We start from the raw sequence: 113593 nt of genomic DNA, 5'->3' as shown, positions 1-113593 counted from the left end.
GTGCCCGGCCCCCGGAGAGACCACCGGCATCTGCGACACGCCGTACTCACGCAGAATGTGCACGGCCTCACCCACTGACTCGTTCGGGTGAATGTGCACGAACTGGGGAATCCCCTCGTGCTCCAGGCCGTCCTTCCTGGCGAGGACGTCACCGGCCACCGCCTCCGGGCCGCCCTCGTCCAGGAAGCCGTAGTCCTGCATCCAGTCGTCATTGAAGATCTTGGAGAGGTAGCCGCGGCCGGAGTCCGGCAGCAGCACCACCACCACGTCGTCCGGGCCCAGCCGCTCGGCCACCCGCAGCGCCGCCACGACCGCCATCCCGCAGGAGCCGCCGACCAGCAGGCCCTCCTCCTTGGCCAGCCGGCGGGTCATCTGGAAGGAGTCCTTGTCGGAGACCGCGACGATCTCGTCCGCCACCGAGCGGTCGTAGGCGGTCGGCCAGAAGTCCTCACCCACGCCCTCCACCAGGTAGGGGCGCCCGGTGCCGCCGGAGTAGACCGAGCCCTCCGGGTCCGCGCCGATCACCTGCACCACGCCGTCCGAGACGTCCTTGAGGTAGCGGCCGGTGCCGGAGATCGTCCCGCCGGTGCCCACGCCCGCCACGAAGTGGGTGATCCGGCCGCCGGTCTGCTCCCACAGCTCGGGGCCGGTGGAGTGGTAGTGGCTGGCCGGGTTCTCCGGGTTGGAGTACTGGTCGGGCTTCCAGGCGCCGGGGGTCTCCCGGACCAGCCGGTCGCTGACGTTGTAGTAGGAGTCCGGGTGCTCCGGCGCGACGGCGGTCGGGCAGACCACCACGTCGGCGCCGTAGGCCCGGAGCACATTGATCTTGTCGGTGGAGACCTTGTCCGGGCAGACGAAGATGCAGCGGTAGCCCTTCTGCTGCGCCACGATGGCCAGCCCGACCCCGGTGTTCCCCGAGGTCGGCTCGACGATGGTGCCGCCGGGCTTGAGCGCGCCCGACTTCTCCGCCGCCTCGATCATCCGCATCGCGATGCGGTCCTTGACCGACCCGCCCGGGTTGAAGTACTCGACCTTGGCGAGCACGGTCGCGCTGATGCCTTCAGCGACCTTGTTCAGCCGGACCAGGGGGGTGTTGCCGACCAGATCGATGATCGACTCGTGGTACCGCACGGGTTCTCCTCCGCGGTTTTTTGTATCGGACGCACGGTTTGTCGCCCTGTTGGGATCAGACTAGTGGGGCACACTGCCAGGGTAAGGACAGGTGGAGAGAGCTTGGGGGTCGCTCATGTCGAGAGCGAGGGTGGCACGGCGGATCGCCGCCGCTGCGGCCTACGGAGGCGGCGGGATCGGACTGGTCGGGGTCGGCTTCGCCGGGGTCCTGCTGACCGAGGCGAAGCTCGCCGAGCACACGCTCAACACCCTGCAGGGCGAGCCCCCGCAGGCCGACGGCGTCTACGGACGCGCCTTCGCCACCGACGCCGACGCCGAACCGCTGGTCCTCGCGGTGCTCGGCGACTCCACCGCGGCCGGCTTCGGGGTGAACCGCGGCCGGGACACCCCGGGCGCGCTGCTCGCCGGGGGCATCGCCTCCATCGCCGAACGGCCGGTGCGGCTGTCCGTCGCCGCCGCCAACGGCGCCACCTCGGAAGACCTGGAACGCCAGGTCGACCTCGCGCTGCAGGCCGGTCCGGACGTGGCGCTGATCATGATCGGCGCCAATGACGTCACCCAGCGGGTCAAGCTGACCGCCTCGGTGCGGATGCTCGGCTCCGCCATCCGCCGACTGAGCGCGGCCGGGGCCCAGGTCGTCGTCGGCACCTGCCCCGACCTCGGCACCATCGAGCCGGTGCGGCCGCCGCTGCGCTGGCTGGCCCGGCGCGCCAGCCGCCAGCTCGCCGCCGCCCAGACCATCGCCGTGGTCGAGGCCGGCGCCCGCAGCGTGTCGCTCGGCGATCTGCTCGGCCCCGAGTTCAGCGGACGTCCGGAGATGTTCGCCGCGGACCGCTACCACCCCTCGGCGCAGGGCTACGCCACCGCGGCGATGGCCATGCTCCCCTCCCTCTGCGCCTCGCTGGACCTGTGGCCGGGCGGCGCCGCCGAGGAGCGCCCGGACGCCTTCCGCGGCGAGGGCGTGCTGCCGGTGGCGCAGGCCGCCGCCGAGGCGGCCGGACGCGGCGGCACCGAGGTGGCCGGCGCGGCGGTGCTGGGCGCCGAGTCCGGGCCGAGGGGCCGCTGGGCGCTGCTCAAGCACCGCCGCAGGCGGCATCTGCCGGAGCAGAGCTCGGCCGAGCCGGCAGAGCCGACGGACCCCGCGGGGGCTGCGGGGCCCGCTTCGGCCGATGACGCAAGGTCAGGTAATTCACACGCCGTCGGCGCTGACGCGGGATCTACCTGAGGGTAACTTGTCCTCCGAGCGCCCTCCCCACCCTTGGAGACCCCCATGCCCGAAGCCGTCATCGTCAGCACCGCCCGCTCGCCGATCGGCCGGGCGTTCAAGGGCTCGCTGAAGGACGTCCGCCCGGACGACCTGACCGCGACGATCATCCAGGCCGCGCTGGCCAAGGTCCCCGAGCTGGACCCGCGCGACATCGACGACCTGATGCTGGGCTGCGGCCTGCCCGGCGGCGAGCAGGGCTACAACCTGGGCCGGGTGGTCGCCGTGCAGATGGGCATGGACCACCTTCCCGGCTGCACCGTCACCCGCTACTGCTCCTCCTCGCTGCAGACCAGCCGGATGGCGCTGCACGCGATCAAGGCCGGCGAGGGCGACGTCTTCATCTCGGCCGGCGTCGAGATGGTGTCCCGCAGCATCAAGGGCTCCTCGGACGGCCTGCCGGACACCAAGAACCCGCTGTTCGCCGACGCCGAGGCGCGCACCGTCGCCACCGCCGCCCTCACCGGCGCCCCGGTGTGGGAGGACCCCCGGCAGAGCGGCCTGGTGCCCGACGTCTACATCGCCATGGGCCAGACCGCGGAGAACCTCGCCAAGCTCAAGGGCATCAGCCGCCGGGAGCAGGACGAGTTCGGCGTCCGCTCGCAGAACCTGGCCGAGAAGGCCATCGCGGACGGCTTCTGGGAGCGTGAGATCACCCCGGTGACCATCCCGGACGGCACCGTGGTCAGCAAGGACGACGGCCCGCGGGCGGGGGTCACCCTGGAGGCGGTCTCCGGGCTCAAGCCGGTGTTCCGCCCGGACGGCTCCGTCAACGCCGGCAACTGCTGCCCGCTGAACGACGGCGCCGCCGCGCTGGTGATCATGTCCGACACCAAGGCCCGCGAGCTCGGGCTGACCCCGCTGGCCCGGATCGTCTCCACCGGCGTCTCCGGCCTCTCCCCCGAGATCATGGGCTACGGCCCGGTCGAGGCCTCCAAGCAGGCCCTGAAGCGGGCCGGGATGGCCATCGGCGACATCGACCTGGTCGAGATCAACGAGGCCTTCGCCGCCCAGGTCATCCCGTCCTACCAGGACCTGGGCGTCGACCTGGACCGCCTCAACGTCAACGGCGGCGCCATCGCCGTCGGCCACCCCTTCGGCATGACCGGCGCGCGCATCACCGGCACGCTGATCAATTCGCTCCGGTGGCACGACAAGCAGTTCGGCCTGGAGACGATGTGCGTGGGCGGCGGACAGGGCATGGCCATGGTGATCGAACGGCTCTCATAAGATTCTCAGAATGACCCGTTTGGCCCCACATCAGATGGGTAAGGTCCAGGTCACGCTACGGCGCGGCCTGGACCCTTTTCTTCGTCGAAAACCGGCGAATTGTCGACGCAACGTATTCGCCCGATTGCGCAGCGTGTAATTTTCCGGCCGGATCAATTCGGTTGATGTCGGACGTCACAAATGAAAAGGACATTACGCACTGCCGCAATCCGCCGCGGTGGGGCACTGTGGGGTTGACCGCCAGTTCAACCCTCCGCAAGGGGTGCCTTCTGTGAACGTCCTCGTCTTTGTCCTCACCGCCCTGCTGGTCTTCACCGCAGCCACCGCGACAGCCTGTCTGATCGCCCTGCGCACGCTCACCCGGCGCTTCGACTCGGCCGTACGCGAATCCGTCGCCGTCGCGCTCGCCGACGACCGGGAGCGGGAGATGGCGGAGGCGCGCTCGTTCTGGGCCGAACAGGAGGCGCGGATGGCCGAGGACTCGCTCGGCGACGGCGGCCCGCTCTTCGACAGCGAGAGCGTGGTCCTGCTGCCCGCACCGCGCGGCTATGTGGACGAGCAGGGCGAGATGGACCCGGAGTTCTCCGACGCGCTGCGCTCCGCACTGGAGGAGATGATCTCCGAGACCAGCAGCGGCTCGGCCGGCCACCCGGTGGCACCGGCCGGGGACCTCCCCGAGCGGACCGACCTTCCCGAGCGCACCGAGCGCACAGAGCGCCCGGCGCACCCTTCGCGCCCCGGCTTCGTGCCGCGGCCGACGCCCACCCCCGAGTGGACCGACCTGCGGCTTGACGAGCTGGTCGCGGTCGGCATCACCCTGCGCGACGTTCGTCCCGGCCCGATGGGCACGCTGGACGTCTACGTCTTCGAGGACGAGACCACGCTGTGCATCGCCCCCGGCGACCCCGCCGCCGGCGCGAAGCTCCGTAAGGCCGTCGACGCCGGCGCCCAGGTCCGGCTGCTGGGCAACTCCCGCCTCCCCGGCGGGCACGCGCTGACCTTCGCGCTGGAGGGCGAGGACAGCGAGAACGACGGCGAGACCGTCTACATCCTCGCCGACCGGGTCGTCGCCAGCCTGTAGGCGTCCTCCACCTCGGCCAGCGCCCGCGCCAGCACCGCCTCCGCCTCCTCGCGGTCGGCGTCGCGCAGGGCCTCGGCCAGGTCATGGGCGGCCAGGGCGATCTGGTCGCCGACCGCGAAGATGCCCGCGTCCGGGAGTTCGGAGCGGGCCGGACCGCCGGCCACCGCCTGCTCCCGCCGGGCCAGCCGACGGGCCAGACTCAGTCCCTCCGGAGCCAGTCGGGTGAGGCTGCGCTGCGGCATCGAGCGGAAACGGTCAGCCAGCCGGTCAGCCGCGAAGAGGAGTGGGGTCGGATCGGACATGGCGTCAGCGTATCCTCCGGCGAGTGTTGCCAAGGTGTCTGCCCTCGGGCAGAGTCGAAAGAGTCGGCCACACCCACACAGGGTCGACCCAGCACCGGCCCACCTCTGGAGGCGCCCAGTGTCCCTCATGTACTCCACGGAAACCCACCAGAACCTGCTCTCCCGCATTCCCGCCGTCACCGGCCGCCCGCTCGGCGACTGGCTCAAGGCGGTCGACGAGGGTCCCAGCCTGCTCCGCTGCGAGGAGAAGATCGCCTGGCTCCGCCGCGAGTACGGCATCTCCTACGGCTACGCCAAGGCCCTCGTGCACGAGTACGGTCTGCGCCGCGCCGCCGCGCGCATGTCAATGTAGCGAGGGGACGGGTGCCCGGAGCCGGATTTGAACCGGCACGGCCTGGCGGCCAGCGAGGTTTAAGCTCGCCGTGTCTGCGTTCCACCATCCGGGCCCTTCCGCACTCTGAGCCTAACCGCAGCGGACCCCTCAGATGTGCACACCTGTGGGGAAGTTGTCTTATTTCACCGTTACTTGACGCATCGTCGGTGCAGCGCGACCGCTCTCGGCCCGCGGTTGACCCCCTCGGGGGTGCCGTCATACCTGGGGAGGAGAGCGGGCTGCATCCCCTACGTCGACAGGCAGTACCCGCAACCGTCCGGTCGGGCGACTACGCGGCGTGACCAGGCCGGGAGGATGGGTTCACACCCCATCCTCTCTGACTGGAGTAGTCCTGTGACGACAACCCTGCTCACTGCCGCGGCCCGCGCCGTCGGCCTCAGCAAGGTCTACGGCGAGGGGGACACCCGCGTCACCGCTCTGGACCAGGTCTCCGTCGAGTTCGGACGGGGTCAGTTCACCGCCATCATGGGTCCCTCGGGCTCAGGCAAGTCCACGCTGATGCACTGCATGGCCGGCCTGGACTCGGTCAGCTCCGGCTCCGCCACCATCGGCGACACCGAGCTCGGCGGGCTGAAGGACAAGCAGCTCACCAGGCTCCGCCGGGACCAGATCGGCTTCGTCTTCCAGGCTTTCAACCTGCTGCCGACGCTCACCGCGCTGGAGAACATCACCCTGCCGATGGACATAGCCGGGCGCAAGCCCGACCCGGTCTGGCTGGACCAGGTGGTGGCCGCCGTCGGCCTGGCCGACCGGCTCGGGCACCGCCCCTCCCAGCTGTCCGGCGGCCAGCAGCAGCGGGTGGCCTGCGCCCGCGCCCTGGCCTCCAGGCCCGAGATCATCTTCGCCGACGAGCCCACCGGCAACCTGGACTCCCGCTCCGGCGCGGAGATCCTCGGCTTCCTCCGCAACTCGGTGCGCGAGCTCGGCCAGACCGTGGTGATGGTCACCCACGACCCGGTCGCCGCCTCCTACGCGGACCGGGTGGTCTTCCTCGCCGACGGCAGGATCGTCGACGAGATGAACAACCCCACCGCCGACAGCGTCCTGGACCGCATGCGTCGTTTTGACGCCAAGGGCCGCGGGGCTGGCGCCGACTGGGGGGTGGAGCAAGGAGCGGGTCGAGGGCCGAGTCTGGGCGGTGCGGAGGAAGGAGCCACTGCGGAGCATTGGCGACTGACGACAAGCCGTCCAGGCGAGAGCCATCGGCCCGCGACGCCGCCGCCCAGTCGGCGCCAGCCCCGAAGCTGAGAGGGGGTCAGCCGTCATGTACCGCACCGCACTGCGCAATGTGCTGGCCCACAAGGGCCGGCTGCTGATGACCATGCTGGCCGTGCTGCTGGGCACCGCCTTCGTGGCCGGAACCATGGTCTTCTCCGACTCGGTCGGGCAGGCCTTCAAGGACAGCCAGTCCTCCAGCTACGACAACATCTCGGTCCAGGTCCACAACGACGCGGCCGGCACCGACATCAAGGCCTCGGCCAACAACAGCTCGGCGCTGCCGCTCACCGAGGACACCGTACGGAAGATCGCCGAACTGCCGGGGACGCAGTCGGCCCGCGGCACGGTGACCGGCTTCGCCGGTCTGTCCGACCCGCAGGGCAACCTGATCGGCCAGCGCGGCGACACCCAGGGCTCCAACTGGGTCGCCGGCGCCGACGGCAAGGACAGCACCTACCCGATGGCCGCGGGCGCCGGGCCGGTGAACTCCCGTCAGATCGCCGTCGACCAGCGGACCGCGGCGAAGAACGGCTTCAAGGTCGGCGACACGGTCCGGCTCGCCGTCAACGGCCCGGTCATGCAGATGACCGTCACCGGGATCTTCACCACGGTCGACCCGCAGGTGAAGGCAGGCGGCTCGCTGGTGCTGTTCGACACCGCCACGGCGCAGCAGCTCTACCTCAAGGCAGGCCAGTTCACCAGCATCCAGGCCGTCGCCAGGCCCGGCACCAGCGAGGCCCAACTGCTCGCCGAGGTCAGGCCGGTGCTGCCGCACAGCGACAGCATCAGCGCCAAGACCGGGGCGCAGCTCAGCGCCGACTCCTCCGCGGCGGTGCAGGCGGCCACCTCGGGGATGCGCACCGCGCTGCTGGCCTTCGCCGGGATCGCACTGTTCGTCGGGATCTTCCTGATCTCCAACACCTTCACCATGCTGATCGCCCAGCGCACCCGCGAGCTGGCGCTGATGCGCGCCATCGGGGCGAGCCGCCGTCAGATCACCAACTCGGTGCTGCTGGAGGCCCTGTTCGTGGGCGTCTTCGCCTCGCTGGGCGGGCTGCTGGCCGGGATCGGGATCGGCGCCGCGCTCAAGGCGTTCCTCGGGTCCGGCGGAAACCTGCCCTCCGGCGGCCTGGTGGTCTCCCCGACCACGGTCGTGGCCACGGTGCTGACCGGGGTGGTGGTCACCGTGGTGGCCGCGCTGCTGCCCAGTATCCGCGCCTCCCGGGTCGCCCCGGTCGCTGCGATGCGCAGCAACGACCAGCCGCCCACCCAGAAGTCCCTGGTGGTCCGCAACTCCATCGGCGCCGCCTTCTTCGGCACCGGTCTGGCCGCCGTGCTCTACGGCGCGCACCTGGGGGGCTCCTCCGGGCGGCTTCCGGTGGGCGCGGGCGCCGGACTGATCCTGATCGGCGCGTTCGTGCTGACCCCGCTGCTGTCCCGTCCGCTGATCGCCCTGGTCGGGCCGGTGTTCGCGCGGCTCTACGGGGTCTCCGGAAAGCTGGCCAAGCAGAACGCGCTGCGCAACCCGCGGCGGACCGCGGCCACGGCGTCCGCGCTCACCATCGGGCTGACCCTGATCAGCGCGCTGACGGTGATCGGCGCGTCGGTCACCGAGGCGGTCACCAAGCAGGTGACCTCCGGGATGAAGGCCGACTACGCGATCAGCGTGATGCTCGGCGAGCCCGTCTCGCCCAGCCTGCTGCCCGCCATCAAGGGCACTGCGGGCGTCAGCGCCACCAGCGTCATCGACTCCCAGTACGTCACGGCCGACGGCCGTGACCTGTCGGTGAGCGGCTTCGACACCGCCGACTTCGGCCGGCTGGTCGCCCCGGCCATGCTGGACGGATCGGCCGACTCGATCCGCCAGGGCGCGCTGCTGGTGTCCAGGTCCACTGCGGCCGCGCACCACTGGAGCGTGGGCGGCAGCGCCCGCTTCAGCTACCCCGACGGCAGCACCGGCACGGTCCGGATCGGCGGGATCTACCAGAACAACGACCTGTTGGGCCCGGTGATGATGAGTGAGGCGGTGCTCGCCCCGCACACCACCGCGCCCTACTACAGCGATGTGCTGGTGGCGGGCGCCGGCGGGGCCACCTCGACGCTGGAGCAGGCGCTGAAGGACTCCACCGGGCGCAATCCGCTGGTACGGGTGCAGTCGCAGTCGCAGATGGTGAAGGAGTTCAGCTCGCAGATCAGCCTGCTGCTGAATGTGATGTACGGGCTGCTGGGCATGGCCGTGCTGATCGCGGTCCTGGGAGTGGTCAACACCCTGGCGATGTCGGTCTTCGAGCGCAGGCGCGAGATCGGGATGCTGCGGGCGATCGGCCTGGACCGGCGCGGGATCAAGCGGATGGTCCGGCTGGAGTCAGTGGTGATCGCGGCCTTCGGCGCGGTGCTGGGGGTGGCCATCGGCGGCTTCCTCGCCTGGGCGGCGGTGCAGCTGCTGAAGTCCTCCCTGGCCGGACTCACCACGACGTTCCCGGTGGGACAGCTCACCGCCTACGTCCTGGCGGCGGCCCTGGTGGGGCTGGCAGCCGCACTGTGGCCGGCCCGCAGAGCGGCACGGATGGACATCCTGGCCTCCATCAAGACCGACTGACAGCCCTCGCAAACGCCAGTGCCCCGATCCCTCCAGGACGGAGGGCTCGGGGCACTTTACTTGCGGCAGCGGTGCCGGTCATTCTGCGATCCCCCGGGGCGCGACTCCCCGTACCCCTGCGAAAACCGTGACGGTGACCGTAGGAGCCCTCGCAAACGCCAGTGCCCCGATCCCTCCAGGACGGGGGCTCGGGGCACTTTACTTGCGGCAGCGGTGCCGGTTATGAGCACCACGGGTGTGGTCCGGCGACGCTGCCGGGCAGGAGGGTGTGCGGTGGAACGATCAGGCGGGGACCTTCTCGGACTTCGCGGCCTCGGCCGCGACCGCGGGCTTCGGCTTCGGGGCGGGCGAGGCCGCCTCGATGAACACCTCGCGCGGCGTCTCCATCTCCACCAGGGAGACCGTCTCGCGCTTGAGGAACATGGCCAGGGTCCAGTCCGCGAACACCCGGACCTTGCGGTTCATGGTCGGGACCCGGCTGCCGTGGTACAGGCGGTGGAACCACCAGGCCGGACGGCCCTTCAGCTTGTACTTGCCGAAGAGGATCGCCACACCCTTGTGGAGGCCCAGGCCGGCAACCGCGCCGAGGTTCTTGTGCTTGTACTCCTTCTGCGGGAAGCCCCGCATCCCGGAGACCACGTTGTCGCCGAGCACGATGGCCTGGCGGACCGCGTGCTGCGCGTTGGGCGGGCACCAGGCGCCCTCGCCGACGGCGAGGTCCGGCACCTGGGCGTTGTCGCCGGCGGCCCAGACGTTGTCGAAGCCCTGGACCTGGAGGGTCGGGGCGGTGTCGACGTGGCCGCGCGGGCCCAGCGGCAGGCCGAAGTGGGCGAGCGCCGGGTTGGGCTTGACGCCGGCCGTCCACACGATGGTGGAGGCGTCGACCTCGATGCCGTTCTTCAGCACCACGTGCTTGTCGACGCAGGAGTCCATCGAGGTCTCGATGTAGATCTCGATCCCCCGCTCCTCCAGCTTCTCCTTGGTCCACAGACCGAGGTCCGGGCCCATCTCGGGGAGGATCCGGTTGGCCGCCTCGACCACGATGAAGCGCATGTCCTCGCGCTTCACGTTGCGGTAGTTCTTGGCCGCGTCGCGGACCATGTCCTCCAGCTCGGCCACGGTCTCGATGCCGGCGAAGCCGCCGCCGATGACCACGAAGGTCAGCGCCTGCTTGCGGATCGCCTCGTCCGTGGTGGACTCGGCCTTGTCCAGCTGGCCGATCACGTGGTTGCGGAGGCTGATGGCCTCCTCGACCGACTTGATGCCGATGCCGTTCTCGGCCAGGCCGGGGATCGGGAAGGTGCGGGATACCGAGCCCAGCGCGACGACGAGGTACTCGAACGGCAGCTCGTACGAGTCGCCTGCGGCCGGGGAGATGGTCGCGATCTTGCGCTCCTGGTCCACCGCGGTCACATGACCGGTGAGGACCTCCGCACCCTTGAGGGTGCTGCGCAGCGGCGCGACGAGGTTGCGAGGCGCGACGTTGCCGGCCGCCGCCTCGGGAAGGAAGGGCAGGTACGTCATGTAGGACCGCGGGTCGACGACCGTGACGGTCGCTTCTCCGTAGCGCATCTTCTTGAGGATGCGCATCGCGGCATACATGCCGACGTATCCACCGCCGACGATGAGAATGCGAGGACGCTCCGTGGTGCTCATATCCGAAAGTATCCAGCACCCTCCGGAGCACCCCCTGTGGCCCTCCTCACATGCCCCTGGACAGCACCTGCTACACTACGCGGCCCACGCCTCCCACTGGACGCCGTGCGTCAGCGCCGCAGCCGGGGTGCGGGGCATTGCCGCAGCTCGTCGCCCTGATTGCGATTGTGCGTGCGATTCGGGCCGCTGGCCTTGGATGCCCGTACCGACAGCCGCCAGGGGCCTTGGGTCCGCCTGTGGTCTCGCAATTCGGATGAACCGGCCTTTTGGGTGGTCCCAAAGCCGGGAACTCCATGTGAAGAAATTCACGAAGTTTCTGGAGCGCCCTCGCGAGCCGTGTCCCGGGCCGCGCTCCAGGCGATGCCGTCGAGGATGTCGTGCTCGCTGACGACCAGCTCAGAAGCCCCGCTGCGCTCCATGACGGCGAGCAGAACAAGGGCCCCCGCGGCGATGACGTCGACGCGTCCGGGGTGCATCACCGGGATCGCGGCGCGCTCCTCCGCGGTGGACGACAGCAGCATCGCGGTGACCTCGTGGACCTTGGCCAGCGGGATGCGCGAGTGGTGGATCGCGGTGGAGTCGTAGGCCGGCAGGCCGAGCGCGATCCCGGCCACGGTGGTGACCGTCCCGGCCAGGCCGACCAGGGTCGCCGCGGAGGTCAGCGGGACGGTGGCGGCGGCCAGGTCCAGCGCCGTCTTGATGTCGGCGCGCATGGCGATGGTGTCGCTGCCATGACGTTCCGTCATCCGGACGCAGCCGATGTCGACCGAGCGGGCGGCCTCGACCCGGTCGCTGCCGAGCACGAACTCGGTCGAGCCGCCGCCCAGGTCGAACACCAGGTAAGGGGGCGTCAGCCCGTCCTCCTGCCTGAGCTCCCGGGTCGCGCCGGTGAAGGAGAGCTCGGCCTCCTCGTCGCCAGTGATCACCTCGGGGTCGACGCCCAGGATCGCGCGGACGCCGCTGACGAACTCGTCGCGGTTCTCGGCGTCGCGCGAAGCGCTGGTCGCCACGAAGCGCAGGCGCTCCGCGCCGTGCCCGGCGATGACCGCCGCGTACTCGCGGCAGGCGGCGAAGGTGCGCTCCAGCGCCTCGGGCGCGAGCCGCCCGGTACGGTCCACGCCCTGGCCCAGCCGGACGACGGTCATCCGCCGGTCCAGGTCGTGCAGTTCGCCGGTCTCCGGGTCGAGGTCGGCGACCAGCAGCCGGATGGAGTTGGTGCCGCAGTCGATCGCGGCAACGCGCTGCAGAGTCACTTGTCGCACCCTTCAGCACTGTCAGCGCAGACGCAGGGACCCTTGCGCCACCACTCGGGCAGCATCGCCAGGGCCTCGTCGCCGAGCGGATTGACGCCCGGTCCGGCCGCCAGGCTGTGGCCGACCAGGACGTGCAGGCACTTCACCCGGTCCGGCATCCCGCCGGCGCTGGGGAAGCCCTCCAGCACCTCGATGGCGTCGCGCCGGGCGATGTAGTCCTCGTGGGCCCGCTGGTAGGCCGCGGCCAGCTCCGGGTCCTCGGCCAGCCGGGCGGTCTGCTCCTTCATCACGCCGTCGGCCTCCAGGGTGCCGATGGCGGACGCGGCCCTGGGGCAGGTCAGGTAGAACAGCGTGGGGAAGGGGCTGCCGTCCTCCAGCCGCGGCGCGGTCTCCACCACGTCGGGCAGGCCGCAGGGGCAGCGGTGGGCGACGGCGCGCAGCCCGCGCGGCACCCGGCCGAGCTGGGCGGCGATGGCGGCCACGTCGTCTTGAAGCACGCCGTCTTGAGACACGCCTTCCGGGGCGACGCCCTCGGGGGCGTCAGGGGTCTGCGTCATTGCCTTGCTTTCTGGATTCCTGGATAGCTCTAGTTCGAGGGTGCGGCCGCGCCCGCCGCGCCGCTCCGGTCGGACGTCTCCAGCGACTGGAACAGGCTGTCGTACCAGGGCTGCTGCGCCCGGGCCGCGGCGGGAGTCCCCGAGGCGGCACTGCCCGTACCGGTGGTGGGGGCGACCGAGATGAACGGGGTCTCGCCGGGGTAGCCGTAGTGCAGCCGCTCCCTGGCCTGGGCGGCCACGTACGCCGGGTCCTGCCAGCGGGCCTTCTCCCGGCGCAGCTCGTCCACCTGGGCCTGGGCCTGGGCCGCCGCGGCGCGCTGCTGGGCGATCTGCGAGCGCTGGGCGATGAACTGCCGGGTCGGATAGGCCAGCGCGGCGACCAGTGAGCACAGCACCAGGGCCAGCACGGCGGCCCGGCCGGTCAGCCGCGGCCTGCGGGGGCCGGTGCCCTTGGCTGTGCTGCCGCTCACGTACTCGCCCTCCCTGACCTGACCTGTCCTGACACGACCCGACCGGTTGATGTGCCGGTGCCCCGCCGCCCACCCTAGAGGGTGAACACGGCAGGGCACCGGTCAGGCGCGACGAGTCGGTCCGACCGAAGGTCAGGCCTCGCTGGGCTGGAAGCGCGGGAACGCGCCGCGGCCCGCGTACTCGGCGGCGTCGTCGAGGATCTCCTCGATGCGCAGCAGCTGGTTGTACTTGGCGACGCGCTCGGAACGGGCCGGGGCGCCGGTCTTGATCTGGCCGCAGTTGGTGGCGACGGCGAGGTCGGCGATGGTGACGTCCTCGGTCTCGCCGGAGCGGTGCGACATCATGCAGCGGAAGCCGTTGCGCTGGGCCAGCTCCACGGCGTCCAGGGTCTCGGTGAGCGAGCCGATCTGGTTGACCTTCACCAGCAGGGCGTTGGCGGTGCCCTCCTTGATGCCGCGGGCCAGCCGGGTCGGGTTGGTGACGAACAGGTCGTCGCCGACGATCTGCACCTTGTCGCCGATCCTGCCGGTCAGCACGGTCCAGCCGGCCCAGTCGTCCTCGAACAGCGGGTCCTCGATGGAGACCAGCGGGTACGCGGCGACGAGCTCCTCGTAGTACTCGGTCATCTCGGCGGCCGAGCGGGACTTGCCCTCGAACTCGTACTTGCCGTCCTTGTAGAACTCGGACGCGGCGCAGTCCAGGGCCAGGGCGACGTCCTTGCCGGGGGTGTAGCCGGCCAGCTGGATGGCCTCGACGATGAGGTCCAGCGCCTCGCGGTTGCTGTCCAGGTTGGGGGCGAAGCCGCCCTCGTCGCCCAGACCGGTGGAGAGGCCGCGCTTCTTCAGCACGCTCTTGAGGGTGTGGTACACCTCGACGCCCCAGCGGACGGCCTCGGAGAAGGACTCCGCGCCGATCGGGGCGATCATGAACTCCTGGATGTCGACGTTGGAGTCCGCGTGCGAGCCACCATTGAGGATGTTCATCATCGGCACCGGCAGCACATGGGCGTTGGGGCCGCCCAGGTAGCGGAACAGCGGCAGGTCGCTGGCCTCGGAGGCGGCGTGCGCCACGGCGAGGGAGACACCGAGGATCGCGTTGGCGCCGAGGGAGGACTTGTCCGGGGTGGCGTCCAGGTCGAGCATGGCCTGGTCGATCAGGCGCTGCTCGGTGGCGTCGTAGCCGATCAGCTCCGGGCCGATCTGCTCGATGACCGCGAGCACGGCCTTCTCCACGCCCTTGCCGAAGTAGCGCGACAGGTCGCCGTCGCGCAGCTCCAGGGCCTCGAACGCGCCGGTCGAGGCGCCGGACGGAACGGCGGCACGACCGGTGCTGCCGTCGTCGAGGCCGACCTCGACCTCGACCGTGGGGTTGCCTCGTGAGTCGAGGATCTCCCGGGCTACGACGACGTCGATGGACGGCACAGGCATCTCCTAGGGGGGAATACAGGGGTGCTTACGACAAGAGCCTAGCCGCAGCCGGGGGCGGGGCCACCCGGACCTTCCGCCTGTCTCACAGGACGGAGCCCCTACTCACCAGTAGTTCACCTGGCGGGCAGGGGCTCCGTCCCTGAGCAGCTGAGCGCCGCACGGGGTCAGACGACCACGAGCTTCTGGCCGGGGAAGATCAGGTTCGGGTTCGCGCCGACGGTGGACTTGTTGTCCTTGTACAGCTCGGTCCAGCCGCCGCTGAGGTGCGCGGCGGCGGCGATGGCGGAGAGGGAGTCGCCCGACTTGACGGTGTAGTTGCCGTGGCCGACCTTCGGCGCAGCCGTGGTCGTGGTCGTGGTGCGCGTCGCGGGCTTGACGACCTTCGAGGCGGAGTCCGTGGCAGCGGTCGACCGGTGCTTGCCGGTACTGCTGCTCTGCGTGGTCGTGCTCGTCGTCGAGTCGGAGCTCGAGCTCGACGAGGACGAACTGGAAGAGGAGGACGAGCCCGCGGTGCTCACCGAGGCGGCGGCGCCGCCCTGGGTGAGTCCGGCCTTCGGCCCGCAGACCGGCCAGGCACCGGGCCCCTGCGAAGCCAGCACCTTCTCGGCTATCGATATCTGCTGGCCCTTGGTGGCGTGGTCCGCGGTGGACGCGTACTGGCCGCCGCCGTAGGCGCTCCAGGTGGAGGCGGAGAACTGCAGCCCGCCGTAGTACCCGTTGCCGGTGTTGATGGACCAGTCCCCGCCGCTCTCGCAGCTGGCGACCTTGTCCCAGGTGGAGACGGAGGCGGCAGAGGCGCTGGTCGCGCCGATCAGCGGCAGAGCTATGCCGGCGGTGCCGAGGCTCGCGGTCGCGACCAGGCGCTTGGTCTGACTGGTGCGCGGCTTGCGATGGCGTCCGGGCGTGTTGAAAGGCATGGCAGGTACCCTCTCCGACGCCTGCGAGGTGAGCTGTCGGGTTCGGGCCGTGAGGTAGCCCGGGCGCTGACGCGCCTTCACCCCAAGCCGCAGCCTTGAGAACTGCGGCAACTTACCTGGGTCCCCCGCTCCTGCCCAATCCTGAAGTTCGAGTTCCGCTCCCCGGCTGGACAGGACTCGGCGTCCCGCGGAGCGGCCGCCCGCGCATGCAGGCGTTCCGGGAAGGCTAGACATATCAGCTGCTTAATCACAAGCCCATCCCGTCACACAAGGAGCGACAAATCACCCAGATCGGACCAGCCTTGGATCAAAGCTTCCGGGTCAGCACCCGCATCAAGCAGTCGCTTCTGGCGCGCCTCGGCCCCGCCAGTGAACCCGATGAACTTGACCCCAGCCTCAGCCGCCGCACTCACATCAGAGGGGGCGTCACCAATGAAGACGCAGTGCCCTGCATCCCCCAACGGCCCCAGCGACTTGAGCGCCTCCAGCAGAAGATGCGGGTTCGGCTTCATCAGGTGCGGATCATCCGGCCGACCGAAGACTTGCTCCGCCTGGATCGCCCCCACCTTCACCCCGTCACGACACAGATAATCCACGATGGCCGCTGCCGCATTGTTGCTGACGATCCTCACCGTCTTCCCCAGGGCAATCAGGCCCGATATCGCCTCGGAAGCACCGGGCGTCGCCCGCGCCGACTTGACCGCCATCCGTTCGGCGCCGGAGAGCCAATCGTGGAACTGACGGGTCAGGAGACGAATCTCCCCATCGGACGCCCCACGGCTCAGCAGCGCACCAGGAAGCCTTCTGAGGAGTAGGTGCGGATCATCCATCCCTGCGAGATCCGGCGGCAGATCCGCCCCAGCCCTGGCGAGCCGTCCTCGAAGATCCTCTGCCACACCCACGGCGGTCAAACTGGCGAAAACCGAGCAAATGGGTCCGTCGAAATCAAGTAGGACCACGGACGCCGCAGACAACATCCGGGCTGCCGCACCATGTTGTACCGACAATGCAGCCACTCGCTCTCATGGTCCACGGGTCCACGTACCCTAGGAGTGCACGGCCTGACCCGCCGTCACCCGATTCACGGTACGCCCGAGCACCCCGAGGAACGCACAGGTTCAACGATGGCAAGGCTCAACTTCCTCCGACGCGGCTGCGGTGCCACTCGCGCAGAGCAGTTGCGATCTGCCGGCGGTCGGGGGTGCGCTCCAGTTGCAACGGCGCGGCGGCACGCTGCAGCGCGCTCTCGATACGGGCGACGGCCCGGGCGAATACACCCTCCTCGATCAGCGCTCCGAGACTGGATGCAGCACGAAGGATGTCTGGATAGATCGACTGCGCCCGCTCATAGGCCAGATAGATCGGGAGATCGGCCCGGATACCCTCGGTCAGCCCTGGCCGAGCAGCATCCAGGCTTGCTTTCCAGGACCCGATCACGGAGTCGAACTGTGAAGCCGGGTACCCCATACGCACCATATGTGTGGAAATGTCATAAATCGGATCACCCGTCATCGCAAACTCCCAATCGATGACGCTCACCCGATCCTGCGGGCCTACTACAAGGTTTCCGCGGTGCAGGTCAGTGTGAAGAAGGCAGAACGGTCTCCGCTTGAGCCTGGGGATACGGTCGACGAATCTCTGCAGCGCGTGTTCCGGAAGTCCGAGTCGTTCCAGCAGAGGGTGCAACTTCTCTCTGACCAGCGGCTCGACGTCCCGCTGGGCAAAGGTCGCGAGCCGCCTGATGAAAGCCGAGGAGTCATCCCCACTTGGCCAATCGCTGGGGACTCTGGGCAGGTCGACCTCCTGCACCTTGGCCATGGCTGCAAAGATTCCCACGATCTCGTCCAAGAGCGGGGATGGGAGTGCGCTGCCACGCGGGTAGACCGCATCGAGGGTATCCCCCTCGATGAACAGCAAGACCAGAGGCTCTTCCTCGATCCCAGCCCCAGGCTGTCGGGCCGGCCTGAGCGGCTGCGGGGAAAGGTCAGCCAGGTGCGGGCTCGACTTGCTCACGTACTGGAGCACTTCATACTCGTCGTTCCACATCCGTGGCACCAACGGCAGCGTATCCCGACGCTCACGCACGAGGACCGAAGCACTTGATTCAAGTCCGACCGCGAGCGCCTGGGATGGGGACAGGCTTACCCGGTGGTTCCTATGTGACAGTCCGTTGAGCAGGACCGTTCGCGAAGCCACGGCGTCTCTGACGTCACGCCACACCTGATCCGCCGAGGGCGGGACATCACCCGCAATCACGGCCGACCCTTCAAGGACGTGCAGCTTTGCGATACTCCTCATCCTCCTCAGTCTCCAGAGGCCACCAAAATGTACGGCACCAGATCAAACCGTAGAGGAGAGTCGAACGAGCCACTGGTAGGCAACGGTCGCGTTACACCCGTTCCAGTGACCTCCTCCCCGCAGTCATCTCCCGGAACCACCGCACGGGATCAGTCAAGCGGCTTGGGACGCAGAGCGATGGTGTCCCAGAGGGAGTCGAACCACACCCGGGACTCAGCTACGGCGTTAGGGCGCTGCACAACCACATTGGCGTCCAATCCCATGAAGTCGTAGATCTCCAGTTCCTCCATGCCCGAGCCGCTCTGCATCGGCACCAGGACCCGTATCCGGTGGACCTTGTACCAGCCGCGAAGGGCCAGATCCTCGTTGATGACGTACAGCTTCACCTGCGGCGTCATAGCTGGCACCGTTCGAATTTCCAGGCTGGCGTCGAGCACGATCTGCCGCGAGCGGAGTTCCTCCACGGCCTGTGTCAGCGCGTCGATGGAGCGAGATGCGATGCCGCGCAGCCGGTCGAGGGGGCGGGGGTCCTCCGGATCGTCGACGGCACGTGGAACTGCGAGACGGTCCAACTCAGGGAGCAGAAGCCTGATGTGAAGGCTGTCGGGAGGAGTCGAGCCGGGGAGCCACAAGCGGACCAGCTTCGGCGTCAGCTCCTTCGCGAGGGTCTCCGCAGTGAAACCGAAGAAATCTATGGTGACGTGGGGAGCCTGCAGGGCCTGCTCCAAGTGGGGGCTCAGAGCCAGGATGGCCGGCTCCAACTCGTCCTCGTCCGCATCGACATCCGGCACTGCCCCGGCGACAAAGGTTCCGCTTCCCCTGATGGACTGGACGAGGCCCTCCTCCTGGAGCACCTTCAGGGCCTTCTGGACCGTGTCGCGGGAGACGCTGAACTGTTCCGCGAGTTCCCCCTGGGACGGGAGGGACGCTCCCCCGCCCAACCGTCCACACCAGTAACGCACGGCGTCGGCTACCCGCCGCACCTCGGTCTTCGGGGAATCGTTCATGCCTGCCTCCCTGGCTGCAGGGTCGACCCTACAACTATCAGTCAAATTTAGTGAAGGTCAGGAGAGTTGAATGATAGTTGAGTTAGAAGCAGGCATGGACCGGGCATCCCATCCGCAAGAGCAGTCAAATCCATCAGTCTCAGCAAGATCTGACTGAACCTGACTGCCGGGGGACCGCGTGGCCACAAGTCGATGATGCCTCGTTTCCGCGCTTCCCAATCCCCCACCCCCTGAGGGGATGCTGGAGGTGGTCGACATGAAACTGAGGTCCGGCTGGCAAATGGTGTACGTGGCGCTGCTGATGCTGCTCAACTACCGGCTCCAGCAGCACAACAGCGGGTTGTGGTGGTTGTTCGCAGCCCCCAACATCCTGCTCTGCAGTGAGATGGGAAGCGGCGGGGAGGTCGGCATCAAGAGCTTCCTGACGGTGGTGGCGGTGTGCTTCGTCGCCAGCAGCATCCATCTCCACTTCTGAGCGTGAGCAACATGCTCCGTGTCTGCCTAGGCTCCGCCCTCCTGACTGAAGTTGACTGGGAGTTGGCGGAGCCCTCGCATGATCAGGCCGCCGCGCCAGCGAGCTGCAGCGTGACAGTCAGAGGGGGCAGGCTAGGGCGTTGATAGGCTGGCACTCCCCGCCGGTCGGCGCCGAGAATCGCCATCATCTGCGGCCAGGCCCCCTTCTTCCACCAAGAGAGCTGCCGTTCGCGCACTCGGTCCTGCGGCCCCCACATGTCTGACATGTCTGCCCAGGACACCCCGCACCGTAGACGATGAAGACAGCCGTTGAAGAGGGTGCGGAGCTCGGACGGTCCGACGAAATGCCGTCGGGTGAAGACCGTCCTGAGGTACGCCTCCACCTGATCCCACTCCTCGTCAGTGGGGTCGAGAGGGACCAGCGTTCCCGTCTCGAAGTGCCACTCCATCACAGCACAGCGGACCCCGCTTCGACGGATGAGGTGGCCTTCACCAGCGCGGACTTGAACATGGAACATGTCGCAGATCTTCTTGCGCTCGGAGATCGAAAGTTCCGCCGACTGCGTCCCCGCCGGCTCGGCGAGGGACGCGAGGATGTCCGCCTGACGCTCGTGCTCGGCGTGCTCGCCCAACCATTGCTGCGCTGTGGCCAGCTGGTTCTCAAGGAGCTGCAGCTCCTGCCGGAGTTCTCGTACTGCAGCAGCCATGATGTTCCTGTCGACATTCTGCCGCAGGCATGCAGGGACTTGGACTTCGATGAGCCGATTCTGCTCAGCGATCCTGGCTGTGAAGTCTCGAACGCGTTCCTCGTAGCTCTGCTTGTCGCCGTTGAGCCCCCCGAGCAACGTCACAGCCCTGCGTTTGAGGTGCGGCTCACGCCGGAGAAGCCCCGCGAGCTCTTTCCAAACGGCCTCCTCCACATCGTCGGCCCGGAAGACCATGTCCCCACACGTTCCCTGCCGATTCAAGTTCCCTTTGCAGCGGTACGCTCGCTCGCCGAGCTGTGAGAAGCCGGTGTACTGCTGACCGCAGGTACCCACGATCCTCCCGGAGAGCGGATAGACTCTCTCCTTCGACCGGGGAAGTCTGAAGCCGCCTGCCTTGAGAGCGGCTTCCAACTGGAGTGCCCGCTCCGGAGCAAAGATGGGCGGGACGCCAATTTTCATTCCCAATCCCGGGGAGCCGCCACGGGTTTCGTCACAGCGCGTAGTTTTGTCTCCACCATCGCTGCGGCTGGGCTTTCCGTAGCGGACAAAACCTTCATGGATGGTCTCCGCGTGCAACCTGTTCCGCAGGTTGGCCGTCGACCACGGAACACCACTCCGCGTGAAGAGTGCGCGGTGGTTCAGTTCATCAGCGGTCTGCGTGAGGTTGAGACCGCCATCGATGATCAGGTCCGCTGCGACGTGGAGGATCCGGGACTCCAGTTCGTCAGTGACGAGTACCGAGAAGTGCTTCTTGCCCCATGGGTTGTCCTGGTCGACGGCGATCCTGTAGCCGTAGGGCGCGGGGCCGCCGGGCCATCCGCCGAGCTTGACCTTCATCTCCCGACCTGCGCGGGTGCGTTCACGGATGTGCCACCACTCCATTTCGGAGGCGGTGACATACCGCATGAACGCGTTCCAGCCCTCATCCGTGCTGGTGTCGATGCCCTCTTGGACCGAGATGAAATGAACGCCGATGTCTGCCATGTTCCAAGCCCACTGGTACGCAGCACGACCGGTACGCCCAACGCGGTCAACCCTCGCTACAAGGATTCTGTCGAAGCGCCCGCTGCGGGCATCCGCAGTGAGGCGGTCCATGGCTGGGCGGCTGTCCAGAGCCCCGGAGACAGCGTCATCCTGATAGTTGCCGTGAACCACGACATTCGGGTTGCACCGCAGCCAGTCGCCATTGATCCCGTTCTGCACTTCCAGGCCGAAGCCCTCGAGTTGCTCAAGAGTGGAGACGCGGGTGTAGCTCGCAACCACCAGGGCTGCTTCCGTCACCGTGCCAAGGCGTGCAAGAGTAGACATGCCAGTCCTCCAAGACTGTCCAGACCCCGGAGCGTGACAGCGCTGCCGGGGTCATCCATGTAGTGGACACGATACGCTCCGTAGTCTTCGACGAACGGGAGTATCCGGGAATCGACTTCCATCCTCCTCTGCCTCATTCACCTCACCGGATACGGTCGGCACATGCCGAACCAGACCGATGCCGCTACGCCTCCAGATCTGTTCTCCTGGGAGTTCGCCGCCGACCCGTACCCCGCATATGCGTGGCTGCGCCGACATGAACCGGTCCGGTGGACGCGACTGCCCAGCGGAGTGGAGGCGTGGTTGGTCACCGAGTACGCAGACGCCAAGCAAGCGCTAGCAGACCAGCGGCTCAGCAAGAACCCGGTACACCATGCCGAGTCCGTTCACGCCAAGGGGAAGACCGGCATTCCTGGCGAGCGCAGTGCGAACCTGATGACCCATCTCCTGAATATCGACCCCCCGGACCACACAAGACTCCGGAGGCTGGTTTCCCGTGCATTCACCCCGCGCACAGTCGCCGCCTTTGCCCCCCGCGTACAGGAACTGACAGACCGGCTCATCGACAACTTTGCCGGCAAGGGAACTGCGGACCTCATCCACGACTTCGCCTTCCCGCTGCCCATCTACACCATCTGCGACCTGCTCGGCGTCCCCGCCGAGGATCAGGACGGATTTCGCGACTGGGCCGGAATGATGATTCGTCATGGCGGGGGACCTCGAGGAGGCGTCGCCCGGTCTGTCAAGCAGATCCGCAACTATCTCGCCGAGCTGATCCATCGAAAGCGCCAGGAGCCCGGCGACGATCTGATCTCGGGACTCATCAGCGCTTCCGACCACGGTGAACATCTCACTGAGAACGAGGCCGCTGCCATGTGCTTCGTGCTTCTCTTCGCCGGTTTCGAGACCACCATCAACCTCATCGGCAATGGCATGTACGCGCTTATTCGGCACCCCCGACAGCGAGCACTGCTCTCAGACGCGATCGGGCGTGGCGACAACGCCGTTCTATCCACCGCTGTCGAGGAACTCCTGCGCTACGACGGCCCGGTGGAAATTGCCACCTGGCGCTATGCCACAAGCGCCTTGACCCTCGGCGGCCAGAAGATCGCGACCGGCGACCCGGTCCTGGTCGTCCTTGCCGCCGCCGACCGCGACCCTACCCGTTTCGATCAGCCCGACCTGCTCGACCTCACCCGCCGGGACAATCCCCACCTCGGCTTCGGCCATGGCATCCACTACTGCATCGGCGCCCCTCTCGCACGGCTGGAGGGACAGATCGCGCTGACAACACTTTTGACCCGGCTACCTGACCTGGAGTTGGCCGCTGCACCAGAGGACCTCCGCTGGCGTGGTGGCCTGATCATGCGGGGGCTCCGCGAGCTGCCTGTCTCCTTCACCCACGCCTGAACCAGCGCGCAGCCTGTGGCGGTTTGTGCACTCCTTGACGTTAGCTGGCGGTTGGCTTGCATCGTGGACGGGCACTGTTGCGGTGGCGGGCCGGGTGCCTACGATCACCGGCACAGTGCGCGGGCCCGTGCGGGGACCCCGTGGGAGGAAGGCAGAAGAGATGCAGGTACGCGGAGCCGTCGTGGTGGTGACCGGTGCGGCCGGGGGCATAGGGTCCGCGCTGGCGCGGCGCTTCGCTGCCGAGGGTGCGCGCGGGCTGCTGCTCGCCGACCTGGACGCGGGACGGGTCGAGGACCTGGCGCTGGCGCTGGACCGTGAGGGTTGTCACACCGTGGGCGTCGGCAGCGACGTCTCCCGGGAGAGCGATGTGCAGGCCCTGGTGGAGACGGCCGAGAAGCACCTGGGCCCGGTGGACCTGTTCTGCAGCAACGCCGGCATCGGTTCTGGCGCGGGTATCGAGGCGCCCAACGAGCTGTGGCAGGCCTGCTGGGAGATCAACGTCATGGCGCACGTCTACGCGGCGCGCGCGGTGCTGCCGGGGATGCTGAAGCGCGGAGAGGGCTATCTGCTGCACACCGCCTCCGCCGCCGGCCTGCTGCAGATGCCGGGCGACGCCGCCTACACGGCGACCAAGCACGCGGCAGTGGCCTTCGCCGAGTCGCTGGCGGTGGCCTACGGCGGCCAGGGCATCAAGGTCAGCGCGCTGTGCCCGCAGGGGGTGCACACGGCGATGACCGAGGACCCGGCGGTGGCGGCTGTACTCGGCGCCTTCGGCCGGATGCTGACGCCGGAACAGGTCGCCGACGCGGTGATCGAGGGCCTGGCCGCCGAGCGCTTCCTGATCCTGCCGCACCCCGAGGTGGCCCAGTACGAGCAGGGCCGGGCCGCCGACCGCGACGGCTGGCTGGACGGCCTGCGCCACGCGGTCGGCAAACTCGGTGCCGTGGACCCGGCGACCGGGAGTCTCAGCCGGGGCTGACGGCGAGGACCGCCGCCGCGACTGCCTGGCGGCGATCGCGCGCGGTGGCGGTGCCGTCCAGCATCTCCGGCGTCGGCAGGATCGCCGGGACCGGGACCGTCACACCGTTGGCGGCGTAGCGGCGGATCTGTTCGCGCACCTGCTCGGGGGCGCCGTGGACGATCAGCGCGTCCACCACCTCGTCGGGCACGGACGCGGCCGCGCCCTTGCGGTCGCCCGCCGCCCAGGCGTCCCACAACGGCTTGAGCTGGTCCTCGCGGCCGAGCCAGCGGTGGAACGCCGCGTACGCGGGGACGGTGAGGTAGCTCGCGATCAGTCGGCGGCCCAGCGCCCTGGCGTGGTCGGCGTCGGTGGTCGGGCAGGTGAAGATCCTGGCCGCGACCGTCTTGCCGGCCCCTCCCGCCCGGGCGAACTCATCGACGGCGATGGTGACGTCCTCGGCGGAGAGCCAGTTGAGGATGGTGCCGTCGGCCTCCTGCGCGGCCAGCCGCAGCATGGCCGGGCGCAGGGCGGCGAGCAGCACCGGCGGGGTCTGCGCGGGGACGCGCTCCAGCCTGAAGCGGCGTACCGCGAAGGTCTCGTAGGCGGCGTCGACCTTCTCCCCCGCCAGCGCGGACTTCAGGAAGCGGACCATGTCGCGGCTGCGCTGGAACGGCTGCTCGAAGGGGACGGCGTTCCAGTCGTTGACGATGACCGGCGAGGAGGCACCGAGGCCGAGGCTGAACCTGCCGGGGGCGGCCTCGGCCAGGGCGGCGGCCTGCATGGCGAGCAGCGCCGGGCCGCGGGTGTGCACCGGGACGATCGCGGTGCCCAGGTTGAGCTGCGGCGCCCAGACGGAGGCCAGCGCGAGCGGCGTGAAGGCGTCGGCACCGGCCGTCTCCATCGACCAGAGGTCGGTGAAGCCGAGGTCGGGCAGCGCCTCGACCAGACGGCGCTGATCGGCGAGCGGGATGCCGTCGAGCGGGAAGGTCAGGCCCCAGCGGGGGCCGGCCGGCGGGGTGTCGGTGGGGGCGGTGGGGGCGGTGGTGTCGGTTGTGGCAGTGGGGGCGGCGTCGGGTGGGGTCATGGGCTGATGCCACCATGTCCTGCGGTTCCGGTACAAGGGGACACGGGGGCAGGGGGCAGGGTGACGGAGGACACGGCAGCGCAGGGGACGGAGGCACAGAACGCCGGCGGGCGGCCGCCGAAGCGGGTAGGTCGGGCCAGGCTCGTGGTGGGCCTGATCGCCGCCCTGCTGCTGGCCGAGTCGGTGCTCAGCGGTGCCGTCGACGGCTTCCGCTACAACGCCGAGCTGGCCGGGACGCCCGGGGTGTACACGGCGGCGCAGTGCCAGACCGTGCGCTCGGGCAAGTACCTGGTGCAGGAGTGCCAGGGAACCTTCGTACCGGCCGGATCCGGCCGCGCCGACCCGGCCGCCGAGGCCTCCGGGCTGGGGCTGCGGGTCGGTGTGCCCGCGGAGCTGCGCCGCAGGTCAGACGGCGGGTTCCTCCGGCCCGACCTGGCGCGGGCCGTCCTGGATCTGTCCGTCGTCCTGGCGCTGCTGTCGGGGCTGGCGCTGGTCCTGTTCGGAGCCGGGCTGACGCTGCTGCCCAAGCGGTCGCCGGACGACCCGGCCCGGCGGCCGGGACGGCTGGCGACGGGGCTCGCGCCGGGCGCGGCGCGGGTGGTGGTGCAGATCCTCGGCTGGAGCTTTCTGGCGCTGGCGGGTCTGGCGGGGCTGGCCCTGCTGGCGAGCCTGGTGATCTGGATCTAATCCGCCGCCGCAGCGGCGAGCGCGTCGCGGCAGAGGCGGTCGGCGAGGCGCGTGGTCTCCGGGAGGCGGTAGCGCGGGGCGGCAGCGAGGACCTGGGCGCAGGCGTCGTCCAGGGTGATCAGATGGCCGGTGGACACGGTCAGCGGTTTGACGCCGTCCTGGGTACGGAGCATCCGGGCCACCACCTCGCCGCCGTCCTGGACGTCGGCACTGTCGCCGCGGGCCGGTCCCGGTTCGTCCCAGCTACCGAGCAGCGGGGTCTTGGCGACGCCGAGGGTGGGCAGGCCGGTGAGCACGCCGAGGTGGCAGGCCAGGCCGAAGCGGCGCGGGTGGGCCAGGCCCTGGCCGTCGCAGAGCAGCAGGTCCGGGGTGGTTCCGAGCTGCTCCAGCGCGGCCACCAGCACCGGCAGTTCACGGAAGGCGAAGAGTCCGGGGATGTAGGGGAAGCCGGCCGTGCCGACGGCGGTGGCCCGGTCGACGACCTCCAGTGTCCGGGCTTCCAGGACGACCACGGCCGCCGCCACCCGGTCCGCCGCGCTGCCGTGGCTGCCGCCGTAGGCGACGTCGAGCCCGGCCAGGGTGCGCGGCGGGGCCGACAGCGGCCGGGTGCGGACCAGCGGACGCAGCCGTTCCTGGACCCGGTACGCCCCGGCCTGGTCCGACGGCCAGTCAGGGGTGAGCTGAAGCCGCATCAGCTGCCCTGCTCCGCCTGCCTGATGGCCTCGCGGTAGCGGCGCGCGGCGGCGCGCAGCTCGGCCTCGGGGTCCAGGCCCTGCTGCTGGGCCTCGACGGCCAGGTCGAGCAGCCGCTCGCCGATGCCCGTGTCGCCCCCGGGACGGGTCACGGCGAGTCCGGCCTTGGCCGCGCGGGAGTGCAGCTTGGCGACCAGGGCGAGCGCGGGCTGCGCCAGCGGCACGCCGTCCACCACGGAGTCGCGCTGCTTCTCGGCGGCCTTCAGCTGTTCCCAGTTGGCCTCGACATGCTCGGCCGTGGGGGCGTGCACATCGGCGAAGACGTGGGGGTGGCGATACATCAGCTTGTCGACGATGCCGCCCGCCACCTCGTCGATGCCGAAGGGCTCGTCCGGGTGCTCCTCGGCGATCCTGGCGTGGAACATCACCTGGAGCAGCACGTCCCCGAGCTCCTCGCGGAGCATCTCGCGGTCGCCCTCCTCGATCGCCTCGACCAGCTCGAAGGCCTCCTCCACCAGGTACTTCACCAGCGACTCGGAGGTCTGCTCGGCGTCCCAGGGGCAGCCGCCGGGCGACCGCAGCCGGTCCATCACCGCGACCAGGTCGAGCAGCCGGGCCCCGGGCAGGTCGTAGGAGCCCGGCAGCAGCTCGATCTCGGGGACGGCGCAGGCGGCCAGGCCGCCCTCGACGGCGATCCGCGCGAGCGAGTCGGTCAGCCCGGGGTCGCCGTCCACGCCGCCGATCCACACCACGGTGCGGCCGGACGCGGCCTCGGCCAGGGTGCGGGCCAGGGCGTGCCCAGGTACGTCCAGCACCTCGACGGCGACACCGGCCTGGCGCACCGGCGGCAGCTGCGGGTGCGCGGGGTCGCCGGCCAGCACCCGGTCGGCGCCGTGCAGCGCCTCCCAGGCGGGCCAGGAGAGCAGGCCGGGGGCGACGCGGTGGGTGCAGGAGAGGAGGACGAGCCGTCCGGCGGGGGTGTTGTCTTTTTCTGCCACGACCCGAACTTACCGGGTTGGGCGTTTCATCTTGGCTGCGGCGTCTGCCTGGCTGGTCGCGCAGTTCCCCGCGCCCCTGGGCAACTGCAACTGAACCACCGTGGGTAAGTTGCAGCACCTTTAGGGGCGCGGGGAACTGCGCGCCCAGCCGTCTACGGTCCGCAGCCGAAAAACCTGGCTATGCCGTCGTGGACGACGTCGCCTTGAGCCAGGGCTGGTTCGCCGCGGCCAGCGTGAGCGCCTTGGCGTCCCAGCTGCCGTAGCGGGGGTTGACGGTCACGCCGATCTCGCTGCTCGCCTTGGAGACGATCTGCTGCAGGGCGCTGCCGGCGGTGCTGGAGCTCGGGTCCACCCCGGCCGCCTGCAGCAGCAGCACCTGCCCGGCCTGGAGGTGGGCGTAGAGCTCGAGATCGGCCGGGGCCAGCAGCAGTTTGTCCACCACGGCCTGCTCCAGCGCCTGGGCGCTGCCGGCCTGCTGCAGATAGGCCGCCTCGACCTGTTGGATCTGGCCCTCGGTGACGGACCTGCCCTCCTTGGCCAGCGCCTGGTCCACCAACTGGTCCGACACCAGCAGGGCCAGCGTCTTCTGGGACACCCCGGTCTGCTGCAGCGCGGTGCTGTCGCCGGCGGCCGCGTTCTGGAAGGCGGAGACGTGCGACTGCAGGGTGGCGACGGTGATCCGGTCGTTCCCGATCACGGCCGCCGCACCGGGGTGGGCCGGCCCGGAGGAGCAGGCCGTGAGGGCACCGGCGGCGCACAGGGCGAGGACGGCGGCGGCGGTGCGACGGCGGTTCACGGGGCCTCCCGGCGGTGGCGCCAAAAGACGGCGCGCTGCGAATGCATGTCACGTACGGGTCTGACGATACGTCTGCTACTGCTCCGAGCACCGAGGATAGGCAGCGCACCAGGCCGATGTCACCAGGTCGGCGTCACCGGGTCGGGTGGTCCCGTCGGGGCGGTCAGCTGACGGGGGTGGCCCGGCCTGCGGGCTTCGCCGTGTGGGCCGGATCGTCGGCCTCCTCGACCGGGGCGACCTCGCCGAAGCGGGCCAGCGCGAGGGCGCCCGCGACGGCGACGGCGAAACCGGCGACGGCCAGCGGCATCAGCCCGTGCCGGGTGCCGTCGCCGAGCAGGACGACGCCGAGGACCGCGGGCAGCGCGGTCTCGCCGAGCACCATCGCGGCGGTGGCGGTGGTGACCTTGCCGCCGCGGACCCCTTCGGTCATGTAGGCGAAGGAGACGGCGCCGCCGACCAGCAGGGCGTAGGTCGCCGGTTCCTTGAGCAGCGGGACCAGGTCCAGACCGTGCACGGAGGGCAGGACCCGGACGGCCAGGCCGACCACGCCGAAGCCCAGCCCGCACAGGGCGCCCATGACGGCGGCGCGGCGCGGCTCACGCAGCTTCCAGGCGAGCCCGCCGACCGCCGCGAGGGCCGCGACGGCGGCGAGGAGGGCCCAGTGGAAGGCCTCGGAGGGGTGCCGGTGGCCCTCGGCGCCGGCCGTCGCACCGAGGACGGCGAGGCCGACGCAGACGCCGACGACGCCGGCCCATTCGGCGCGGCCCAGACGAATCTTCAGCATCGCCGCACCCAGTACGGCGGTGACGGCGAGGGCGCCGGCGAGGGCGGCTTGCACGACGTACAGGGGGAGCGAGCGCAGGGCGATCAGCTGGGCGACGAAGCCGAAGCAGTCCAGGAGGAGGCCGGCGGCGAAGGGGAGGTTGAGCATGGCCTTGGCCGTGCCGAGGAGGCCCTCGCCAGGGGTGGATTTGTGGCGCTGGGCGCCGAGGGCTTGCAGCACCATGGCCACGCCGAAGCACAAGGCGGCGGTGAGGGCCATTGTCAGACCTAGGAGCATGGTGCGGGTCCTTGGGTTGGTGCGGGTTATGGGTGGCTGGGGTTTGCGCAGTTCCCCGCGCCCCTAAAACCTACTGCAGCACCGTGGTCAAGAATTCGGTGCACCAAGTGAGGAGTTCTCGGCCGACGACTGGTTTGCCGCCGATCTTGCCGGTGCTGGGGCGGGGGACGAGGAGGAGCTTGGTGGAGGCCTTGATCTGGCTGCGGGGGTAGATCCGCTGGAGGCGGAGTTCCTGGGACTCCCGCAGCTCGACCGGGCCGAAACGGATGTTCTGGCCCTGGAGGGTGATGTCGGAGATCCCGCAGCGTCGGGCGAACAGCCGCAGGCCCGCGACCAGGAGCAGGTTCTCCACCGGTTCGGGGAGCTTGCCGTACCGGTCGACGAGTTCGGCGCGGACCGCGGCGATGTCGTCCTCGGAGTTCACCGAGGCGATGGAGCGGTAGGCCTGCAGACGCAGGCGCTCGCCCGGAGCGTAGTCGTGCGGGACGTGGGCGTCGACCGGGAGCTCGATCTTGACGTCCAGCGGCTCCTCCTCCGGCTCCCCCGACCCGTCGACGTTTTCCCTGTACTCGGCGACGGCCTCGCCGACCATGCGGATGTAGAGGTCGAAGCCGACCCCGGCGATGTGGCCGGACTGCTCGCCGCCGAGCAGGTTGCCCGCGCCGCGGATCTCCAGGTCCTTCATCGCGACGTACATGCCCGCGCCCATCTCGGTGTGCTGGGCGATGGTGGCCAGCCGCTCGTGCGCGGTCTCCGTGAGCGGCTTCTCCGGCGGGTAGAGCATGTAGGCGTAGCCGCGCTCGCGGCCGCGGCCGACGCGTCCGCGCAGCTGGTGCAGCTGGGACAGGCCGAAGGTGTCGCCGCGCTCGACGATCAGGGTGTTGGCGTTGGAGATGTCGATACCGGACTCCACGATGGTGGTGGAGACCAGGACGTCGAACTCCTTCTCCCAGAAGTCGACCACGACCTGCTCCAGCGCCGTCTCCCCCATCTGCCCGTGCGCCGTGGCGATCCGGGCCTCCGGGACCAGCTCCTTGAGCTTGGCCGCAGCCTTGTCGATCGACTCGACCCGGTTGTGGATGTAGAAGACCTGGCCCTCGCGCAGCAGCTCGCGCCGGATCGCGGCGGAGATCTGCTTCTCCTCGTAGGCGCCGACGAAGGTCAGCACCGGATGCCGCTCCTCGGGCGGGGTGGTGATGGTGGACATCTCGCGGATGCCGGTGACCGCCATCTCCAGGGTGCGCGGGATCGGGGTGGCGGACATGGTCAGCACGTCGACGTTGGCCCGGAGCTTCTTGAGCTGCTCCTTGTGCTCGACGCCGAAGCGCTGCTCCTCGTCCACGACGACCAGGCCCAGGTCCTTGAACCTGGTGTCGGCCGAGAACAGCCGGTGGGTTCCGATGACGATGTCCACGCTGCCCTCGCGCAGGCCCTCCAGCACGGCCCTGGCCTCGCTGTCGCTCTGGAACCGGGAGAGGGCCTTCACCACGACCGGGAAGTTGGCGTAGCGCTCGGAGAAGGTGGAGAAGTGCTGCTGCACCAGCAGCGTGGTCGGCACCAGGACGGCGACCTGCTTGCCGTCCTGGACCGCCTTGAAGGCGGCGCGGACCGCGATCTCGGTCTTGCCGTAGCCGACGTCGCCGCAGATCAGACGGTCCATCGGGACGGTCTTCTCCATGTCGGACTTGACCTCGGCGATGGTGCTGAGCTGGTCCGGGGTCTCCGCGTAGGGGAAGGCGTCCTCCAGCTCGCGCTGCCAGGGCGTGTCCGGGCCGAAGGCGTGGCCGGGGGCGGCCATCCGCGCGGAGTAGAGCCGGATCAGGTCCCCGGCGATCTCCTTGACGGCCTTCTTGGCGCGGGACTTGGTCTTGGTCCAGTCGGCGCCGCCGAGCCGGTGCAGCGAGGGCGCCTCGCCGCCGACGTACTTGGTGACCTGCTCCAGCTGGTCGGTGGGGACGAACAGCCGGTCGCCGGGCTGGCCCTTCTTGGCGGGGGCGTACTCCAGCACCAGGTACTCGCGGGTCGCGCCCTGGACGGTGCGCTGCACCATCTCCACGTAGCGGCCGACGCCGTGGGCCTCGTGCACGACGTAGTCGCCGGCCTTCAGGGCGAGCGGGTCGATGCCGTTGCGGCGGGCCGAGGGCATCCGGCGCATGTCCTTGGTGGAGGACTTCTGGCCGGCCAGGTCGGTCTCGGTGACCAGGTGCAGCTTGAGGCCCTCGGAGTACAGGCCGTACTCGATGGAGCCGCAGGCCACGTGCACCACGTCCGGGTCGGGGACGCCGACCAGGTCGGGGGTGAGCCGGGCGCCGATGCCCTCGCCGGACAGCATCTCGGCGATCCGGGAGGCCGGGCCCTTGCCCTCGGTGACCAGGACCACGTGCCAGCCGTCGGCCAGCCGTCCCTTGGCGTCGGCGATGGCGCGGGCGGTGTCGCCTCGGTAGGCCTCGGCCGGGTGCAGGTCGAGGTGCAGGACGTCGGGACCGGTCAGCACCTCCTCGTCGGCGGCGAAGGGGCTGACGGACCACCACGGCAGGCCGATCGCGGCGGCGTGCTCGCGGATGTCGGCGATGGACCACAGCGAGGCGGCGCCCACGTCCAGCGGGCGGTCCCCGCCGGAGGCCGCGGCGACCCAGGAGGCGTGCAGGAACTCCTCGCTGGTGGCGACCAGGTCGGCGGCCCTGGTGCGGACCCGCTCGGGGTCGCAGACCACAGCGACGCTGCCCTGCGGCAGCACGTCGACCAGCAGTTCCATGTCGTCCACCAGCACCGGGGCCAGCGACTCCATGCCCTCGACCGCGATGCCCTGGGCGATCCGGTCCAGGATGTCGGCGAGCTCCGGATGCTCGGCCGCGAGCTCCGCGGCGCGGGCCCGGACCGGTTCGGTGAGCAGCAGCTCACGGCAGGGCGGCGCCCACAGGCCGTGCTGGGCGACCTCCAGCGAGCGCTGGTCGGCGACCTTGAAGTAACGAATCTCCTCGACCTCGTCGCCCCAGAACTCCACCCGCAGCGGATGCTCCTCGGTGGGCGGGAAGACGTCCAGGATGCCGCCGCGCACGGCGAACTCGCCGCGCTTCTCGACCAGCTCGACGCGCTGGTACGCGGCGGCGGCCAGCCGTCGGGTGAGGTCTTCGAGGTCCACCTCCTGACGCACCCCCAGGCGGACCGGCTCCAGCTCGGCCAGACCCTTGACCTGCGGCTGGAGCACGCTGCGGATCGGCGCGACGATCACCTGCAGCGGTCCGGCGGACGGGTCGTCGGCGCTGGGGTGGACGATCCGGCGCAGCACCGCGAGGCGGCGGCCGACGGTGTCCGAGCGCGGTGAGAGCCGCTCGTGCGGCAGCGTCTCCCAGGCCGGGAACTCGGCGACGCTGTCCGGGGGCAGCAGCGAGGTCAGCGCCGCCGCCAGGTCCTCGGCCTCCCGGCCGGTGGCGGTGACCGCCAGAACGGGCCGGCCCCGGCCGCCGTTCGCCCCCTCGGCGAGGGCGCGCGCGAGCGCCGCGACCGCGAACGGGCGGGCGGCGGGGGGACCGACCAGGTCCAGGTGGTGGCGGTCCCCGGCGAGGGCGGACCGCGCCGCCTCCGCCAGGGCGGGGTCGGCGACGACGACGTCAAGCAGGCCGGTCAGGCTCATGGACTTCTCTCAGCGGGTCTCAGCCGTGGGCAACGCGAAGCACCCGGAACGCGTTGCGCACCGGGGGTCTCCAATGTAACGCCGGTCAGCCGTCGATCAGCGAATCGTCGAAGACCTCGATGGCGGCGACGACCATGCTCGCAACATTGAACGGCGTGTTGGAAACGAAGTACTCGACCAGTATTCCGGGGGCTACTTGGGCCTTGCGATCGGTCTCATTGACGCCGACGTAGGTGCTGGCCTTGTGGTAGGGGTCGGCTGCCAGGACCGCGAGGCCCCGGTCCAGCTGTTCCTGCCGCCGGACCGGCATCGCGTCGCGGGTGGTCTTGGCCTCGATGGTGTAGGTGAGGCGGTACATACACGCCATTGTGCCGCAGGGGACTGACAACCGGGGCCGGTCAGCTCTCCTCGGAGGGCGGCAGCGGGATCTCTGCTGTTACTCCCTCGCTGCCGTCAGGGTCGACCGGGGCGTCCGGGTCCGGCTCCGGGGTGTCCGTCGCGCCGGTGAGGGCGGTGAGGGTGGTGCGGATGTGGTCGAGGTGGGCCTCCAGCTCGTCGCGGTGCTCGGCGAAGGCCGCCTGGTCGCGTCCGGCCGCCGCGGCGATCCGCTCGGCCTCGCGCTGGGCGGCCTCGACGATCTGCCCGGCCCGGGTGGCGGCCTCGGCCTCGATCTCCTTGGCCATCGCCTGCATGGCGTTGCGGTGCCGCTCGGCCTCGCCCTGCTTGCGCTCGGCCCCGGAGGTGAGCTGTTCCTCCTGCGCGACGGCGGCGGCCTCCGTCTCGGCGTGCTCCTGGTCGGCCCGCTGCTGCAGTGCCGTCAGCCGGGCCCGGGTCGACTCGGCGATCTCCTCGGCCCGGCCCCGCACGCCGGCCGCGTAGCCGGCGGCCTCCTCGCGCAGGGTGCGGGCCTCGCGGTCGGCGTCGGCGCGCTCGGCCTCGGCCCGGGAGCGGGCCCGCTCCAGCTCGCGGCGGTGGCCCTCCTCAGCCGAAGCACGCAGACGGACGGCGTGGTCGTCGGCCTCGGCCCGTACCTGCTGGCCGTCGGCGCGGGCCTCGGCGTCGACCACGTCGGTCCAGTCCTCGGCCTCGGCGCGGATCGCCAGGGCCTCCTCCTCGGCGATCACCAGCAGCCGACCGGCCCGCTCGCTGAGCTGCGCGAAGGACGGCGGCTCGGCCTCCTCGGCGGCCTTGGCCGCCGCCGCGGCGTCGATCAGCTGCTGCTCCAGGGCGCGCATCCGGTTGCCGAGACCGGAGAGCCGCTCCCAGGCCTGGTCACGGCCTTCGGTGAGCTCGGCCACCGCCCGCTCGACCTGGTCCGGGTCATAACCGCGCCTGGTCATGGTAAAGCCGTGCTGCGGAGAGACGGCGTCGCTCATCGGCTCTTCCTCTCATCCGGGGATCGTGGAAGTGGAAGCAAAATGATCAGATTTCGATCCATTTTGCACACACCCCCTACCCGGCCGGAGGCACCGACACCCGGCGACGCCGCCTTCAGGTCACAGCAGTCCGTCCCACAGCTGCTCCAGCAGCACCGCCCACCAGGTCTCCGGCGAACCCAGCGCCGCCGGGTCGAGGGCGGCCAGCTGCGCCTGGAAGTCAGTGGTCCAGTGGCCCGCCTGCTCCGGGGTCAGCCCGTACCGGAACCGCCACATCCGGCCCAGCAGCGCCATGCAGCGCAGGAACTCGGGCAGGCCGGTGTTGACGAAGCGCGGCTGCTGGGCCTCGACCCCGGCCGGCTGCGTCGCAGTGCCCAGGTCGACGGCCACGATCGCCGCCGTCCCGTACTGCACGCACAGCTGGCGGCCGTAGTCGTTGCCCAGCACCAGATAGGTGCCCGCGTCCGGCTGGGCCGCGATGCCACGCTCGGCGGCCAGCTCGGCCAGCGTCGGCATCGGACGGCCCGGCTGGGCCTGCGCCCAGAAGAACGGGCCGAACTCGACCGGCAGCCCGGCCCAGGTCAGCGAGCCGGACACGACCTCGGGGATGCCCTGCCTGGACACCGCCTGCGGCTCGTAGCGGAACACGTTCTGCGGGCCGAACGCCTGCTGCAGCTCGTCCGCCAGCGCCTGCGGCGGCACCGGTGGCGCGGGCTGCACCGAACCGGGCGCGGGCAGCGGCACCCGGAACGGGCGCTGCGGGGCCGGCCCGGCGGCATGGGTGTGCAGCTCGCCGTGGTGCTCGAACAGGTGCTGGACGCCGCGCTGCCGGGCCGCGTGGTCCCGGCCGTACGGGGCGATGCTGCTGACCCGGACGTTCGGCCAGGCCTCCTTGACCATCCGCTGGCAGTAGCCGCCGGGCAGGTCACAGCTCTCCAGCTCGGTGTGCAGCTCCAGTACCTGCTCCGGCGGCACGTTCAGCCGCCGGACCTCCTGCAGGATCTGCCACTCGGGGTGCGGCAGACCCAGCGTGGAGCGCTGGATGATCTGCTGCTCCGAACCGTCCGGGCCGCGGTAGCGGAGCACCGCCATGTAGCCGGGCCCGACCGTGGGCACACCGGGGGCGGCCTGCGGCGGTGCCTGCTGCGGCTGGGGCGCGGGCGGCGGCGGGGGGACGGCCGGGCCGCCGGGGCCGCCGGGGGTGCGTGGCGGCAGGTTCAGCGCCTGGGCGAACTGGGTCGGGACATAGCTGTCCCCGCCCGTGGCCGACGGCGCCGATACGCCACGGGGCGGAGTGCCGCCGTGCAGCCCGGCCGGGGGCGGCGGCGGGGGCATCCCGGGAACCCCGGCGGGCGGACCCGACGGCGGAGCCGGCGTACCAGGACCAGCACCGGGACCGACCAGCCCCGGCGGAGGCGGCGGAGGCAGACCCCGACCACCGACAGGCGGACCCGACGGCGGCGGAGGCGGCACCGCGGGACCCGAACCCGGCCGCGCCAGCATCGTCGGGGCGTAGTCCAGCGACCCGCCCTGCGGACCGCCCGGGGGCGGAGGAGGCGGGCCGGCGGGGCCGCCGCCGATCACACCGGGCGGGGGCGGCGGGGGCATCCCGGGAACCCCGGCGGGCGGACCCGACGGCGGAGCCGGCGTACCAGGACCAGCGCCGGGACCGACCAGCCCCGGCGGAGGCGGCGGAGGCAGACCCGGACCACCGGCAGGCGGACCCGACGGCGGCGGAGGCGGGGGACCTGCGGGGCCGCCCTGGAACGCGCCCGGCGGGGGCGGCGGCGGACCGCCCTGCCCACCGCCGTACGGGCCGCCCTGCTGACCGCCGCCCTGCGGCGGCACCGGCCCGGGGCCGGCGGGAGCGGCGCCGGGCCGCGCCAGCATCGTCGGCGCGTAGTCCAGCGAACCGCTCTGCTGCCCCTGACCACCGGGGCCCGCGGACCGCTCCGGCGGCCGCGCCAGCATCGTCGGGACCTCTCCCGGCGGCCCCGCCGAGACCGGCGGCGCGACCAGCAGCGACGGCTCGTCGGGCTCGGCTCCCCGGGCGGAACCGGAACCGGAACCGCCGGCCCCCGCGGCCCGGGCGCTCTCCGCGGCCATCGCCGCCGCCCCGGCCTCCTCCAGCCACTGCGGCGGGCTGAGCAGGAACGACGTCGCCTCGGCCAGGCCGCGCTCCGGCGGCGACTGGGTACCGGCCGGGGTCGCCCCGACCGGACGCCCGTACGCCTCCTCGTAGCGGCGCACCACGTCGTTGATCGGCAGCGCGGGCCACAGCGTGGTCACCCCGCTGTCCCTGGCGATCACCATCCGCACCGCGCCGCCGTCCGAGGACGGACCGTCCGCGCGGTCCACCGCCCAGGCGACGAAGCCCAGGTCGAACTCGCGCACCCGCACCTCACGGCGCTGGTAGGCGGGCACACCCTCGTTGATCCACTCCTCGGCGCGCTGCTGCGCCTCCGCATACGTCACCACGCGGCTGCTCACCCCTCCACCGGGACCGCGCGGGCGAAGCCGCCGTCCACCATCAGCTCGGCCACCGTCTGCAGTTCGGGCGGGTTGCCGGCGAGCCGCAGCAGGAACGCGTCGAAGTCCTCGCCGCAGGGCAGCAGCAGCTGCTCGCAGCGCTGCTGGGGCGTCAGCTGCGCCGTGCCCTCGTCCCGGGCGTCGTCGTAGGGAAGGAACCAGACGGTGCCGGCGGAGCCGCCGCGCACCTTCAGCGCGACCAGTCCGCCCTGGACGTAGCCGACGCCCAGGTAGTCCTTGGTCAGATGGTCGCGCAGGCACTTGTTGACGTACACCAGGTCGTCCAGCGTGCGTTCCTCACGCAGCGTGAGGAACGGCTGGTCGACCAGGACGCCGAGCTCGGTGTCCAGTGCCACGCCCTTGGGGCCACGGCCGCCGGCCGCCTTCAGGAAGGTCCGGTACGGGCCCGGCAGACCGTAGCCGAGGCCCTCCTCCGCGGCCTGCACCCGCTGCTCGCTCACGCCCGCGTCCGACTCCTCGGGGGCCGCGCCCAGCGGGCCCTCGCCGAGGGCGAAGTGCACCGGGCGGCGCTCCTGCAGCGGTCGGGTGCCGCGCTTGCCGTGGTCGGCGGTGGACAGCGCCAGGCCCGCGTGGTGCCGCAGCAGCGCCTTCACCTCGACCGGGACCAGCTCCATCCGGCGGTGGCCCGGCCGCGCCCCGGCCACCGCGTGGTGCCAGGTCCAGCCCGGGGGCGTGGACACCGGGGTGTCGACGTCCGCCCACAGATCGTGGCCCTGCGCGTACAGCGCCGCGTTCGCCGAGACGTAGTCGGTGAGACGCAGTTCGTCCACACCGAATCCCTCCGGCGGGTCGGCCACCTCGGCAGCGGCGCGGACATACGGGCCGAAGTCCGGGTGCCCCTGCCCGTCGACCCTGACCCCGTCGGGGTACAAGCGGGCTCGCAGCGGATCGGGGAAGTGCACGACCTGCCCGGCATAGGCGGCGTTGGGCCGACCTGTCGTCATCGAGTTTGCCCCCTGCTGGAACTGAATGCCGACCCCCAGCCTAGGGGGTGCACCACTCGAACGGATCTCCAGAGTCCGCACAGGCTTCAGCACACCTTGCGCGCACCGGGTCGGCGGCCCCTCCGGGACCCCGACTTCCCCATCCGCACCGGTATTTGGCAGGCTGTACCCAACTCACCGGGAAGCGACGGAGAGAAACGAGCAGCGGCGGGCCGCCTCCCGCCGACGGGGGTGCGACACGGTAGGTACCCTGCCCCGCCGTGCGCGGCTGCGGCCGCGGCTGCTTCAACTGCAGGGAAGGAACGACCGTACGTGGACACCACCGAGGACCGCCGCCCGGCGGCCGCCGCACCGCTTCTGAGGAACCGTCGGGACAGCCTGATGCCGATCGTCGCCTCCGCACTGTCGGTGCGCGGCGACACCTACACCTGTGCCGGGGACAAGGGCGACCAGCCGCCGCAGCTGCACCCGCTGGTCGCCGCGTTCCTGGCCGAGCTGCCGACGGCAGAGCGCGAGCGCTTCACCGGGCGCTGTCCGGAGGCCGTCCTGCTGTCGCAGTTCTTCACCGCCGCCGAGGACAACCGCTCCAAGCGCGCCGCGCGCAAGCCGTTCAGCGACAGCGAGGCACGCAAGGCGCTGCGCGGCGCCCGGATGACCTCGGTGCGGATACGCGAGGAGGGCGACCCCGCGCACGGAACCCACCAGCCGCCGTGCCGCTCGTGCGTGCCGCTGCTGGCCCACTTCGGGGTGCAGACCGTCTCCCTCGCACCGAAGGGGGCGTGACCGCGATGCCCGAGGACTGGTCCCCGCCGACCCCCGCTCCCACCCCCGCCGCGCGCTTCCAGGCCGAGGTCGCCTCGGTACTGACCAAGGCGGGATGGCATCCGGGGCGCAGGCAGCTGACCCGCGCCGAGCAGTGGGCCGACACCCTGTCAGGGCACTTCTCCGACGAGGGCCAGCGGCACTCGGTGTTCCCCGCCGCGATCGAGGCCTGGGCCGAGTTCGGCGGCATCGAGGTGACCCTGGAGGGCCCGGGCGTCGAGCAGGCCCGCACCGCGTTCACCATCGACCCGCTGCTCGGACTCCACCAGCCGCGCACCCTCGCCGACCTGGGCCGCTGCCTGGAGCTGCCGCTGGCCCCGCTGGGCGAGGAGCGGAACGGCCAGGCCCTGCTGGTCATCGACGCCCTGGGCCGGGTGCACAGCCTGGACCACAGCGGCGAGTGGTTCCTCGGCCAGACCGTCGACCAGGCCCTGAGCCTCCTCATCACCGGCCGCACCCCCGAACGCCTGCGCTTCGTCGCCGACGCGATGTGACTTCGACTGCGGACCGTAGCTGGCTGGTCGCGCAGTTCCCCGCGCCCCTAACAAGTGCAACTGGCCCGCTTGCAATCAGCTAGGGGCGCGGGGAACTGCGCGACAAACCAGGCACATGCCGCACGGGCGCTACCTCCCGTACGCAACATCCAGCGCCGCCTCCACGACGGCCCGCGCCTGCTTCGCCGGGATGCCCAAGCCATGCACCCGCTCCGCGTAGACCGCAGCCGCCCTCGCCGCCACCGCGAGCGACGCATCGCCCGACGCGGCGATCACCGTGCCGTGCCGGCCCCGGGTCTGCACCACCCCGGCGGTCTCCAGCTCCCGGTAGGCCTTGGCCACCGTATTCGCCGCCAGGCCCAACTGCTCCGCCAGCCCCCGCACCGTCGGCAGCCTGGTCCCCACCGGCGCCTCCCCGCTGCGCGCCAGCTCGGCGATCTGTGCCCGCACCTGCTCGAACGGCGGGACGGCGGAGTCGGGGTCGAGGGTGATCAGCACGGTGTGGTCTCCGAGGTGGGCGGAAGCAGCGGTGGTGCGCTGCGACCACGGTAGTACCGACGCACACTCGGCTGCCCGAGCACGATCACGAAGAAGAACACCAGCATGCCCAGCCCGGTCCACACGTCGCCGGCCACCACCGCCGCCCCCGGGTTCCGTGCCGCCACGACGGACAGGACGGACTGGAGCCGCGCCGAGGCCACCAGGTAGACGAGCAGGGGCAGCAACGGCGCCAGGTCGAGCACGGTCCGCACCCGGAAGGCGTCGTCGAAGGCCAGCGCCTGCGGGGAGCCCGGCGCCTGGCGGCCGTTCAGAACGGCCAACTGCCGACTCTCGACGCCGTAGAGGGCCACCATCGCCACCGCCAGCAGCGCCGCGAACATGGAGACGCTGAAAACCTGCGCGAGCCCCTGCCGTTGGAACCACCACAGCAGCCCGCCGGCCAGCACCGGCGGGGCCAGGGCCAGCACCCGCACCGCCCACACCGTCCACGTGGGCATCGCGTGCCGCAGGCCGATGTGGACCGGCCGGTTGCCGCGCAGGGCGTCCGCGCGACGCGCCCGCTCCAGCTCCCAGAGCCCGGTCGCGGCATTGGCCACCAGCAACGGGGCCATCAGCACCAGGGCGATCGTGGGCCCGCGCAGCGGCGAGGCCGGGTCGGCAGCCGAGTCCAGGAGCCCGGAGGCGAGATATCCGCCCTCCAGCGCGGCCACCGGCACCGCGATGAGCACCGACAGCGTCAGTGCGGCGAGCGTCCGCCGCTGCAACCGAGCCGCCAGCGGGTTCACCAGCTCCTTCGGCAGGGCCAGATCGGCCTCCTTCGCCCACCGAACCGCCCGCCGCAGCCGCAGCGCCTCGCCGTCACGGCGCCAGGCCAGTCCGGCCGCGCCCAGGATCAGCAGCGCCACCCCGGCCAGTCCCAGCCCACCCAGCAGCACGGCCCCGTTCACGCCCACCCCCACGCATTACCGGCTCAGGCGGGCATCATCGCACCCCGCCCACTCCCCACCTCACCCCGCCCGCTCCCGCAGCGTCCGCGCTACCGCGCCGCCGCCCCCATCGCCGTCAGCCGGCACTCGACCCGGAAGCCGCCCTCACCCGTCGGCTCCGCCGCGAACGTTCCGCCCAGCGCGGTCACCCGCTCGCGCATGCCGACCAGGCCGTTCCCGCCACTGGGCAGGGACCGCCGACTGCCCTCGCCGCCACCGTCCGGGCAGCTGTTGGACACCGCCAGCGCCACCCCGCCCGGGACATAGGCGAGGACCACCTCGGCGTCGGCCCCCGGCGCGTGCTTCAGCACATTGGTCAGCGCCTCCTGCACCACCCGGTAGGCCGTCCGCTCGGTCTCCTCGCTCAGCCCGCGCCGCGCCCCGCCGACCGTCAGCCGCACCCGCAGCCCCGCCGCCCTGGACTCGTCCACCAGCCTCGGCACATCCGCCAGCCCCGGACCGTCCGACGAGGGCACCGCCAGCACCGCGGCCGCGACGTCACCGCTGACCGCGTCGGTCTCCACGGTCCGCAGCACCCCCAGGATCTGCCGCAGCTCGTCCAGGGCCTGCCGGCCGATGTCGCCCATCAGCCTGGCGCTCTCCACCGCCTTGGCCGCATCCTTGTGCACCACCCGCTCCAGCGCGCCGGCGTGCACCACCAGCAGGCTCACCCGGTGCGCCACCACGTCGTGCATCTCCCGGGCGATCCGGGTCCGCTCCTCCATCCGCGCCCGGCGCGCCCGCTCGGTGGCCTGCTCGGCCAGCAGTGCCAGCTCCGTCTCCAGGCCCTCGGCCCGCTCGCGGAGCGTCTCCCACAGCCGCCGCCGCGCCCCGATGTACAGGCCCAGCATCGTCGGCGCCACCGTGATCCCCACCGCGACCAGCACCGAGATGATCACCAGCGCATAGCTGGGCACCCCGCGCCGGAGCGCGTCCGCCTGCTGGGTGCCGATGGTCAGCGCCGACACCACCGTGGTCTCCGCGATCGCGACCGCGCACAGCAGCGACATCGCCCGCCGCTCGGAGAACTTCCTGGCCGCCCCCTCCGCCCGGTACGCGCCCAGCGTGTACAGGCCCACCATCAGCAGCAGATAGCCGGCCTGCAGCGGAATCGTCGCCAGCGCCGCCAGCACCGGCAGCAGCGGCCAGCGCCGCCGCACCAGCAGCGTGCTCGCCGCCACCGCCCCGAACACGCCCAGCAGTACCGCGCCGGCCAGCCCCACCCCCTGCTTCGTCGCAAAACTCGCCGCGCTGCCCGCACACTCGGCCGAGGCCAGCGCCATGACCCCCAGGTCGAACCACATACTGCGGCGCCGCGCCCAGAACTTCGTCCACCACTCGGTCCGCATCCCCGTCACGCCCACACCGGGCGTCGCCACGCTCATGGGGTCAGCCTATGCGGACCCCGCGCCGCTGTGTCCGGCATACGGCCGCCACCTCTTACGGAAGCACGCGCGCACCTATGCTGGTCGGGTCGGACAGCGCCGTCCGGGAGCCCGCCACCACCGGTCACCACCCAACCGGTACCAACCACCCGCACCAGGGAGCACCAGCGTGAGCGACGCAATCCAGGCCGCCGCAACGGCAGCAGCGCCGTCGGTCGAGCCCGACAACAGCGCCCTGCGCGCCGACATCCGCCGACTCGGCGAACTCCTCGGCGCCACCCTGGTCAGGCAGGAGAGCCAGGAACTCCTCGACCTGGTCGAGCAGGTCCGCGCGCTGACCCGCAGCGACGGCGAGGCCGCGGCCGCCCTGCTGGAGGAGACCGACCTGGAGACCGCCGCCAAGCTGGTCCGGGCCTTCTCCACCTACTTCCACCTCGCCAACGTCACCGAGCAGGTGCACCGCGGCCGCGAGCTCGGAGTCCACCGCGCCCAGGAGGGCTCGCTGCTCTCCCGCACCGCCGACAAGCTCGCCGACGCCGACCCGCAGCAGGTCAGCGACGCACTCGCGCACCTCGCCGTCCGCCCGGTGTTCACCGCGCACCCCACCGAGGCCGCCCGCCGCAGCGTCCTCACCAAGCTCCGCCGGATCGCCGAACTGCTGGAGCAGACCGACACCCCGACCCGCCCCAGCGGCCGCCGCCAGGCCGACCGCCGCCTCGCCGAGGTGATCGACCTGCTCTGGCAGACCGACGAGCTGCGGATCGCCCGCCCCGAGCCCGCCGACGAGGCCCGCAACGCCGTCTACTACCTCGACGAGCTCTACAAGCGCGCCGTCCCCGACGTGCTGGAGGAGCTCAACGAGGAGCTGGCCCGGGTCGGCATCGACATCCCCGAAGGCGTCCGCCCGCTCACCTTCGGCACCTGGATCGGCGGCGACCGCGACGGCAACCCCAACGTCACCCCCGCGGTCACCCTCGAAGTCCTGCTGCTGCAGCACGAGTACGGCATCAAGGACGCCCTCGACGTCGTCAACGAGCTGCGCGACCAGCTCTCCTCCTCGGTGCGGCTCTCCGGCGCCAGCGAGGAACTGCTCGCCTCGCTCGCCGCCGACCTGGAGGCACTGCCCGAGATCAGCCCCCGCTACAAGCGCATGAACGCCGAGGAGCCCTACCGGCTCAAGGCCACCGCGATCCGGCAGAAGCTCATCAACACCCGCGAACGCCTCGCCAACGGCACCCCGCACGTCAACGGCCGCGACTACCTCGGCACCGCCCCGCTGCTCGCCGACCTCCAGGTGATCCAGGACTCGCTGCGCGAACACCGCGGCCGGCTCATCGCCGACGGGCGGCTCTCCCGCTCCATCCGCACCATCTCCGCGTTCGGCCTGCAGCTCGCCACCATGGACGTCCGCGAACACGCCGACGCCCACCACCACGCGCTCGGCCAGCTCTTCGACCGGCTCGGCGAGGAGGCCTGGCGCTACACCGACATGCCCCGCGAGTACCGGCAGCGGCTGCTCGCCAAGGAGCTCAAGTCCCGCCGCCCGCTGGCCCCCACCCCGGCCCCGCTGGACGCCGCCGGAGCCAAGACCCTCGGCGTGTTCGAGACCATCCGCGACAGCTTCGAGCGCTTCGGCGACGAGATCGTCGAGAGCTACATCATCTCCATGTGCCAGGGCGCCGACGACGTCTTCGCCGCCACCGTCCTGGCCCGCGAGGCCGGACTGATCGACCTGCACGGCGGCGTCGCCAAGGTCGGCATCGTGCCGCTGCTGGAGACCACCGACGAGCTCAAGGCCGCCGACACCATCCTCGACGAGATGCTGCGCGACCCCTCCTACCGCCGGCTCGTCTCGCTGCGCGGCGACGTCCAGGAGGTCATGCTCGGCTACTCCGACTCCTCCAAGTTCGGCGGCATCACCACCTCCCAGTGGGAGATCCACCGCGCCCAGCGCCGGCTGCGCGACGTCGCCCACCGCTACGGCATCCGGCTGCGGCTCTTCCACGGCCGCGGCGGCACCGTCGGCCGCGGCGGCGGCCCCTCCCACGAGGCCATCCTCGCCCAGCCCTACGGGACCCTGGAAGGCGAGATCAAGGTCACCGAGCAGGGCGAGGTCATCTCCGACAAGTACCTCATCCCCGCCCTGGCCAGGGAGAACCTGGAACTCACGGTCTCCGCCACACTGGAGGCCAGCGCCCTGCACACCGCACCGCGCCAGTCCCCCGAGGCCCTGGCCCGCTGGGACGCCACCATGGACACCGTCTCCGACGGCGCCCACACCGCCTACCGCCGCCTGGTCGAGGACCCGGACCTGCCGGCCTACTTCTTCGCTGCCACCCCCGTCGACCAGCTCGCCTCGCTGCACCTCGGCTCCCGCCCCAGCCGCCGCCCCGACAGCGGCGCCGGACTGGACGGGCTGCGCGCCATCCCCTGGGTCTTCGGCTGGACCCAGTCCCGGCAGATCGTCCCCGGCTGGTACGGCGTCGGCTCCGGCCTCGCCGCCGCGCGGGACGCCGGACTCGGCGACATCCTCGACGAGATGCAGAGCGAGTGGCACTTCTTCCGCAACTTCCTCTCCAACGTCGCCATGACGCTGGCCAAGACCGACCTGCGGATCGCCCGCCACTACGTCGACCAGCTCGTCCCCGGCAACCTCAAGCACATCTTCGACCTCATCGAGGCCGAGCACGCGATCACCCTCAAGGAGGTCCTGCGGATCACCGGCGAGGGCGAACTCCTGGAGCACACCCCGGTGCTGAAGCAGACCTTCAGCATCCGCGACGCCTACCTGGACCCCATCTCCTACCTCCAGGTCGCCCTGCTGCGCCGCCAGCGCGAGGACGCCGCCCAGGGCCTCCCGGAGGACCCGCTGCGCTCCCGCGCCCTGCTGCTGACCGTCAACGGCATCGCGGCCGGACTGCGCAACACCGGCTGACCGGGCGTCAGTCCTCGCGAACGGAACGGCCCGCACCCCCGTCCTGGGGTGCGGGCCGTTCCGTCGTGTCAGGGGTACTGACTACCTGTCAGGCTACCTGTCATGCGTGGTTGCCCGCGGCCCGACGGCGGAGGAAGAACACCGTGGCGCCACCGGCTGCGATCAGCACGGCCCCGATCCCGGCGAACAGGCCGGCGTCGCTGCCGCCACCGGTGCTCGCCAGCGAGGTGCCGCTCGGCGAGGGGGAGGCGGTCGCCTCGACCGAGGTGGACGCGGAAGCCGACGCGGAGGCCGAAGTGCTCGCCACGACGCTGCTGGAGGGCGACGCCGAGGCGCTGGGCTTCGCGCTGCTGGACGCAGACGCCGAGGGCGTCGTCGGGACGACGACCGGCGCGGAGGAGGACGCGGAAGCGGACGGCGAAGCGGACTCCGGCGCGGACTCAGAGGGGCTCGGGGAAGCCGACTTGCTGGGCGACGGGGCCGGCGAGGAGCAGTCGCCACCCGGCACCGCGATGGTGTTCTGCCGCTGGCCACTGATATCGACGGCGCTGGCCTGAGCCTTCAGGTCCCAGCGGCCCGAGGTCTCCCAGGGAACCACGACGGTCTGCGTGTCCTGATCCTGCTGGTTCTGGTAGAAATCGACACTGCCGACCTTCTGGCCGTTGTAGTCGATCTCAACCGTCGCGGAGGTGCGGCTCCTGTCGCTGTCGGTGATGGTCAGCAGCGCGTTTCCGGAGGACTGCTGGCACTGCGCGGTACCGGTGAAGTCCCGGGCCGCGCAAGCGAATGCGCTACCTGCGACACCGAGCGCGAGAGCGCCTGCGGCGGAGGCCACGCCGAGAGAACGCACGGCAAAGGCAGTACGGCGGGATATGGACACGTCTTCCCCTAACTGGAAAAAACCAGAGCGGTTACAGCCACATGGGGCTCACCGGCGCCACCCGCGCAACGGGCGTCGAGCCAGGAGACGTGGACATGACATGCACGTCTCCCCCATGAGCATCACACATCGTCTTTTCACAGCGGGAGTCTTGTCAATTCACTCCAATCCCGGCAATACACCTACCCACCAGGGGTTTTGACGGACCAAAACATCATGATGGCGGCAAAACGCCCAAACCTCCGCCATATAACGATTCGATCACCGCGCCCGTGCGTCCCCGAAGTGAGGGTGAAATCGACAAAGCAACGTATTGGCTTAGGAGTTGTACGTTCCCTGCGCCCGCTCCAGGCCCTCGGAAATCAGGGCCTCCACCGCGTCGGCCGTACGGTCGACGAACCAGTCGAGTTCCTTGCGCTCGGACGAGGAGAAGTCCTTGAGGACAAAGTCCGCGACCTCCATCCGACCCGGCGGGCGGCCGATGCCGGCCCGCACCCGGTAGTAGTCCGGGCCCATCGACTTGGTCAGTGACTTCAGCCCGTTGTGGCCGTTGTCGCCGCCGCCCAGCTTCAGCCGCAGCGTCGCGTAGTCGATGTCCAGTTCGTCGTGGACGACCACGATCCGGTCCAGCGGCGCCTTGTAGAAGTCCCGCAGCGCCGTCACCGGACCACCGGACACGTTCATGTACGAGTTCGGCCTGGCCAGCACCACCCGCTGCCCCGCGAGCCGGCCCTCGACCACCTGGTTGCGGCTCTTGTGCGCCTTGAACCTCGCCCCGATCCGCGAGGCGAGCAGGTCCACCACCATCGCCCCGATGTTGTGGCGGTTGCCCGCGTACTCGGGGCCGGGATTGCCGAGGCCCACCACGAGCCACGGACCCGTGTACTCATCGCTCGAGCTCGCGCCCACCGTGAGACTCCTTCGGGTATGCCGCTGCCCCGGTCACCGAGGACCGGGGCAGCGGAGAGGTACGACAGCAGGCAGGAGAGCCGCGAGGCTCAGGCCTCGGCGGCGTCGCCCTCGGCAGCGTCCTCGGCCGGGGCCTCGGCCTGGGCGGAGACGACGTGCAGCACGACGGTCTCCGGCTCGACGGCCAGGGTCGAGCCCTGGGGCAGGGTGATGTCCTTGGCGAGCACCGAGTCACCGGCGGACAGGCCCTCGATGGAGATGGTGACCGACTCGGGCAGGTGAGTGGCCTCGGCCTCCAGCGGGAGGGTGTTGAGGACGTGCTCCAGCAGGTTGCCGCCGGGGGCCAGCTCGCCCTCGGTGTTGATCTGGATCTCCACGGTGACCTTCTCGCCGCGCTTCACCAGGATCAGGTCGACGTGCTTGAGGCTGCGCTTGATCGGGTCGCGCTGCACGGCCTTCGGCAGCACGAACTCGTCCTTGCCGTCGATCGGCAGGGTGAACAGGGCGTTCGGGGTCTTCAGCGCCAGCATCAGGGCGTGGCCCGGGAGGTTGATGTGGACCGGCTGCGTGCCGTGGCCGTAGACGACCGCGGGGACCAGGCCCTCACGGCGGGCGCGACGGGCCGCACCCTTGCCGAACTCGTTGCGGGGCTGGGCTTCCAGGCGGATCTCGGACATGCCGGCACTCCTTGCGCGGGGGCGGGTGCCATCCGGATCGGCTCACGAAAAAGCCGCCGGCAGAACCTCACCCAAGAATCAGGGATGAGTCGCCCGGCGGCACCTCACACAGCCACACCAGAAGTGGAGCAGCGCGTCGATAACGGAGTGGGAACTCCCTCGCCGAGCAATTCCAGCAGTCTAGCCGATACCCGGCGAGGGTCCCAAAACGATCAGTTCGGACGTGCTGTGCTCAGTGCGCGCCGTCGAACAGGCTGGTCACCGAACCGTCGTCGAAGACCTCACGGATCGCCCGGGCGATCAGCGGGGCGATCGACAGCGTCGTCACCTTGTCCATCTGCAGCTCACCCGGCGTCGGCAGGGTGTTGGTGAACACGAACTCGCTGGCCCGCGAGTTCTTCAGCCGGTCCGCGGCCGGCCCCGACAGCACACCGTGCGTCGCCGCCACGATCACGTCCGCCGCACCCTGCTCGAACAGCGCGTCGGCGGCGGCACAGATCGTGCCACCGGTGTCGATCATGTCGTCGACCAGCACACACACCCGGTCCTTGACGTCACCGACGACCTCGGCCGACATCACCTTGTTGGCGACGTTCGGGTCCCGACGCTTGTGGATGATCGCCAGCGGCGCACCCAGACGGTCCGACCACTGGTCCGCCACCCGCACCCGGCCCGCGTCCGGCGACACGATGGTCAGCCGCTCACGGTCGACCTTGCCGCCCACGTAGTCCGCCAGCAGCGGCAGCGCGAACAGATGGTCCACCGGGCCGTCGAAGAAGCCCTGGATCTGCGCGGTGTGCAGATCCACCGACATCAGCCGGTGCGCACCGGCCTGCTTCAGCAGGTCGGCGACCAGCCGGGCCGAGATGGGCTCGCGACCCAGGTGCTTCTTGTCCTGCCGGGCATAGCCGTAGAAGGGCATGATCACAGTGATGCTCTTGACCGACGCCCGCTTCAGGGCGTCGATCATGATGAGCTGCTCCATGATCCACTGGTTGATCGGCGCCGTGTGGCTCTGCAGCACGAACGCGTCCGCGCCACGCACCGACTCCTCGTAGCGGATGTAGATCTCACCGTTGGCAAAGTCCAGCGCCTTGGTGGGAACGAGGTCCACGCCCAGCTGCTCTGCCACCTCCCGGGCCAACTCGGGGTGTGCGCGGCCGGAGAAGAGCATCAAGTTCTTCTCACCGGACGTTTTGATCCCGGTCACTGCACCGTCTCCTCATGCGTAGCTGACGCGCGCCTCAGCTCGCCGCCTGGCGCGGCGCAGCTGCTGGGGGGTTGGCTGGAGCGCCGACGACGACACAGGCTCGCGGCGCTTGGATGTCCCCCAGGTTACGCGGACGCGGCGGCTCGCGTCGCCTCCGGGGCAGCCCGTAAGACGCCTTCCGGGGCAGTTCGAGGCCGTTCGGGGCTTGCGAGGGGGCGCGTCAGGGAGCGCTCGGAGCATCCTCGGAGCGCGCGGCCTCCGCCGCACGGGCCGCCGCCGTCCCCGGCCGCTTCCGCTCCACCCACCCCTCGACATTGCGCTGCTGCGGACGGGTGACACCGAGGGCTCCGGCTGGAACGTCCTTGTAGATGACGGAACCTGCCGCCGTGTAAGCACCGTCCCCGACCGTCACCGGGGCGACGAACATGTTGTCCGAACCGGTCCGGCAGTGGCTGCCGATGGTCGTGTGGTGCTTGCTCACGCCGTCGTAGTTCACGAAGACCGAGGCCGCCCCGATGTTCGTCCCCTCGCCGATTGTGGCGTCGCCCACATAGCTGAGATGGGGGACCTTCGACCCCTCCCCGATCACCGCGTTCTTGGTCTCCACATAGGTGCCGATCTTGCCCTTGGCACCCAGCACCGTCCCGGGCCGCAAGTAGGCGTACGGGCCCACGTTCGCGCCCTCCCCGACCACCGCGCGCTGCGCTGTGGCATTGCTCACAACAGCCCCGGCGCCCACGCTGGTGTCCCTCAGCGTGCAGTTCGGCCCCACCTCGGCACCCGCACCGATCGACGTGGAACCCTGCAGCTGGGTGTTGGGCAGAATCACCGCGTCCTGCTCGTAGGTCACCTGAACGTCCAGCCAGGTCGAAGCCGGATCGATCACGGTGACCCCGGCCCGCATCGCGCTCTCCAGCAGCCGGTCGTTCATGATCCGCCGGGCCTCCGCGAGCTGCACCCGGTCATTGATCCCCAGGATGTCCCGGTAGTCCCCCGCCACCAGCGCTCCCACCCGGTGCCCCGCCTCGCGCAGGATGCCGAGGACGTCGGTCAGGTACTCCTCACCCTGACTGTTGTCCGTCCGCACCTGCCCCAGCCCCTCGGCCAGGAGCTTCCCGTCGAAGGCGTACACGGCGGAGTTGATCTCCCGGATGGTGAGCTGCGCCTCGCTGGCGTCCTTGTGCTCGACGATCGCCCGCACCTCATGGCTCGGCCCCCGCACGATCCGGCCGTACCCCGTCGCATCCGGCACCTCCGCCGTCAGCACGGTGACGGCGTTGCCGTCCGCCGCATGCGCCTCGACCAGCCGCCGCAGGGTCTCCCCGGTCAGCAGCGGGGTGTCCCCGGTGCTGACCACGACCGTCCCGTCCAGCGTCACCCCGTCGGCGGCCAACGCCTCCAACGCCACCCGCACGGCGTGGCCGGTGCCGTTCTGCTGCTCCTGCACCACGGTCCGGGCCTCCGGGTCGACCTCGGCGAGATGCTCGGCGACCTTGTCCTTCATGTGCCCGATGACCACGATCACCTGCTCCGGCGTCAGCTCCCGCGCGGCCGCCAACGCATGCCCCACAAGCGTCCGCCCGCACAACGGATGCAGCACCTTCGGCAGCACCGCCGACTTCATCCGGGTGCCCCCGCCAGCGGCGAGAACGACAACAGCGGCCGGCGGTTTGAAGCTCACAGCAGGAGGCTCCTCGGCATCACAGGGTGGAGGGTCCGCCGGGGACGCCAGAAGGCTCCGCACAGGCGCGCCCGGACGTGACCGAGGATACCGGGCTGGGCGAAGCAGCCGAATACGGGAAGCGGGGCCAGGTCCCGAACCGGACCTAGCCCCGCCAGAAGTTGCAACGCTCCGCTGCCAGGATTTGAACCTGGACCAAGGGGACCAAAACCCCGTGTGCTGCCAGGTTACACCACAGCGGAATTTCAGGTACAAAACGGACATCAGCTGCTTCCAGCTGGGCCGTTGCGTTCCTGCGTGGCTCCTACTATGCCGTACCACCAGCCCTCGATGCGACGATAAAGGTCCGCGCCTTCGAGCACCCGAACCGCCAGGCAGCCCCGATAGCCGTCTTCGACGTTCCTGCGGTTGGTCTTCGGATTGTGCTTCTTGAGCGTCGTCTTGCAGAACGACGTACTCGTAGCCCCGACCAGCTCACGCCAGTAGCCCTCGGCGGCTTCGACGTCGGCGGACTCGTGGATCTGCACCGCGAACCTGAGCCTGGAACGATCGACGCCGACCAGGTCGAGTCAGGCAAGGAAAACCCGGATCATATTCGGGTCACTGTTGACGAAGTTGACGCGCTCGCGGCGAGCGTAGCTCTTGTCCTTGTTCCCCTCCGCCCAGTAGAGACCGATCCCGGCGATGAAGATCTCGCGATCCGTCATCTCCCCGATCTCTCGCGCAGCGGCGGCCTTGGTGATCCTTCGCTCGTTCTCCCGCAGCTCCCTCCGGGGTGCCCAACAGATGTCCTGCATGTATTGACGGCGCTGCTCACCGCTCTGCCTGCGCGCCGGCCTCGGCATATCGCGCACCCAGAGCGAGACCGAGCTCTTGGAGACCCCCAGCGCCTCCTGAATCTCGTCGTAGGTCCTGCCCGCGCGCCGAAGCTCCCGAGCCTGCGCGCGCAGGTCGTCCTTAGCATTGGGCCGCTTGGTCCATTCGGGCGGGGGCTCGCCCTTGAGCAGGCGGTTCAGTTTGTCGTTGTTCCAGATCTTGAGCTCGTCCCTGATCTGACGGCGGCTCATCCCCGCACGCCGCAGTGCGACCACCTGCTCGCGCAGGCCCTGTTCGTCGTCCATGGCCAGAGCCTCGCCCCGCCGGCCGGAGACCCGCAGGAAAACTCGTTCGGATCACACGTTCGAGCGATTCACGCCATGATCGGGAACCCGGTTTGCGAATGTCGACTTGTCGGTTGGCGGTGGGCAGTGGACGGTGGGGCGGCAACTGTAGGTGGCTTACATGGCGCCACCGTTGCCGCCCTCCGCCGTCCGTGGCTTGTTGCTGTAGCTCGCTCCGCTCGCGGCGACAAGGCCGGGGAGGAGTGCGGGCGGCCCACCGTTGCCGGGCGGCGGGGCGGTTGGTGGCGGGGGGTGTGCAGAAACGTTCCTTCCCGTTGGCTTGGCCGGTTTGGGGTCACTGCCCATGCTTTTGGGTCACTCGTCCGACGGATCCTGCCCGCTATGTCCGGGTTTAGCGTCGAGGGAGTGACCCGAATGTATAGGCAGTGACCCGAAAAGCCCGGCCCGAGGGGGAACCGGGGTCACCTTCGGGACAAGGTGTCACTTGATCATGCCGCAATGCCCCATTTGCCCCGATCCTGGCGTACCAAAAGTGCCCCGGGTTCGCCCGAAGCCCTGCCGCAGAACCGCTTCCGCACGCCCCACCCACGACCCCGGCCCGGGAACGGCGCTCGGCCCGGGCCCCGCTCCCCCGCTGCAGTTGGCCCGCGAGCGGAGCGAGCAACAGCAACAAGCCACGGACGGCGGAGGGCGGCAACGAACCCGCCATGTAAGCCACCCACAGCTGCCGCCGACCAGCGGCGGTGCTCCGCCTCCCCCGACTCCCCGCCACGCGGGTCCCCGCCACGCCCGGCGCGGTTGGGGGTGCGTATACGGGGGCAATCAACCTACGATGCCGTAAGTTACGCAACCGTAGGAACGGTCGACTTTCGGTTTCCGTCTCCGCATCCCTGAACCAGCCATGAGGTAGCCGCTATGACGATCCAGCCCGCCGAGGAGACCGTCGCCGATGCGGCGACAGCCGTACTGGCTGAGCAACGACCACAAACACAGCAACGACCGCCGAGCATGATCTCGGCCACCCGGGGTGGGGAGAAGCAGGGGGCGGCGGAGCGGTTCGCGTTGGCCTCGTTCATCGCGGTGCCGTTCCTCTCGGTGCTGGCGGCGGTGCCGATCGCCTGGGGGTGGGGGCTCGGCTGGCACGATGTCGTGATCATGGTGGTGATGTACTTCACCGCCTGTCACGGGATCACCGTCGGCTTCCACCGCTTCTTCACCCACGGCTCGTTCAAGGCCACCCGGGCCCTGAAGATCGCCATGGCGGTGGCTGGCAGTCTCGCCATCGAGGGGCCGATCGTGCGCTGGGTGGCGGACCACCGCAAGCACCACAAGTTCTCCGACAAGGACGGCGACCCGCACTCCCCCTGGCGCTACGGCGAGTCCGTCCCGGCGCTGCTGAAGGGTCTGTGGTGGGCGCACATGGGGTGGCTGTTCGACGAGGAGCAGACCCCGCAGCAGACCTACGCCCCGGATCTGGTGAAGGACCGGGACATCTCCTGGATCTCGCGGCAGTTCGCCTTCTTCACGCTCACCTCGATCCTGCTTCCGCCGTTGGTGGGCGGGCTGTGGTCGTGGTCCTGGGAGGGCGCGCTGACGGCGTTCTTCTGGGGTTCGCTGGTGCGCGTCGCACTCCTCCATCACGTGACCTGGTCGATCAACTCCATCTGCCACGCGATGGGCAAGCACCCGTTCAAGTCGCGGGACCGTTCCGGGAACGTGGCGTGGCTGGCGGTGCTGTCCTGCGGCGAGTCCTGGCACAACCTGCACCATGCGGACCCGACCTCGGCGCGGCACGGGGTGCTGCGCGGGCAGGTGGACTCCTCGGCTCGGTTGATCCGCTGGTTCGAACTGGCCGGATGGGCGCGGGACGTCCGCTGGCCCAGCCCGGAGCGGATCGAGGCCCGGCGCGCGGCATGATGGTCCTGTGAACGAGAGCAGCAGTGGGTCGGACGGGGCAGGGGATCCAGGGGATCCACCTGTGCCCGCACGGACCGGCCAGGGGGGGGTGCCGGGCGAAGCACGTCCGAAAAGGGTGGTGGCGGGCGACGGGCGGGCGGCACGTACCAGGAAGGCGCCGGCGGCGCGGGCCGCCAGGGTTCGGATGAGCGGGAAGCAGCGGCGGGAGCAGCTGCTGGATGTGGGCCGCGCCCTGTTCGCGGAGCGCGGCTACGAGGCGACGTCGGTGGAGGAGATCGCGGCGAAGGCCGGGGTGTCCAAGCCGGTGGTGTACGAGCACTTCGGCGGCAAGGAGGGGCTGTACGCGGTTGTGGTGGACCGTGAGATGCAGTTGCTGCTGGACATGGTCACCGGTTCGCTGACGGGTGGCCATCCGCGTGAGTTGTGCGAGGAGGCGGCGTTCGCGCTGCTGGACTACATCGAGACGTCGACGGACGGTTTCCGGATCCTGGTGCGGGATTCGCCGGTGGCGCAGTCGACGGGGACGTTCGCGTCGTTGATCAATGACATCGCGACGCAGGTCGAGGACATCCTGGGCCATGAGTTCAAGTCGCGGGGTTACGACGCGAAGCTGGCGCCGATGTACGCGCAGATGCTGGTGGGGATGGTGGCGTTGACGGGTCAGTGGTGGCTGGATGTGCGGAAGCCGAAGAAGGCCGAGGTCGTCGCGCATCTGGTGAATCTGGCCTGGCACGGTCTGGAGGGGATGGAGCGGCGGCCTCAGCTGGTGGGTCGGCGGAAGAACTAGCCGACCGCCACGGGTTCGAGGAACTCGATGCGGTTGCCGACCGGGTCGCTGGAGTAGAAGCGGTGGTGGCCGGGGAGGTCGGTGTCCCAGGTGACGGGTGCGCCGTGGGCGGCGATGTGCTCGGCGTAGGCGTGGATGCCCTGGACGCGGAGGGCGGGGTGGGCCTTGCGGGCGGGGACGAAGGGGGTTTCCACGCCGAGGTGGAGCTGGACGCCGCCGCCTGGTGTCCGTAACCAGCATCCGCCGCGGGCGGCCAGCACCGGCGGCTTGGGGATCTCCTCCAGGCCAAGGATGTCCGCGTAGTAGCGGCGCAGCGCGTCCTCGCTGCCGGGTGGTGCTGCGAGCTGGACGTGGTCGATGGCGATGATCACGGCTGCACGGTCCTCACTTCACTTCCTGGTGGCGATGACGAAGATGCGCCGGTACGGGAGCACTGTGCCGTAGCGGGTGGTGGGGTAGGCCTGGTCGAGGAGGGCGCTGTACTCGGCGAGGAAGTCGGCGCGGTCGCCGGGGTCGGTGAGGGCGGCGAGGGCGGGGCGCAGGCCGGTGCCGAGCATCCAGTCGAGAACGGGGTGGGCGCCGTGCAGGGTCTGGTAGTAGGTGGTCTCCCAGGCGTCGACGGTGCAGCCCAGGACGCTGAGCCGGGCGAGGTAGTCGACGGGTTCCAGGACGGAGGGGTGTTCGGCGGCAGCGGCGAGGCGCCCCTCCCAGCGGGCACTGGTGCGGAGTTCCGCGAGCAGGGTGTGGCTGGGTGCGCCGAAGTTGCCGGGGACTTGGAAGGCGAGGACGCCGCCGGTGGGGAGGGCGTGGACCCAGTCGGGGAACAGGTCGGCGTGGTCGGGGACCCATTGCAGGGCGGCGTTGGAGAGGATCAGGTCGGGGTTGCCGTCGTCCCCCGGCTTCCAGCTGGTGATGTCGCCGACGCGGAAGGAGATCTCCGGGTGGTCCGCCTGGGCCTTGTCGATCATCTGTGTCGAGCTGTCGATGCCGGTGAGGGCGGCGGCGGGCCAGCGGTCGGGGAGGGTGGCGGTGGTGTTGCCGGGGCCGCAGCCGAGGTCGACGATGTTCGACGGGCTGCCAGGGGTGCCAGGGCTGCCGGCGGCGCCGGGGATGCGGTCGACGAGGTCGCGGAAGGGCCGGCTGCGGTGGTCGGCGTGGCGGAGGTACTGCGCGGGGTCCCAGGTGGTGTCGGTCATCGGCGAGGTCTCCGTCTCCATGTATCTTGACGTCAAGATACTTCAGTCTGACCGATACCTTTTCTTGATGTCAAGAGACTTCATGTCGACACACCGCCCACTACACTGATCAACCATGGAGGACGAGGTCGACCGGCTGGTCGCTGCGTGGCGCCGAGAGCGCCCGGACCTCGACGTGGAACCGCTCGAAGTGCTGAGCCGGATCAGCAGGCTCGCCCGCCACCTCGACCGGGCCAGGCGCACCGCCTTCGCCGAGCACAGCCTGGAGCCGTGGGAGTTCGACGTCCTCACCGCGCTGCGCCGGGCCGGCTCCCCGTACCAGCTCTCCCCCGGGCAGTTGCTGACGCAGACTCTGGTCACCTCCGGGACGATGACCAACCGGATCGACCGGCTCGCAGTCAAGGGACTGGTCCAGCGGCTGCCCGACCCGGGCGACCGGCGCGGGGTGCTGGTACGGCTCACCGAGGCCGGCCGCGATCTCGCGGACGAGGCGCTGGCCGGGCTGCTGGCGTACGAGCGCGCCCTGCTGGCGGAGCTTTCCACAGCCCAGCGCGGGGAGCTGGCCGGTCTGCTGCGGCAGCTGGTGGCCCCGTTCGACAACCTCCCCGAGTAGAACGCCGCACGGAACCCCAGCCGAACTCCCCGCACCCTTGACTGCGTACCGGCAACGGGGCCATTCTTGCCGAAATCGAGTTAGGAAACTTTCCTAACTTAAGAAGCCCGCACCCTTCCCCCACGAAGGAGAACCACCCGATGGTTCGTCAGTTGCGCTCCCCCGTCCGGAAGATGGTCGCCACCGCGGCGGCTGCCGGCTGTATCAGCCTCGGTCTCGCCGCCACCGGCGGGGCCAGTGCCTCGGCCGCCACCACACCCGCGAAGCCGTTCCCCGCCCACGTCACCTACAAGGTCGGCGTGATGCCCTCGGCGTCGCAGTCCACCCGGGACGCGGCGGTGGAGAAGCAGTACGACTCCTGGAAGAGCACCTACCTGGTCAAGGGCTGTGCCTCGAACGAGTACTACGTCTCCACCAAGGGCGACGGCGACGCCCCCAACAACGGCACCGTCTCCGAGGCGCAGGGGTACGGCATGAACATCGTGCCGCTGATGGCCGGTTACGACAGCAGCGCGCAGACCGAGTTCAACGGCCTGTGGCAGCTGGTCAAGGACCACAAGGACGCCGACGGCCTGATGGAGTGGCAGCTCGACGGCAAGACCTGCAAGTACACCGACAGCAGCACCCCCGACTCCGCCACCGACGGCGACCTCGACGTGGGCTACGGCGTGATCCTGGCCGACAAGCAGTGGGGCGGCTACACCGCCGACGCCAGGGCCTGGCTGGCCAGCGTCTACGCCCATGACGTGGCCTCGGACGGCCACCTGAAGTGCGAGGACGACGGCCCCAGCACCGACACCCGGCCGTCCGACATGATGCTGGACCACCTGCGGGCGTTCGCCGCGTACGACACCGCGCACGACTGGAGCAAGGTCGTCACCCGCACCGAGGCGGTCATCAACGAGTTCACCGCAAAGTACTCGGCGAGTTCGGGCCTGCTGTCGGACTTCGTGGTCGGCGCCAACGGCACCAGCCCCAAGCCGGCCCCGGCCGACTACCAGGAGAGCCAGCCCGACAACATCGTCGGCTACAACTCCATCCGGGTCCCCTGGCACCTGGGCACCGACGCCCTGGTGAACGGCTCGACCACGGCAGCGACCGCGTACCGGACGGCCAAGCTGGAGTCGGCATGCCTGAAGTCGCTGTCCGGCGGCAACCCGGCCAAGGTCCAGCCGCATGTGAAGCTGAACTGCGCCAACGGCAACGTCTCCGGCGACACCCAGGCCGAGGAGGCCGGCGACTCGGTCGGCCCGGCGGCGATGGCCTCCGGCGACCAGGCCTGGACCGACGCGATCTGGAAGCAGCTCGGGACCAACCCGTTCGGCGACGCGTACTACGGCGAGACCATCAAGATGCTGGTCTACCTCGTGATGGCCGGCGACTACTGGAGCCCGGCCAGCTGACGCCGGATCAGATACCCGTGCACCGACCGGTGGCCGCGCCTCCTCGACTCCTGGTTCGAGGGGGCGCGGCCACCGGTCGGTGCACGGGTATTGCCACAAGCTACCCGTGAGTTGGGATACTCCCTGGGATGAGGGGCCGCACCGTCGCGGCTCCGCACACAAGGGGGCTCCACCTATGCCCAGCACTTCCCGGCTGCGCCGCGCCTTCGGCGTCCTCGCGGCCGCGGCTCTCGCCGGCGCGGCGATGACCGGCACCGCCGTCGCGCAGGACGAGGGCGGCTACCATCCGCAGCCGCACTACTACGTCTCACTCGGGGACTCCCTGGCAGCCGGCTACCAGCCGAACGTCCGTACCAACACCGACGTGTCCTACACGGACCAGCTGTACACGCGGCTCAAGCAGCACGACCCGTCGCTGGTCCACATCAAGCTGGGTTGCAGCGGCGAGACCACCGAGACGATGATCCTCGGGGGCATCTGCAGCTACCCGGGGGCGACCTCGCAGCTGGGTGCGGCCGAGGCGTTCCTGCGGGCGCACCGCGGCCAGGTGAAGTACGTGACGCTGGACATCGGCGCCAACGACGTGGACGGCTGCCTCAGCGCGACCGGCATCGACCAGGCCTGCACCGTCAAGGGCATCGCCACCGTCGCCACGCAGCTGCCGTACATCGCCTCGGGCCTGCGCCGGGCGGGCGGCGAGGGGTGGCGGGCGCCGCAGTACGCGGGGATGAACTACTACGACCCGTTCCTGGCGGTATGGCTGACCGGTGCCACCGGGCAGGCCGAGGCCAAGCAGTCCACGGTGCTGTCGGACACCCTGAACGGCGTGATCGACCGGGGGCTGCGGTACAGCGGCTTCAAGCTGGCCGACGTCTCCAAGGCGTTCGCCACGGACGACTTCACCGACCAGGCCACCCTCCCGGCGTTCGGCACGGTGCCGCTGAACGTGGCCCGGATCTGCGCCTGGACCTGGGAGTGCACCCAGTACCAGGACATCCACGCCAATCCGACCGGGCATGCGGTGATCGCCGGGGTCTTCGAGAAGGTGCTGCGCCACCGCTGACCTCGAGGTGAGAACCGCTGTCGTCAGACCCTGGCCAGAGCCCGCCCCCGCCGTTCGGGGGGCGGGCTCTCGGCGTTACGAGCGACGATGTTGCAGAAATGTTATGCAACTATGAGGAATAGCCTATAAAGGATGGGGAGGGACGTGTCCTCCGAAACTGCACCGAACCGCCTCGCGGCCTGGCGTCCGCGCGCCGCCGTGTTCGCGGTCTGGTACCTGCGGGCCGCCGCGGTACTCAACTTCCTCGGAGCCGTCTCAGCCCCGTTCCACAGCCAGGTCACCCGGCACAACACCGGTGACTTCTTCACCCCGTACATGATCACCGCCGGGTTCACCTCGGGCGCCCTGGCGCTGTTCCTGGCCATGATGATGCGCCGCCGCAAACGCGCCGCCTGGATCTTCAACGTGGTCGTCGTCGGCCTCTACGTGGTCCTGATGGCCCTGCTGCTGCTGTTCTACCCGGAGGTCAGGGAGCACTGGTTCAACTGGATCTCGGCCGTCGTCACCCTGCTGATGTTCACGGCCCTGCTGGCGGGCCGCAAGGAGTTCCACGCCAAGGGCGACCGCAGCAACCCCAGGCTGGCGCTGGCCGCCCTGATCGGCGGCGGCGCGGTCGGCGTGCTGGTCGGCACCCTGCTGGTGACCCTGACCGACGAGGTGGACGGTTCGTACCTGTGGCACCGGATCCAGTACGCCGCCATGCGGGTCTACACCCTGGCCCCGTCCGGAACCGGCTACCGCAACATCGTCATCCCGCACTGGGTGGACATCGCCATCAACGCGATGAGCGCGCTGATCTTCCTGCTGGTGCTGTACGCGCTGTTCCGCTCCCCCAAGGGCAAGGAGTACCTCTGCCCCGACGACGAGATGCGGTTGCGGGAGCTGCTGGACGGGCACGGGGAGCGCGACTCGCTGGGCTACTTCGCGCTGCGCCGCGACAAGTCCGTGTTGTTCTCCCCCTCCGGGAAGGCCGCCGTCGCCTATCGCGTGCTCGGCGGGGTCTCGCTGGCCTCGGGCGATCCGATCGGCGATGTGGAGGCCTGGCCCGGGGCGATCGACCGCTGGCTGGACCAGGCCCGTGAGCACGCCTGGGTGCCGGCGGTGATGGGCGCCAGCGAGGAGGGCGGCACCGTCTACTCCCGGCACGGGCTGAACGCGCTGGAGCTGGGCGACGAGGCCATCGTCGAGGTGGACGAGTTCACCCTGGAGGGGCGCGCGATGCGCGGCGTGCGCCAGGCGCACAACAAGGTCGGCCGGGCCGGCTACACCGTACGGGTGCGCCGCCACGCGGACATCCCCGACGACGAGATGCAGACCCTGCTGGAGCGCGCCGACACCTGGCGCGACGGGCAGACCGAGCGCGGCTTCTCGATGGCGCTGGGCCGCCTGGGCGACCCCGACGACGGCCAGTGCGTGATGGTCGAGTGCCACGACGGGCAGGGCGAGCTGCGGGCCCTGCTGAGCTTCGTCCCCTGGGGGCGCGAAGGCCTGTCGCTGGACCTGATGCGGCGCGACCGGGACTCCGACAACGGGCTGCTGGAGTTCATGGTCATCGAGCTGATGGGGCAGGCCGAGAGTGTCGGCATCAAACGGGTGTCGCTGAACTTCGCCATGTTCCGGGCCGTCTTCGAGCGCGGCTCCAGGCTGGGGGCGGGGCCGGTGCTGCGAATGTGGCGCTCGGTGCTGATGTTCTTCTCGCGCTGGTGGCAGATCGAGTCCCTGTACCGGGCGAACGCGAAGTACCGGCCCATCTGGGAGCCCCGCTACCTGCTGTTCGCGCGCAGCAGCGACCTGCCCAGGATCAGTCTCGCCTCGGCGCGGGCCGAGGGCTTCATCACCGCGCCGAGCCTGCCGAGCCTGTTCAAGCGGCGGCACAGCCGTGCCCTGGACCGTGCGGGCAGCAGCGAGGGCGGCGACGACGGCGCCGACAGCGGCTCGCAGAGCGCCGGAAACACGACGACTCCGGGCGCCAAGCAGCCAATTGGCTAGTTATGTCCTATTTTTTATTGAATGAGGGACTCTCAGCTCCAGGTGACCCTCCGCTCGGCGCTGCTCACCGAGTGGAGCGGGTTGTACCTGGCCGCACGCGAGAGCCTGGCGCGGGAGCGGCTGGCGGCGCTGCGGATGACCTTCGCGGCCACGGCCGCGGTGCTGGGCTTCCAGCTGCTGCAGCATGCCGCGGGCGGGGCGGCGCTGGTGGAGCGGGTGGGCGTGGTGCGGGCGGAGCTGCCGCTGTGGCAGTCGCTGGCGCGGACGCCGCTGTCGCTCTTCGTGCCGGCGCCGAACCTGCCGGTCTGGGGGGCCGCGGCGCAGGTCTTCGTCGTCTTCGGCATCGCCGAGCTCACGCTGGGGTGGCGCAGCACCCTGCTGGTCGCCTACGCGGGCACGCTCGCCGGGACGCTGTACGCCCGCCAGGCGGTCCGCCAGGGGCCCTCGGCGCTGTTCGGGCTGCCCTGGGAGGACGCGTGGGTCCGTGACACCGGACCCTCGGCAGCGGTGGTCGCCCTGGCGGTAGCCGTCGCCTGGCGCCACCGGGCGTGGGTCACGGGGAGCGTGACGGTTGCGGCGATGGTGCTGGAGGAGGTCCTGTACCCCAATCTGGCGGGGGCGGAGCACCTTGCCGCGATCTTCGTGGTTTCCGTTCCTGCCCTGGGCATGGTGGCGCTGGAGCGAGGGTGCAGGTCAGCTGTGGTTTGTCGCGCAGTTCCCCGCGCCCCTAGATAGTGCGACTGAGCCAGTTGCACTATCTAGGGGCGCGGGGCTGTGCTGATGAAAGGCGCGCGCGAACGACCCACACTGACGTGCACTAGTCCGCCGGACCGACCCCCGCGCGACGGGCCAACGCCACAGCGGCGAGTGTGCTGTGGACGCCGAGTTTGCCGAGGACGTTCTGCATGTGGGTGCGCACCGTGTGCGGGGAGAGGTAGAGCCGGTCGGCGACGGCCTGGCGGCCCAGGCCGGCGACCATGCAGCGGAGCACCTGCTTCTCGCGCGGGGTGAGCGACTCGACCAGGCGCTCGCTCTCGGTGCGGTCGCGGCGGGCCGCGGTGAGCTCCCTGATGACCCCGGTGAGCAGCAGCGGCGGGATGTGCGTCTCGTCCCGCATGACGCCCTTGATGACGGCCATCAGCCGCCCCAGCGAGCTCTCCTTGGCGACCCAGGCGCCGGCCCCCGCCTGGAGTGCCTGGACCACGCGGCGGGGGTCGTCGTCGACGGCGAGGACGATGACCTGGAGCGCGGGGTGCGAGGCGCGGGCACGGGCGGCGAAGCTGATTCCGTCCCCGGCCGGGACGGGGGCGCCGGTGGGGGCGGCGGCGGACGGCGCCGGGGCGGAGTTGCCGTTGGCGGCACCCGTACCGCCCGTACCCGTGCCGCCGGTGCGCGGTGCCGGGATGCGGGCGCCGGGATTCACCCCTGCGGGGGGCGTGCCGTAGCCGGCCTTGCGCTGGGCCGGCAGGTGCACCACGGGGGCGCGCTGCGGGGGCGCGAGGGTGCGCCGGGCCTCGGGCAGCCGGGGCTGGCCCACCGCCGGTGGCGGTGCGGCGCCGCCGGGGTTGAGGTCCGCGTCCACGAGCAGCACCTGGAAGGGACGATTCTCGGCGTCGGCACGGTCCAGCGCCCGCTCTGCGGCCTGCGCGCTGCCGGCCGCGGAGACGTCCACGTCCGGTTCCGCGGCGAGCGCGGTGGCGAGCGCCTCGGCGAAGATGCGGTGCCCGTCCGCGACCAGGACCCGGATACGCGCCACTGCTGCCCCCTGATCCTGCTTCAGTCCGGCCCCCCAGCCGAATGTTGCTTCAGGGTAGCGAGATCGCGCAACGTCGTCGTGGTTGTTTGCGCAGTTCCGTACGCCCCTGACAGCCCCGCAGGGGCGCGAGGAACTGCGCGACCAGCCCACCACCAAACCCCACTGCTTACTCCAACCGCCTCGCCCCCGCCGAGGGAACGGCGGTGAACGCTCGTGGCCCGGTCCACCCCTGCACCGCGAAAGCGCTGGTCACCGCGGCTGCCACGGCCTCCGCACCGGCCTTCTCGACAAGGGCGATGATCGAGCCGCCGAAGCCGCCGCCGGTCATCCGCGCACCCAGCGCACCGGCCGCGACCGCGGTGTCGACCGCGAGGTCCGTCTCGGCGCAGGAGATCCGGTAGTCGTCGCGCATCGACGCATGCCCCTCGGTCAGCAGCGGGCCGATGGCCCGCAGCTCACCGGCGTCCAGCAGTGCGGTGACCTGCTCGACCCGGGCGTCCTCGGTGACGATGTGCCGGACCAGGGCGCGCAGGCCGTCGTCCGGCAGCCGTTCCAGGGCGGCGTCCAGGCCGGCGTAGGGGAGGTCGCGCAGGGCGGGCAGGCCCAGGATCGCCGCCGCCTTCTCGCAGCCCCTGCGCCGCTCGGCGTAGGCGCCGTCCGCGTGGGCGTGCTTGACCTGGGTGTCGATGACCAGCAGCACCAGGCCGGCCCCGGCCAGGTCGAGCGGGACCTGGCGGGTCCTGCCCTCGGCCGGGTCGATGCTGCGGACGTCGACGAAGAGAGCGGCGCCCTCCTCGCAGCAGCTGGAGGCGAGCTGGTCCAGGATGCCGCAGGGCACGCCCACGAACACGTTCTCGGCGTGCTGGCTCAGCAGCGCGAGCTGTGTGGGCGTCAGGCCGAGGCCGCAGAGGTCGTTGTAGGCGGCGGCGACGGCGCACTCCAGGGCGGCCGAGGAGGACAGTCCGGCGCCGACCGGGACGTCGCTGTCGAAGTACAGGTCGGCCCCGGGGACGTCGTGCCCGGCGTCGCGCAGCGCCCAGACCACCCCGGCGGGGTAGGCCGCCCAGCCCGGCACGGAGCCGGGGACCAGGTCGGACAGGGCCAGCTCGGTGATCCCCGAGCTGTCCGGGGACTGGGCGCTGTGCAGCCGCAGCACGCCGTCCCCGCGCAGCGAGGCGGCGAGGCGGGTGGCGTGCGGCAGGGCTATGGGGAGCATGAAGCCGTCGTTGTAGTCGGTGTGCTCACCGATGACGTTGACCCGCCCGGGGGCCTGCCAGACCACCTGTGGAGCGGTCCCGTACACGGACTCGTACCCCTTGGTGACAGCCTCGTGCACGGCCCCGTCTGTGCCGGTGCTGACCGGGCCGGTCCCGTCCTGATCGGTCACTGCTTACTCCTGTTCCAGTGCGAGGGCGAAGTTCCACGCGTCGGCGACGATCGCGTCGAGGTCGGTACGGCGGGGGTTCCAGCCGAGCAGGGTGCGGGCCCGGGCGGCGGAGGCGACCAGCGCGGCGGGGTCGCCGGGGCGGCGCTCGGCCGTCACGGCCTTGATCTCGCGGCCGGTGACCCGGCGCACCGACTCGACGACCTCGCGGACCGAGAAGCCGCTGCCGTTGCCGAGGTTGCAGATCAGGTGCTGCCCGGACTCGGCCGCGGCGAGGGCGAGCAGGTGGGCGTCGGCGAGGTCGGCGACGTGGATGTAGTCGCGGATGCAGGTGCCGTCGGGGGTGGGGTAGTCGTCGCCGTACACGGCGATGTGCGGGCGCTTGCCCAGGGCGGCCTGGATGACCAGCGGGATCAGGTGCGATTCGGGGTCATGGCGCTCGCCCTGGACGCCGTAGGCGCCGGCGACGTTGAAGTAGCGCAGCGAGACCGCGGCCAGGCCGTGGGCGTTCGCCTCACTGGTGATCATGTGGTCGACGGCGAGCTTGGTGGCGCCGTAGGGGTTGGTCGGCGCGGTGCGCGCGGTCTCCTCGATCGGGCTGACCTCTGGCTCGCCGTAGACGGCGGCGGTGGAGGAGAAGACCAGGCGGCGGACGTCGGCCTTGCGCATGGCGCTGAGCAGCTCCAGCGAGCCGGCGACGTTGTTGCGCCAGTACTTCTCCGGGTCCGCGACCGACTCGCCGACCTGGGAGCTGGCGGCGAAGTGCAGCACGCCGTCGAAGGAGCTGTCGAGTACGTCGGACGCGTCCTGGATCCGGCCCTGGACGAACTCGGCTCCGGCCGGGACGGAGACGCGGTGCCCGGTGGAGAGGTCGTCCAGCACGACGACCTGGTGGCCGGCCTCCAGCAGGTGCGCGGCGACGACTCCGCCGACGTAGCCGGCGCCGCCGGTGACGAGGTATTTTGCGGGCGCTGGAGCCTTCGCGGACTGTGCGGACTGGGGGGTCATGAGGAGACCTCTCGTAGGCGCTTCGCCGCCATCTCGGGCGACACGTCGTTGATGAACACGTCCATGCCGGATTCGGAGCCGGCCAGGAACTTGAGCTTGCCCACCGTACGACGGATCGTGAAGAGCTCCATGTGAAGTGCCAGTTCGCCACCTGTGCCGGGCAGACCGGAGCGTACCGGTGCCTGGTGCCAGGCGGCGATGTAGGGCGTCTTGTTGGTCCCTGTGCCGTCCGCGTCGAACAGCAGGTCGAAGCGGCGCAGCAGGTCGAGGTAGACGGTGCAGAACTCGGCCCGCTCGGCGTCGTTGAGGGCGAGCAGGTCGCCGACCCTGCGGTTGGGGTAGAGGTGCACCTCGTAGGGCCAGTGCGCGGCGTAGGGGACGAAGGCGGTCCAGTGCTCCCCGGCGACGACGACCCGGTCGCCTTCGGCGCGCTCGGCGGCGAGCAGGTCGTCGAAGAGGTTGCGTCCGGTGCGCCTGCGGTGGGCGGCGGAGCTGGCGAGCATGCGCTCGGTACGCGGGGTGACGAAGGGGTAGGCGTAGATCTGGCCGTGCGGGTGGCCGAGGGTGACGCCGATCTCCTCGCCGCGGTTCTCGAAGCAGAAGACCTGCTCGACGCCGGGGATCGCGGACAGTTCGGCGGTCCGGTCGGTCCAGGCCTCCAGGACCAGGCCGACCTGGGCGGGGGTGAGGTCTGCGAAGGAGGAGTCGTGGTCGGAGGTGAAGCAGACCACCTCGCAGCGGCCGTTGCCGGGGCGGGCGTGGTGCGGCAGCGTCCCGGTGGCGGTGTCGGGCGCGCCGACGGCCGACGTGGTGAGCGAGGGGAAGCGGTTCTCGAAGACCACGACGTCGTAGTCGGGCGCGGGGATCTCGCTGAGCCGTCCGTCCCGGGAGGGGCAGAGCGGGCACTCGTCGGCCGGCGGGTGGTAGATCCGTCCCTGGCGGTGCGAGGCGATGACGACCCACTCGTCGAGCAGCGGGTCGTAGCGGATCTCCGAGGAGGTGGCGGTGGCGTCGAGCGGCCGCAGGTCCGGGTTGTCGCGCACCGTGTCGTCACGGGAGTCGTAGTAGATCAACTCGCGGCCGTCGGCCATCCGAGTGCTGGTCTTCTTCACTACTCGCTCCATTTTTCACACTACGACGGACACCCCTTACCAACATATTCAAACACAACACATCACGAGTCAACACCCCAAGCGAACTATGACCTTCACATTCGCTTGCCGCCGTCACTCGTCCTGCGTGACGCGTTCCAGCAGTCCGGTACGGGCCGCCACGGCCGCCGCCTCCAGCCGGGTCCGGGCGCCGAGTTTCATCAGCACCCGCTGCACATGCGTGCGCGCGGTGCTGGGGGCGATGGACATGCCCACCGCGATCTCCTTGGTGTCCTCCCCCTCGGCGATCCGCATCAGCACCTGCACCTCGCGCCGGGTCAGCAGCCGCAGCAGCCGCAGCGCCTCGTCGTCCGGCTCGGCCGACGGACGCAGCAGATGCTGGAACGCCGCCTGCAGCAGCTCCGGGGCCACCGCGGCCTCCCCCGCCCTGACCCTGGTCAACGCGCGCTCCACCACCTCGATCCGGTCGTCCTGCCGAACGTACCCGGCCGCACCGGCTGCAAAGGCGGCAGCCACCCCGCCCAGGCTCGCCACGCCCCCCATCACCACGATGCCCACCTCGGGACGCTCGCGCCGGATCCGGCGCACCGCGTCGAACGACGCCCCGTCCTCCGGGTGCGCGACCCCCAGCAGGCACACCTCAGGGCGCCGGTGCAGCACCAGCTCCGCCGCGGCCCCCACCGGGGTGCCCACCGCGAGGATCCGGTGCCCCCTCAGCTGCAGTGCGGTCGCCAGTGCCTCCGCCAGCAGTCTGTGGTCGTCAACGACCACGAGCCGCACGCCCACGATTCCCCCTCAATACGTCAGTCATTCGGGGCACGAGGCCCCGTGCCCCTGGGCAACCCGAGGCGGTGAAGGTCCAGCGAGCCGGGCCCGCCCGGTGGGGCCGGGAAATGGATCCGGTGTGACGCACCATCACAACCCATGCCGTACACGTACCGCCAGCATGCCGCGCGGCGGAAGCCCCTGGACAGGTGCAGGCAAACTGGTGGCATGCACTCCGCACCCCACCACCTCATCGACGAGGCTGTCCGTCTGCTCGACCGGCCGGGCCGGCGGCTCCTCGGCCTGTGCGGGCCGCCCGGGGCCGGCAAGTCCACACTCGCGGCCGCGCTGCTCCGGGGCGTGGACGCCGCGCTGGGCCCGGGCACGGTGGCGCTGCTGCCGCTGGACGGCTTCCACCTGTCCAACGCCCAGCTGGAACGGCTCGGCCTGACCGACCGCAAGGGCTCCGCGCCGAGCTTCGACGTCCAGGGCTACCTGGCACTGCTGCGCCGCGTCGGCACCGGCGCGGAGGCCGCCGACCACGACGTCTACGCCCCCGACTACGACCGCCTGCTGCACGAGCCGGTCGCGGCGCGGCACGTCATCGCCCCCGGCGTCCGGCTCGTCATCACCGAGGGCAACTACCTCGGCCTGGACCAGCCCGGCTGGCGCGAGGCCGCCGCCCTGCTGGACCAGCTCTGGTACGTCGACGCCCCGGACGCCCTGCGCGAGCAGCGGCTCGGCCGTCGTCACCGGCGCAACGGCTCGTCGACGACCCGGGCCAGGTCCCGCGTCGAGGGCAACGACCGCCCCAACGGCGACCTGGTGAAATCCGTCCCCACCGGCCGCTACGACCTCGTGGTGCCCGGCATGTGAGCGTGCGTCACCCGCCCCGTCCCGCCATCCACAACGCCGAAGGCCCCCCGCCAGTGGCGGAGGGCCTTCGGTCCTGCTGGAGCCCCCATGCGGAATCGAACCGCAGACCTTCTCCTTACCATGGAGACGCTCTACCGACTGAGCTATAGGGGCGAACGAGGGAGACAATACCTGGTCACCGCCCCGGCATCAAAATCCACTCCCGCGCGGGTCCGCAGTCACCGCGGCGGCGTGGTGACCACGGCGGCGAGGGCCAGGAGAGTGGGACTTCCGGGGTCGAGGTAGTGGGAGTGGGGAGCACCGTCGGGGCCGTCCTCGGCCGGGAACAGGCGGGCCCCGAAGGCAGGGGCGGCGGGGCGGGTGCCGAACCAGCCCTGGGCATGGCCCTCGGCCCGGAGTTGGGCGGGGAGCAGCGCCCCCGGGGCGTGTCCTGCGAGCAGGGAAGCCAGCAGCCGCGGCGGAGCCGGAAGCCGCTCGGTGACCGGGTCGCCAGGGGCAGCCGCTACCCAGACATGGCCAGGCGGGACGCCGAGCTGCTCCGCGCGGATCGCCCCCGTCCCCGGACTGCCGAGCAGTACGATCTCGTCGGCGGCGATCCCGCCGGGCCGCTGGGCGGCCTTGCCGACCAGCAGCGAGCCATAGCTGTGGCCGATCGCGGTGAGATGCGGCGGTGCGCCCCGAGCAGTGGCGCGCAGCCCCGCCAGAAAGCGTCCGTACCGGACCGCCCCGGCCACGGCCCGGGCGGTCGACGCACCTTCCGGCAATCCGGACGGCGGGTCGTAGCCGAGCCAGACAACGGAGGCGACCGGTCGCGAGCGGGGAGCCAGCACCGACGCGGCGTCGTGGACGGCCAGCGCACGAACCCCGTCCTTCCCGGCGACGTCGGCCAGAGTCGTCCCCATTCCGGGGACATAGACGGCGACGTCGGCGGCCCGGTCCGGATCGCCGAAGGCGAGCACGGCACGCCCCTGGCCCTCGGTGCCGATCGCGAGCAGCAGCGCAGGCGGGAACACGCCCTCCTGCCGCTGCAGACGCTCCCTGACAGCGGTCAGAGCATCGCGACGGGACACGTCCCCGTCCGTGTCGATGAGGCGGTCGAGCAGGAGGCGGTTGGCTCGGTCCCGGTCCGCGCACGGGACACCGTCCAGGCCGCCGATGAGCTGGGGCGCATCAGCGATGATCATCTCCCGCTCGTCGCGGCTCAACAGCCGCCACCAGTCGCGGACCTGGGTCGGCGTGCTACCCCTCGGAGGCAGCGCATCGGCCAGCAGCCCGGTGGCGGAGGCGAGTTGCGTGGCGGCAGCGTGCAAATCCAGCGCGCTGCCGTCACGGGCCTGCGCGGCAGAGCGCAGCAGCTCGGCGGCGCAGCGCTCGTCGACCTCCGCTGCCCGCGCCATCGCAGCCACGAGGGCGGGTGCGTCCGGCGGGTGACCGCCATCGAGCACGGCGCCCACCGCACCGCTCGCCTCCCGTAACTCCTCCGCGTACTGAGCCAGCAGCATGGCCAGTCCCTGCATCTGCTCCCCCGCCGCGATCAGCCGCAACCGGTCGGCATCGACGGCAAGCCCGGCCCGTAAGGCCGCCTGCCCCTGCCATGCCTCCCCGGTGGCGCAGCGGGCCCCGGTCACCACGGCGGCCTGCTCGGCGAACTCCCTCGCCAACGCGTCACAGGCCCGACCCGCAGCGACCATGGCCGCAACCGGCACCGCGGCCACCTGCCCCGGACCCGGGCTCACGGCAACACCGCCCGCACCGAGAACGAGGCCCGCACCGCCGCGTCAGCCTCCCGGTAGTTCCGCGCCGTGGCCCGCAATCGCTCGCCATGCCCGTCCAACCCCACCACCAGCGCAGCCAGCCGAGCCGCCCAGGCCACCGCCCACTCCTCCAACGCAGCTCCGGTCCGCCACCCCGCAAGGGCACCCCCCGCCGCCGCAACCTCCCCAAGCCGGCCCCGTACCGCCGACTCGACCCGGAGCGCAGCCGAGTTGAGCGCCCGCGCCTCCGCCTCCAACACCCCGGGGCGAACCATCAGCCCATTGCCCGCAACGCCCTCCATAACAGCCCCCTCTTGCCATAACATTCCGTCACCAAGAAGCATAGAAAGCAACAGGGAGTGATGGGGTGGATTATCCCCGCTTCACCCCAAGGAGTGAGCCCAACTGCCACGGCGGGGCAAGCGAGGCACGAGCAGCCGCATCAGGTCGGCGACCGAGCCCCCATCCCGACAGCCACTCCGACGTGCGCGCTTGTTCCCGATGCAGCACCATCGTCGGGCACGTCGCCCCGTGCATGGATGAGCTGGCTCGGCTCCGCCTCGCGGCAACAACAGAGAGCAGGGCGACAGCCAGGCACAGTTTCATCCTCACGGGGAGCAACCGGTCCCATCAACCCAGCGTGACTCCCGGCATGAACGAACCCGAACTGCGCCGCTACGCCGCGCACCATGGCGGCCTACCGACCGCTTCGACCGCCCTCGCCCTGGGCTGCATCCGCAACCAACTCCGCACACATGTCCGCGAACACGGCTGGACCCACCCCAGGCGAACCCCGCCACACCAGCGATGAGGCCCCGCCTCTCCGACACGCCCGCCGAGGGTCGCTACTGCCGGTACGGATCGGGGATGTGGCCGTACGGGTTGGACGGGGCGGAGGGCGGGGGCGGCGGGGGGCCGGGACGCTTGTTGTTGCGGCGCCGCGTGAAGATGAAAGCGGCGACTGCCCCGAGAACGACCACGATGCCGGCACCGATGCCAATGAACAGTCCGGTGTTGCTGCTGGACTTCTTCGCGACCGCCTGCGGTGCAGCGCTGGCCGATGCGCCCGCAGCGGGGGTACCCGAGGCGACAGGCGCGGCGGCGCTGGCGCTCGGGGTGGCGGAGCTGCTGTCCGTGGCCTGCGAGGTCAGCGGGTTGACGTTGGCCGAGCCGGGGTCACCCGGGCTGGTGAGGGCGATCCGGGGACGGATGATGCCGTAGCCGTAGTACGGGTCCTGGACACCAGGCTTGTCGCCCTGGCTGGCGGTGTTCTTGAGGACCAGGAGGACCTGGTTAGCGGTCCATGACGGGTGGGCGGACCAGAGGAGGGCAGCGGAGGCAGAGAAGATTGCAGCTGCATCACTGGTACCGCTGGAGGAGCAGTAGCCACTGGGACCGTTGCACACGTTGACCATGTTGTCGCCGGGGGCAGTGAAGTCCACCTGAGAGCCGTACTCGGAATACGAGGCAACTTGGCTCTTCGCATTGATGGAGCCGACTGCCGCCACCCCAGGATAACCAGCCGGATAGTTGACTGGATTGCCCACTTTGGCCCAGTTGCCGACAGCAGCGACAACCATCTTGCCCTTGCTAAGTGCATAGTTCACAGCACTGCGAACACTAGCCACGTCCTCCATCTGACCTTGAGAGAGGCTAATGATCTGGGCGTTGCTATCCGCAGCGGCCCTGATGGCCTCGGTCAACTGTGGAGAGTAATTCGCGGAGTAAGCCGCCTCATTGTCCCCTTTCCCGACAATCCGCAGCGGGAGAATCTTCACACCTGGGGCCAGTCCGTACATGCCCTGGCCGCTCAGCCCCTTCCCTGTGCCAGCGATCAAGCTGGCCATAGCCGTACCGTGGCTGTCCTTGTCCACATCCGTGGTAGCACCCCCGGACAGCCCCGAGAAGTTCTGCCCTGTCAGGACTTGACCCACCAGGTCGGGATGGCTTGCATTCACGCCACTGTCGATCAACGCAACGGTGATGCCCTTGCCTGTCGAGACCGGCCACATCTGATCAGTCGCGTGCATGCTTGTGAGCCACCACTCCTTGGCCCGGACGTCAAGGCTCGCCGCCTGCGCCGGGACCGCGCTGCCCATCAGCGTCGCGGCCACCGCGCAGAAGGCCGCGATGGCAGGAGGCACCATTCGTCCGCCGGACCGTGCCACTGTGCTCTCCTTGCCCTCGCGCTTGATCATCCGTTCAAGAACCTACTGGATCACTGTCGGGTTGGCCTGCACGTCTTGCGTCCAGGTTTCCTCGTCCTCCGTGAGGTAGGCCGCGCGCTTGCGCTTGCGCCCCTTTCCACTGCTACCGGCGCCGCCCATACCGCCGGAGCCCATCGGCATCATGCCGCTACCGCCGCCCTCGCCCGCTGCGGCCGCTGCTGCACCTTCGCCGGCGGCGCCGCCAAGCCCGGACCGTGCCGTGCTGGAGCCTGCGCTTTCAGCCACGGACGCTGCCTCGCCTGCCGCAGCACCCCCGATGCGGCCACGGCCGAGAGCCGAGGCGGAGGCACCCGCGCCACCACCCTCCGCACCGATGACACCTGAACTCAGGCGACTGCTGGTACGTCCACCGGCTGCGGCAGGCATACCACCGTGGATCCCGGGCTCCGGCTCCCCAGTCACGCCTCCCTTTCGGCCGCTGCTGCTGCCACCGGAGACACCAGGACCGGGGTTCTCTGCGCTTCCAGAGCCCAGCCCGCCGGACTTCGATCCGCCGGAGCCCGGGCTACCACCATTCACGCCACCGCCAGCACCGCCACCCCCGACTGCAACTGGCGTGATGGTGCTGGTGCCACCGCCCGATCCACTCGAGTTGCTGGAACCGCTGCCCGTGGAACCGCCGGAACTTGACGGAGTGTTGGGGTCTGTGACGCCCTGAAGCGTCGTTGAACCACCGCCGGTGGAGCCGCTGCCCGTCCCCGACCCCGAACTGGACCCCGGAGACGTCACAGGCTCGAAAGTGCTAGTGCCAGAGCCGCCTTCGGAGGTAGAGCCTGAGGCGGTCTTCCGGGTGCTCTTGGTGCCGCTGACAGTGGTCGCCACGCCGCCGGTGACGCCAGTGCTGGTGGAGCCTGAATTGACCCCGCCGAGGTTGCTGCTGCTCGCCTGGTATCCACTCCCCGGCGGCGGCATCAGCGCCGCCGGCGTCGGCGGGAAGGTCGGGATCGTGCTGACCGTCAGCGTCGACTTCGCACCTACGTACGCGCCGCCCAGCTTCTCCATCTGGCCGATGGCTTCCTGGTGGGCTGCGTCCAAGCGGGTCTGGGCCTGGTAGGCGGTCTCCTGGGTGACCAGGTGGGTGATGGCGGAGCTTGCGTTGCTACCGCTGAGAACCGGGTTCGTGGAGAGCAGTGGCTTGGCGACCTTGGCCTCACCGTCCGTGCCGATGTACGTCTGGGCGCCGAACTGGCTCTTGTACGCGTTGACGGTCGCCTGGTCGGCTGCCGGGATGGGCGGCACTTGGGTGCTGCTGAGGGTCTCGCCCGCCATGTTTATGGCCACTGCGGTGTTGTTGGCGAAGATGGCGAGGGTGTCCGTCGCCGAGACGACCTGGCGGGCCCAGGTCTTGAAGGCGTCGCCTGCCTCGCCGTCCCACACCAGCCCGTTGATGTGCGTCGCCAGGTCGTCGGCCAGGCTCTGCATGTGGGTGCTGGCTGCCGCCAGCGTGGTGCCGACCTTGGTGACGGTCTGCGGGTTGCTGCCCGCCATCATCTTGATCAGGTCAGCATGCGTGAACTGCTCGAAATTGGTGGTAGCGGCCCACGAGTCACCGCCGCCTGTGTCTAGTCGCATCCTCTTACTCCCCGTTCCCCCGGTCCGCCTACTGTCCTCGGTTGCTCGACGTACCCGTGCTACCCGTGTCGCTGGTGCCGCTCGGAACGCTGGCGTTACTGCTCGGCGTCGTCGCAGTGATCGACTGAGACTGCGGATGCGGGTGCGGTGGCCGGTCGTCCTGCTGGTTGGCGATGTCGATCTGCTGCTGCACGGTCAGGTTGGTCTGGCCGGGCGGCGGGACGGCGGCCGTGGTCTGCTGCTGAATCTTCCAGAGCGTGTCCACCTGGCTGGCCTCGACATTGTTGTAGCCCACCTGGGAGATCTGCACGGTGATGCTCATCGCGTTGATCTGGTCGGTCAGTGTCTGGGAGAGCTTCTGCAACTGCTCCTGCACAGTGCTGTACGTCGAGAAGAGGTCGATGACCTCGTCGAATCCCATCTTCCCGTCACCCGTGAAGACGGTCGTCCCCAGGCTGTTCATGTCGAACTGCTGACGGCCCATGGACGCGCTCGAGGCCGGGCTGGAGGTCAGCGAGGTGAGCAGTGAGTCCACCCGGTCGCGAAAGGTGGTGAGAGTGTTGAGTTCGGTTGCCAGGTCCGGCGCTGCCATGGTCCCCCTCCATGTACCCGTCATGCCAATCTGATCGGTGACAAAGTTACCGCACAGCTCTGTCGTCTCTCATGTCCGGGGCGGTTCCTGAGTACACGAAATTGCCCCCAGGACGTCCGGACATTCGCTCCGTCACACGTCCTCGGCGAGCTCCAGCCACTCGAGTTCCAGTTCGTCCCGCTCTTCCTTCAGGGCGCGGAGCTTGGAGTCCAGCTCGGCGACCCGGCCGAAGTCGGCGGCCTGCTCGGCCATCTGCGCGTGCAGTTTGGCCTCCTCCTTGTCGAGCTTCTGGATCTGCCGCTCCAGGCGCTGGAGCTCCTTCTTCGCGGTGCGGGTGTCGCCGGTCTTCCTGGGAGCCGCCACCGAGACAGCGCCCGAGGACGCGGTCCCGGACGCGGCGCTCGCGGCTTCCATCGCGTGTCGGCGGTCCAGGTACTCGTCGATGCCCTTGGGCAGCATCCGCAGGGCGCGGTCGCCGAGCAGGGCGAACACCTGATCCGTGGTCCGCTCGATGAAGTAGCGGTCGTGGCTGACGATGACCAGCGAGCCGGGCCAGCCGTCGAGGAGGTCCTCCAGCTGGCTGAGGGTCTCGATGTCGAGGTCGTTGGTGGGCTCGTCCATGAACAGGACGTTGGGCTCGTCCATCAGCAGGCGCAGCAGCTGCAGCCGGCGGCGCTCGCCGCCGGACAGGTCGCCGACCGGCGTCCACTGCTTCTCCTTGCCGAAGCCGAAGGTCTCGCAGAGCTGGCCGGCCGACATCTCGCGTCCCTTGCCCAGGTCCACCCGGCCGCGGATCTGCTCGACCGCCTCCAGGACCCGCAGCGTCGCCGGGAGTTCGGCGACCTCCTGCGAGAGGTAGGCCAGTTTGACGGTCTTTCCGACGATGACCCGCCCGGCCACCGGCTGGACGTCGCCGTCGCTGGCCCAGGCCGCCTGCATGGTGCGCATCAACGAGGTCTTGCCCGCGCCGTTGACGCCGAGCACGCCGATGCGGTCGCCGGGGCCGAGGTTCCAGGTGAGGTGCTCCAGCAGCACCTTGGGGCCGGCCTGGACGGTGACGTCCTTGAGTTCGAACACCGTCTTGCCCAGCCGCGAGTTGGCGAACTTCATCAGCTCGGCGCGGTCGCGCGGCTCGGGCACGTCCGCGATCAGCTCGTTCGCCGCCTCTACCCGGAAGCGGGGCTTGGAGGTACGGGCCGGGGCGCCGCGGCGCAGCCAGGCGAGCTCCTTGCGGACCAGGTTCTGTCGCTTGGTCTCCTCGGTGGCGGCGATGCGCTGGCGCTCGGCGCGCGCGAAGACGTAGTCGGAGTAGCCGCCCTCGTACTCGTGGACGGTGCCGTCCTGGACGTCCCACATCCGGGTGCAGACCTGGTCCAGGAACCAGCGGTCGTGGGTGACCACGACCAGCGCGGAGCGGCGTACCCGCAGGTGGCCGGCGAGCCAGGCGATGCCCTCGACGTCGAGGTGGTTGGTGGGCTCGTCCAGGACCAGCAGGTCGGGCTCGGCGATGAGCAGCTTGGCGAGCGCGATGCGGCGGCGCTCGCCGCCGGACAGCGGGCCGATGACGGTGTCCAGGCCCTGGGCGAATCCGGGGAGGTCCAGGCCGCCGAAGAGTCCGGTGAGGACGTCGCGGATCTTGGCGCTGCCGGCCCACTGGTGGTCGTCCATGTCGCCGATGACCTCGTGGCGGATGGTGGCCGCGGGGTCGAGCGAGTCGCTCTGGGTGAGCGCGCCGACGCGCAGGCCGCCGACGTGGGTGACCCGGCCGGTGTCGGCCTCCTCCAGCTTGGCCATGATCCGGGTGAGGGTGGTCTTGCCGTCGCCGTTGCGGCCGACGACGCCGATGCGGTCGCCTTCGCTGACGCCGATGGACACACCGTCGAGGACGGCACGGGTGCCGTAGACCTTGACGACATTTTCGACGGTTACGAGATTGACTGCCACGGGTGCTGCGCTCCTGCGGGGCTGGGGTCTGCGCGGACGGACGCGTCTGCGACCCCTCCAGCCTAGTCGGCGCGGGACACCCCTCGATCTGGGCCGCTCGCGGCTGCCCCGGGCACCGGACGAGGCGGTGATCCGATCTGATGATCCACCCGTTCGGGTGAGGTCTGGTCAGATGCAGACGGGGTAGGCCGGGGGCGTCGTAGCGTCCCGACCATGGTCAGTTCCTCCCATGAGGCGATGCACCGGATCTTCCAGGAGGACCCGGGGATCTTCGCCCGTACGTTCACCGCGCTCGGCCTGCCGTTCCCGGAGCCGATCGCGGTCTCGCTGCTGCCCACCGACCTCACCGAGATCCAGCCCCTGGAGCGGCGGGTCGACCGCCTGCTGCAGATCGACACCGCCTCGGGGACCAGCTACCTGCTGGCCGTGGAGGCCCAGGGCAAGAAGGACGCGGACAAACCCGGGAACTGGGCCTACTACTTGGCCCACCTCTACGCCAAGTACCGCCTGGCCCCGGTCCTGCTCGTCACCTGCCAGGACCGGGCCACCGCCCAGTGGGCCGCCGAGCCGGTCACCATCGGCGTCGCCGGCTGGGACACCCTCACCGTGCGGCCCCTGGTCCTGGGGCCGCACAACGTCCCCGCGATCACCGACCCGGCGGTCGCGGCAGCCGACATCCCTCTGGCGACCTTCTCCGTCATCACGCATGGTAAGGACCCGAACGCCGCTGCCATACTGAAGGCACTGGCCACCGCTCTGAAGACCATCGACGAGGACACCGCCCAGATCTTCGCCGAACTCACCGAACTGGGCCTGGGCACCGCCCCCGCCGCCGACCTCTGGAGGGACCTGATGACCGTCGACCTGGACTTCTTCCGCTCCCAGACCTCGCAGCGCATCCGTGCGGAAGGGATCGCGTTCAGCGTGCTCCACGTGCTCGACAGGCGGGACATCCGCCTGTCCGAGGAGGCCCGACAGCGGGTGCTCGACTGCGACGACCAGAGGCTCCTCGTCCGGTGGCTCGACCGCGCCCTGACAGTCTCCGATGAGACAGAACTGTTCGAAGAAGACCCGACCGGCACTGGACGACACTGAATGGCCGTGGATCTGAACTTCTTCCGCTCCCAGACCTCCCAACGCATCCGCGAGGAAGGCCGAGCGGAAGGGTTCAGGCGCGGGATCGCACTGAGCGTGCTCCGTCTGCTCGACAACCGCGACGTCCACCTGTCCGAGGAGGCCCGGCAACGGGTGCTCGGCTGCGGTGATCAGGAACTCCTCCTCCTATGGGTCGAACGTGCCCTTACGGCCTCCGACGAGACGGAGCTGTTCGAAGGATGACTCGGTCCGGCTAGGCGCGGCGCTCAGGCCGCCTCCGGGAGCGCTTCCGTCAGGGCCCGTTCGTGGGTTTCGGGGAGGGCGGTGACGCAGAGTGCCGAGACTGCGCAGGCTGCGGCGAGGTAGGCGCCGACCGCAGCGCCGCCGAAGGTCACGGACAGGTGGGTGGCGATGAGTGGGGCTACCGCTCCGCCGACGAGGCCGCCGAGGTTGTAGGCGAGTGAAGCGCCCGAGCAGCGGACCGCCGTGGGGAACAGTTCGGACAGCAGGGCCGGGACCGGGCCGAGGCTCAGGCCCAGGGCGATGAGGGCGCCGGTCAGTCCGGCGAGCATCAGCGGGGCGCGGGTGGTGTCCAGCAGGGGGACGAGCAGGGGTGACCAGAGCAGCCCGGTGACGGTGCCGACCAGGATCATCCGGCGCCGGCCCCAGCGGTCGGAGAGCCGGGCGGAGGCGTAGGTCGCGGCGGCCAGGAAGACATTGGCGATCAGTAGCAGGCCCAGCATCCGAGTCCGGGGAAGGTGCAGGTCGGTGGTGGCGCGGGCCAGGCACCAGGTGGTGGCGGTGTAGAAGAGAACCGAACCGGCCATCACGGTGCCCGCGCCGAGCAGCAGCGGGCGGAGGTGACGGTTCAGCAGTTCCCGCAGCGGAGTGGCCCTGGCCCGTAGCGGGGCGTCCGCCAGGAAGGCCGGGGTCTCCTGCACCCCCAGCCGCACCACCAGGCCGAAGCCGACCAGCGCGATGGACACGAGGAACGGGAGCCGCCATCCCCATGCCTGGAACCGGTCCTCCGGCAGCAGCGCCGACAGCAGCCAGAACAGCCCGGTGGCCAGGGCGAAGCCGACCGACGGTCCGAGCTGGACGAAACCGGCCAGCCGTCCGCGCCGTCCCTCCCCCGCGTGCTCGACCGCGAGCAGCGCCGCACCGCCGAACTCGCCGCCGAGGCCCACCCCTTGGAGGAATCGCAGCACGGTGAGGGCAACCGGGGACCAGACTCCCCAGTGCGCGTAACCGGGCAGCAGACCGACGGCCGTGGTCGACAGACCCATCAGCAGCAGTGAGGCGACGAGCACCCGTCTGCGTCCCACCCGGTCGCCCAGCTGACCGAACACGGCAGCCCCGGTCGGCCGGCCGAGGAAGCCGACCGCGTACACCGAGAAGGCCGCCAGCAGGCCGTTGACCGGAGTCAGCGCAGGGAAGAAGGTCCGTCCGAAAACCAGGGCGGCGGCGGTGCCGTAGATGAAGAAGTCGTAGAACTCGATGGTGGTGCCGACGAGTACGGCGGTGGCGATCCGAGCAGGGCGCACGGGGCGAGCGGGCACGGCGTCGGCGGTGGCAGCCTGACGAAGCGGCTGAGTTCTTGACACCTCACCATAGTGACGGTGCGTGACCACCGGAGGCGATCACACGGGAGGGTGATCGCGAGTGCCGCCCTGAACGATGCCGCGCCGGGTCAGCCCGCGCTGATACGCACCGTCGCGCCCTCGGGGAGGTCGTGAACCTGCTGGGCAATGGGACCGCGGATGCGCATGGCGAGGGCCGCGTCGCGGGCGACGAAGTTGTCGAAGTCGTAGCCGCCGCCGGCGATGAAGAAGGTCAGCGGGACCAGCCTCTCGCCAGCGTCCAGGGCCCCCTTCTCCTTCTGGTAGGCATAGGCGAAGGAGGCGGCGCCGTTCACGTCCTCATCGGAGAGCAGCCAGGCCGCCCAGTCCTCCAGACTGTCGCCGAGCGTGGTGACCCGGGCCGTCTCGGGGTCGAAAAGAACGACCTCCTCGCCGCCCTCGATCGCGAACTGCCTGCCGAAGATGTCCTGGCCGAAGCAGAACAGGTCGTCGGCGAGACCGTCGTAGGTGTCCTTCCAGGTGTTCTCGCTGTTCCAGGTGAGCAGGTCGGCGCCGTAGCCCTCCTCGCCGACCCGGAACACCTGGATCCCGGCGTTGAACACGAAGAACCCGTTGATGCGGGAGATCATCGCGCCCAGTTCGGCGAGCGGACCCTCCCCGACCCCGAAGTCGAGCTCCGCGGAGGGGCCCATGGGTCCACGGGCCCGGCCGAGAAGCTGTTCCAGGGCCGAACCGGCCTCGTCGGAGGTGTTGTCGGTCATCACTGTGCCTTCTCTGCTTCGGGGCCGATCGGACGGGTCAGATAGTACTCACGCACCCGGTCGGTACAGACCAGGCGCAGGGTCGGGTGCAGGACCATCGAGTCCGGGATCGCGTCCCACGCCTGGTAGGGCCACCACCGGCGGTGTGCGGCCAGCAGCATCTCCTCGCCCTCCGCGAGCGCGCCTTCCGTCGCATACCAGCCCGCCATCCACACGCAGATGGCATGCTGCTCGGGAGTCTCCCCGGTGCGTTCGGACAGGTCGCGTGCCTTGGGAAAGTCGTTGGCCGAGTGCAGGGCCTGCCAAACGACCCGCTGCTGGCGCGCGGAGAGCTCTTGGTACTCCCGTCCCACCAGGTCCGCCCCGATCACGCCCTCCAGGGGCTTCGCCTCGCCGCCCCAGGCGCCGGCGTTCGGGAGCATGTCCACCACGGGCCGCTCTGCGAGCGACGAGGCGGTCCACAGCAATTCCTCCTGCAGGACTCTTCCCGTCGGCACCGACTCGGCGACCCGGACCAGGCGAGGGGCGGCCTCAAGGCCCGCATGGATCTGTGCACCCAGGAACGCCGTGTCGAAGGGGACGTCCTGATCGCAGATCTCGCCCCCGGCCGGAGCGGTGCCGACGATCAGGTCCTCCGCCAGCTGCGCCGCTTCGGCGAATCGGTCCTCCCAGAAGAGGATCTGGATCGCGGCGGCAGCCGCCTCCCAGCCGAACGGGGAAGCATGGTCCCGGGCCAGTCCGAGCAACTCCGCAAGGGATTCCCGGAAGGCACCCCGGCGGGCACCTGAGATGACTTGCTCCGCGAGCGTCATGGCCCCACTCCCTCCCTCTCCGTCAGCGTACGGTGATCTTCACTCGTGTCCCCTTGGGCAGTCCGCGCAAGGCACTCCCCATGGACGAGCCTGATCCCTGATTGTCCGATGCGTTGATGTACTTCACACTCGCACCGGCGCCCCCCTCCTGGAACATCGCCGGGGGATACTCGTCGCGATCCTCTGGGGGCCGGGTGGCTATACCCCGCAGAGAGGCGGCCCGGTTCGCGTCTGCCCCGTCCGTGTCAATCGTCAGGATGGAGGGCTTGGGCGACCGACCACTCCGGCTCGTGGCACCCCGTGAGATCGTCCCTGACTGCGCTTCCTGAATGTGCAGCGCGGACTCGGGGTACCTGCTCGAGTCCACGACCAGTTCCACATCGTAGTCACGGTGCCCGCCCAGAGCCTGGTCGATCTTGGAACGGGCAGCTGCCTGCTGTCTGATCCGCCGGCGCGCGCCGAGCCCCGTCTTACCGTCGTTCTTGGCGATCTTCTCGGCGAGAGTGACCAGCTCATGGGCATGCCTGGCGTCCGCCTCCGCGATGTTCTTCGCAACCTGCGCGGCGCCGTGGCCGGCCTGGTGGTACATGTCGCTGACGGCCTTGCTGGCGTCCTTGCTCAGGGTCCGGCCCACCCGGGCGGCGGCGTGTTCGAGGGCCTGGACTATCGGGTCGCTCATGAGAAGGACATCCCGGCCGTCGCGGCGGAGAAGCGGTTGGCGTGGCCCACCACCTCGTCGGCGTGCCCGTGCAGGGTCGCGGCGTGGTCGGTGAGCGCCTGCGGGTGTATTCGGAACCCGTCCCCCGCCCCGCCGCCGGCCGCTTCGGGGTCACCGAGGGCGGCGTCCAGCCCCTTGAAGACCAACCCGCCCAGCGCGCGTTCGACGACGCCCTCGAGCGGTGCCACCGCCTGCTCGATGACCTGGGCGATGATCTGCTGTTCGACCTGCTGCAGGATCGCGTTGACGACCTTCTTCGTGGCCTCGACCAGCACCACCTCCGCCGCCTCGGCAGCGCCGAACGTCAGCACAGCGGCTGCTTGATCGGCCACGAACTCGGCTGCCATGATGCCGAGTTCGGTGATGACCGCGAGCTTGGCGGCGACGATGCCGTCCGCCGCGACCTCCAGCGCGAGAGCGGTCACCCGGCATGCCTCGACCAGATCGGTCATATGGGAGTTGGACATCCGGCTCCACTTGGCCACCAGCAACTCGTAGGAGTTGGCCTGGTAGTGCTCGGCCATGCGCCGAATCGTGTCGGACGCGGCCTGGTGCGTGGTGTCGATACTGGTGCCGAAGTCCCGTACATGGCCCGCGAACTCACGGACCTTGTCCTCGTTGACCTGGGGCCAGTTCAGGCCCAACAGGTTCATCACCCACACGAACTCGCCCGGTAGCTCGATCGCCATGGCTCTCCCCCGCCCGCGGACATGACCAGTCGTCAATCATGCGAGCATAACTCGCACATGTGTCCCACTCCAGGCTGGACGGTTGTACGTCGGCGTCAGGTCAGCTGCTCAGCACGGCCGCGCCCGGGACCGGGCCTGCGGCGGGGAGGGCGGTGCGGCAGGTGCCGGAGGTGGTGAGGGTGGCGGCGAGGGCGGCGGCGGACGGGGCGTCCTTGGCGAGGAAGGCGCAAGTGGGGCCGGAGCCGGAGACCAGGGTGCCGATGGCGCCGGCGTCGGCGCCGGCGCGGAGGGTGGCGGCGAGGGCGGGGCGCAGGGAGAGGGCCGCCGGCTGGAGGTCGTTGCTGAGGGCCGCGCCCAGGGCCGTGACGTCGCCCTCGCGAAGGGCCGCCAGCAGGGCCGGGTCGGCGGTGGGGACGGGCAGGTCGGTGTCGGCGGAACCGCCGTCGAGGTCGCGCAGCCGGTCGCACTCACCGTAGACAGCCGGGGTGGAGAGACCGCCGTCGGCGACCGCGAAGACCCAGTGGAAGGTACCGCCGGTGGGCACCGGGGTGAGCAGCTCGCCCCGCCCCTCACCCAGGGCGACGCCGCCGAGCAGGCTGAACGGGACGTCGCTGCCCAGCTCGGCCGCCAGCTCCGCCAGGACGGCGGGGTCCGCGCCGGTCCCCCACAGGGCGTCGCAGCCCACCAGCGCGGCGGCGGCGTCGGCGCTGCCGCCGGCCATGCCGCCGGCGACCGGGATGCCCTTGTCGATGTGCAAATGGACGTGCGGGGTGATCCCGAAGCGGGCGCCGAGCAGCACCGCCGCGCGGGCGGCGAGGTTGCTGCGGTCTGCGGGCACGGCGGTGGCGTCGGCCCCGGCGACGGAGACCGTGAGCCGGTCGGCCGGGGTGACCGTCACCTCGTCGTAGAGCCCGACGGCGAAGAAGACGGAGGCCAGGCCGTGGAAGCCGTCGGGGCGGCGGCCGCCGACGGCGAGCTGGACGTTGACCTTGGCCGGGACCCGGACGGTGATCGTTGAGGACACCCGCCTATTCTGCCGCACCCTCGGAGGCGACAGGGGAGGCAACCACCGCGGCCGGCTTCGCCTCGGCGATCCTGGCGAACTGCTCCACCGTCAGGGTCTCCCCGCGCAGCCTGAAGTCGATGCCGGCGGCGGTCAGCGCCTGCTCCGCGGCGGCGGCCGAGCCGGCCCAGCCGGCCAGGGCGGCGCGCAGCGTCTTGCGGCGCTGGGCGAAGGCGGCGTCCACCACGGCGAAGACCTCCTCGCGGGTGGCCGTGGTCTCCGGGGGGTCACGGCGGACCAGCGACACCAGGCCCGAGTCCACGTTCGGGGCCGGCCAGAAGACATTGCGGCCGATCGCCCCCGCGCGCTTCACCTCGGCGTACCAGTTGGCCTTCACCGAGGGCACCCCGTACACCTTGTTGCCGGGGCTCGCGGCGAGCCGGTCGGCGACCTCGGACTGCACCATGACGAGCGTGCGCTCGATCGACGGGAAGGTCTCCAGCATGTGCAGCAGCACCGGGACGGCGACGTTGTAGGGGAGGTTGGCGACCAGCGCGGTCGGCGGCGGCCCCGGGAGCTGGGCGACGGCCATCGCGTCGTCGTGGACCAGCTCGAAGCGGTCGGCGCGGTCAGGCATCCGGGCGGCGACGGTGGTCGGCAGGTGCTGGGCGAGCAGCGCGTCGATCTCCACGGCGGTGACCCGGTCGGCGACCTCCAGCAGGCCCAGGGTGAGCGAGCCCAGGCCGGGGCCGACCTCCACCACGACGTCCTTCGGACCGACCCCGGCGGCGCGGACGATCCGGCGCACCGTGTTGGCGTCGATGACGAAGTTCTGCCCGCGCTGCTTGGTCGGCCGGACGCCGAGGGCCGCGGCGAGGCTGCGGATGTCGGCGGCGCCGAGGAGGGGGCCGGGCTCCGAGGCGGACGCGGCGGTGGGAGTGGGGGTGTCGGCGGGGGGTGTCTCGGGGCTGGTGCTCACGGGGTCAAGACTATCCGGCGGCACGGTGGCCGCAGGCGGGCCAGGGGGAGCTGCCGCGCTGGTGGTAGAGCCGGCGGGCGCGGGCGGTCTGCTCGTCGGCGGGGGCATCCTGGGGGCGGCCGTGGCCGCCGAGGCGGTGCCAGGTGGTGCTGTCGAACTGGTAGAGCCCGCCGTAGCGTCCGCTGGGGTCCACCGCGTGCGGGTTGCCGCCGGCCTCGCAGCGGGCCAGGGCGGACCAGTTGAGGTCGCCGGTGCCGTGGTGGGTGCCGAGGGCAGGGGTGTCGAGGGCAGGTGAGTCGGGGGTAATGGTGTCGTCGGCCGACCGGGTGCGGCGGTAGTGATGGCCGACCAGCGTGCGGTGCTGGTACAGCGGCGGGCGGGCCGGGTTCAGCGAGCGGGACGACCGGTCGGCCCCGGCCCGGGCGGGGACCGGCATGGCACGGGTCGCCGGCGCGGCGGGCGCGTCCGGGGTGAGTACGGTGAGCGCGGCGGGCGGCGAGGGCAGCAGGTGGTCACCATCCTGCTCGGTCTCCGAGATCGGGTCCGCGTCCAGTGCTACGCGTTGCGGCACACCACCGGCGGTGAGGTGCGCCTGGTGCTGCTGGTTCACGAACGCACCCGTGCCGCCCACCAGCAGGGCCAGCGCCAGCGCCTTGGGCAGCTTGCGCCGCACCTGCTGCTCCGCAGAACCGTTCATACGAGTCCTCACGCCGTCCGACAGGGCACCAGCTCGCTTGCTGAAGGATCAACGACCGAGCGGTGAACCGGTCACCCGTCAGTAGTCGAAGGCGCGGGCGGTGTTGGCGGCGACGGCGGTGGCCATGGTGTCCTCGTCCAGGCCGCGGACGGCGGCCATCGCGCGGAGAGTGACCGGGATCAGGTACGGCGCGTTGGGGCGGCCGCGGTACGGGGCCGGGGTGAGGAACGGCGCGTCGGTCTCCACCAGGACGCGGTCCAGCGGGGTCACCGCCAGGGCCTCGCGGAGCTGGTGGTTGGCGGGGAAGGTGACCGGTCCGGCGAAGGACAGGTAGTAGCCGGCCTCGGCGCAGACCTTGGCCATCTCCGCGTCGCCCGAGTAGCAGTGGAACACGGTGCGCTCCGGGGCGCCCTCCTCCGCCAGGATGCGCAGCACGTCGTCGTGGGCGTCCCGGTCGTGGATGACCAGGGCCTTGCCGTGCTTCTTCGCCAGCGCGACATGGCGGCGGAAGGACTCCTGCTGGACCTCGACGCCCTCGGGACCGGTGCGGAAGTAGTCAAGACCGGTCTCGCCCACGCCGCGCACCTGCGGCAGCGCGGCCAGCGCGTCGATCTCGGCGAGCGCCTCGTCCAGGGCCTTCATTCCGCCCGGCCCGCGCCGCTGTCCCGACCAGCCGTCAGGGTCGCCCAGGACGATCCGCGGCGCCTCGTTGGGGTGCAGCGAGACCGTGGCGTGGACCTGGGCATGACGCCCCGCCAGCTCGGCGGCCCAGCGCGAGCCGGCCAGGTCGCAGCCCACCTGGACCACGGTGGCCACCCCGACCGAGGCGGCCCTGGCCAGCCCCTCCTCGGGGGTGCCGTCCTGCATGTCCAGGTGGGTGTGCGAGTCCGCGACCGGGACCCGCAGCGGCTCGGGGAGCGGCGGCGGGACCTTGCGGTCGGCCTCGGACCGCTTCGATCGGGTAGCCATCAGGCCGCGGTCTCCGGGCCTGCGGTCTCCGGGCCCACAGCCTCCGCACCCGCGCTCTCCGGCTCGCCGCCGAACCGGGTGCGGTAGGCGTCCAGGTCCTCCTCGGTGATCTTCGCGAAGAGCACCGGCGGGACGGTGAACGGCGTCCCGGCCGGAACCAGGGCCAGCGCCCGGGCCTCGTCGGCGGAGACCCAGCTGCGGGTGTCGTCCGGCAGGGCGAACGCGGCGCGCATCGCGGCGCTGCTCGACGGGACGAACGGCTCGGAGACCACCGCGTACAGGTGGATCAGGTTCATCGCGGTGCGCAGCGTCAGCGCGGCGCCGTCCAGGTCGGTCCTGGCCTCCAACCAGGGCGCCTTGGCCTCCAGGTAGGAGTTCCCGGCGCTCCACAGCGCCCGCAGGGCCTGGGCGGCCTTGCGGAACTGCAGGGCGTCCATCTGGGTCTGGTACTCGGCCAGCAGCTCGGCGATCTGCTCGCCCAGCTGCTGCTCGGCCTCGCCCGCCTCGCGCCCGGCCGGGACCTCGTCGCCGAAGCGCTTGCGCGAGAAGGACAGCACCCGGTTGACGAAGTTGCCCAGGACGTCGGCCAGGTCCTTGTTCACCGTGGCGGCGAAGAGCTCCCAGGTGAAGTTGGTGTCGTCCGACTCGGGGGCGTTGGCCATCATGAAGTAGCGCCAGTAGTCGGCCGGCAGCAGCTCCAGCGCGGCGTCGCTGAACACCCCGCGCTTCTGGCTGGTGGAGAACTTGCCGCCGTAGTAGTTCAGCCAGTTGAAGGACTTCAGGTAGTCGACCTTCTTCCAGGCGTCGCGGGTGCCCAGCAGGGTCGCGGGGAACATCACGGCGTGGAAGGGGACGTTGTCCTTGCCCATGAACTGGGTGTAGTTGACCGTCGCGTCGGCCTGGTACCACCAGGACTTCCAGTCCCGCTGCTCGCCCTCGGGGGCCGCGTCGGCCCACTCCCGGGTCGAGCCGATGTACTCGATCGGGGCGTCGAACCAGACGTAGAAGACCTTGCCCTCGGCCGCCAGCTCGGGCCAGGTGTCGGCCGGGACCGGAACGCCCCAGTCCAGGTCACGGGTGATCGCGCGGTCGTGCAGGCCCTCGGTCAGCCACTTGCGGGCGATCGAGGAGGAGAGCACCGGCCAGTCCTTGCCGTGCTCGTCCACCCAGGCCTCGACCTCGCCGGCGAGCTTGGACTGCAGCAGGAACAGGTGCTTGGTGTCGCGCACCTCCAGGTCGCTGCTGCCGCTGATCGCCGAGCGCGGGTCGATCAGGTCGGTGGGGTCCAGTACCCGGGTGCAGTTCTCGCACTGGTCGCCGCGGGCCTTGTCGTAGCCGCAGTGCGGGCAGGTGCCGACGATGTAGCGGTCGGGCAGGAAGCGGCCGTCGGTGTTGGAGTACACCTGGCGGATCGCCCGCTCCTCGATGAAGCCGTTGGCGTGCAGCTGGCGCGCGATGGTCTGGGTGAGCTCGCGGTTCTCCGGCGAGGAGCTGCGGCCGAAGTGGTCGAACGAGAGACCGAAGCCCTCGTAGATCGCCTTCTGCGCGTCGTGCTGCTCCGCGCAGAACGTGTCGACCGGCAGCCCGGCCTCCTTGGCGGCCAGCTCGGCCGGGGTGCCGTGCTCGTCGGTGGCGCAGATGTACAGCACCTCGTGGCCGCGCTGGCGCAGGTACCGCGCGTACACGTCCGCCGGGAGCATGGATCCGACCATGTTGCCCAGGTGCTTGATCCCGTTGATGTAGGGAAGCGCGCTGGTGATCAACTGGCGGGTCATCTCTGGGATGCTCCTTCTTCAGCGGCGTCTCGGCGGACACCGCACAGGGCGGGACGGGGCTGGACGGACAAGACGGGCGGGATGTGACGGGCGGGGCGTGAGCGCAGCGGGGCGGGAAAGCCCGACCCGGAACCGCTGAACCCGACACCGCCCGAGGGCGTCATCCTATCGAAGGGTGCACATCGCCCCTGACTGATTACTTTCTGTGACCGAACGGTTGCCGAAGGGTCTAGGCAAGCAGTCATGGGCAGTGTTCCCTGGAGGGGGCTCCATCCATGGAAGACAGCGCCGAGGGGGAAGCTGTGCAGGCACTGGAATCGGACGATCCGCCACAGCTGGGCGGATACCGGCTGCTCGCGCGGCTGGGTGCGGGGGGTATGGGACGGGTCTACCTGGCCAGGTCACGGGGCGGGCGGCGGGTGGCGCTCAAGGTGATCAGGCCGGAGCTGGCGGACGACCCGGACTTCCGGGCCAGGTTCGCTCGGGAGGTCGCCTCGGCAAGGGCCGTGAGCGGGGCATTCACGGTGGCGGTGCTGGACGCGGACCCGGAGGCGGCGACGCCCTGGCTGGCCACCGAGTACGTGCCCGGCCCCTCGCTGAGCGCGGCCGTGCGCGAGCACGGACCGCTGCCGCTGGACTCGGTGCGGGCGCTGGCAGCGGGGCTCGCCGAGGCGCTGGAGGCGATCCACGCCGCCGGGGTGGTGCACCGCGACCTCAAGCCGTCCAACGTGCTGCTGGCCGCGGACGGGCCACGGGTGATCGACTTCGGCATCTCCCGGGCGGCCGAGGCCACCGAGCTGACCCGGACCGGGATGGTCGTCGGCTCGCCCGGCTTCATGTCGCCGGAGCAGATCGAGGGGACCGCGGTGACCCCGGCCACGGACGTGTTCTCGCTGGGCGCGGTGCTCGCCTTCGCGGCGACCGGCGCAGGGCCCTTCGGGGAGGGCGCGACACCGGCGCTGCTCTACCGGGTCGTGCACAGCGAGCCCCAGCTGGAGGGCGTGCCCGGACCGCTGCGCGGCCTGATCGCCGCCTGTCTCGCCAAGGAGGCCGCGACGCGGCCCTCGCCGGACGGCCTGCTGGACCGGCTGGAGGCGAGCGAACCGGCCGACGCCGGCCACGACCCGACGCAGACCTGGCTCCCGGCCGAACTGACCGGCATGATCGCTCAGGTGGAGGCCGAACTGCCGAGCCGGCTCCAGTCGCTGGGCGGGAACACCGACGCGACAGGGAAGCGGCCGCTGAGCGACGCGGAGCCCACCGCGCCCGCGGCGGGGCCGGGGTCAGCGGGAGGGGCAGGGGGGCTCGCCCTGGGAGCCGCGGCCGGAGCAGCTGCCGCCGGGGCCGGGCTCGATGACCATCCCGGGACGGAGCGGGTCACGCCCCCGAAGGGCACGGGCGCGGCGAGCGGCACGGCAGCGACGCTGCCCCAGCAGTCTGCGAGCCAGGCCGCCTCGGCGCTTCCGCCAGTACCGTCCACGCCGCCGCCGGGCTTCGGCCCGGCACCCACCAGGTTCGGGCCCGCGCCGGCCGGCTTCGCCGCCGAGGGAAGGCCCACTCCCCCACCGGGCGGCAGCCGCACCACGGAGATCGGCCCGGTCCGGGCGGAGGGCGCCGACCGGCGGAAGCGCAGATGGCTGATCGTGCTGGCAGCGGCGGCGGCGCTGGTCGCCTCTTCCGTCGGCGTGGTGATCGCCGAGTCCGGCAGCACCGGCAACACGGGCACCGGTTCCACCTCGTCGGGCCAGCTCCCGGGCGGCACGGCGCCGTCCCCGGGCTCGTCCTACTCGGCCTCCAGCAGCGCCTCGGCAAGCAGCGGCAGCAGCGGCACCGGCTCGACCGGCAACGGCGGCGGGACGTACGCGACCGTGCCCACGGTGCTGGGACAGGCCGTGGACTACGCCAAGCAGGAGCTGGAGCACGCCGGCTTCAGCGCCTCCGCCATCTCGGTGAGCTACCACTGCTCCAGCAGCGGCTCCGGGGTGTACGCGCAGTCGCCGAGCGCCGGAAGCCGGGCGGCCACCGACGCGCAGGTGCGTCTGACGGCGTACGAGACCGACTGCGTCGCCTACAACGACGAGGTGGGGAAAGCGCTGTCGTACGCGCAGAGCGACCTCAGCGGCTTCTCCCACGTCAGCGTGGTCTACACCTGTGTCGCGGGCGCCACGGACGGCTATGTCGTCAGCCAGTCGCCGCAGGCCGGTTCGGCGAGCGCCTATCCGCCGAACCGGCCGATCACGCTGAAGGTGCAGCAGAGCGGGTGCGGCGGCTCGTCGTCCTCCGCCTCCTCGTCGGCGTCCTCGTCGACGTCGTCGGCACCCGCTGCGAGCGCCAGTAGCTCGTACTCGGGGTCCACTTCTGCTCAGGGGGGCGGCAATCCGGTCTCCGGCTCCCCCGTGCCATCGGCGACGCCGACGGCGAGCTGACGGCACGGCGGGCCGGCGGCGCGGACCCCAGTATCAGGTCTCCGGGGTGCTGTGGTGCTCGCGGCGCAGCCGGAAGTGGAAGGGGAGGTGCAGCCTGCGGCGCGGCCGGGCGGTGGACGGGGCTTCCGGGCCGGCCTCGTCCCCGGCCTTGTCCTCGGCCGCGGCCGGGCGCTCGTGCCCGGGGGCCGGGTCGTGCCAGTGCGCGATGGTCTCGGTGACCCGTCCGGCGCGCATGACGCGCACGTGCTCGCCGCCGCACCCGGGGCAGGACGGCCTGGTCAGCGGCGAGGGGACGGGAACGCCGTTGGCCCGGTAGCTGGTGTGCATCAGACCCTGCCGGTCCACCTGGTGGCCGATCTCGTAGGCCTGCTCCCAGCCGAAGCCGCAGTTCATGCAGGCGAAGGCGTATGCCTCGTGGGTGACCGGTCCGATGTCGTCGGCGGCACGGCTCCTGCGGAGCGTGGTGCCGGCTGCGGGTTCTGCGACGAATTCGCTCATGACGTTACTCCCGGTGCCCGACGGGCGTTCGCCCGCTTGGGGTCTTTCTCCCTCCAAGAATTACCCCTGCGGATCTCCTGAATTCGGTCGGGATGAATTCTTGGGCGAGAGTTTTGCCTTCTTGGTACGGCTGCTACCCGTTCACGGGTGTTGCTTGGCTTTCCTTTGCCAAAAGTACGCCGCAGGCGCCGTACCTGCGAGTTTCATGAGCGGACCGGGACAGGAGCGAGGACCGGTCAGCCCTTGTTCTTGGCCGCCACCACCGCGTCGAACACCTCGCGCTTCGGCACCCCGGTATCCGCGGCGACCGCGGCGATGGCCTCCTTGCGCCGCTCCCCCGCCTCCTCACGGACGGTGACCCTGCGGGCCAGCTCGGCCGGGTCCAGCGCGGACGGGTCGGCGGGGGGCGCGCCCTGCACCACGACGGTGATCTCGCCGCGCACCCCGTCCGCGGCCCAGACCGCCAGCTCGGCCAGCGGGCCGCGCCTGACCTCCTCGTAGGTCTTGGTCAGCTCCCGGCAGACCGCCGCCGGACGGTCGCCGCCGAAGGCCTCGGCCATCTGCACCAGGGAGTCCTCGATCCGGTGCGGGGACTCGAAGAAGACCATGGTCCGGGGCTCCGCGGCGAGGTCGCGCAGCCGGGAGCCGCGCTCGCCGCCCTTGCGGGGCAGGAAGCCCTCGAAGCAGAAGCGGTCCACCGGCAGGCCGGACAGCGCCAGCGCGGTCAGCACCGCGGAGGGACCGGGCACGGCGGTGATCCGCACCCCCTGCTCCACGGCGGCCGCGACCAGGCGGTAGCCGGGGTCGGAGACCGAGGGCATCCCGGCGTCGGTCACCAGCAGCACCCGGGCGCCGCCGAGCAGCGCCTCCACCAGTTCGGGGGTGCGGGCGACCTCGTTGCCCTCGAAGTAGGACAGCACCCGTCCCTTGGGAGTCACCCCCAGCGCATTGGCCAGCCGCCACATCCGCCGGGTGTCCTCGGCGGCGACGACGTCGGCGGCGAGGAGCTCCTCGGCGAGCCTGGGCGGCGCGTCGGTGATCTCGCCGATGGGGGTTCCAGCCAGAATGAGTAGACCTGTCACGCCTTCATACTCGCAGTTGGCGAGGTGCCCGCTCCACTGACAGGGTTCGCCCCTACGATGCACGGGTGAGTGGTGACAGGGCGACAGGGACAGTGCCGGACGGCGCCGGGGCGGATGCTTTGACCAACGAGCGGGACGAGGACGCGTCCTGGCACGACGGCGAAGTGGAGTCGCACCTGGTGAACGGCCTGCACAGCACGCAGAGCCGTCCGCCCCGGCTGAAGAGCGCCTGGCAGCAGCGGCTGGCCCGGCTCGGCTACCGCGAACCGGACCGCAGGACGCTGCGCGAGCGCCTGGTCCCGCCGATGCCGGACGGCCCGGGGATCTCCGCCGGAGCGCCCTCGGCGCTGCTGGCGCGGCTCGGGATCCGCCTGCCGTCCGGGCTGTGGGCGTGGGCCTGCCGCTGGTCGGGCTGGCTCGGTCCGCTCGCGGTGACCCTGTTCGCCGGCCTGCTGGCCTTCGTCCATCTCGGGACGCCGCACGCGATCATCTTCGACGAGACGTACTACGCCAAGGACGCCTGGGCGATCTGGCACTACGGTTTCGAAGTCAACTGGCCGGACTCGGCCAACGCCTCGATCCTGGCCAGTCCGCAGCACATCCCGGCGCCGACGGGGGCCGCGTTCATCGCGCACCCGCCGGCCGGCAAGTGGGTGCTGGGCCTCGGCGAGATGATCTTCGGGCTGCACCCGGTCGGCTGGCGCTTCATGGTCGCCCTGTTCGGCAGCCTGTCCGTGCTGATGATCTGCCGGATCGGACGCCGGCTGTTCCGCTCCACCCTGCTGGGCTGCATCGCCGGGCTGCTCATGTGCGTCGACGGCATGCACTTCGTGATGAACCGCACCGGGCTGCTGGACCTCTTCGTGATGTTCTGGGCCCTGGCGGCGTTCGGTCTGCTGCTGGTCGACCGCGACCGGGCCCGGGCGAAGCTCGCCGACGCCGTCGGCGCCACCGCCGACAACCCGGACGCGCCGCCCAGCCATGAGCTGGCCACCAAGGCGCGGCTCGGCTGGCGCCCGCTGCGGCTGCTGGCCGGGATCTGCCTGGGGCTGTGCTGCGCCACCAAGTGGAACGGCGCTGACTTCCTGGCCTTCTTCGCGGTGCTGTCGGTGCTCTGGGACGCCGCCGCACGCAAGACCGCGGGCGCCCGCCACCCCTACCTGACGACGCTGCGCCGGGACACCTTCCCGGCCTTTGTGTCCATGGTCGTGGTCGCCTTCTTCACCTACCTGGCGTCCTGGAGCGGCTGGCTGTTCAGCAACGCCCACGTCGGCAACACCTACGGCGGCTACGACCGGCACTGGGCGGACCACCTGGGCGGGACGTTCAGCTGGGTGCCCGCGCCGCTGCGCAGCCTGTGGCACTACCACTCGGAGATCTGGCACTTCAACACCACGCTGACCAGCCCGCACACCTACATGTCCAACCCGTGGAGCTGGCTGGTCAACGGGCGTCCGGTGTCCTTCTACTACGAGAGCGGCAGCATCAAGCCCGCCCAGTGCGGCGGCGCGCAGTGCTCCAGCGAGGTGCTGGCGATCGGCACCCCGCTGCTGTGGTGGGCGGCCTGCTTCGCGCTGGTGTACGCGCTGTACCGGTGGATCTTCGTCAGGGACTGGCGGGCAGCGGCGATCTGCTGCGGCATCGCCGCCGGCTACCTGCCCTGGTTCCAGTGGCAGCAGCGGACGATCTTCCTCTTCTACTCCATCGACTTCGAGCCCTACCTGTGCCTGGCACTGGCGATGATGATCGGCGCGATGCTCGGGAAGGCGACGGCCTCCAGGGACCGCCGCCTGGTCGGGGGCATCGGCGCGGGAGTGCTGGTGGTCGGGATCATGGCCACGTTCCTGTACTTCCTGCCGCTGTACGACGCGCAGATCATCACCTACTCCGACTGGCAGGCCCGGATGTGGTGGACGACCTGGATCTGACGCCGGCAGTGTCGCTGACGTGGTCGCTGACGGGTAGTCAGGCCTGTTTGGCCGCCCGCAGCGAGTACATCAGCGGGACCCGGGGATGCCCGGCCGGGAAGCGGTAGACCTCGGTGATGCCCTCGGTGCTCTGCTCGAACACCTGGAATCGCCGGAACAGCGAGAAGTCGTGTTCGTGCAGGAACTCCAATCGGAGTCCGGCCCCGATGAGCGCACTGACGATCTCGCCCAGGCCGTGCCACCACTCGTAGGAGAGGTTGTTCTCGGTCTCGACCGTGGGATCGGCGTAGGTGCCGGGCTCGTCCCAGGACATCGGTTCGCGGCGGAAGTAGTCGGAGACGACGGTGCGTCCGTCGTCCTCGTCGAGGACGTCCGTGATCGGATGGAACTCGGCGAGGTACAGGAAGCCGCCGGGGGCCAGCAGCGCCGCGACGGTCTCGGCCCAGCGGGTGATGTCCGGGAGCCAGTTCAGGGCGCCGAGGCCGGTGTAGACAATGTCGAAGGTCTCGCCGTCCAGGGCCTTCACGGCGTCGTAGACGTCCGCGTCGACGAAGCGGGCGTCCACCACGCCGACTGCCACGGCCAGTTCGCGGGCGGCCTGGACGGCCGGTACGGAGAAGTCCAGCCCGGTGACGGTGGCGCCGTGCCGGGCCCAGGCCAGGGTGTCCTGCCCGAAGTGGCACTGGAGGTGCAGCAGCGACTTCCCGGTCACATCACCGACCTCGGCGGTCTCGAAGGATCGCAGTGGATCGGCGCCGGCGACGAAGCCGGGAATGTCGTAGAAGCTGCTGGCGGTGTGGATCGGCACCCGCTCGTCCCACATCGCACGGTTCGCGTCGAGGCGGTGGGCGTCGGGGGTGGCGGGGATGGCGGGGTTGTTAGGGGTGGTGGGGGTGGTGGGGGTGGCGGCGGCGGGCTCGGTGGTCATGGACTGGGACGCTAAGCGCGGCCGGAGAGGCTGTCCAACGAGTTTGCGGTCACGCTTTGTCCGCTTCGGCCGGAAATCTGATCACAGTTTCCTCTCTACTCCCTGGAATCACCTCGGCGACTGGCGACGCATACGTACGATCCGCTGGGGAAATGGCAATTGCATCCAGTCGGGGGAACAGCATGAACAGGGGCGCCAAGTCGGCGGTCATAGGCAGCGCCGTGGTACTGCTCGGCGCGGGCGGCTACGGGGCCTACAACGTGGTCCACGCCGTCGCGAACATGGCCTCGTCGAGCAGCAGCCCGAAGGTGGCCTCCACCGCGCTGGCCACCACGCCGCCGAGCAGCGCGGAGGCGGTGAAGCGCGCGCAGTCCTTCCTGGACAGTTGGAAGAGCGGCCCGGACCACTACACCGGCGCCGCCAGCCAGACCACCGACCCGGGCAGCGCGCAGGACGCCTTGCAGGCGTACGCGACCGGGGTGAAGCTGTCCGCGATCTCCTTCGGCGATGTGGCGGTCGCCGCCCCGACTTCGGCGCTGCCCGCGAGCGCCAACGGCGCCAACGATCCGACCCTGGAGACCCATGTGACCTTCACGGTCACGGCCCAGGTCAAGGGCGGCACCTGGAGCTACCCAGGCTCAGTGGACGTGATCCAGTCGGCAGGCGGGCTCACCTCGGTGAACTGGGCACCGAGCGTGCTCTACCCGAAGCTGAAGTCCGGCGACACGCTGGCGGCAGGGACCATCCCGGCCGACGCCGCGTCCGTCCAGGTGCTGGCCGCGGACGGGAAGACAGTGCTCACCGCCGCCAAGTACCCCTCGCTCGCGACGATCATCTCGACCATCGCCCAGCACGGCGGCAGCAGTGGCAGCACCAGCGCGGGGAGCGGCGGCAGCGGGATCGAGGTGGTGGACTCCAGCAACAACCCGGTCTCCACTGCGAAGGTGTTCACCCCTGCCAAGGGCGCGTCCATCAGGACGACGATCGACGCGAGCCTCCAGGCCAAGGCGGAGACCGCGGTCCGCAACAGCGTGCTGAACAACCTGCCCACGGCGACGGTGGCGCTGGACTGGCGCACCGGCCGCATTCTGGCGATCGCCTACGCCAACACCGGATCGGCCGGGAACACCGCACTGGAGGCGGCGCTGGCCCCGGGTTCCACGATGAAGATCATCACGGCGGCAGCGCTGTTCGACAAGGCCGGCTTCAGCCCCAGTTCGCCAGCCCCCTGCCCTTCGACACTGGCGGCGGCCAGCCGCTCGTTCAAGAACGACTTCGGCTCGGCCTACCCGAACGACACCATCAGGACGGCCTTCGCCCGCTCCTGCAACACCGCCTTCATCAAGCAGGGGTTCGACAAGCTGGTCCACGGCTCATCGGACACCGGAGCCCTGGCCGACGAGGCGGCGAACGTCTTCGGCCTGAACGGGAGCTGGTCGATCGGCGGCGGGGTCCACGAGACCGACGCAACCGTGCCCAAGGCCCCGGACCTGCCGACGGCGGCCGCCGACCTGATCGGACAGGGCAATGTGCTGGCGAACCCGCTGACGCTGGCCTCCATGGCGGCGACGGTCCGCAACGGAGGCTTCAAGCAGCCGATCCTGATCCCTGGTCAGGCGCAGACCCCGGCGGCACAGTCGATCTCCTCCACTACGGCGAGCTACCTGCAGACGCTGATGCGCGCCGCAGCGCACGACGGCGAGGGCACTGCTTTCGAGCGGGTCCACATGTACGCCAATGTCGGCGCCAAGACGGGCACGTCGGAGGTGGGCACGACCAACGTCACCACCAACGGCTGGTTCACCGCCTACAACGACAACATCGCCGTGGGAGCACTGGTCCAGGGCGGCTCCACCGGCGTCTCCTCGGCCGGATACGTGGCGGCGGCGCTGCTCGGAGCGACCGAATAGCGACTCAGGTCGCAGATCCGGCCGCCGCGCCGGTGGCGAGGTCGGCGCCCCAGCGGGCCACGGCGGCGTCGAGGTCGAGGCGCTCCAGACCGCCGCCGTCCGTCGGCCACCCCTCGCGCGGGACGCGCCACATGACCTCGAACTCGACCCCGTCGGGGTCCTTGGCGTAGAACGACTTGCTCACGCCGTGGTCGGTGGCGCCGACGAGCGAGCCGCGCTGCCGCAGCTTGGCGCCGATCTCGGCCAGCTCGCCGAGCGTGCCGACCTCCCAGGCCAGGTGGTACAGCCCGACCTGACCCTGGACCGGCCCCGCAGCCTCGCTGCCGAGGGCGAAAAGGCCGAGGTCGTGGTCGTTGAGCGTGCCGGGCGCCCGGAGGAAGGCGGCCCGGTCGGGGATCTCCACCGCGACCTCGAAGCCGAAGACCTCCGTGTAGAACTCGACGGAGCGACGGACATCACGGATGTAGAGCACTGCGTGGTTGAGTCGGCGGACGGCCATGGGGGCTCCTCGTCGTCGGGGGGAGTGGCGTAGTTGGCGTGTGGGCTAACAACATCTTCCCAGGAAAGTATTCCGGATGTGGGGTGAGCGGGGAGGCAGGGCAGCGTCCGTCGGCGCAGCGGGGTCCCTCTCGCGACCGAGCCCCCGTCCCGACGCCGTCTCTGACGTGCGCGTTCGCTCCCGCTGACCGTCCGTCGCCTCCGTGGGGCACGCCGGTCGGTCCCGGGCTGGGGTGGCTCGGCTCCGCCTCGCGGCAACCACGAGGAGCGGGGCGGTTGGTGGGGCGTGCGTTGCCGGGTGCGCGCCGGTGGTGGGCCTGCAGAAACCTTTCGCCATGCCGGATTGCCCCTGCTGGGGGAAGTTACACCCACGCTGGGGTGAATTACACCCATATATGGTTGCTACGCCCCCCAGCCTGGTTGTAACTCCCCCCCAGCTAACCCACATGGGGGACACACTCACCCCGCCCCGCGCCCCCGCCGCACGCTCCGCGCCGGACCCGGGCCACCCCCGGCCCCAGTTGCGCGGCGAAGCCGCTTCCTTCCGGGCGCGAGCCCGGGAAACGGCGCCCAACACGCCCCACCACACGCTGCCGTTGCAACCGTGGAGCGCCACCCCCGCCCACCGCCAAACACTCCGCACCAGAGCAACCCCTCCCCCCGCCCCAGTTGCCGGCGCGAAGCGCCTTCCTTCCGGGCGGAGCCCGGGAGACGGTGAGTCAGGTCGCGGCACGGGCGGTGCCGTTGCAGGCGTGGGGCGCTGGGGGCCGCGTCGCTACCCCGCGCTGCTGCTGCGGCGGAGGGCGGTGGTGGTCAGCCAGGTGGCGGCTTCGTGGAGGTGGCGCTTCGGGGTCGGGGCCGGGGTCGAGGGCAGGGTGCGGAGTGGGGTGGCCGGGCGGGGGAGGTGGGGGCGGGTGCCTGTGGCCAGGCGGGGCCAGAGGACGAGGAGCAGCGGGAGTTGGAGGTAGCCGAAGCGCCCTGCGGGGGCCAGCAGGAAGGCCAGGGCGACGCCGAGGGCGAGGCGGTCGGCGGCCTGTACGGTGCTGCGCGGGGGGCGGCGGAGCAGCCACGCGGCAACGGCGAGGCAGCCGACGGCGAGCAGAGTGAAGGAGGCCGCGCGGCCCATCGGTCCCAGCCCGGCCAGGAGGTGGCCCGGGAGCGGGCTGCCGGCCGGGGTCTTGATCCGCGACATGCCCAGCGGGAAGCGGACGACCTGCTCCAGCACCGCCTGAGGGGTGATCAGGACGGACGGGACGACCAGCGCGGCGGCCACCGCGGTGCCGATCGCCGCGCAGCGGAGAGCGGCCCGGCGTCCGTACAGCTGGTGCAGCAGCAGTACGGCCACCGGGAGCGCGGGCCAGGCCGTCCATTTCAGGGCGCAGGCCAGGGCGAGGACCAGGCCGGCCCTGGTCGCGTGGCCGCGGCCGGCGAGGGCGAGGCCCAGGCAGCAGCAGCCGATGAGGGGGAGGTCGACGCCGCCGGTCACGGCGACCAGGGCGACCAGGGGTGAGGCGGTGACGGCGGCGAGGGCGACGAAGCCGGATCCGGGGGCGGCCGGGTCGGCCGACGGGTCGTCGGTGCCCGGTAGGAGCAGGCGGCGGCAGGCGGCCAGGCAGCCGAGGAACGCGGCGAGGAACCAGAGCCGGGCGTCGCCCAGGAGCGTGGGCAGCCAGCCGTGGCTTCCGAGGACCGCCCTGGGGAGCCCGAACAGCGTCATCGCCGGGAAGTACGGGTTGCACTCGATGGTCCGGCGCGCGTTCGGCAGGTACGGGCTGCCGGTGTGCAGCAGTTGGACGGCGGAGTTCTGGACGACATGCACCTCCGACTGCGCCCAGTTCTCGATCGACATCAGGATCAGCGGGACGACTATGGCGCCCAGCAGGGCCACCCCGGTCGACACGGTGACGGCACGGCGTCGCGGGAGCCGGGCGGAGGCGCCGGCGGCGAGGAGGTAGCCGATGGCGGCTATGGCTCCCCAGGCCCGCTGCGGGCCGAGCGTGGAGGCGAGGGGGAAGACGGCGGCCCAGACGGCGCAGGCGAGCCAGCCGAGGGTCCAGGGCAGGCGGGAGTCGGCCTGCTGCGGCAACCCGGGGTGCGGTTGCGTGAATGGCTTCTCGTGCAGATCCCCGTGCCCTCGTGGGGCACGCGGCATGTGAGTCGTCGTCACATGTGAAGACGCTACGAGACCCGGGGGCAGAGTGTCGTCAACCTCCAGAGTGGAAGGCGTGTCGTCCTCTGGGGGTGGTCAGCCTTCGCCGACCATCCCCACCAGGCCGTTCTCGTACGCGAAGACGACGGCCTGGGTGCGGTCCCGCAGCTCCAGCTTGGCGAGGATGCGGCCGACATGGGTCTTGATGGTCTGTTCGCTGAGGAACAGCTCCTCGGCGATCTCGCCGTTGGACAGCCCCCGGGCCACCTGCCGCAGGACGTCGAGCTCCCGGACGGTGAGGGCGGAGATCGCCTCGGGACGGAGGCTGCCGGAGCGGCGGCGCCGGGCGACGTCGTCGATGAGACGGCGGGTGACGGAGGGCGCGAGCAGGGCCTCGCCTGCGGCGATCACCCGGACCGCGTTGATCAGGTCGCGGGCCGGGGCGTCCTTCAGCAGGAAACCGCTGGCGCCCTGGGCGAGCGCCTCGTAGACGTACTCGTCCAGGTCGAAAGTGGTGAGGATGAGGACGCGCGGGCCTGTCGCGGGTGCGTCGGGGCCCGGTGGGCCGACGATGCGGGCGGTGGCGGCGAGGCCGTCCATGCCGGGCATCCGGATGTCCATGACCACCACGTCCGGGCTGAGTTCGGCGGCGAGCTGGACGGCGCGCAGGCCGTCACCGGCCTCGCCCACCAGTTCGATGTCGGGCGCCGAGGAGAGCAGCGCGCCGAGCCCGTCCCTGACCATCTCCTGGTCGTCGACGAGGAGGACTCTTATACATCTTACGGGCAGCGCGTCCCCGTGATCGCTCATGCGCTCAGACTACGCAGAGGGAAGCCCCGGCTACCCACCACGGGGACAGCGGGCAGCCGGGGCAGTCAATGGGGGTAAACCGGACGTCGCCTCGGCGTCGGAATGGTCGTCAACACGCAACCGGGCCAAGGCACGTCTGGTCTCTCGCATGTAGTCGAGCCCGACGCGTAGCCGCTCGGCACGCTGCCAAAGCTCCTGCTGCCGTTCGGTCTGCCCTCCGGGTATCACAGCCACTCGCCAAGCTCAGCGGTCACGTAGTCGGCGTAACGGCGCTGGTAGCGGTCGTGTCCCGAATCCTGGAGGTGCTGGGCTATCCAGCGCCCCACCTTCTCCGGGTCTGTCTGCTCCTCCGACGCTGCTCCGCACTCGACGTCGTCGCCCGAGACGCAGACGGCAGCGAGCAGCGGCAGCCCTGACGGGTCGGGCTTGATCTCGTAGTTCCGGAACCGCATGGTCGTCGTGGTCCCCATCAGGAACACCCCTCCGGCTGGATCTTCTCCAGCACGGCCGCAAGAGCATCGGCCACGTCGGCGCGGCAACCCCCGAGAGTGACCATGGGTGCCCCCATGACGGGGTGATCGCCTCGCAGTGAGGGGATCACTATGTCGTGCCCTGCCATTGCGGCACGCAGCCTCTCAGCGGCGCAGATGGCCAGCCGGTACGGGTCGGTCTTCAGATCCTGCTGGCTAGTGGTCATGGCTGCCGCTCCCTCGTGTCCGCGCGCGCTTTGCCGCACGCTGAAACACGCTAGGAACTGGCCAGAGTCGAGCGCAACGATCTTCTACAAACTTGCACGGCAACTACCCGAGGGCAGCGATGGCTGCAGTGATCAGCGCCCGCGCGTCCGCACCATAGACAGCCACGTCGGCGAGTCGGCCGAACGCTCTCACGTATTGATCGATTTCCGTCGGTGCTGTCACCGTGACAGCAGCTGTGAGTAGTTCCACCTGCGCTTGCTCGTCGTCGTAGATGGAGAACGTCTCCACTGGCCACATGTGGCGCGACGTCGTGAACGGGATCACGCCCAACGAAACGGCTGGCAGCGACATGACGGCCAGCAAGTGCCCAAGTTGGCCCGCCATCGTTGAAGCGTCGCCGACGCGATAGCGAAGTACGGCTTCCTCGACCAGCACGGCGAACCGGTGATCCCCTTCCCGAAGGATGCGCGAGCGGTCCATTCGCGCGGCAACAGCGTCGGCGACGTCGTTCGGAGCGCCACGGAACGCAGTGATGTCTGAGAGCAACTCCATTGCATAGGTGGGTGTTTGGAGAAGTCCAGGGATCACATTGGAGCAGTAGACCCGGAAGACCCTCGTGCGCTCGAACAGCGGGATGTACGACTCCTGTAGCCGACGAAGGCCCGTCCGCTGGACGCGCTTCCACTCGACGTACATGGAATCAGCCGAGCGTGACGCCGCTATGAGGTCTGCCGCTTGGTCGTCAGCCCCGCAGACGCGACACCACGTCCGGATGTCATCGTCACCGGGCGGCGTGACGCCGTTCTCCAGACGGGACGACTTGGAGGCATGCCAACCGGCGCGGACAGCCAGCTCATGCCCGGTGATCCCGGCGTCTCGGCGAATCTCACGCAGACGCGCGGCAACGGCCTTGCGCGCTGCTTCCACGCTTGACGATGGAGAAGAGGGCATGTGCTGGCTGTCCAGGGGGTTGCGCGGTCAGATCCGGTAGGCGTCGTGCGGTGTTGCCCGATCCCATACTGCTTCGAACGCTGCTGCGCACTGCTTCACGACGGCGGGCTCGTCGGTCACGTCGTCGCCCAGGTAGGTGCCCTCTCCGGAGAAGTACCCGAACCTGACGAGCCGGTCATCAAACACCCAGTAGTCGTTACCGGGGAGGACGAGGTCCGACGCCTGCCGACGTGGCAGCCAGCGGATTTCCTCCCCGGCGGCGACGTTGGCGAACGTACCGTCGTAGAGGTACCGGGTGTACGCGCTGACCGGCTCGGAGACGACGCGCGCCCGGCGCATGACGACACCACGTCCGACAGTCTCCGTCACCATGTCCAGCCAGGGACGCCACCACGTTGTGCGGTCGGCCGGGTCGGCGCGGAAGCCCGACTTCCAAGCAGCCACGCGCGGAGCCTCGTCCGGGTCGTCGTAGGAGTCGCGCATCTCCAGGTGGACAGCCGACCGCTGGCAGCTCGCCAACAGCTCAACGAACGGCGGAGCGCTCCGCAACATCGCATGCCTCTCGTAGGGCCGCCACCAGCCGGGCGGGAAGGCGGACAACTGCCTCGGTATCCGGGATGGAGCCGACCGTAAGGCACTCCGCCGTCATGGCGGCGTCGGCCTTCCAGCCCTGGACAACGATCTCTTGCGATTCCGGGTCGACCCAGACCGTGGGGCAGTTCGCGCCGTCCGTGCCGGGGTCCTTCGAGATGAAGACTAGTGACATGGCATCCTCCGCTGTCGTGTCCCTTGCAGAACCTTCTACGAGCGTCAGCCCAGCGGGTTGGGCCGTCAAGGGTGCCTGCCGACATCCAGCCAGCAGCGCGAAGCGCGAGTGCCAGCAGCAGGAGCGGATCCGGAGGATACCCCCCGGTCTCAATTTCGCAGCGGTGTGCGTGGGCATGGGGCCAGGGTCTCCCTGCCGCCTACGCCTAGAGATTGACCCACCCCCGGCGCTGCTCACCATGCGTGACTGGCATTCAGTCGTCCATCAAACGATGGTTTGTGGGACGCCCTTGCTACGCGCTCCACGATCAGGCGAAATCGGACATACGGCTGTCTCAAAAAGGCCGTTCTGAGACTTTCAATTGAGACACGTTTCTGAGACGCTTGAGACATGACGACGCCCAGCAGCACCAGCGGCCACCTTATCGGCTACGCCCGAGTCTCGACCGAGGACCAAGATGCACAGCTTCAGCGGGATGCACTCAACGCCGCTGGCTGCAAAGTGATCCACGAAGACAAGGCGAGCGGCGGAAGCATGGAGCGCCCGCAGCTTGCGGCGGCGCTTGAGCGCCTGCTGCCGAGTGACACGCTCGTGGTGTACAAGCTCGACCGGTTCGCCCGCTCGCTGGCCGACCTAGTGACGATGGTCAACGATCTTGGCAAGCGCGGGATCGGCTTCAAGGTGCTTGATGGTGCGCTCTCCAAGATAGACACGGGTACGGCGGACGGGCGGCTCATGCTGCACGTGATCGGTGCCATGGCGGAGTTTGAGCGGGAGCTGATCAAGGACCGGACCCGCGCCGGACTCGCTGCGGCCAGGGCTCAGGGTCGGGTCGGCGGACGACCCAAGGTCATGGACGACGACAAGCTTGCGGCAGCCAAGGAGCGACGCAGGAAGGGCGAGAGTGTCACGGCCATCGCCAAGGCGCTTGGAGTCAGCAGGGCAACGCTGTACAGGGCGCTGGAGGAGTAGGAGCAGCGGCAGTGCCAGACAGGGCCCGTCACTTGATTGGGCCCCGCTGCATTTTGTTGCCCACCTTCCCCATGGGCCCCGGAAGGCCCCCGCGTGGCCTCCTGAGCGCCTCGCACCCCACTTGGCCCCCTGTGCCAGGGTTGCACTCAGGGCCCTGCAGGGCACCGTGGAGGGCGCTTATGGGCCCCGTGCGACTCGTGCGCCGTCCCGACTCGGGGCAGCGCAAAGAGCGCACTCGGGGCAATGGCGAAATGGCGAAATGGTGGCGAGCTGGGTTTAGCCCTATATGTGTTATATGGATCTGGGGAAACCACCAATTCACCATTTCGCCATTGCCGCAGGTCAGGTGGAGTGAGGTTGAAGCCTGCCAGTGGTGAAGCCCCTCACCGGCCCCCCTCCCTGCTCCGCCACCCACCCCAGCTTGGTAACGGAGAGGCAACGAACAGCCTCACTCGTCGGTCGCCCTGCCCACAATGACCCGCCTTGGTCGGGCATGAGGAAGCCCCGCCCGACCGCTTGGGTCGAACGGGGCTGTGAGGGTTGGATCGAGCTACGCGGCTGTCTCGTACACGGGCTCTGCCCATTCGATGGCGGTGCGTTCCCGGCCGTCGAAGCGGATGCCCTGCCGCTGCGCCTTGCAAACGGTGATTCGTTCGATGGCCAGGCGTAGAAGGTCGCGCTTCATGGAGAGGTTTGCCGCCTGCCATGCCGACAGCAGCACCTCCTCATCTCCAGAGAGGAATGGCACGCTCAGCGTTCCGCCGCTCGTGAAGCGGTTGACCTCCTCCTTCGCTGCTTCGATGGCCTCATTGGCCTCCCTGAGCAGTGGCCCGAAGTATCGGGCGGCGGGACCGTCGTAGACACCGGCCTGACGGTCGGCCAGCAGCCGCTTCAGGCTCGCCTCAGCGGCCCTGAGTATCGCCCGTGCGGCCTGCTCACCCTCCGTCTCCTCTGGCCGCACCGAGGCTGTCCAGCGCTGCGATACAGCCAACATGATCGGGTCGTCCTCCTCGGCGCTGGTCAGCCTGGCGAGCCAACTCCTGAACACGAACTCCTCCAGCGCTGCCGCAGCCGCTGAAGCTGCCGCCCCACATGCGCGGCCCCCAAGCAATCCCTGGCACTTGTAGCCACGCCCGCCCATGGGCATGGAGCGCCCGCACTCAGAGCAGGAGAGCAGTCCCGTGAGGAGGTGCTTCGCACGGGTGTCACGCTTCGAATCAGCAGGAACCTTGTCCTGACTGCTGAGAGAAGTGTTCACCTGGCGCTGCGCCTTGGCGGAGACGAGCGCCGTGCCCTTGAGCATGACCGGAGCACCCCTGCGGTTGCGGTACACCTCGGACACACCGGAGCGAAGCTGAATCACCTGGTACCCCGCGTAAGCCGGGTTGTGCACCATTCTGTGCACGTAGGCGTGACCCCACGTCGAACCACCAGGAGAGGGAACCCCAGCGCTGTCCAACCAACGGCAGACCGCGCGCGTCGAGGCCCCTTCTTCGGCAATCCTCCGAAAAATCTCCCGGACCAGCCCGGCACGAGTCCACTCCGTTCGCGTCGCCACGACGCACAGGTAGGGAGTCTCATCCGGCGTGATCCTCCGGTCACCAGAGACCACATATCCCCAAGGTGCGCGGCCAGCTACCCACATACCGGCGTCGCGCTGCTGCTCCTTGGTGTCCCGGATGCGCTTGGACAGGTTCTCGCTGTACTCGCGAGCCTCCTCCGCCCGGTTGATGATCCAGCGGCGGTCACGGGGCTCGTTGGAGTCCAGCCCGTCCATCTCGAAGATGACGCGCGCCTTGCCTATGACCTTGAGCAGGTCCTCAGCGCCCTTACGGCTGAACCGGTCGATGGCGTACGCCCACAGCGCGGGCACCTCGTCGGCCACGAGCGCGCTCAGGGCCCGGTCGAAGTCGTTGCGCTTGACATCCTTGTACCCGCTGGCGATGTCTTTCCAGACCTTGCGGACGGCGTACCCGTGGCGATGTCCCCAGCGGTGACCCTGCTCCCGCTGGGCGTCGGTGCTCTGCTCCCGGCGGTGGTCACCTTCTTTAAGACTCTTCGACTTGCGGGTATACAGGTCGGCTTGGTTCGGCTCCGTCTCGCCGCAGATGGTGCAGGCGTACTGATCGGCCATGAGGTCTTCACGTGCTCCCGGTAGGCGTTACCCCTTTGCCTCACCTGGGGCGGCAGGGTTTCCTAGCCGGGAAACCGCAGCTCAGAGCCTAGGTGTCTAAGGCGTGCCTCCTCATCGACCAGGAGCACTCTGATCACTTTGACCGCTGCTTCCGTCATGGCCCGCTCCCCCGTCAGCCGTCCTCTTCGTCCCCGGATGATTCTCCTCCGCGCTGCGTCGGCACCCCGTCCAGGGGTAGTTCCGCCGTCACCTCGAAGCCGCCGTGCTCGCGCGGGACGGCGCGCAGCGTGCCGCCGAGCATCGCCGCGCGTTCCCGCATGCCGGTGAGGCCGTGGCCGCCGTTGCCGCCCGGGGCCGGGCCGCCGTTGGTACGGCCGTCGTCGGCGATGTGCACCTGGACGGCGTCCCGGGTGCGGACCACCTCGACCTCGACGCGGGCGCCCGGCGCGTGCCGGCCCGCGTTGCTCAGCGCCTCCTGGACGATCCGGTACACCGAGACGTCGACCACGGCGGGAGGGCGGTCGGGGCCGCCGGCCAGGGTGAGGTCGACCTGCATGCCGGCCTGGCGGGCCGCCCTGACCATCTCGGGGATGCGGTCGATGCCCGGCTGGGGGGCGCGTTCGGCGTTCTCGTCCTCCTCGCGGAGCAGGCCGATGACCCGGCGCATCTCGGTGAGCGCGGTGGTGGAGGCCGCGCGGATGGCGGTGAAGGTGCGCAGGGTCTGCTCGGGCAGGCCGGGCTCCTTGTAGGGGGCGGCCTCGGCCTGGATGGCGATCATCGACATGTGATGGGCCACCACATCGTGCAGCTCACGGGCGATCCGGGAGCGCTCCTCCAGGACGGCCTGACGGGCCAGACCGGCGCGGCGCTGCTCCTCGGCGGCGACCAGATGGCGTTCGGCCTCCTGCCGGGAGTGGATGGACTCGCCGAGGACCAGCACCAGGCTGACGACCACGGCCGCCACCGCGAAGACCACCGGGGGCAGCGCCACCAGCGGGACGGCCGGGGCGAGGACCGCGAGCGCGGTGAGGAGGTCGACGCCGACGGCGACGTCCCGGCCGTAGACCTGGGCGGTGACGAAGAGCAGCAGGACGTAGGCGATGCAGCCGCTGACCGGCCAGGGCCAGAAGGGGGTCGGGGCGTGGCCGACCTCGGCGAAGGTGGTGAGGGTGAGCCCGATCGCGGAGATCCGCCAGGCCGCGAGGGGGCGGATGGCCGCGAGCAGCAGCGGCAGCACCTGGAGTCCGGCCAGGGCCCAGGCGAGGCTGCCGGGGACCAGCTGGTTGAGCTGGGTGTCGGCGGTGACGGTGAGGACGAGGACGGCTCCGCCGAGGATCGCGGCGAGCGCGTAGCGGAGGCGGGGGCTCTCCAGCGAGGGCAGCAGGAGGACACGCTGGTCCGGTGCGGCCCAGGCGGCCTGGCGGACCAGTTGGGCCAGGTGGATTGCGGGGTAGAGCAGGCGGGGCGGGACGGCAGGCATGGTGGGATGAGCATATGCGGCGTTGCAGCGTGTGAGGGGGTGCAACGAACGCTGGGGTGTCGGGTGCGGGTTCGGGACTGGTTGGCAGCGCAGTTCCCCGCGCCCCTGTCCAGGCCCTGACGGGCCTTCAGGGGTTAGAACTCGTGGCCGAGCATCTTTTCCACCTCGGCGCGGGTTGGTAGGGAGGGTTGGGCGCCGGGGCGGGTGGTGGCCAGGGCGGCTGCGGCGTTGGCGTGGCGTACTGCTTCGTGCAGGGGGATGCGCTCGGCGATGGCGCAGGCCAGGGCGCCGCAGTAGGCGTCGCCGGCTGCGGTGGTGTCCACCGGGGTGACCGCGAGCGCGGGGACCAGGAGGACGGCGCCCTCTTCGCAGAGCAGTGCTCCGTCCGCGCCCAGGGTGACCACCACGGCGGACGGGCCGCGCAGGGTGCGGGCGGCGTCCGCGACGGCGTGCAGGTCGGGCAGGTCGCGGCCGGTCAGGGCGGCCAGTTCGGCGCGGTTGGGGACCAGGATGTCGACCATGTCCAGCAGGTCCAGCAGCGACTGCCGTCCGGCTGCGGTGTTCCGGGCCGGAGCCGGGTTCAGCAGGACGGTGCCGCCCGCCAGTCGGGCCGCCGCCTCGACCGTCGCGGCCGGGATCTCCTGCTGCAGCAGGGTGACGTCGGCGTCGCGGAGCACCGTTCCCGAGGCGGCGCAGTGCTCCGGTGCGAGAGCACTGTTCGCGCCCGGGCTCACGATAATCGAATTCTCACCCGTGGCCCGGTCCACCGCGATCAGCGCCCGACCGGTGCTGATCCCCTGCTCAGCCAGCACCCAGCGGACGTCCACGCCCTCCCGCTGCAGCGCGGCCCGCATCGCGGAGCCCGCCTTGTCGTCGCCGACCCGGCCCACCATGGCGACCTGCGCCCCCAGCCGCGCCGCCGCGACGGCCTGGTTCGCTCCCTTGCCACCGGGGTGCTCGGCGAGGTCCCCGCCCAGCACGGTCTCCCCCGGTACGGGGTGGTGCGGCACCGGAACCACCAGGTCGAGGTTGATGCTGCCCACCACTGCGATCATCGGCATGGGCATCACTCTAAGCTGGTCCGGCTTCAGCCGTTGAGGACCGCCTGCATGACGGCCTTGGCGACCGGCGCCGCCAGGCCGCCGCCGCTGACGTCGGAGCGGTTGGCGTTGCTGTCCTCGATCACCACGGCCACCGCGACCGGGGAGGCCGCCGAGGCGTTCGGCTTGGCGTAGGAGATGAACCAGGCGTAGGGGACCCCGCTGTTGTTGACGCCGTTCTGCGCCGTGCCGGTCTTGCCGCCGACCACCGCGCCCGGGATCGCCGCGTTGCCGCCGGTGCCGTTGGTCACCACATTGACCATGGCCTGCTGGATCTCGCCCGCCACCGTCGAACTGATCGGCCGACCGAAGACCGTCGGGCTGAAGGTCTGCACGGTCGTACCGTCGTGCCGGGTGAGCTTGTCGACCAGCATCGGCTTCATCAGCGTGCCGTTGTCGGCGACGGCCGCCACCACCTCGGCCATCTGCAGCGGAGTGGCCGCCGTGTCGTACTGGCCGATCGAGGACAGGGCCAGGTATGCCTGCCCGGTCAGACCGGTGTCGAAGTTGCTGCGCACCACACCCACCGGAATGGTCTGGGTGCTCTGGTTGAAGCCGTAGGCCTGGGCCATCCTGACCATGTTGGTCTCGCCCACGTCCACGCCCAGCTTGGCGAAGACCGTGTTGCAGGACACCTGGAGCGCATAGGTCAGGGTCGCGTTGAGGCAGGCGTCACCGGCGCTCTCGTTGGTGATGGCCGTGGTGGTGTCCTTGGCCGTATAGGGGTTGGGCGAGTCCGTCGCGACGTCCACACCGCTGTAGATGTTGTTCATCAGACCGGCGGACATGGTGACCACCTTGAACGTCGAACCCGGCGGGTAGGTCTGCCGCAGCGCCCGGTTCAGCATCGGCTGGGTGCTGGCGCTGTTGAGCTTGCTCCAGTTCTGGGTGACCGCGGTGCCGGTGCCGGTGATGCCGTTGGGGTCGTAGGAGGGCGTGCTGGCCAGAGCGAGGATCCGCCCGGTCGCAGGCTCGATGGCGGCGACCGCGCCGCGCTTGCTGCCGAGCCCGGACAGCGCGGCCTGCTGAGCCTTGGCGTTGATGGTGGTGTAGACGTCGCCGCCGGGGACCGGGGTGCGGCTGATCGCGTCCAGTAGTGAGCGGGTGGAGAGCGAGCTCGCCGAGCCGGAGAGGATGTCGTCCTCGACCCCCTCCAGCAGGGTGTTCCCGTAGGTCTGCGAGGAGAAGCCGGTGACCGGGGCGTAGAGCGGGCCGTCGGTGTAGCTCCGCCGGTACTGGTAGAGGCTGTCGCCGGTCTGCTTCGACCCGGTGACCGGTTTGCCCGCCACGATGATGTCGCCGCGGGGCTGGGCGTAGCGGGCGATGGTGGAGCGCTGGTTTCCCGCGTGGTCGTTGTACTTGCCCGCCTGGACGACCTGGACCCGGGTGAGATTCACCAGCAGCACCAGAATCAGCAGCAGGCAGAACATACCGGCCCGGCGGGCGGTGCGGCTCAGCGAGAGGCGCACCGCGCCGGCCTGGGACGCGGGGGCAGCCTGCCGCTGGTCGGAGGTCCGGTTCTTCCGGCCGAAGGGGCTCATGGCTTGGGCACCGCCTGGGTGTCGTCGTCGCCGCTGTCGCCCTTGCCGCTGTCGCCCTTGCCGTCGTCGCCGCTGTCCGGCGGCGCCTGCCGGGCCTGCTGCTCCGGGCCGGCCGGTCGTGGCGCGGGCGGAACCGCCAGGACGCCCGGTTCCGGCGGCGGGCCGGGACGGCGGGCGGCATCGCTCATCTTCAGCAGCAGCGCCACCAGCACCCAGTTGGTCAGCAACGAGGAGCCGCCCTGCGCCAGGAAGGGCATGGTCATACCGGTCAGCGGGATGAGGTCGGTGACCCCGCCCGCGACCACGAACACCTGCAGCGCGAGCAGTGTGGCCAGGCCGATCGACAGCAGTCGGCCGAAGGGGTCCCGCAGCACCCGTCCGGTCCGGTAGCCGCGGACCACCACCACCGCGTACACCAGCAGCAGCGCGGCCAGGCCGACCAGGCCGAGTTCCTCGCCGAAGGTCGAGAGGATCCAGTCGGACTTCACCGCGAAGCCGATCAGATAGGAGTGGCCCTGGCCGAGTCCGGTTCCCAGCAGGCCGCCGGCCGCGAGGGCGAACAGCGACTGGGCCAGCTGATTGGCACCCTGACCTGCGTCGATGCTGGCCATGGGGTGCAGCCAGTCGACGAAGCGGCTGTGCACATGAGACTCCCACAGCGCCACCGGCACGACCGCGACGCCGACCATGACCAGGCCGACGGCGATCCAACCGATGCGTCCGGTGGCGACGTAGAGCATCACCACGAACAGCCCGAAGAAGATCAGGCAGGTGCCCAGGTCCTGCTCCAGGAACAGGACCGCGGTGCTGAGCAGCCAGATCACCACGATCGGGCCGAGATCACGGCCGCGTGGCAGCTCCAGCTTCCAGATCTTCCGGCCGGTCAGCGCCAGGACGTCCCGGCTGACGGCGAGATAGGCCGCGAAGAAGATCGCCAGGGCGATCTTGGCGATCTCGCCCGGCTGGAAGGAGAGCGGTCCGACCTTGATCCAGATCTTGGCGCCGTAGACGGCCGGGAGGAAGATCGGGACGATCATGAGCACGATGGCGCCGAAGGCCAGCACATAGGCGTAGCGCTGCAGCACCCGGTAGTCCCGCAGGAACAGCACCACGACGATGAACAGCATCACCCCGATGGCGGTCCACATCAGCTGCGCGGTCGCCGAGGAGGTCGCGGTGGCACGGTCCAGCCGGTAGATCACCACCAGCCCGAGGCCGTTCAGCAGTACCGCGCAGGGCAGCAGCAGCGGATCGGCGTACTTCGCCCGCAGCCGGACCGCGAGGTGGGCCAGCAGCGCCAGCACGCCCAGGCCGACCCCGTACCTCACGGTGTCGGACGGGACCCTGCCGTCGATGGCGGAGCCCACGTCCGCATAGCCGAAGACGGCGATGAGCACGGCGAAGACGGTGAGCCACAGCTCGGTGGCGCGGCGGGTGGGCACCCGCGGGGGCGCCGGCATCGCGGGGGCAGTCGCGGCGGCCATCGACATCCTCCCTGGAACTACCAGGGAACCTAACCGCGGTCGACCTATTTGTCCGATTTGTCGGTCGGCGTGTCGCTACTTCGCTTATTTCACATCGGCAGGGTGAAGCCGATCTCCGCCCCGCCGCCCTCCGCCTCGGAGCGGTTGCGGGCGAAGACCTTGCCGCCGTGGCTCTCGGCGACCTCCCGGACGATCGACAGGCCGAGCCCGGAGCCCGGCAGGCTGCGGGCCTTGGTGGCCCGGTAGAAGCGGTCGAAGATCCGGTCGAGGTCGGTCTCGTCGATGCCTGGGCCCCCGTCCAGCACCGAGATCTGACCGGGACGGACCCGGAGCGTGATCTCGGACTGATCCGGGGTGAACTTGGCGGCGTTCTCGACCAGGTTGGTCATCGCCCGCTGCAGTGCGCCGGGGCGTCCGGTGCCCGGGGCAGGCGCCGAGTCGACCACGATCTCGCGGCCGGTACGGCGCCGGGCCAGGTCGGCCACCCGGTCGGCGAGCACGTCCAGCTCGACCTCGGTCGGCTCCTCGGCCTCCCTGCGGTCGGCCGCCAGCTCCACCAGTTCGTTCACCAGCACGCTGAGCTCGCGGGTCTCCGTCGCCAGGTCGTCCAGCAGCGCCTCGCGCGACTCCGGCGGCAGCCGGTCCAGCCGGGGCAGCGCGGCGATGTTGGTGCGCAGCGAGGTCAGCGGGGTGCGCAGCTCGTGCCCGGCGTCCTGGACCAGCCGGCGCTGGTCGTCCTTGGACCGGGCGAGCCGTCCCAGCATGTCGTCGAAGGCCCGGCCGAGCCGGCCGATCTCGTCGCTGCCCCGGCGCGGCACGTCCACGTCGAGCTGCCCGGTGGAGGCGACGTGCTCGGCCGCGCCGGTGAGCCGGACCAGCCGGCGGGTGATCCGCCCGGCGAGCCACCAGCCGGCCGCGCCGGCCGCGATGACCACCGCGGTGGCGACCAGGGCGACCCGCTCCAGCAGCAGGTCCAACAGGTCGTCGGTGGAGCTGAGCAGCTGCGAGAGCTGGACCGCTCCCCGGCCGCCGCCCAGCGAGACGGTGACCACCGTGTAGCGGTCGCCGCCGATGTTCTGCGCGGCGCTGCGGTTCTTGCCGGCCACGCTGCCCTTGGCCAGCTTGATGTCGGCGGCTTCCACCGGGAGCGGGTCCGGGGCGCCCTTCTCGATCACCTTGCCCTTGCCGTCGATCACCTGGATGCCGATGTCGCCGGACTGGGTCAGCTGGTCCTCCAGCCGGTCGTGGCCGCTGTTGGAGGGCAGGAAGTCGGTCGTGTAGAGCGGCGACTGCTGGACGGCGGTGACCAGGGTGTCCAGTGACTGGCTGAAGTCGCTGGCGCGGTCGTGCCGGATCAGCGTCGCCGCGGAGTCGTAGCCGAGCACGCCGACGAGCACCGCGACCATGGCGGCGACCCCGGCGAAGGCGAGGGCGAAGCGGACTCTCAGGCCCGCCGGAAGCGGACGTCGCGCCAGCCGGGCCGCCCTGCCGAGGGCGGAGCGGGCCGCGCCGCGCTCCTTCACGGCTCGCGCAGGGTGTAGCCGACGCCCCGGACGGTGTGGATCAGCGCCGGGGCGTCCGGAAGTTCGAGCTTGCGGCGCAGATAGCCGATGTAGACGGCGAGATTCTTGGAGCCGGGGCCGAAGTCGTAGCCCCAGATCCGGTCGTACACGGTGCTGTGGTCCAGCACGATCCCGGCGTTCCGGGCGAGCAGTTCCAGCAGGTCGTACTCGGTACGGGACAGCGCGATCTCGGTGCGCTGCCGCCAGACCCGGCGGGCGGTCGGGTCGATCCGCAGGTCGGCGACCTCGATGACGTCCTCGGTGGCGAAGACGTTCTGGCTGGACGGGGGGTCGGCCGGGACCGGGACCGGTGTGGCTCGGCGCAGCAGCGCGCGCAGCCGGGCCAGCAGCTCGTCCGCCTCGAAGGGCTTGACCATGTAGTCGTCGGCGCCCGCGTCCAGCCCGGCGACCCGGTCGGAGGTCTCGACCCGCGCGGTGAGCATCAGGATCGGCGTGCGGTCGTTCTCGGCCCGCAGCACCCCGCATACGGCGAGGCCGTCGATGCCGGGCATCATCACGTCCAGCACGATGACATCCGGGTGTTCCCGGTGGATCGCGGCCAACGCCTGGATGCCGTCGGCGACCGCGGTCACCTGGTAGCCCTCCAGGGTCAGCAGGCGCACGACGGAATCGCGGATGGCCCTGTCGTCCTCGGCCAGAAGTACTGTCGATGTCACGGGACGATTCTCGCCGCCACGTGTGAGAGCGAAGTAAGAGGGTCCCCCTTCGGCGTGTTCCGGCGTGTTCCGGCGTGTTCCTCAGACTCAGACCCAGGCTCAGGAGCCGTAGACGGTGAGCACGGCGCCGTCGATCTCGATCCGGCGGGTGCCGGTGAGCTCGCCCCGGCGCAGCGCGGCCAGACAGCGGCGGAACAGCAGCATCTCCGCGCCGTCGAGGACGGCCGCGGCGAGGTCGAGCACCTCGTCGAGGTTGCTGTCGGTGAGCACCGCCGGAAGCTCGCCGGAGAGCAGGACGACGGACTCGCCGCTGCTGCCCCGGACGACGGCGGTGGTGGGGCCTCCCTGAACGACCAGCATGAATTCCCCCTGGTCCCGGGGGCAGCGTGCGGCTCACCCGCCCCTCTCGGATGACGACGCTAGTCGCATATGCGGGGGTGAGCGGGGGTCACTGCCGATATTCGCCCGATCCGGTCATGTCCGGGCATTCAGGGAACCGCAACTGGCAAAGGAAGCGTGTTAGTTGTCTGCCTGCTGGTGATCACCGCGATCGAGCAGCGACTCGACGAGCGCGGCCACATGGCGGCGGTCGTCGACCGAGAGCTTCTGCAGACTGGCGATCAGCACGTCCACCTCCGGGTCGGGGCTGACCGCGGCGCCGGCCGGCTCGCCCGCGTAGAGGTGGATCCCGCATGCCTCGGCGGCGGCCCGGCGGATCGCGTCCAACGGCAGGTCCAGCGCCCGGGCCAGCCCCTCCAGGGTGGCCGGCTGCGGCATCCTCACCAGCCGTTCGGTGGTGGCGAGATGGTGCACGGTGGATCGTGGGATGCCACCCCTGCGGGCCGCCTCACCGTAGGACCAGCCCTGCTGGTCCAGGCGGCTCCTCATCAACTGCTGCAGGGCGTTGGACACCTGGCTGACGCCTCCTGTCGGCTGCCCCTTCGGCGGCCTGTGACGGTCCGATTCTACGGCGATCACCGGCCACGTCACCGGTTCACCCGCTCCCACCTGGCAACTTCTCTCTGTTACCAGTCCGTTGCAGAAAGTCGCGGCGGAACCGCTTGCGCGGCCCCCTCCATGCCTACTACTGTCCAATCTCGTTGGACAAGACGTCCGACCGAGTTGGACGGGAGTGGGGGGGATCCCTCCCCGTCCGACCGCAACTGTCCATTCCTTAGGGGGAATTGACCATGCTTGAGATGCACGAGATGGACAACGAGTCGGCCGAGCTGCTCCCCGGCCGTGAGGCCCTGAGCACCTTCAAGTTCACCAAGTTCTCGGTGACCAACGTGACCAAGCACGTCGCCAACGTCGCGGCCAGCAACTCCTCGTCGGCCGGCAACTGGCTGTCGCTGGGCTCCGTCGCCCAGTCCAGCGCCGAGCAGGGCATCAGCATCAGCCAGTAGCAGTACCGCGGTTACTCACACACCGTCAGCACCACCCACACCGTCAGTACACCACGAAAGGCACTGCCATGAGCATGAACATGCACGAGCTCGACGCCGAGTCCGCCGAGCTGCTCCCCGGCCGCGAGGCGCTGAGCACGGTGAAGTTCAGCTTCACCAAGAAGGTCAACGTGACCAAGCACGTCGCCCACGTCACCGCGAGCAACTCCTCCGTCGCCGGCAACTGGGGCTCGATCGACTCCGTCGCCCAGTCGCAGGCCACCCAGGGCATCAGCATCAGCCAGTAGGCACGACCGGCGCACCCTGCACCGACGCACAACGCACCAACGCACAACCCGCAGTACGCAGTACGCAGCACCAGGGGCGCGGGGCGCGCCCGGGGGGGGGGGGGGCCCCCCCGGGGGGGGGGGGGCCCCCCCCCCCCGGGGGGGGGGGGGGCGGGGGGCCCGGTTGCCCGGCCCGGGGGGGT

General features: G+C 70.4%; 102 protein-coding genes, 3 tRNA genes, 3 pseudogenes and 1 riboswitch (1 of these 109 cut by a window edge). Of the genes and pseudogenes, 31 read left to right on the top strand and 77 right to left on the bottom strand.

What is annotated here, in order from left to right; genetic code table 11:
• A protein-coding gene (locus ABH941_RS35630; RefSeq protein ID WP_370134311.1) for a cystathionine beta-synthase crosses the window boundary here: on the bottom strand, positions 1 to 1131 show its 5' portion. Its footprint begins 276 nt before the window's first position; 1131 of the gene's 1407 nt are visible here — the first part of the coding sequence; it begins with the start codon at positions 1129 to 1131; its stop codon lies beyond the left edge, outside the window.
• 115 nt (positions 1132 to 1246) lie between these two features.
• On the opposite strand from ABH941_RS35630, the gene ABH941_RS35625 reads away from it, so the two are divergent.
• From ABH941_RS35625 to ABH941_RS35615, 3 genes are all read left to right on the top strand, one after another.
• Positions 1247 to 2356 carry an SGNH/GDSL hydrolase family protein gene (locus tag ABH941_RS35625; RefSeq protein ID WP_370134309.1) on the top strand — a complete coding sequence of 370 codons (1110 nt, stop codon included), beginning with the start codon at positions 1247 to 1249 and terminating at the stop codon, positions 2354 to 2356.
• A 45-nt stretch (positions 2357 to 2401) separates the two neighbouring features.
• Positions 2402 to 3625, top strand: a complete 1224-nt coding sequence (locus ABH941_RS35620; protein WP_370134306.1) for an acetyl-CoA C-acetyltransferase — start codon at positions 2402 to 2404, stop codon at positions 3623 to 3625.
• Between the two features lie 271 nt (positions 3626 to 3896).
• Positions 3897 to 4706, top strand: coding sequence for a hypothetical protein (locus ABH941_RS35615; protein WP_370134303.1), 810 nt, complete (start codon positions 3897 to 3899; stop codon positions 4704 to 4706).
• Here ABH941_RS35615 and ABH941_RS35610 read toward each other — a convergent pair.
• Entirely contained in the window at positions 4670 to 5008 is a 339-nt protein-coding gene (locus tag ABH941_RS35610; RefSeq protein WP_370134301.1) for a hypothetical protein, read from the bottom strand. The two genes, ABH941_RS35615 and ABH941_RS35610, sit on opposite strands and share 37 nt — an antisense overlap.
• A 127-nt stretch (positions 5009 to 5135) precedes the next feature.
• Between ABH941_RS35610 and ABH941_RS35605 the strand changes: the two genes are divergently transcribed.
• Entirely contained in the window at positions 5136 to 5360 is a 225-nt protein-coding gene (locus ABH941_RS35605) for a DUF4287 domain-containing protein (protein WP_370134298.1), read from the top strand.
• Positions 5361 to 5372: 12 nt separating this feature from the next.
• Here the strand turns inward: ABH941_RS35605 and ABH941_RS35600 are convergent.
• Positions 5373 to 5454, bottom strand: a tRNA-Leu gene (locus tag ABH941_RS35600).
• Positions 5455 to 5696: 242 nt separating this feature from the next.
• On the opposite strand from ABH941_RS35600, the pseudogene ABH941_RS35595 reads away from it, so the two are divergent.
• Together ABH941_RS35595 and ABH941_RS35590 are read left to right on the top strand one after the other, a co-directional pair.
• Positions 5697 to 6482, top strand: a pseudogene (locus tag ABH941_RS35595) (ABC transporter ATP-binding protein); the annotation flags it as partial.
• A 184-nt stretch (positions 6483 to 6666) separates the two neighbouring features.
• Positions 6667 to 9219: an ABC transporter permease gene (locus ABH941_RS35590; RefSeq protein ID WP_370134295.1), complete on the top strand. Its 2553-nt coding sequence runs from the start codon at positions 6667 to 6669 to the stop codon at positions 9217 to 9219.
• A 282-nt stretch (positions 9220 to 9501) separates the two neighbouring features.
• Here ABH941_RS35590 and ABH941_RS35585 read toward each other — a convergent pair whose 3' ends face one another.
• The 9 genes from ABH941_RS35585 to ABH941_RS35545 form a co-directional block, all read right to left on the bottom strand.
• Positions 9502 to 10875 (bottom strand): NAD(P)/FAD-dependent oxidoreductase, encoded by a 1374-nt coding sequence (locus tag ABH941_RS35585; protein ID WP_370134293.1) that lies wholly within the window; start codon positions 10873 to 10875, stop codon positions 9502 to 9504.
• 305 nt (positions 10876 to 11180) lie between these two features.
• On the bottom strand, positions 11181 to 12122 hold the full coding sequence (locus tag ABH941_RS35580) for an exopolyphosphatase (protein ID WP_370134393.1): 942 nt from the start codon (positions 12120 to 12122) through the stop codon (positions 11181 to 11183).
• A gap of 2 nt (positions 12123 to 12124) precedes the next feature.
• Positions 12125 to 12685, bottom strand: coding sequence for a DUF501 domain-containing protein (locus ABH941_RS35575; RefSeq protein WP_370134289.1), 561 nt, complete (start codon positions 12683 to 12685; stop codon positions 12125 to 12127).
• A 29-nt stretch (positions 12686 to 12714) separates the two neighbouring features.
• Complete coding sequence (locus tag ABH941_RS35570; RefSeq protein WP_370134286.1) at positions 12715 to 13155, bottom strand: septum formation initiator family protein; 441 nt, start codon at positions 13153 to 13155, stop codon at positions 12715 to 12717.
• A gap of 132 nt (positions 13156 to 13287) precedes the next feature.
• Complete coding sequence (gene eno / locus ABH941_RS35565) at positions 13288 to 14577, bottom strand: phosphopyruvate hydratase (RefSeq protein ID WP_370134283.1); 1290 nt, start codon at positions 14575 to 14577, stop codon at positions 13288 to 13290.
• Positions 14578 to 14747: 170 nt separating this feature from the next.
• Positions 14748 to 15500, bottom strand: a complete 753-nt coding sequence (locus ABH941_RS35560) for a transglycosylase family protein (RefSeq protein WP_370134280.1) — start codon at positions 15498 to 15500, stop codon at positions 14748 to 14750.
• 3 nt (positions 15501 to 15503) lie between these two features.
• A riboswitch (cyclic di-AMP (ydaO/yuaA leader) is annotated at positions 15504 to 15661 on the bottom strand.
• Between the two features lie 102 nt (positions 15662 to 15763).
• On the bottom strand, positions 15764 to 16516 hold the full coding sequence (locus tag ABH941_RS35555; RefSeq protein WP_370134277.1) for an HAD family hydrolase: 753 nt from the start codon (positions 16514 to 16516) through the stop codon (positions 15764 to 15766).
• Positions 16517 to 16634: 118 nt separating this feature from the next.
• Positions 16635 to 17546, bottom strand: coding sequence for a phosphotransferase family protein (locus ABH941_RS35550; protein ID WP_370134276.1), 912 nt, complete (start codon positions 17544 to 17546; stop codon positions 16635 to 16637).
• A gap of 401 nt (positions 17547 to 17947) precedes the next feature.
• Positions 17948 to 18805, bottom strand: coding sequence for a GntR family transcriptional regulator (locus tag ABH941_RS35545; protein ID WP_370134274.1), 858 nt, complete (start codon positions 18803 to 18805; stop codon positions 17948 to 17950).
• Between the two features lie 256 nt (positions 18806 to 19061).
• Here ABH941_RS35545 and ABH941_RS35540 point away from each other — a divergent pair, with 256 nt between their 5' ends.
• Positions 19062 to 19280 (top strand): hypothetical protein, encoded by a 219-nt coding sequence (locus ABH941_RS35540; RefSeq protein WP_370134272.1) that lies wholly within the window; start codon positions 19062 to 19064, stop codon positions 19278 to 19280.
• Between the two features lie 82 nt (positions 19281 to 19362).
• Here the strand turns inward: ABH941_RS35540 and ABH941_RS35535 are convergent, their stop codons facing one another.
• The gene (locus ABH941_RS35535) at positions 19363 to 21294 is read right to left on the bottom strand and encodes a recombinase family protein (RefSeq protein WP_370134269.1); all 1932 of its coding nucleotides are present in this window, start codon (positions 21292 to 21294) and stop codon (positions 19363 to 19365) included.
• Between the two features lie 162 nt (positions 21295 to 21456).
• Here ABH941_RS35535 and ABH941_RS35530 point away from each other — a divergent pair, with 162 nt between their 5' ends.
• Both ABH941_RS35530 and ABH941_RS35525 read left to right on the top strand, forming a co-directional pair.
• Complete coding sequence (locus ABH941_RS35530) at positions 21457 to 22704, top strand: cytochrome P450 (RefSeq protein ID WP_370134267.1); 1248 nt, start codon at positions 21457 to 21459, stop codon at positions 22702 to 22704.
• A 160-nt stretch (positions 22705 to 22864) separates the two neighbouring features.
• Positions 22865 to 23683, top strand: a complete 819-nt coding sequence (locus tag ABH941_RS35525; RefSeq protein WP_370134264.1) for an SDR family oxidoreductase — start codon at positions 22865 to 22867, stop codon at positions 23681 to 23683.
• On the opposite strand, the gene ABH941_RS35520 is transcribed toward ABH941_RS35525, so the two are convergent.
• Positions 23670 to 24749: an LLM class F420-dependent oxidoreductase gene (locus tag ABH941_RS35520; RefSeq protein ID WP_370134262.1), complete on the bottom strand. Its 1080-nt coding sequence runs from the start codon at positions 24747 to 24749 to the stop codon at positions 23670 to 23672. The genes ABH941_RS35525 and ABH941_RS35520 overlap by 14 nt on opposite strands.
• A 60-nt stretch (positions 24750 to 24809) precedes the next feature.
• Here ABH941_RS35520 and ABH941_RS35515 point away from each other — a divergent pair, with 60 nt between their 5' ends.
• Positions 24810 to 25436: a hypothetical protein gene (locus tag ABH941_RS35515; protein WP_370134259.1), complete on the top strand. Its 627-nt coding sequence runs from the start codon at positions 24810 to 24812 to the stop codon at positions 25434 to 25436.
• On the opposite strand, the gene ABH941_RS35510 is transcribed toward ABH941_RS35515, so the two are convergent.
• From ABH941_RS35510 to ABH941_RS35470, 9 genes are all read right to left on the bottom strand, one after another.
• Positions 25433 to 26128, bottom strand: coding sequence for an endonuclease V (locus tag ABH941_RS35510; protein ID WP_370134257.1), 696 nt, complete (start codon positions 26126 to 26128; stop codon positions 25433 to 25435). The two genes, ABH941_RS35515 and ABH941_RS35510, sit on opposite strands and share 4 nt — an antisense overlap.
• Positions 26128 to 27126, bottom strand: a complete 999-nt coding sequence (locus ABH941_RS35505) for a MazG family protein (RefSeq protein ID WP_370134255.1) — start codon at positions 27124 to 27126, stop codon at positions 26128 to 26130. The genes ABH941_RS35510 and ABH941_RS35505 overlap by 1 nt, the downstream gene beginning before the upstream one ends.
• Positions 27127 to 27304: 178 nt before the next feature.
• Positions 27305 to 27922 carry a hypothetical protein gene (locus ABH941_RS35500; protein WP_370134252.1) on the bottom strand — a complete coding sequence of 206 codons (618 nt, stop codon included), beginning with the start codon at positions 27920 to 27922 and terminating at the stop codon, positions 27305 to 27307.
• Between the two features lie 163 nt (positions 27923 to 28085).
• Positions 28086 to 28982: a hypothetical protein gene (locus tag ABH941_RS35495; protein ID WP_370134248.1), complete on the bottom strand. Its 897-nt coding sequence runs from the start codon at positions 28980 to 28982 to the stop codon at positions 28086 to 28088.
• A gap of 70 nt (positions 28983 to 29052) precedes the next feature.
• Complete coding sequence (gene mfd / locus ABH941_RS35490; protein ID WP_370134245.1) at positions 29053 to 32616, bottom strand: transcription-repair coupling factor; 3564 nt, start codon at positions 32614 to 32616, stop codon at positions 29053 to 29055.
• Positions 32617 to 32701: 85 nt separating this feature from the next.
• Positions 32702 to 32974, bottom strand: a complete 273-nt coding sequence (locus ABH941_RS35485) for a hypothetical protein (RefSeq protein WP_370134242.1) — start codon at positions 32972 to 32974, stop codon at positions 32702 to 32704.
• A gap of 40 nt (positions 32975 to 33014) precedes the next feature.
• Positions 33015 to 33992 (bottom strand): hypothetical protein, encoded by a 978-nt coding sequence (locus tag ABH941_RS35480; RefSeq protein ID WP_370134241.1) that lies wholly within the window; start codon positions 33990 to 33992, stop codon positions 33015 to 33017.
• 120 nt (positions 33993 to 34112) lie between these two features.
• Positions 34113 to 36482, bottom strand: a complete 2370-nt coding sequence (locus ABH941_RS35475; RefSeq protein WP_370134238.1) for an SUKH-4 family immunity protein — start codon at positions 36480 to 36482, stop codon at positions 34113 to 34115.
• Positions 36479 to 37486, bottom strand: a complete 1008-nt coding sequence (locus ABH941_RS35470; RefSeq protein WP_370134235.1) for an HNH endonuclease — start codon at positions 37484 to 37486, stop codon at positions 36479 to 36481. The genes ABH941_RS35475 and ABH941_RS35470 overlap by 4 nt, the downstream gene beginning before the upstream one ends.
• Positions 37487 to 37798: 312 nt before the next feature.
• Between ABH941_RS35470 and ABH941_RS35465 the strand changes: the two genes are divergently transcribed.
• A complete protein-coding gene (locus ABH941_RS35465; RefSeq protein ID WP_370134234.1) occupies positions 37799 to 38269 on the top strand; it encodes a YwqJ-related putative deaminase in 471 nt (156 codons plus the stop codon).
• A 5-nt stretch (positions 38270 to 38274) separates the two neighbouring features.
• Complete coding sequence (locus ABH941_RS35460) at positions 38275 to 38802, top strand: SUKH-3 domain-containing protein (RefSeq protein WP_370134390.1); 528 nt, start codon at positions 38275 to 38277, stop codon at positions 38800 to 38802.
• A gap of 129 nt (positions 38803 to 38931) precedes the next feature.
• On the opposite strand, the gene ABH941_RS35455 is transcribed toward ABH941_RS35460, so the two are convergent.
• From ABH941_RS35455 to ABH941_RS35445, 3 genes are all read right to left on the bottom strand, one after another.
• Positions 38932 to 39300 carry a GntR family transcriptional regulator gene (locus tag ABH941_RS35455; protein ID WP_370134231.1) on the bottom strand — a complete coding sequence of 123 codons (369 nt, stop codon included), beginning with the start codon at positions 39298 to 39300 and terminating at the stop codon, positions 38932 to 38934.
• Positions 39294 to 40250 carry a hypothetical protein gene (locus tag ABH941_RS35450; protein ID WP_370134229.1) on the bottom strand — a complete coding sequence of 319 codons (957 nt, stop codon included), beginning with the start codon at positions 40248 to 40250 and terminating at the stop codon, positions 39294 to 39296. Before ABH941_RS35450 ends, ABH941_RS35455 begins: the two co-directional genes overlap by 7 nt.
• 89 nt (positions 40251 to 40339) lie before the next feature.
• Positions 40340 to 41674 (bottom strand): sensor histidine kinase, encoded by a 1335-nt coding sequence (locus ABH941_RS35445; RefSeq protein ID WP_370134226.1) that lies wholly within the window; start codon positions 41672 to 41674, stop codon positions 40340 to 40342.
• A 181-nt stretch (positions 41675 to 41855) separates the two neighbouring features.
• Here ABH941_RS35445 and ppc point away from each other — a divergent pair, with 181 nt between their 5' ends.
• The gene (gene ppc / locus ABH941_RS35440; RefSeq protein WP_370134387.1) at positions 41856 to 44609 is read left to right on the top strand and encodes a phosphoenolpyruvate carboxylase; all 2754 of its coding nucleotides are present in this window, start codon (positions 41856 to 41858) and stop codon (positions 44607 to 44609) included.
• Positions 44610 to 44709: 100 nt separating this feature from the next.
• On the opposite strand, the gene ABH941_RS35435 is transcribed toward ppc, so the two are convergent.
• A complete protein-coding gene (locus ABH941_RS35435) occupies positions 44710 to 44787 on the bottom strand; it encodes a hypothetical protein (protein WP_370134382.1) in 78 nt (25 codons plus the stop codon).
• On the opposite strand from ABH941_RS35435, the gene ABH941_RS35430 reads away from it, so the two are divergent.
• On the top strand, positions 44753 to 45166 hold the full coding sequence (locus tag ABH941_RS35430; protein WP_370134404.1) for a hypothetical protein: 414 nt from the start codon (positions 44753 to 44755) through the stop codon (positions 45164 to 45166). The genes ABH941_RS35435 and ABH941_RS35430 overlap by 35 nt on opposite strands.
• A 641-nt stretch (positions 45167 to 45807) precedes the next feature.
• Here ABH941_RS35430 and pth read toward each other — a convergent pair.
• From pth to ABH941_RS35400, 6 genes and pseudogenes are all read right to left on the bottom strand, one after another.
• Entirely contained in the window at positions 45808 to 46398 is a 591-nt protein-coding gene (gene pth, locus ABH941_RS35425) for an aminoacyl-tRNA hydrolase (RefSeq protein WP_370134223.1), read from the bottom strand.
• Positions 46399 to 46487: 89 nt separating this feature from the next.
• Positions 46488 to 47075: a 50S ribosomal protein L25/general stress protein Ctc gene (locus ABH941_RS35420; RefSeq protein WP_370134220.1), complete on the bottom strand. Its 588-nt coding sequence runs from the start codon at positions 47073 to 47075 to the stop codon at positions 46488 to 46490.
• Positions 47076 to 47307: 232 nt separating this feature from the next.
• Positions 47308 to 48285: a ribose-phosphate diphosphokinase gene (locus ABH941_RS35415; protein WP_042407849.1), complete on the bottom strand. Its 978-nt coding sequence runs from the start codon at positions 48283 to 48285 to the stop codon at positions 47308 to 47310.
• A 220-nt stretch (positions 48286 to 48505) separates the two neighbouring features.
• Positions 48506 to 49966 carry a bifunctional UDP-N-acetylglucosamine diphosphorylase/glucosamine-1-phosphate N-acetyltransferase GlmU gene (gene glmU, locus ABH941_RS35410; protein WP_370134215.1) on the bottom strand — a complete coding sequence of 487 codons (1461 nt, stop codon included), beginning with the start codon at positions 49964 to 49966 and terminating at the stop codon, positions 48506 to 48508.
• Between the two features lie 169 nt (positions 49967 to 50135).
• A tRNA-Gln gene (locus tag ABH941_RS35405) sits at positions 50136 to 50208 on the bottom strand.
• Between the two features lie 21 nt (positions 50209 to 50229).
• A pseudogene (locus tag ABH941_RS35400) lies at positions 50230 to 51087 on the bottom strand (hypothetical protein).
• Between the two features lie 1008 nt (positions 51088 to 52095).
• Here ABH941_RS35400 and ABH941_RS35395 point away from each other — a divergent pair.
• Both ABH941_RS35395 and ABH941_RS35390 read left to right on the top strand, forming a co-directional pair.
• Positions 52096 to 53004 carry an acyl-CoA desaturase gene (locus ABH941_RS35395; RefSeq protein WP_370134378.1) on the top strand — a complete coding sequence of 303 codons (909 nt, stop codon included), beginning with the start codon at positions 52096 to 52098 and terminating at the stop codon, positions 53002 to 53004.
• Positions 53005 to 53122: 118 nt separating this feature from the next.
• Positions 53123 to 53791 (top strand): TetR family transcriptional regulator, encoded by a 669-nt coding sequence (locus tag ABH941_RS35390; protein WP_370134374.1) that lies wholly within the window; start codon positions 53123 to 53125, stop codon positions 53789 to 53791.
• On the opposite strand, the gene ABH941_RS35385 is transcribed toward ABH941_RS35390, so the two are convergent.
• A complete protein-coding gene (locus ABH941_RS35385; RefSeq protein ID WP_370134213.1) occupies positions 53788 to 54162 on the bottom strand; it encodes a VOC family protein in 375 nt (124 codons plus the stop codon). The two genes, ABH941_RS35390 and ABH941_RS35385, sit on opposite strands and share 4 nt — an antisense overlap.
• 18 nt (positions 54163 to 54180) lie before the next feature.
• On the bottom strand, positions 54181 to 54987 hold the full coding sequence (locus ABH941_RS35380) for a methyltransferase domain-containing protein (protein ID WP_370134211.1): 807 nt from the start codon (positions 54985 to 54987) through the stop codon (positions 54181 to 54183).
• Between the two features lie 115 nt (positions 54988 to 55102).
• Between ABH941_RS35380 and ABH941_RS35375 the strand changes: the two genes are divergently transcribed.
• The 5 genes from ABH941_RS35375 to ABH941_RS35355 all read left to right on the top strand — a co-directional run bounded on the left by ABH941_RS35375 (position 55103) and on the right by ABH941_RS35355 (position 60790).
• Positions 55103 to 55600, top strand: coding sequence for a MarR family winged helix-turn-helix transcriptional regulator (locus tag ABH941_RS35375; RefSeq protein WP_134001515.1), 498 nt, complete (start codon positions 55103 to 55105; stop codon positions 55598 to 55600).
• Between the two features lie 140 nt (positions 55601 to 55740).
• The gene (locus ABH941_RS35370) at positions 55741 to 57003 is read left to right on the top strand and encodes a glycosyl hydrolase family 8 (RefSeq protein ID WP_370134207.1); all 1263 of its coding nucleotides are present in this window, start codon (positions 55741 to 55743) and stop codon (positions 57001 to 57003) included.
• 175 nt (positions 57004 to 57178) lie between these two features.
• Positions 57179 to 58066 (top strand): SGNH/GDSL hydrolase family protein, encoded by an 888-nt coding sequence (locus tag ABH941_RS35365; protein ID WP_370134203.1) that lies wholly within the window; start codon positions 57179 to 57181, stop codon positions 58064 to 58066.
• Between the two features lie 132 nt (positions 58067 to 58198).
• Positions 58199 to 60055 carry a phosphatidylglycerol lysyltransferase domain-containing protein gene (locus ABH941_RS35360; protein WP_370134201.1) on the top strand — a complete coding sequence of 619 codons (1857 nt, stop codon included), beginning with the start codon at positions 58199 to 58201 and terminating at the stop codon, positions 60053 to 60055.
• A gap of 21 nt (positions 60056 to 60076) precedes the next feature.
• Positions 60077 to 60790 (top strand): hypothetical protein, encoded by a 714-nt coding sequence (locus tag ABH941_RS35355; RefSeq protein ID WP_370134198.1) that lies wholly within the window; start codon positions 60077 to 60079, stop codon positions 60788 to 60790.
• A gap of 82 nt (positions 60791 to 60872) precedes the next feature.
• Here the strand turns inward: ABH941_RS35355 and ABH941_RS35350 are convergent, their stop codons facing one another.
• The 5 genes from ABH941_RS35350 to ABH941_RS35330 all read right to left on the bottom strand — a co-directional run bounded on the left by ABH941_RS35350 (position 60873) and on the right by ABH941_RS35330 (position 66101).
• The gene (locus tag ABH941_RS35350; protein WP_370134195.1) at positions 60873 to 61811 is read right to left on the bottom strand and encodes a LuxR C-terminal-related transcriptional regulator; all 939 of its coding nucleotides are present in this window, start codon (positions 61809 to 61811) and stop codon (positions 60873 to 60875) included.
• Positions 61812 to 61977: 166 nt separating this feature from the next.
• Positions 61978 to 63198 (bottom strand): galactokinase, encoded by a 1221-nt coding sequence (galK, locus tag ABH941_RS35345; RefSeq protein WP_370134191.1) that lies wholly within the window; start codon positions 63196 to 63198, stop codon positions 61978 to 61980.
• 3 nt (positions 63199 to 63201) lie between these two features.
• Positions 63202 to 64203 carry a UDP-glucose 4-epimerase GalE gene (gene galE, locus ABH941_RS35340; protein ID WP_370134188.1) on the bottom strand — a complete coding sequence of 334 codons (1002 nt, stop codon included), beginning with the start codon at positions 64201 to 64203 and terminating at the stop codon, positions 63202 to 63204.
• A complete protein-coding gene (gene galT, locus ABH941_RS35335) occupies positions 64200 to 65315 on the bottom strand; it encodes a galactose-1-phosphate uridylyltransferase (protein WP_370134185.1) in 1116 nt (371 codons plus the stop codon). The genes galE and galT overlap by 4 nt, the downstream gene beginning before the upstream one ends.
• Positions 65316 to 65429: 114 nt before the next feature.
• Complete coding sequence (locus ABH941_RS35330) at positions 65430 to 66101, bottom strand: LuxR C-terminal-related transcriptional regulator (RefSeq protein ID WP_370134182.1); 672 nt, start codon at positions 66099 to 66101, stop codon at positions 65430 to 65432.
• A 207-nt stretch (positions 66102 to 66308) separates the two neighbouring features.
• Between ABH941_RS35330 and ABH941_RS35325 the strand changes: the two genes are divergently transcribed.
• The gene (locus ABH941_RS35325; protein WP_370134181.1) at positions 66309 to 66956 is read left to right on the top strand and encodes a nucleoside/nucleotide kinase family protein; all 648 of its coding nucleotides are present in this window, start codon (positions 66309 to 66311) and stop codon (positions 66954 to 66956) included.
• Positions 66957 to 67033: 77 nt separating this feature from the next.
• Here ABH941_RS35325 and ABH941_RS35320 read toward each other — a convergent pair.
• The 3 genes from ABH941_RS35320 to ABH941_RS35310 form a co-directional block, all read right to left on the bottom strand.
• Positions 67034 to 67109 (bottom strand) — tRNA-Thr (locus tag ABH941_RS35320).
• 65 nt (positions 67110 to 67174) lie between these two features.
• The gene (locus tag ABH941_RS35315; RefSeq protein ID WP_370134178.1) at positions 67175 to 68692 is read right to left on the bottom strand and encodes an alpha/beta hydrolase; all 1518 of its coding nucleotides are present in this window, start codon (positions 68690 to 68692) and stop codon (positions 67175 to 67177) included.
• Positions 68689 to 68985 (bottom strand): hypothetical protein, encoded by a 297-nt coding sequence (locus ABH941_RS35310; protein WP_370134175.1) that lies wholly within the window; start codon positions 68983 to 68985, stop codon positions 68689 to 68691. The genes ABH941_RS35315 and ABH941_RS35310 overlap by 4 nt, the downstream gene beginning before the upstream one ends.
• Positions 68986 to 69362: 377 nt before the next feature.
• On the opposite strand from ABH941_RS35310, the gene ABH941_RS35305 reads away from it, so the two are divergent.
• A complete protein-coding gene (locus ABH941_RS35305; protein ID WP_370134173.1) occupies positions 69363 to 69521 on the top strand; it encodes a hypothetical protein in 159 nt (52 codons plus the stop codon).
• A gap of 34 nt (positions 69522 to 69555) precedes the next feature.
• Here the strand turns inward: ABH941_RS35305 and mycP are convergent, their stop codons facing one another.
• From mycP to ABH941_RS35285, 4 genes are all read right to left on the bottom strand, one after another.
• Positions 69556 to 70908, bottom strand: coding sequence for a type VII secretion-associated serine protease mycosin (gene mycP, locus ABH941_RS35300; RefSeq protein WP_370134169.1), 1353 nt, complete (start codon positions 70906 to 70908; stop codon positions 69556 to 69558).
• 12 nt (positions 70909 to 70920) lie between these two features.
• On the bottom strand, positions 70921 to 72510 hold the full coding sequence (locus ABH941_RS35295) for a WXG100 family type VII secretion target (RefSeq protein WP_370134167.1): 1590 nt from the start codon (positions 72508 to 72510) through the stop codon (positions 70921 to 70923).
• Positions 72511 to 72538: 28 nt separating this feature from the next.
• Positions 72539 to 73102 (bottom strand): hypothetical protein, encoded by a 564-nt coding sequence (locus ABH941_RS35290; protein ID WP_370134164.1) that lies wholly within the window; start codon positions 73100 to 73102, stop codon positions 72539 to 72541.
• Positions 73103 to 73234: 132 nt separating this feature from the next.
• Entirely contained in the window at positions 73235 to 75046 is a 1812-nt protein-coding gene (locus ABH941_RS35285; RefSeq protein WP_370134162.1) for an ABC-F family ATP-binding cassette domain-containing protein, read from the bottom strand.
• Positions 75047 to 75259: 213 nt separating this feature from the next.
• Between ABH941_RS35285 and ABH941_RS35280 the strand changes: the two genes are divergently transcribed.
• Positions 75260 to 76141 carry a hypothetical protein gene (locus tag ABH941_RS35280; RefSeq protein ID WP_370134160.1) on the top strand — a complete coding sequence of 294 codons (882 nt, stop codon included), beginning with the start codon at positions 75260 to 75262 and terminating at the stop codon, positions 76139 to 76141.
• Entirely contained in the window at positions 76142 to 76384 is a 243-nt protein-coding gene (locus ABH941_RS35275; protein WP_370134157.1) for a hypothetical protein, read from the top strand.
• A 23-nt stretch (positions 76385 to 76407) separates the two neighbouring features.
• On the opposite strand, the gene ABH941_RS35270 is transcribed toward ABH941_RS35275, so the two are convergent.
• From ABH941_RS35270 to metG, 10 genes and pseudogenes are all read right to left on the bottom strand, one after another.
• Positions 76408 to 77745 carry an MFS transporter gene (locus ABH941_RS35270; protein ID WP_370134155.1) on the bottom strand — a complete coding sequence of 446 codons (1338 nt, stop codon included), beginning with the start codon at positions 77743 to 77745 and terminating at the stop codon, positions 76408 to 76410.
• An 86-nt stretch (positions 77746 to 77831) separates the two neighbouring features.
• Complete coding sequence (locus tag ABH941_RS35265) at positions 77832 to 78482, bottom strand: SMI1/KNR4 family protein (protein WP_370134153.1); 651 nt, start codon at positions 78480 to 78482, stop codon at positions 77832 to 77834.
• The gene (locus ABH941_RS35260) at positions 78482 to 79294 is read right to left on the bottom strand and encodes a hypothetical protein (RefSeq protein WP_370134150.1); all 813 of its coding nucleotides are present in this window, start codon (positions 79292 to 79294) and stop codon (positions 78482 to 78484) included. The genes ABH941_RS35265 and ABH941_RS35260 overlap by 1 nt, the downstream gene beginning before the upstream one ends.
• 22 nt (positions 79295 to 79316) lie before the next feature.
• The gene (locus tag ABH941_RS35255; protein ID WP_370134147.1) at positions 79317 to 79973 is read right to left on the bottom strand and encodes a NucA/NucB deoxyribonuclease domain-containing protein; all 657 of its coding nucleotides are present in this window, start codon (positions 79971 to 79973) and stop codon (positions 79317 to 79319) included.
• On the bottom strand, positions 79970 to 80701 hold the full coding sequence (locus tag ABH941_RS35250) for a hypothetical protein (RefSeq protein ID WP_370134143.1): 732 nt from the start codon (positions 80699 to 80701) through the stop codon (positions 79970 to 79972). The genes ABH941_RS35255 and ABH941_RS35250 overlap by 4 nt, the downstream gene beginning before the upstream one ends.
• 100 nt (positions 80702 to 80801) lie before the next feature.
• Positions 80802 to 81725: a 4-(cytidine 5'-diphospho)-2-C-methyl-D-erythritol kinase gene (locus ABH941_RS35245; RefSeq protein WP_370134140.1), complete on the bottom strand. Its 924-nt coding sequence runs from the start codon at positions 81723 to 81725 to the stop codon at positions 80802 to 80804.
• Between the two features lie 4 nt (positions 81726 to 81729).
• Complete coding sequence (gene rsmA / locus ABH941_RS35240; protein WP_370134371.1) at positions 81730 to 82590, bottom strand: 16S rRNA (adenine(1518)-N(6)/adenine(1519)-N(6))-dimethyltransferase RsmA; 861 nt, start codon at positions 82588 to 82590, stop codon at positions 81730 to 81732.
• Between the two features lie 103 nt (positions 82591 to 82693).
• Positions 82694 to 82933: pseudogene (locus ABH941_RS35235) on the bottom strand (transglycosylase family protein); the annotation flags it as partial.
• A 525-nt stretch (positions 82934 to 83458) separates the two neighbouring features.
• Positions 83459 to 84349: a TatD family hydrolase gene (locus ABH941_RS35230; protein WP_370134138.1), complete on the bottom strand. Its 891-nt coding sequence runs from the start codon at positions 84347 to 84349 to the stop codon at positions 83459 to 83461.
• Complete coding sequence (gene metG / locus ABH941_RS35225) at positions 84349 to 86124, bottom strand: methionine--tRNA ligase (RefSeq protein ID WP_370134134.1); 1776 nt, start codon at positions 86122 to 86124, stop codon at positions 84349 to 84351. The genes ABH941_RS35230 and metG overlap by 1 nt, the downstream gene beginning before the upstream one ends.
• Positions 86125 to 86399: 275 nt before the next feature.
• Here metG and ABH941_RS35220 point away from each other — a divergent pair, with 275 nt between their 5' ends.
• Positions 86400 to 88550 carry a protein kinase gene (locus ABH941_RS35220; RefSeq protein ID WP_370134131.1) on the top strand — a complete coding sequence of 717 codons (2151 nt, stop codon included), beginning with the start codon at positions 86400 to 86402 and terminating at the stop codon, positions 88548 to 88550.
• Between the two features lie 33 nt (positions 88551 to 88583).
• Here the strand turns inward: ABH941_RS35220 and ABH941_RS35215 are convergent, their stop codons facing one another.
• Together ABH941_RS35215 and rsmI are read right to left on the bottom strand one after the other, a co-directional pair.
• Positions 88584 to 89048, bottom strand: coding sequence for a hypothetical protein (locus tag ABH941_RS35215; protein ID WP_370134128.1), 465 nt, complete (start codon positions 89046 to 89048; stop codon positions 88584 to 88586).
• A 236-nt stretch (positions 89049 to 89284) separates the two neighbouring features.
• Complete coding sequence (gene rsmI, locus ABH941_RS35210; RefSeq protein ID WP_370134125.1) at positions 89285 to 90130, bottom strand: 16S rRNA (cytidine(1402)-2'-O)-methyltransferase; 846 nt, start codon at positions 90128 to 90130, stop codon at positions 89285 to 89287.
• Between the two features lie 164 nt (positions 90131 to 90294).
• Between rsmI and ABH941_RS35205 the strand changes: the two genes are divergently transcribed.
• Positions 90295 to 92058, top strand: a complete 1764-nt coding sequence (locus tag ABH941_RS35205; protein ID WP_370134366.1) for a dolichyl-phosphate-mannose--protein mannosyltransferase — start codon at positions 90295 to 90297, stop codon at positions 92056 to 92058.
• 37 nt (positions 92059 to 92095) lie between these two features.
• Here ABH941_RS35205 and ABH941_RS35200 read toward each other — a convergent pair whose 3' ends face one another.
• Complete coding sequence (locus tag ABH941_RS35200; RefSeq protein WP_370134362.1) at positions 92096 to 92881, bottom strand: class I SAM-dependent methyltransferase; 786 nt, start codon at positions 92879 to 92881, stop codon at positions 92096 to 92098.
• A 287-nt stretch (positions 92882 to 93168) separates the two neighbouring features.
• Here ABH941_RS35200 and ABH941_RS35195 point away from each other — a divergent pair, with 287 nt between their 5' ends.
• Entirely contained in the window at positions 93169 to 94896 is a 1728-nt protein-coding gene (locus ABH941_RS35195) for a penicillin-binding transpeptidase domain-containing protein (protein WP_370134122.1), read from the top strand.
• Between the two features lie 4 nt (positions 94897 to 94900).
• On the opposite strand, the gene ABH941_RS35190 is transcribed toward ABH941_RS35195, so the two are convergent.
• The 8 genes from ABH941_RS35190 to ABH941_RS35155 all read right to left on the bottom strand — a co-directional run bounded on the left by ABH941_RS35190 (position 94901) and on the right by ABH941_RS35155 (position 100768).
• Positions 94901 to 95395 (bottom strand): VOC family protein, encoded by a 495-nt coding sequence (locus tag ABH941_RS35190; protein ID WP_370134119.1) that lies wholly within the window; start codon positions 95393 to 95395, stop codon positions 94901 to 94903.
• Positions 95396 to 96169: 774 nt separating this feature from the next.
• The gene (locus ABH941_RS35185; protein ID WP_370134115.1) at positions 96170 to 97561 is read right to left on the bottom strand and encodes a glycosyltransferase family 87 protein; all 1392 of its coding nucleotides are present in this window, start codon (positions 97559 to 97561) and stop codon (positions 96170 to 96172) included.
• 78 nt (positions 97562 to 97639) lie between these two features.
• The gene (locus ABH941_RS35180) at positions 97640 to 98353 is read right to left on the bottom strand and encodes a response regulator (RefSeq protein WP_370134114.1); all 714 of its coding nucleotides are present in this window, start codon (positions 98351 to 98353) and stop codon (positions 97640 to 97642) included.
• 224 nt (positions 98354 to 98577) lie between these two features.
• The gene (locus ABH941_RS35175; protein WP_370134111.1) at positions 98578 to 98823 is read right to left on the bottom strand and encodes a hypothetical protein; all 246 of its coding nucleotides are present in this window, start codon (positions 98821 to 98823) and stop codon (positions 98578 to 98580) included.
• Complete coding sequence (locus tag ABH941_RS35170; protein ID WP_370134108.1) at positions 98823 to 99050, bottom strand: hypothetical protein; 228 nt, start codon at positions 99048 to 99050, stop codon at positions 98823 to 98825. The genes ABH941_RS35175 and ABH941_RS35170 overlap by 1 nt, the downstream gene beginning before the upstream one ends.
• A gap of 103 nt (positions 99051 to 99153) precedes the next feature.
• A complete protein-coding gene (locus tag ABH941_RS35165) occupies positions 99154 to 100002 on the bottom strand; it encodes a helix-turn-helix domain-containing protein (RefSeq protein ID WP_370134105.1) in 849 nt (282 codons plus the stop codon).
• Between the two features lie 27 nt (positions 100003 to 100029).
• A complete protein-coding gene (locus ABH941_RS35160; RefSeq protein ID WP_370134102.1) occupies positions 100030 to 100554 on the bottom strand; it encodes a DUF6879 family protein in 525 nt (174 codons plus the stop codon).
• Entirely contained in the window at positions 100526 to 100768 is a 243-nt protein-coding gene (locus tag ABH941_RS35155; RefSeq protein ID WP_370134099.1) for a hypothetical protein, read from the bottom strand. Before ABH941_RS35155 ends, ABH941_RS35160 begins: the two co-directional genes overlap by 29 nt.
• A gap of 390 nt (positions 100769 to 101158) precedes the next feature.
• On the opposite strand from ABH941_RS35155, the gene ABH941_RS35150 reads away from it, so the two are divergent.
• A complete protein-coding gene (locus ABH941_RS35150) occupies positions 101159 to 101740 on the top strand; it encodes a recombinase family protein (RefSeq protein WP_370134094.1) in 582 nt (193 codons plus the stop codon).
• A gap of 550 nt (positions 101741 to 102290) precedes the next feature.
• On the opposite strand, the gene ABH941_RS35145 is transcribed toward ABH941_RS35150, so the two are convergent.
• From ABH941_RS35145 to ABH941_RS35105, 9 genes are all read right to left on the bottom strand, one after another.
• Positions 102291 to 103874 (bottom strand): recombinase family protein, encoded by a 1584-nt coding sequence (locus ABH941_RS35145; RefSeq protein ID WP_370134091.1) that lies wholly within the window; start codon positions 103872 to 103874, stop codon positions 102291 to 102293.
• Positions 103875 to 104046: 172 nt separating this feature from the next.
• A complete protein-coding gene (locus ABH941_RS35140) occupies positions 104047 to 105354 on the bottom strand; it encodes a sensor histidine kinase (protein ID WP_370134087.1) in 1308 nt (435 codons plus the stop codon).
• A 134-nt stretch (positions 105355 to 105488) separates the two neighbouring features.
• Positions 105489 to 106415: a ribokinase gene (rbsK, locus tag ABH941_RS35135; protein WP_370134084.1), complete on the bottom strand. Its 927-nt coding sequence runs from the start codon at positions 106413 to 106415 to the stop codon at positions 105489 to 105491.
• 26 nt (positions 106416 to 106441) lie between these two features.
• Positions 106442 to 107911: a penicillin-binding transpeptidase domain-containing protein gene (locus ABH941_RS35130; protein ID WP_370134359.1), complete on the bottom strand. Its 1470-nt coding sequence runs from the start codon at positions 107909 to 107911 to the stop codon at positions 106442 to 106444.
• Between the two features lie 80 nt (positions 107912 to 107991).
• Complete coding sequence (locus ABH941_RS35125) at positions 107992 to 109479, bottom strand: FtsW/RodA/SpoVE family cell cycle protein (protein ID WP_370134081.1); 1488 nt, start codon at positions 109477 to 109479, stop codon at positions 107992 to 107994.
• A gap of 89 nt (positions 109480 to 109568) precedes the next feature.
• Positions 109569 to 111002 carry an ATP-binding protein gene (locus tag ABH941_RS35120; protein ID WP_370134079.1) on the bottom strand — a complete coding sequence of 478 codons (1434 nt, stop codon included), beginning with the start codon at positions 111000 to 111002 and terminating at the stop codon, positions 109569 to 109571.
• Positions 110999 to 111718, bottom strand: coding sequence for a response regulator transcription factor (locus ABH941_RS35115; RefSeq protein WP_134001581.1), 720 nt, complete (start codon positions 111716 to 111718; stop codon positions 110999 to 111001). Before ABH941_RS35115 ends, ABH941_RS35120 begins: the two co-directional genes overlap by 4 nt.
• A gap of 99 nt (positions 111719 to 111817) precedes the next feature.
• Positions 111818 to 112078: a hypothetical protein gene (locus tag ABH941_RS35110; RefSeq protein WP_370134074.1), complete on the bottom strand. Its 261-nt coding sequence runs from the start codon at positions 112076 to 112078 to the stop codon at positions 111818 to 111820.
• 159 nt (positions 112079 to 112237) lie between these two features.
• Positions 112238 to 112630 carry a helix-turn-helix domain-containing protein gene (locus ABH941_RS35105; protein ID WP_370134072.1) on the bottom strand — a complete coding sequence of 131 codons (393 nt, stop codon included), beginning with the start codon at positions 112628 to 112630 and terminating at the stop codon, positions 112238 to 112240.
• Positions 112631 to 112908: 278 nt separating this feature from the next.
• Here ABH941_RS35105 and ABH941_RS35100 point away from each other — a divergent pair, with 278 nt between their 5' ends.
• Both ABH941_RS35100 and ABH941_RS35095 read left to right on the top strand, forming a co-directional pair.
• Positions 112909 to 113124, top strand: a complete 216-nt coding sequence (locus ABH941_RS35100; protein WP_370134069.1) for a hypothetical protein — start codon at positions 112909 to 112911, stop codon at positions 113122 to 113124.
• 68 nt (positions 113125 to 113192) lie between these two features.
• Entirely contained in the window at positions 113193 to 113411 is a 219-nt protein-coding gene (locus ABH941_RS35095; protein ID WP_134001589.1) for a hypothetical protein, read from the top strand.
• Positions 113412 to 113593 lie beyond the last annotated feature (182 nt).

It is taken from the genome of Streptacidiphilus sp. EB103A (assembly GCF_041261405.1).
Classification (GTDB): Bacteria; Actinomycetota; Actinomycetes; order Streptomycetales; family Streptomycetaceae; genus Streptacidiphilus.
This window is presented reverse-complemented; position numbering and strand designations above follow the sequence as displayed.

What these genes read in the sequence shown, in the direction of transcription:
- ABH941_RS35625 (WP_370134309.1), top strand. Translation starts at nt 1,247, where the DNA reads ATGTCGAGAGCGAGGGTGGCACGGCGGATCGCCGCCGCTGCGGCCTAC.
- ABH941_RS35620 (WP_370134306.1), top strand. Translation starts at nt 2,402, where the DNA reads ATGCCCGAAGCCGTCATCGTCAGCACCGCCCGCTCGCCGATCGGCCGG.
- ABH941_RS35610 (WP_370134301.1), bottom strand. Translation starts at nt 5,008, where the DNA reads ATGTCCGATCCGACCCCACTCCTCTTCGCGGCTGACCGGCTGGCTGAC.
- ABH941_RS35605 (WP_370134298.1), top strand. Translation starts at nt 5,136, where the DNA reads ATGTACTCCACGGAAACCCACCAGAACCTGCTCTCCCGCATTCCCGCC.
- ABH941_RS35590 (WP_370134295.1), top strand. Translation starts at nt 6,667, where the DNA reads ATGTACCGCACCGCACTGCGCAATGTGCTGGCCCACAAGGGCCGGCTG.
- ABH941_RS35585 (WP_370134293.1), bottom strand. Translation starts at nt 10,875, where the DNA reads ATGAGCACCACGGAGCGTCCTCGCATTCTCATCGTCGGCGGTGGATAC.
- ABH941_RS35575 (WP_370134289.1), bottom strand. Translation starts at nt 12,685, where the DNA reads ATGACGCAGACCCCTGACGCCCCCGAGGGCGTCGCCCCGGAAGGCGTG.
- ABH941_RS35560 (WP_370134280.1), bottom strand. Translation starts at nt 15,500, where the DNA reads ATGCCTTTCAACACGCCCGGACGCCATCGCAAGCCGCGCACCAGTCAG.
- ABH941_RS35550 (WP_370134276.1), bottom strand. Translation starts at nt 17,546, where the DNA reads ATGTGGAACGACGAGTATGAAGTGCTCCAGTACGTGAGCAAGTCGAGC.
- ABH941_RS35545 (WP_370134274.1), bottom strand. Translation starts at nt 18,805, where the DNA reads ATGAACGATTCCCCGAAGACCGAGGTGCGGCGGGTAGCCGACGCCGTG.
- ABH941_RS35540 (WP_370134272.1), top strand. Translation starts at nt 19,062, where the DNA reads ATGAAACTGAGGTCCGGCTGGCAAATGGTGTACGTGGCGCTGCTGATG.
- ABH941_RS35535 (WP_370134269.1), bottom strand. Translation starts at nt 21,294, where the DNA reads ATGTCTACTCTTGCACGCCTTGGCACGGTGACGGAAGCAGCCCTGGTG.
- ABH941_RS35530 (WP_370134267.1), top strand. Translation starts at nt 21,457, where the DNA reads ATGCCGAACCAGACCGATGCCGCTACGCCTCCAGATCTGTTCTCCTGG.
- ABH941_RS35525 (WP_370134264.1), top strand. Translation starts at nt 22,865, where the DNA reads ATGCAGGTACGCGGAGCCGTCGTGGTGGTGACCGGTGCGGCCGGGGGC.
- ABH941_RS35520 (WP_370134262.1), bottom strand. Translation starts at nt 24,749, where the DNA reads ATGACCCCACCCGACGCCGCCCCCACTGCCACAACCGACACCACCGCC.
- ABH941_RS35510 (WP_370134257.1), bottom strand. Translation starts at nt 26,128, where the DNA reads ATGCGGCTTCAGCTCACCCCTGACTGGCCGTCGGACCAGGCCGGGGCG.
- ABH941_RS35495 (WP_370134248.1), bottom strand. Translation starts at nt 28,982, where the DNA reads ATGCTCCTAGGTCTGACAATGGCCCTCACCGCCGCCTTGTGCTTCGGC.
- mfd (WP_370134245.1), bottom strand. Translation starts at nt 32,616, where the DNA reads ATGAGCCTGACCGGCCTGCTTGACGTCGTCGTCGCCGACCCCGCCCTG.
- ABH941_RS35485 (WP_370134242.1), bottom strand. Translation starts at nt 32,974, where the DNA reads ATGTACCGCCTCACCTACACCATCGAGGCCAAGACCACCCGCGACGCG.
- ABH941_RS35480 (WP_370134241.1), bottom strand. Translation starts at nt 33,992, where the DNA reads ATGAGCGACGCCGTCTCTCCGCAGCACGGCTTTACCATGACCAGGCGC.
- ABH941_RS35470 (WP_370134235.1), bottom strand. Translation starts at nt 37,486, where the DNA reads ATGACGACAGGTCGGCCCAACGCCGCCTATGCCGGGCAGGTCGTGCAC.
- ABH941_RS35460 (WP_370134390.1), top strand. Translation starts at nt 38,275, where the DNA reads ATGCCCGAGGACTGGTCCCCGCCGACCCCCGCTCCCACCCCCGCCGCG.
- ABH941_RS35445 (WP_370134226.1), bottom strand. Translation starts at nt 41,674, where the DNA reads ATGAGCGTGGCGACGCCCGGTGTGGGCGTGACGGGGATGCGGACCGAG.
- ABH941_RS35420 (WP_370134220.1), bottom strand. Translation starts at nt 47,075, where the DNA reads ATGTCCGAGATCCGCCTGGAAGCCCAGCCCCGCAACGAGTTCGGCAAG.
- ABH941_RS35395 (WP_370134378.1), top strand. Translation starts at nt 52,096, where the DNA reads ATGATCTCGGCCACCCGGGGTGGGGAGAAGCAGGGGGCGGCGGAGCGG.
- ABH941_RS35380 (WP_370134211.1), bottom strand. Translation starts at nt 54,987, where the DNA reads ATGACCGACACCACCTGGGACCCCGCGCAGTACCTCCGCCACGCCGAC.
- ABH941_RS35375 (WP_134001515.1), top strand. Translation starts at nt 55,103, where the DNA reads ATGGAGGACGAGGTCGACCGGCTGGTCGCTGCGTGGCGCCGAGAGCGC.
- ABH941_RS35370 (WP_370134207.1), top strand. Translation starts at nt 55,741, where the DNA reads ATGGTTCGTCAGTTGCGCTCCCCCGTCCGGAAGATGGTCGCCACCGCG.
- ABH941_RS35365 (WP_370134203.1), top strand. Translation starts at nt 57,179, where the DNA reads ATGCCCAGCACTTCCCGGCTGCGCCGCGCCTTCGGCGTCCTCGCGGCC.
- ABH941_RS35360 (WP_370134201.1), top strand. Translation starts at nt 58,199, where the DNA reads ATGGGGAGGGACGTGTCCTCCGAAACTGCACCGAACCGCCTCGCGGCC.
- ABH941_RS35355 (WP_370134198.1), top strand. Translation starts at nt 60,077, where the DNA reads ATGAGGGACTCTCAGCTCCAGGTGACCCTCCGCTCGGCGCTGCTCACC.
- galE (WP_370134188.1), bottom strand. Translation starts at nt 64,203, where the DNA reads ATGACCCCCCAGTCCGCACAGTCCGCGAAGGCTCCAGCGCCCGCAAAA.
- ABH941_RS35325 (WP_370134181.1), top strand. Translation starts at nt 66,309, where the DNA reads ATGCACTCCGCACCCCACCACCTCATCGACGAGGCTGTCCGTCTGCTC.
- ABH941_RS35310 (WP_370134175.1), bottom strand. Translation starts at nt 68,985, where the DNA reads ATGGTTCGCCCCGGGGTGTTGGAGGCGGAGGCGCGGGCGCTCAACTCG.
- ABH941_RS35305 (WP_370134173.1), top strand. Translation starts at nt 69,363, where the DNA reads ATGAACGAACCCGAACTGCGCCGCTACGCCGCGCACCATGGCGGCCTA.
- mycP (WP_370134169.1), bottom strand. Translation starts at nt 70,908, where the DNA reads ATGATCAAGCGCGAGGGCAAGGAGAGCACAGTGGCACGGTCCGGCGGA.
- ABH941_RS35295 (WP_370134167.1), bottom strand. Translation starts at nt 72,510, where the DNA reads ATGCGACTAGACACAGGCGGCGGTGACTCGTGGGCCGCTACCACCAAT.
- ABH941_RS35290 (WP_370134164.1), bottom strand. Translation starts at nt 73,102, where the DNA reads ATGGCAGCGCCGGACCTGGCAACCGAACTCAACACTCTCACCACCTTT.
- ABH941_RS35280 (WP_370134160.1), top strand. Translation starts at nt 75,260, where the DNA reads ATGGTCAGTTCCTCCCATGAGGCGATGCACCGGATCTTCCAGGAGGAC.
- ABH941_RS35275 (WP_370134157.1), top strand. Translation starts at nt 76,142, where the DNA reads ATGGCCGTGGATCTGAACTTCTTCCGCTCCCAGACCTCCCAACGCATC.
- ABH941_RS35265 (WP_370134153.1), bottom strand. Translation starts at nt 78,482, where the DNA reads ATGACCGACAACACCTCCGACGAGGCCGGTTCGGCCCTGGAACAGCTT.
- ABH941_RS35260 (WP_370134150.1), bottom strand. Translation starts at nt 79,294, where the DNA reads ATGACGCTCGCGGAGCAAGTCATCTCAGGTGCCCGCCGGGGTGCCTTC.
- ABH941_RS35255 (WP_370134147.1), bottom strand. Translation starts at nt 79,973, where the DNA reads ATGAGCGACCCGATAGTCCAGGCCCTCGAACACGCCGCCGCCCGGGTG.
- ABH941_RS35250 (WP_370134143.1), bottom strand. Translation starts at nt 80,701, where the DNA reads ATGGCGATCGAGCTACCGGGCGAGTTCGTGTGGGTGATGAACCTGTTG.
- ABH941_RS35230 (WP_370134138.1), bottom strand. Translation starts at nt 84,349, where the DNA reads ATGGCTACCCGATCGAAGCGGTCCGAGGCCGACCGCAAGGTCCCGCCG.
- metG (WP_370134134.1), bottom strand. Translation starts at nt 86,124, where the DNA reads ATGACCCGCCAGTTGATCACCAGCGCGCTTCCCTACATCAACGGGATC.
- ABH941_RS35220 (WP_370134131.1), top strand. Translation starts at nt 86,400, where the DNA reads ATGGAAGACAGCGCCGAGGGGGAAGCTGTGCAGGCACTGGAATCGGAC.
- ABH941_RS35215 (WP_370134128.1), bottom strand. Translation starts at nt 89,048, where the DNA reads ATGAGCGAATTCGTCGCAGAACCCGCAGCCGGCACCACGCTCCGCAGG.
- ABH941_RS35200 (WP_370134362.1), bottom strand. Translation starts at nt 92,881, where the DNA reads ATGTGGGACGAGCGGGTGCCGATCCACACCGCCAGCAGCTTCTACGAC.
- ABH941_RS35195 (WP_370134122.1), top strand. Translation starts at nt 93,169, where the DNA reads ATGAACAGGGGCGCCAAGTCGGCGGTCATAGGCAGCGCCGTGGTACTG.
- ABH941_RS35190 (WP_370134119.1), bottom strand. Translation starts at nt 95,395, where the DNA reads ATGGCCGTCCGCCGACTCAACCACGCAGTGCTCTACATCCGTGATGTC.
- ABH941_RS35180 (WP_370134114.1), bottom strand. Translation starts at nt 98,353, where the DNA reads ATGAGCGATCACGGGGACGCGCTGCCCGTAAGATGTATAAGAGTCCTC.
- ABH941_RS35175 (WP_370134111.1), bottom strand. Translation starts at nt 98,823, where the DNA reads ATGGGGACCACGACGACCATGCGGTTCCGGAACTACGAGATCAAGCCC.
- ABH941_RS35170 (WP_370134108.1), bottom strand. Translation starts at nt 99,050, where the DNA reads ATGACCACTAGCCAGCAGGATCTGAAGACCGACCCGTACCGGCTGGCC.
- ABH941_RS35165 (WP_370134105.1), bottom strand. Translation starts at nt 100,002, where the DNA reads ATGCCCTCTTCTCCATCGTCAAGCGTGGAAGCAGCGCGCAAGGCCGTT.
- ABH941_RS35160 (WP_370134102.1), bottom strand. Translation starts at nt 100,554, where the DNA reads ATGTTGCGGAGCGCTCCGCCGTTCGTTGAGCTGTTGGCGAGCTGCCAG.
- ABH941_RS35155 (WP_370134099.1), bottom strand. Translation starts at nt 100,768, where the DNA reads ATGTCACTAGTCTTCATCTCGAAGGACCCCGGCACGGACGGCGCGAAC.
- ABH941_RS35150 (WP_370134094.1), top strand. Translation starts at nt 101,159, where the DNA reads ATGACGACGCCCAGCAGCACCAGCGGCCACCTTATCGGCTACGCCCGA.
- ABH941_RS35145 (WP_370134091.1), bottom strand. Translation starts at nt 103,874, where the DNA reads ATGGCCGATCAGTACGCCTGCACCATCTGCGGCGAGACGGAGCCGAAC.
- ABH941_RS35140 (WP_370134087.1), bottom strand. Translation starts at nt 105,354, where the DNA reads ATGCCTGCCGTCCCGCCCCGCCTGCTCTACCCCGCAATCCACCTGGCC.
- rbsK (WP_370134084.1), bottom strand. Translation starts at nt 106,415, where the DNA reads ATGCCGATGATCGCAGTGGTGGGCAGCATCAACCTCGACCTGGTGGTT.
- ABH941_RS35125 (WP_370134081.1), bottom strand. Translation starts at nt 109,479, where the DNA reads ATGGCCGCCGCGACTGCCCCCGCGATGCCGGCGCCCCCGCGGGTGCCC.
- ABH941_RS35110 (WP_370134074.1), bottom strand. Translation starts at nt 112,078, where the DNA reads ATGCTGGTCGTTCAGGGAGGCCCCACCACCGCCGTCGTCCGGGGCAGC.
- ABH941_RS35100 (WP_370134069.1), top strand. Translation starts at nt 112,909, where the DNA reads ATGCTTGAGATGCACGAGATGGACAACGAGTCGGCCGAGCTGCTCCCC.
- ABH941_RS35095 (WP_134001589.1), top strand. Translation starts at nt 113,193, where the DNA reads ATGAGCATGAACATGCACGAGCTCGACGCCGAGTCCGCCGAGCTGCTC.